Below are 115,343 nucleotides of genomic sequence, written 5' to 3'. Positions count from 1 at the left end.
TTTAATTTCAATTATCATTGGGATTGTAATTCGTTTCGTTTTTTTTAAAGCACTTTTCATTTTGAATAAAAAGGATGATAGGAAGTTTGTAAAGCTATTGGAGAGGCGGTTTACAGGCAGTATCTTTTTATTCATTCCTATGCTAATCATGCATAATATGATTCCTGGTTTTGAATTGAATGAAAATCTAACTGAATGGTTGCTGCTGATATCAGAATCTTTAATTATTGCTTCTTTCACTATTGTAGCAGTTCGATTAGTATATTTTTTACAGGATGTACTGAACCAAAAATTTAATACAGATAGAGCTGATAATATAAAGGAAAGACAAGTCATTACTCAAATTATTTTCATTAGGAAGATCGTTATTTTCCTAATAGTTATGATCGGCTTATGCTTATTTTTATTGCAATTTGATGGTGTGCGTAAATATGGTGCGACATTTTTGACATCAGCAGGAGTGGCAGGTATCATTATAGGTCTAGCAGCCCAAAAAACAATTGGGAACCTACTAGCTGGACTTCAAATCGCTTTTACTCAACCAATTAAAATCGGAGATGCTGTTTTAGTGGAAAATGAATGGGGCTGGATAGAAGAAATAAACTTGACTTATGTTGTGGTTAGAATATGGGATCAGAGGAGATTGGTTTTGCCCATTACTTATTTCACAGAGCAAACATTCCAAAACTGGACTCGAAATTCTGCTGATATCATAGGTAGTGTATTTTTATACACTGATTACACTGTACCGATTGAGGAATTAAGAAAAGAATTTGAATCGATCCTGGGATCTACAGACTTGTGGAATAAAAACTCACAGGTATTGCAAATAACAGATTGTACCGAGAAAGCAATGCAAATTAGACTACTAATGTCAGCAAAAGATTCGCCAACTGCTTGGGATTTGCGTTGCTTGGTTAGGGAAAAAATGTTAGTATTCATTCAAGAAAAGTATCCAAATGCTTTACCTAAAACAAGATTAGAAATGAATCAATCATCTGATTCTAATGCTTGATTAAGCCATTTAAGCGTTTTTTGATTTTCTATGCTATGTATAGCATTTTTTATATTTGATTTTTCTCTTCCAGTAAGTCTCCAGTTTAATGATGCTCTTTCTTCAATATGTTTCATATTGTCAAGACTGTCGCCTGAGAAATGAACGCCTGCATCGTAAGTAAGCATTGCGTGAACTAATTGTCCTTGGAACCATTCTGTGGCATATTCTATCAACAAGTCATTTCTGGTATCTTGAACATTCGACCAATTATTATAAATATTGCTTATAGGCGTGGATAGTTTTTCTAAAATGGAAAGATTTTGACTTTTTTCTATTATTGCGGCTTTTTTTGAATCTCGAACTGTCAAAATAATAACCCCTGAAGTATTGTTTGCAATCCAATCCTTAAAATTATACAGAAATAGTACGGCATCACTCACTCCGAAATTATCCGCTAAACCAGCATCCATTATTTCAAGACTAGGTTCGCTCGGAAGATTAACATTTGGAGTAATGTAAGGAAAAGATGCACTCATTCTTAGCGCAGTTAAAAAGCTTAAGTTCTCTGCATTTTGATTTTTGAACATTCTCAAGAAATCTATACTTCTGTTGTCCATCAGTGTGTTCAAAGAATCGTTTGCACTTAATGCACTTGACATGTATGAAGTACTATTTGGAGTGATGTATAGCTTTCTGCCATCGTTGACGCTAGTCGGTGCTAAGAATAGCATCGGTATTTCGGCAGTTAGTTCTGCTTGCTTATAATCAAAGAGCTTTTTATCAAGAACGCCATCCAAGTTTCTATTGAGCTTTTGTTCAAAAGCATATCCTCGATCTTTTGGGTAGCGATACCCACCGTAATCAAAAGATTGATAGCGAAAAAAAATATCATTGGTCAATAAGCTAAATATTATTGGGTTTAATGCTTCTTTACCAATATTAGAAAGATAATCAGAACTATATGGATTGAGATCACTTCCTTTTTTTTGTCTATACTTTAGTTCTCTATAATATGCAGCACCAATTAAACCACCTGAGGCTCCTGAAATGCTTACGGTATGCTTGAATAGGCTACCATTTGTTATGCTATCAGCATTTTGTAATGCATTCATAGTCCAATATGCTGCACGTTGACCACCACCACTTGCAGTGAGCAAAATCATTTTTGGTTTTTCTTTAAATTGCTTCCTCCAATTTTTAAGAATTTTTAAAGTCGTAGCTTTATCTTCATTTAAAGCTCTAGGATCAGTAACTTTATCTATACTATTTTGATCGTAATTGACTGGAGCTATTTCATAATTCAAGCCGTGTGCAAAATGTGTTTTACTTAAAAAATCAAGAGTGGTAAGATAATTTATTAAGAAGAAAATAACAATTGCTCCCGTTATCGCCCAAGAGCGAAACCAGAATGTAATGGCTCCGATGGCCATCAGAATTATACTTAAAAAAAGTATTGCACTTGCAGCAGCTGGGATTTGGAAGTAAGGATAATCTCTGAATGCACCTAAAATCAATATGATTACAAAAATAAAGATTTCAGCAATCACTGTGTTTAGGTGGTTTTGATCAAAAATACTAGTGATCACATTGAACACTTTTTGATTGCTGTTTTGACTGACTTTAATCCATCTAAATTTTAAGTCAAAGTAGCCTATTACGTCTGCCTGTTTTCTTTTTAAATCCTTATGATACTTTAAAGCAGCTATCCTACCAATTTTTAGTTTTTTGATTCGCTGTTCCACTCGCTCGGCCATCACTTCTCTAAAGTCTTTATTTGTAAACCAAAAGTAAAGTTGTAAGATAAATATCGAAATGAAAACACCTGCAGGTAGTGCTGAGGCTAACCATAAAGCGTGACGAAATTCCATAAACTCATAAATCATTTGATAATGAATGATTTGAATGATGTAGTTTATCAAGAAAGCTAATGGGATAACCGAATTATTTAACGAAAATTTAGAAAAAGGCTTTTTGATGGTCCCGATAAAATTAAATTTATAACCATCTAAAATATAAGAGGCAATATTAAAAGCGACAATTAAGCCGCCTAATGTAAGTCCAACAATAAAATAGCTTTGAAAGCTAACCTTATTTAAATATTCTGGAGACAAAAAGAGATAAGGGATGCCTAAACCTCTAGCGAAACCACCATTGATTATAGAAAACAATAATACCCAGCATAAAAGCAATAATTGGTTCTTTTTAAAATGATTAAGAACTAATTGTATTGGAAATGAATAGATAATTGGGCGGATAAATTTCTTCATATAGGCTTCATTTCCATTGTTTCTGTTACCTTATAAATCTTCAAATAAAAAATTATTGATAGCATATTTGACCAATCCAGCCAAAGTTTTAGAGCCTGTTTTTTCCATCAAATTTCTTTTATGTGCTTCTACTGTTCTAATGCTGATGAATAATTTGTCAGCAATTTCTTGATTGCTTAACTCATCAATAATTAATCGTAGGACCTCTTTTTCTCGTTTAGAAATAGCCACCACATCAGAATCTTGCTTTTTCTTACTCATAAAGTCCATAATAGCTTTAGTTGCCTCTTGAGCATAATAAGATTCACCTTTGTAAACCGCTTTGACAGCTTCTACGATTTCTTTTTCTCGTGCATTTTTCAACAAATATCCCGATGCCCCTGCTTGTAACATTTGTTTCACGTATTGACTATCTTTAATCATAGTGAGTGCAATGATTTTAATAGCAGGATATTTCTTATTGACTTCCGTGGCCAATTCGACTCCATTCATTTCGGGCATACTGATATCCGTCAGCATAATATCGACTGCGTCAGGGTTGTTGTCTAAAAAAATTAAGGCTTGTTTTCCGTCACTTGCTTCCCCAGCAATTATGATCTCATGGCCATCTTTTTCTAGATAAAACCTTATACCATCCCTAATTAATCTGTGGTCATCTACTAGCAAAACTTTTATCATTTCGAAATATAATAATAACTTTATAAAACTGTAAAATTTGACCTATGGAAGATAGTGAAAATATAAAGCCTAAGGTATTCTATTTGGACGATGATGAAATTAATCTTGCAATTCTAGAGGCCAATCTGGAAGAATATTATGAAATATTGGGTTTTAATGATCCTAATGAAGCTATCGGCTACCTTAAAAATTATGAAGTCGATGTTATATTAACTGATCAAATCATGCCCGTCATGGACGGTATAGAGTTTTTGCAGGCTATAGAAAATATTCAACCGAAAGTAGCGCGGATTCTATTAACTGGGGTAGTGAACCAAGAAGTCATGCTGCAGGCTATCAATAAAATTAATATTTATCGCTTTCACGAAAAGTCAGATAATTTTGATGGGCTTAAATTTGATATTGATAATGCATATCACATGGTGAAGGCATTAAGGGAGAAAGATTTTTATTTCAAGCAGCTTCAAGAAACGTCAGAAAAGCTAAAAATTATTACTGACAACGTTCCAGCCCAAATTGTTCATACGGATATGGAGGGTATTATTCTGGAGATTAATCAAGATAGTAATGGGTTAACAATGAGGCATATCGGTCAGAGTATTACCAATTTCCTTCCTGAAGACGAGCTGAAGAAGTTTCTGGCCACTATGAGCAAAGTGACCGCTACCAAGAAGAACCATAATGTGATTACACGAGCATTTAATTTTTACGAAAATTTTCAATGGTTTTCAACGGTTATTGGCCCTTTGCATTCTAAAGGAAAGCAAAGCGGGTTTTTAATGGTAAGCCAGGATATCACTGATAGAGTCAACTATGAGGAAAAAATTATGTCAGCTGTAATTGAAGCAGAAGATAGACAGAAAAGTAAGATCGCACGAGATATTCATGATGGCTTGCAGCAGACATTGACTATTGCGCTAATGAATTTTGAATCCTTAGTAAAAGGGTCGATTCAGTCTACAGGTACTGAGTCTATTCAGATTACTGAAAAAGAGCGAGAGAAATTTGGTAAAGGAATTGATTTCCTACGAAAAGGATTACAAGAGACAAGAGGTATAGCCTATGAGCTAATCCCTAAGTCAGTAGAAGACTTTGGGTTTTTAGAAACTATTCAGGATTTGCTGGATGAATTCAATACAACTTTTGAAACTACTGATTTTAATTTTTACACCAATGTAAAACAAAGAATTACGGATCTTAATATTGAATACAATCTATTCAGAATTACTCAAGAAGCGTTAAATAATATCATTAAATATGCTGAAGCTACTGAAGTTTTTGTGCAATTAACATATCATGATAATTTACTGCAGCTCACCATAGAAGACAATGGTAAAGGATTTGATGTGGAGGAAAAATTAAATGCTGATTCAAGTTTTGGATTATTTAACATGAATAAAAGAGCTGAAAGTCTTTCAGGACGAATGACTATTGAATCAAAAGAAGGTACTTTGATTTTTGTTGAGATTCCGCTTAAGAAGATAGTTTCATCTGACAAAACTAAGTCGAAATAATATAGAAATGTAACAATATTTATTCTAAGGGGTTAAATATTATATACTTTTTTAACTAAAACAATTAACTCATTATGGATACTAAAGATGCTTTAAAACAAAAAATTGTTTCGCAGTATGATGAATGGAAAGCGGATTTCGAAAAATTGAAAGCTGAAACGAAAGGCGCTTATGCAGAGGGTCAGTTGGAAGGTAGTCAAGAGGCCCAAGAGCTAGAATCAAAAATGGAGGAGGCTCAAGCCTTTATAAATAGAATTGAAAACGCGAATGAGGAAGATATAGAAGATTTAAAGTCAAAGGCAGAAAATCAACTAGATGGATTGAAAAGTGCGTTTAAAAATCTTAAGAACAAATTCAACTAAGTTGAGCTTTTGATAGAAAATTTCATTCCTTAGTAGGATAAATCAAAAATAGCCGTCAAAATCATTCATTTGACGGCTATTTTTTTGAGAAACCTCTTTTTATTTCACCTCGGTTACTTTCAACATATTAGTTCGGTTTCTGTCCTTTATTGGCATGCTAGCCATTAAAATAATGATATCTCCGCTTTGAACATGGTTATCTTTCTTCAATGTTTTTTCGATATCTTGAAAGGTTTTATCAGTACTTTCGTAGTTTTCATAAATATAACCTCTTACACCCCATACTAAATTGATGGTTTCTAACAAATCATGGTTAGGTGTAAAAATAAATATGCCCGCTTTAGGTCTGTGGCTTGCTAATCGATAGGCGGTGTAACCAGATTTAGTCATGCCTACTATCGCCTTTGCATTTGTTTCTTCAGCTAGTTTACATGCTGTTTGAACCAAATTATCACTATTGAATGTGATTGACTCTCGTGTAACATGACCATATCTGTGATAGATAGAATCGTGCTTTTCAATACTCGCAATGGTATTGGACATACTCATAACAGACTCCACAGGATAATGTCCTGCAGCTGACTCTGCAGACAGCATTACTGCATCACCACCGTCTAAAATGGCATTAGCTACATCATTGGTCTCTGCTCTTGTTGGTCTTGGATTTTCAATCATACTTTCCATCATTTGCGTAGCCACAATGACAGGTTTGCAAGCATCATTACATTTTCTAATGATCATTTTTTGTGCTAATGGAACATCTTCCATTGGAATTTCAACACCTAAATCACCACGAGCAACCATAACTGCATCAGTGGCAGCAATAATATTGTCAATATCTTTTAATGCTTCTGGCTTCTCTATTTTAGCGACAACCTTACATTCTTTCCCATTGTATTTTATTCGATTTTTTAGATCGATCACATCGGCAGCCGAGCGAACGAACGATAAGGCTATCCAATCAACCTCATTTTTTAACCCAAATTTCAAATCCTCTAAATCTTTCTCAGTTAGACTTGGAGCGGAAACATTTGTGTTAGGTAAATTGATTCCTTTTTTAGATTTCAATTCACCGCCATAAATGATTTTGGTTTTAACTTCCGTTTTATCCGAAGATATCACTTCCAATTGAATGTTACCATCATCAATTAAAATAGTATCTCCTTTTTTAACATCTGAAGGTAAGCCTTGGTAGGTGGTAGAAACTTTTTTAGCGTCACCTACCATTTCCTTTGTAGTAATTATGAATTCATCGCCTTCTACGATTTCAACACTTCCATCTTTTATTTCACCACATCTAATTTTGGGACCTTGTAAATCTTGCAGAATACTGATATTAGTTCCCCATTCTTTATTAATTTCCTCTATGTATTGTAGCGTTTGCTGATGAACGTTATGGTCACCATGAGAGAAGTTGAGTCTAAAAACATCTGCACCCGCTTTTACTAATTTTTGCAGCATCTCTTTAGTGTTGGAAGCTGGGCCAACTGTCGCTACAATCTTTGATTTGTTGAATTTGATGTTTTCTCGTTTCATGTGTAATTCTTTTTCTTTTAAATGTCGCAATTAGTCCCGATTTGATTAGGACAACCGAAAAGGAATGCCTCATCGGCATCATCTTCGGTGAAAGTTTCTTTAAGTCATTAAATTCACAACCGATTTTAAGCGGTTAGCATCTAAAACTTGAATCAAAATTACATTTTTTATTTTACTTAGTGTACTTTTTACATTAAGTATTTCTAATTCTTCGGTATCATCCTTAATTAACAGGAAATAGTCGATATTTTTCATTTCAGGAATGAGGAAAGCTTGGGGAGCATCACTTTCATTTAATTTATTTTTTAACAATTTTATTGATATGTTGTCTGTTTGATGTTGAAAGCAAGATGTATTGAGAAAGTGTCCTTTTTTCAATTCAATAAAGTGATCTTTTACTCTTTTCAATGAAAAATTAGAGCGTTCGTTAATATGCCATGCCATTTGATAATCAGTTAATGAGGAGGAGATGGCCAGCAATTGGAAGTCTACACTGAAAGTATCTTGCCACAATTGTTTATTCATAGTATTAAGTTATAAATATTTCAATTTAATCTAAAACTTGATGGGTAAAGTTAGCCCAGAAAGCAAAATACTTGTACGAAAGGAAAAAAATAGTTTGACATTAATGAGGGAAATACATTTCTTTGCGGAGTATTTAAAACTAAAATTCTAAAATAATGTCTGAAATAGCACAGAAAGTAAAGGCAATTATCATTGACAAACTAGGAGTAGAAGAGTCAGAAGTGACTGCAGAAGCAAGTTTCACCAATGATTTAGGAGCAGATTCACTAGACACAGTGGAGTTGATCATGGAGTTTGAAAAGGAATTCAATATTTCTATTCCGGATGATCAAGCCGAAAACATTGGTACTGTTGGACAGGCCATTTCTTACTTAGAAGAAAACGTAAAATAATTTAATAGCTCAAAATTCATTTATGAATTTAAAAAGGGTAGTTGTAACGGGACTGGGTGCTTTGACACCTATTGGAAATTCTGTCGAAGAATATTGGGAGAACTTAGCTTTAGGTACAAGCGGAGCCGGTCCCATTACTAAATTTGACGCGTCCAAATTTAAGACGCAATTCGCTTGCGAAGTTAAAAACTTTCAAGCTGAAGATTACCTCGATCGAAAAGAAGCTAGAAAAATGGATCCTTTCACTCAGTACGGTATGATTACCGCTGAGCAAGCAATTCAAGATTCTAAGCTTGATCTATCTAAAATTAATTTAGATAGAGCTGGGGTGATTTGGGGCTCAGGAATTGGAGGTATAAAAACTTTTCAAGAAGAGGTTGATAATTTCGTTACAAACGATAGAAATCCTCGATTTAATCCATTTTTCATTCCTAAGATGATATCGGACATTTGTGCTGGTTTAATATCCATTAAATACGGATTTAGAGGGCCAAATTTCGTGACGGTATCAGCTTGCGCTTCTGCTACAAATGCTTTGATTGATGCTTACAATTATATTAGATTAGGAAAAGCAGATGTGTTTATTTCTGGTGGTTCTGAGGCATCCGTAACGGAGTCTGGAATAGGAGGATTCAATGCTATGAAAGCACTATCCGAAAGAAATGATGATTACAGTACAGCATCTCGACCATTTGATAAGGAACGAGACGGCTTCGTCTTAGGAGAAGGCAGTGCTGCTTTGATTTTGGAAGAGTATGACCATGCTGTTGCTAGAGGTGCTAAAATTTATGCTGAAGTTATCGGTGGTGGAATGTCAGCCGATGCTCACCATATGACTGCACCGCACCCCGAAGGTCTAGGAGCTACAAATGTAATGAAGTATGCTTTGGAAGACGCTGAAATTGATGCAACTAGTGTTGATTATATCAATGTACATGGTACTTCAACCCCTTTAGGTGATTTAAGTGAATCCAGAGCAATCAAAAAAGTATTTGGCGATCATGCTTACAACCTTAATATTAGCTCTACCAAATCAATGACTGGTCATTTGTTAGGTGCAGCTGGAGCAATTGAGGCCTTGGCATGTATTTTCGCTCTAGAAAAACAAATGGTTCCTCCAACGATTAACCATTTTACTGATGATGAGGAATTCGATCCAAAATTGAATTTCACATTTAATAAAGCACAAGAAAGAGAAGTGAAAACTGTATTGAGTAATACCTTCGGATTTGGAGGGCACAATACTTCTATCATATTAAGAAAGTTAGATTAATTTCCGACTTTGATTAGGCGATTTTTCACTTCCTTCAAAAAATTATCTCAAAAAGACAAAAGGCTTGTAGCTGCAATCAAATCTATTGTAGGTTACAAGCCTTTTCGTTTAGAATTATTCCGTCTGGTTACTCAGCATTCCAGCATAGCCAAAACACTTCCAAATGGTTTTAGGGCATCTAATGAACGACTAGAATATCTAGGAGATGCAATCCTCGGTGCTGTTGTAGCTGATTATCTTTTTAAAAAGTATCCTTTTAAGGACGAGGGCTTCCTTACAGAAATACGTTCTAGAATAGTTAATAGAGAATCTTTAAGCCTATTAGCAAAAAAGATTGGTATTAGCCAAATGTTAGAATCTGATTTTTCTAGAAGTCGCTATCATTTTAAATCCATTTATGGTGATATGATGGAAGCCTTTATCGGTGCGGTCTACATTGATAGAGGGTATACTTATTGCCAGAAATTCATTATTAATAAATTAATTTTACCTCATTATGATTTAGATGAGATAATCGAAAACAATACCAACTATAAAAGTATTTTAATTGAGTGGTCTCAAAAAGAGAATAAATCAATTCGATTTGATATTGAGGATTATAGGCAGGAGGGTACGAAAAAGGAATTTAGAGCTGCTATTATTGTAAATAGTGAAAAAATCTCTAAAGGTGCAGGGCTAAATAAAAAGAAAGCAGAACAGAATGCAGCCTTCAAAGCATGCAAGAAGTTGAATCTTATTTGAACTTGTCAATTTCAGTCAGTGTGAGTCTATTTTTTTGAGAATCGTAGTTAAACAAAATGATAAACTGAAATTATCGAAAGCTATCCACTTTTTGAGAATCTAAAAAGGTGGTTTATTGATTTCGCTAGAAGCTTTAAGATGAAAAATGTGTTTAAAGTGATTTGAATATGAAGAGGCGAATTTTGTGTAGAGATCTACTTGTTATTTATTAAAAATTCAATTCAGCCTAAAGAAATTAAATTATTACTACATGAGAATAGCAGGTGCAACACTTAATCAGGTTCCGTTGGATTGGGAAGGAAATGCTTCTAATATTTTAGAGGCATTGAATAATGCGCAAGATCAAGACGTCAAAATTCTTTGTTTTCCTGAACTAAGTATTTGTGGCTACGGCTGCGAGGATGTTTTTTTAAGTGATTGGATGTGGAGGAAAGCATTAAAAAGTTTAGTGGAGAAGATACTTCCTTTTAGCCCTAATATTGCTTTTACCGCCGGACTACCCATCAAATTTGAAGACAAAATGTATAATTGCATTGCCTTCTGTTCCAATGGAGAGATCAAATATATAATACCTAAACAAAATTTAGCTAGAGATGGAGTGCATTATGAGCCGCGATGGTTTTTGGCGTGGGAGGTTGGCAAAAAATCGAGTATTAGTTTAAATGGTGTTGATATTCCTATTGGGGATTATGTGATCGATTTTGAAGACTATAAAATCGGTTTTGAAATTTGTGAGGACGCTTGGAGGGATGACCGGCCAGCTAATAGATTAGCTAAGAGAGGAGTGAATCTAATTTTAAATCCGTCAGCAAGTCATTTTGCTATTGACAAATCTTTAAGTAGGCAAGATCTGGTAGTGGATAGCTCTCATAAATATAACTGCACTTATATTTATGCTAATTTGCTTGGGAATGAAGCAGGAAGGATGATTTACGATGGCGAAATCATGATAGCTAAAAATGGTCAATTGAAATTCCGAAATGAATTATTATCCTTCAAGAATTATCAATTAGGTATTTGGGATACACAAAATGAACATGCAAAAATTGCTGATAGTTTTGTTTCAAACCCAAACCAAGAGTTTAGGAAGGCTGTTAGTTTAGCTTTGTTTGATTACATGAGGAAAAGTCACAGTAACGGTTTTGTTCTTTCCTTAAGCGGAGGTGCTGATTCCTCTACTTCTGCAGTTTTGGTTGCGGAAATGATACGTTTGGGAATTGAAGAATTGGGCGTAGAAACTTTTCTTAAAAAGATCCATAAACAGTCATGGCTCAAGGATTTGAAAGAAGATAAAGATGTTAAAAAGGAAATAGCACACCGAATTTTTACTACGGCTTATCAGAGTACAGAAAACTCAGGCAGTGCTACTTTTGAATCAGCAGAAAAATTAGCGCAAGAGATTGGAGCAGTATTTTATAATTGGAATATTGATGATGAAGTAAGAGGATACACTCAAAAAATAGCCGATAGTATTGGCCGAGAATTAAATTGGGAGCAAGATGATATTGCTCTTCAAAATATTCAGGCTAGAGCGCGTTCTCCAATCATCTGGATTTTAGCTAATATCAAAAATTCATTACTATTAACTACTTCCAACAGAAGTGAGGGGAGCGTTGGTTATACTACTATGGATGGTGATACTAGTGGGAGTATAGCACCTATTGCAGCGATAGATAAGCCTTTTATTATTCAATGGTTGAAATGGGCAGAGAATAAACTAGGCTATAGTAGTTTGAGCTTCGTGAATAATTTGCAACCAACTGCAGAATTGAGACCAGAGGATCAGTTTCAATCGGATGAAACAGATTTAATGCCTTATCCTCTCTTACAGAGAATAGAAGAATTGGCAATAAAAGAAAGGCTTTCTCCAGTTGAGATTTACGAAGAACTTAAGATTTCATGGAAGGGAAATGGTAAAATTTTAAAACCTTCCATTGGAAAGTTTTTTAGACTTTGGTCACGAAATCAGTGGAAAAGAGAAAGAATTGCCGTTTCCTTTCACTTAGATGACTATAACGTGGATCCCAAAACCTGGTGTAGATTCCCAATATTGTCATCATCATTCAAAGAAGAACTAGAAGAATTGGAAAAATTGGAATAAATCATTGAGATTTCTGTTTTTACCCTAATTTTGTGCTAAACGAAAATTAAATATGCTTAGCTATATAGTGTGGTCACCCAAACCCTACATTGTTGATTTAGGATTTACTGAATTGAGATGGTACGGTTTACTTTTTGCCTTAGGCTTTATCATTTCTCAACAGATTATGTTCTATATCTTCAAAAAAGAAGGTAAAAAGGAAAAGCAAGTTGAAGTATTAACGCTTTATATGGTGCTAGCCACGATTATTGGAGCGCGCTTAGGGCATGTCTTGTTTTATGAGCCTGCTCGTTACTTTAGTAATCCGCTTGATATACTTAAGATTTGGGAAGGTGGTCTGGCTAGTCATGGCGGAGCTGCAGGAATTCTAATAGCACTTTATTTGTTTGCTCGAAAATATAGCGATATAAATTATTTATGGATTTTGGATAGAATCGTTATAGTGGTGGCTATAACGGGTGCTTTGATAAGAACAGGGAATTTCATGAATTCAGAAATTATAGGAGAGCCTACAGATAAAGCTTATGGTGTGGTGTTTGGGCGTGAAGTAGAATTGAGAGTAAATTACTTGGCCTCTGCAATAGAGGATGTAGAAGTGGAGAGAGCTAAATCTTCCAGTTTGATTGATGGTAGTCCGGAGAAGAGCTTTGAATATCCTGTGAAAATGGTGGTAGCCTACAGTAATAAAGTCAAGTTGGAGGACGTAAAGAGATTCACTGAAACGCAATTACTAAATAAGTTACAAGAGTCAAATATCAGTCAGCATGTTGAGTTTTCAAAAGACGCAAAATTTGACTACAATCAGAAGGGCGCGTTTATATATGCAACAACCTATGGAAATGGAGTACCCAGACATGCTGCGCAATTGTACGAGGCAATATCTTGTTTTCTAATTTTCTTGCTTTTATTTTATTTATGGAATAAAAACAGAAGTGGATTGGCAGATGGAAGACTTTTCGGTATCTTCCTGATTGCATGTTTTGGGTTAAGGTTTTTTTATGAATTCATAAAAGAAAACCAAGTAGCTTTTGAAGACGGATTGGCATTAAACATGGGGCAATGGCTCAGTATACCGTTAGTATTAGCTGGAATTTATTTCATTTTTCAATCTTTGAAAGCTGAAAAAAGAATTTAGGGAACAGGGTCATAACCTGAATCACCCCATGGATGGCATTTAGAAATCCGTTTCGCTGATAATTTCGAACCTTTTATCAACCCATGCTTTAAAATCGCCTGTTTTGTATACTCAGAGCAAGTAGGAGTGAAGCGACAGGAAGACGGAAAGAAGGGAGAAATACCATATTGATAGAATAATACCGGAGCAATGGCTATTTTTCGTATGATTTTTGTGATCCTATTTTTTTTAATTTTATCCAATTGCTCTATTTATTAATTTTAAAAGTTGTTAGTAATCAAAAATAGATTTATAAATATTGACTTTCATTATTTCTTAAGCAAGAAGATTGTTTTCAGGCTTAGCTTAATTTCCGTTTTTTCTATTTTAATTCTATTAAATAACGCAAAAAGTCAAGTGTCAGTTGATACAGACTTGGATAAACTTAAGATAATAAATAAGACTAAAGATAGCCTTCAAAATCAAATTCTCTTTCTAGAGAAGATTGAAATTAGGGGTAATAAAAAAACTAAGAGGAAAATCATCACTAGGGAAATAGATATACAACCCAATGTAAGTTATCCTTTTAAAGAGCTCAAAGAGCTGATCAAATTGGATGAGAATAAAATTTTTAATACTGGTTTATTCACTAGTGTTAGAGCCGAACTTGAATTTATTGATGGCAGTGATAATAATATTAAGCTTATTTTCTTTGTAGAAGAACGGTGGTATATCTGGCCCAGTGTCATTTTTAAGTTAGCGGATAGAAATTTTAGTGACTGGCTGTTCAATCAGGGTGCAGCCACAGATCGATTTGAATATGGATTTAAATTTGATCAGTTCAATGTGAGAGGGCTAAATGAGCGATTATCTGCCATGGCGCAATTTGGATTTAAGAGACGGTTTTATTTAGGATATAATATTCCTTACCTCAATAAAAATCAGACCTTTGGTATGGGATTTAACTTCTCATATAGTGAACTTGATCAACTAGATTATACTAATGTAGGAAATAAACGACTTTTCATTGATGCAGACAGTATTTTTGGAGATGATAGCGAGAGGCGGATAATTTCGAATACTCTGACAAGTAATTTATTTTTCACTTATAGAGAGTCTTATTATAATACCCATTCAATTCGGTTGACCTATTCTCGAACTACAATGATAGATGAAATTCTTCAATTTAATTCAAATTACTTGAGTAGAGACGGTGACGTTGAGCAGGATTATTTTGGATTAACCTATATTTTTAGAAGAGATTTCAGAGATAGAAATAATTATCCTTTGAAAGGCTTTCTCATAGATGGCAGGTTATCTAAAATAGGATTGGGTATCTTTAACGATATTAATCTGGGACATGCTCAAGCGCATGTTGCTCATTATAAGCCTTTAAAATATAATTTCAATATTGCTTCATCAGTTACGGGGTATACAAGTTATCCGAGTTTTCAACCCTACAGCAATATGCAAGGGCTTGGTTTTGCTAATAATTTATTGAAAGGCTACGAGCTTTATGTAATTCAAGGACAGCATTACATAATGAATAAAACAGAGTTAAAGAAAAGGTTGTTCTCAATTGAAGCCAATTTAGGAAAGCTTATGCCTTTAAAGCAGTTTAGGAAAGTGCCCATTGCAGCTTATTTTAAGTTGTTTTTCGATCATGGATACGTTCAAAATAATTTGCCAGAAAGTAGTAATACTACCGTTAGTCCATTGCTTTCTAATCGATATATTTACAGTTATGGAGCCGGTGTCGATATTGTTACTTATTATGATGCCGTGCTACGATTGGAATACTCCATAAATGCATTAAATGAAGCAGGTTTTTTTATTAATGTGAAATCTGGGATTTAATCTAGCGTTAATTTATCTATTTTTTTCTTTTTACCGAATCTATTATAGTAGTACCAATCACCTATTTTCAAACCCTCTTTAAAGTGGCCTTCATAAGTCTTTCGCCCCTTATCATCAAAATATAACCACAAGCCATCTTCTTTTCCATTTTTGTAATCACCTGTTTGTACAATTAGTCCCGCCTTATTGAAATACTGCCAAGGGCCATCGGGAACTCCTTTTTCATAATTTCCAATCTGACGTAGCCTACCGTTTTCATAAAAAAAATCCCAAGACCCGTGATAATTACTGCTTAAATATACTCCTTGCTTTTCAATTTGTCCATTTTTGTAGTAATATATGGCCTGCCCTTCCAATTCACCCTCAATCCAGTGTTCTTGAGACGATAGTTGTCCGTTGAGATAGTAGTGGATTACTTTACCATTTAAGTTTCCTCCTTTGAAAATTTCTACAGCATTTGCTTCACCATTTGGATAAATGTATCTCCATTCACCTTCTTTAACACCATTTTTTAGGTGACCAAAGGCTTTCAGTTTGCCAGATTCATAAAAGATGGAATCAGTTTGAGATAAAATATCATGATGAAAGTTGATCAGAATAATTGCGCATAACCAATATTTTTTATAATTTTTCATCTTTAGTTTATTATGGCTCTTAGCTAAATTAATGACTTTGAGCTTATTATTTAGTTTAGTGCATGAAAATATTCAACCTACTCCCCGTTTTATTGCTATTTACACTACATATTCATGCACAGTCAATTTATGCTCCTGTATCAAGTAGAGTAATAGGAATGGGCGATGCTGCTGTTACTATGGGAGGCTACTGGGCTTCTTTTCAGAATACAGCAGGAATTACAACTACAGAAAATTTTGAGGTTGGTGCAACTTATGAAAATCGTTTTGGGTTGACCGGACTGGATTTTATGGGAGTCGGGGTGACCAGTGAAGTGCCATTTGGTTACCTTGCATTAAATGTATTTCGCTTTGGCGATGATATTTATAATGAGCATAAGCTTTCACTAGGGTATGCCACAAAACTAGGTATCGTCCAATTTGGAGGTAGAGTGAATTATCTTCAATATCAAGTGATGGACTTTGGATCCACTGCTACATACTCTGTCGATTTGGGGGGGATAGCTACTATAACCCCTCAGCTAATAGTGGGAGCTCAAGCTTTAAATATTACGCAATCAACTTTGAAATCTGGTGAAGAGCAAGGAGTCCCTACTTTGTTGAAGCTTGGAATTTCATACCGACCAAGGGATTATTTTATGCTTAACGCAGAAATTGAAAAAGACATTTTGAAATCCACTATTTTTAAAGTGGGTGCAGAATATAATTTGCTAGAAAAGTTTTATTTAAGAACAGGAGTCAATAGTGGATCATTTCAATCTTTTTATGGTCTTGGATTCCAATACTTGAGCTTTCACTGGGATTATGCTTTAAGCAATCATGCTGAAATGGGGTTCTCTCATAGTATTTCTATGCATTATAAATTGAGACAGAAATGAGAAGCCGATATTTTATAGGACTCATTTCATTAGTTTTGCTGCCATTCCTAGCAATATGCCAAGATGAGGAATTAGATTTAGAAGATTTTATTGAGCGTAACTTTTCGGTGCAGGATGAGAACACCAATTATGAGGATATTTACGAAGCTTTATTTCAACACTATCAATCTCCAGTAAACTTAAATACTGCCAATAGACAAGATTTACAGTCACTTCTTCTTCTGTCTAATCTCCAAATCAATGAATTTTTGAATCACAGAGCTACAGCGGGCAATCTATTAAGCATACATGAATTACAATCTATACCTGAGTTTGACCTCAAGATAATTTACGAAATATTACCATTTGTGACCGTTCGTGAAACTGGTTTGCAGGCGGACAATCGTCCACTTTTGCAACGGATACTGAATGAGAAAAATAATTACTTGATGGTAAGATCGGATAGGATCTTAGAACAAAAGCAGGGCTATATCGCCAAAAATGAAAGAGAAAGAAAGTATTTGGGAGATCCCTACCGAGTCTATACGCGCTTCAGAGTAAAACATACTGATGATTTTAGTATTGGGTTCACTACGGAAAAAGATGCAGGGGAGCAATTCAATTGGGACCCAGCTCGTGATCAATATGGGATGGATTATTGGTCGTTCCATGCTCAGTTGCAAAATCAAGGAAGGTTAAAAAATATTATTTTGGGTGACTACCAATTGCAATTTGGGCAGTCCTTATTATTTGGAGCTGGTTTTGCATTAGGAAAAGGAAGTCAAACTGTAGCTACTGCCAGAAGAAGTAATTTAGGAATTTTACCCTATACATCTGTTTTAGAAACAAACTTTTTCAGAGGAGTAGCAACTACATTCGAATTGAATGATAATTTGGACTTGACGACTTTCTATAGCTACAACCCTATCAATGGAAATATAGATTTGGATTCAGCAAGAAGTGCCGAAGAGTTCTTTACATCAATCAGATTAAGTGGTTTCCACAGGACGGAATCTGAACTTGCTGGAAAGAATGCTATTAAGGCTCAGAATTTTGGAGGTAATTTACTTTTTAATACCAAAAGTGAAAATTTGAATATTGGCTTGAATTATATACAAACGGTTTACGACCGGCCATATTTCCGGCAACCCAACAAGTATAACCAATTTGAGTTTGGAGGAACTCAAAACCAAAACTATGGGTTTTTTACCAATTATTATTGGCGGAATTTTCACTTATTTGGCGAAGGTGCTATAAGTAGTTCTGGTGGAATTGGGGTATTAGGAGGATTTATTGCTTCTGTCATGCCAAGTTTGCAGACCAGCTTTATCATTCGAAAATATGAACGGGATTTTCATACTTTCTACGGCACAGCTTTTGGAGAAGGAACTAGAAATATAAATGAACAAGGAATATATTGGGGATTGAAATTTCAGCCTTCTAAGAAATTGACTATGTCTGGCTATTATGATCGTTTCAGTTTCCCATGGTTGAGATTTAGAGCGGATGGTCCATCAACGGGTAATGAGTTTTTGGGAAGGATTGCCTATAGCTTCAGCAGACAAATAAAACTGTATGCTCAAGCGAGGGTGGAAAACAAAGAACGAAATGTGGAGCTTGAAGGTAATCCAAATCTCTACGGTTTAACTAATGCCGAAAAGCGGAATTACATTATCAATTTAGATGTCCGTCCGAAGGGAATAGTTTCTCTTAAAACGAGAGCTCAATTTAGTGAGTTTTTGCAGCTAGGTAATTATTCGAGCGGTATGGCATTGATACAAGATATAAATTTTGACTTTGGTAGATTTCGTCTGAGTACTCGCTATTCAATATTTGATACTGATGATTTTGAAAATAGGCAATATGTCTATGAAAAGGATGTTTTATATGCTTTCTCAATCCCTGCCTATCAAAATGAGGGAAGTCGTTCTTACGTCCTTTTACAGTATAAATTCTCAAAGAAATTACAGCTTTGGGCACGGTATGCGCAATTTCGATATGTTGATCAGTTTACAATTGGGAGCGGTAATGAAGAAATTGAAGGAAATACAAAATCTGAAGTTAAAGTACAGATGATGTTACGGTTTTAAAATATTTAATATGAATTGAATGGAATCATTTTAATTCATTAATTTGTAATAGTTACTAAAAATGTAAAAATGCGTTCAAGATATCAATTATTGATATTTGTTATTATCAGTGGCTTATCAGCTTGTAAATACACTACCCCTCCAGAAATGTTGACTGGGAAGTGGTATGTCGCCTCCGTGAAAGCAAATGGTCATGAAATGATCAACGAGTATTTGGATAACAATACACGTTATTTAGTTTTCAACGAAGAGGGAACTTATCAAGTCGGCTTGCTAGATTCTGTCAGCGAAAAAGCTTGGATGATAAAGCCTGATAAGAATGAACTGGTTATGATGCAAGGAAGCCCTTTTGATGATATAAAAACCTGGAAAGTTAAAGCGTCAGATGAATTAATCTACTTGACTGATAAAAAGAATCACTTCAATATCACTTTAAATCGGAAGAGAGAATTACCAAAAGTAGAAATTGCAGAGGAAAATGCACTTATTGGAAAGTGGGTAGTTGATAAGATTACAGTAAATGGCTATAACAATACTGATAAATACGCCTTTCCAAAACGCTGGATTGTACTAGCGGAAAATGGTCGGTTTTACAACGGAAGCGAGAAAGGGGATCAAAACGTAGGATTTTGGAGGGCCAATAGTTCTCTTACCAAAGTTAATTTTTATGATAATAAAGATCGTGAAGAGTCCTTTATAACTTTCAATATTGTAAATAATACCATCTGGTATGAAAAACAAAATGATAGTTATGATCAGCCAAAAGTGAGAATATTCTTCAAAAAGTTAGATTGATACTATTGGTTATCCACGATTTTATCCGACTATAACTTTTCAATAAAAAGTATCCTGTAATTATTAGATATTCGTCAAATACAAAATTTGATCATTATGAAAAGAATACTATTCTCACTTTCTGTGTTTTTATATGCACCTTTAGTCCTCTTTAGTCAGGTGAAACCGACTGATGCCGCTTCCATTCTGAAAGGGATTCAAAGTAGGAAAGCGTTAGCTGAATCGTCTGATTTGAAAAACTATCCTGCAAGAAATGTAGGCCCTGTAATACAGGGAGCAAGAATCGTAGACATCGCTGTAAATAAAAACAATTTAAAAGAGTTTTATATTGCATATGCTTCGGGTGGTCTATACCATACCCTTAATAATGGTATAAGCTTCAAACCTATTTTTGATAATGTGGGTGCACTGACTTTAGGAGATATTGCCTTAGCACCTAGTAATGAAAACATTATCTATGTCGGTACAGGAGAGAATAATTCGAGTAGAAGTAGCTATGCTGGTTCCGGAATTTATAAAACAACCGATAAAGGACGAACTTGGGAACACATAGGTTTGCCTGGAAGTCAACATATCGGAAGAATTGTAGTGCATCCTGAAGACCCTAACACAGTTTGGGTTGCTGCTATGGGTGGTTTATATTCTGATAATGAAGAGAGAGGAGTATATAAAACCATAGATGGTGGGAAGAACTGGAAGAAAGTTTTGTATGTGGATGACAAGACGGGAGCTATAGACTTAATCATTCATCCTCAAAAGCCTGATGTTTTATGGGCTAGCATGTGGGAGCGAAAAAGATATGCATGGAACTTTATAGGAAATGGCTCTGGATCAGGAATTTACACGACTGCTGATGGGGGTGAAAATTGGAATCTGTCAATGGAAGGAATGGAAGATGATAAATTTACAGGTAGAATCGGCCTGGATATTTCGCTGTCCAATCCTGATATTTTGTATGCACTGGTCGATTACCAAAAGGAAACTAAAAAGGAAAAAGCAGAAAAAGAAAGCTTATCAGCATCTGATTTCTTAGAAATGTCAGTAAAGGATTTTATTGCATTGAACGATGAAGAGTTAGATACATACCTAAAAGACAATAGTTTCCCTAAAAAGTATAATGCGGTCAATGTAAAGAAAGAAGTTAAAGCTGGAAGTTATAAGCCACAAGCATTGAGCGAATATTTAGGAGATGCCAATCAAGCGTTGTTCGATACCGATGTGAAAGGAGCGGTAGTTTACAAATCAGAAGACCAAGGCAAAACTTGGCAAAAACCGCATGATTATGACTTATCAGGAGTATATTATACTTATGGATACTATTTTGGTGAAGTAAGAATTGCAACGCAAGATCCAGAGACAATTTATGCATTAGGTGTCCCCTTAGTGGTTTCAAGAGATGGTGGAGAAACTTTTGGTCGAACAGATTCCATTGGAGGAGTTCACGCTGACCATCATGCCATGTGGATTAATCCTGAAGATGATGAGCATATTATTTTAGGAAACGATGGAGGTCTTTACATCTCTTATGATGGTGGAGCTACTTGGGATCATAAGAATAGTATGTCTGTAGGACAATTTTATACAGTTAATGTGGATATGGAAGAACCCTACAATATCTACGGTGGCCTACAGGATAACGGTACGATGGTTGGAAGTTCTCGTACAGTTCCTAACGTTAGAGGCAGATGGGAAAGTATTTTCGGCGGAGATGGGATGTTTGTGAATGCCGATCCAAGAAATAATGATGTCGTTTATGTTGGATATCAATTCGGTAATTATTTCCGAATTAATAGAGAGACTAGCGAAAGAATATATATTACTCCCCAGCATAACATAGGGGAAGATAGGCTAAGGTTTAATTGGAGAACTCCAGTAGTGATGAGTCATCATAATCCTGATATTATTTACATAGGTGCACAGAAGGTCTACAGAAGTTTAAATCAAGGCAACACTTGGACTGCGATTACAGGTGATTTAACTGATGGTGGGAAGGAAGGTAATGTTCCTTATGGTACTGTCACTGAGATTGCAGAATCACCACTTAACTTTGGAACAACATATTTTGGAACAGATGATGGGAACGTTTGGTTGCTTAAAGAAGGTCAAACTATTAAAAGTTTAAACAACGGTATTCCTGAAGATTTGTGGGTGAGTAGTATTCACCCTTCAAGTCATGATGAAGCTACCGTTTACCTCTCATTGACCGGTTACAGGCAAGATAATTTTAATAATTATGTTTATAAAAGTACGAATTATGGTCAAAATTGGACGTCTATTAGCGGAGACTTACCGCACGAATCAGTGAATGTCATTTATGAAGATACAGAAGTAGCAGGACTGCTTTATATTGGAACTGATCACGGACTTTATACAAGTTTCAATAATGGAGACAATTGGCAGCATTTGGGAGCTATACCTAACGTAGCTACTTATGATTTGGTAATTCATCCGAGAGACCTTGATTTGATAGTAGGTACGCATGGCAGAAGTATTTATGTAATGGATGTTGAGCCCCTACATAAAATTGTGCGTAATGCAGGAGATCATTTAGTGACTTTCGGCTTAGGCGATATTCGTTTCAGTAAGAACTGGGGCGAGAAGTCGCATCCCTATTCCAAAAAATATGTTCCCAATATGGAAATAGCAGTTTTTCATAATTCCGATAAAAAAGCCAACCTGAAAATTGAAGTATTGAATGAAGAAGGCAAAAGCCTAACTTCATGGGAAGAGGAATTATCTAAAGGCTATCAAAGTTTTCACTGGAATTGTAAAATTGAAGATGATTTCATTGCTAAGGGAAAATATAAATTGAAATTTGTTTTAGACAAAGAAGAGAATATGGAGTCATTTGAGGTGAAGTAATCATAAATTCTTAGGATATTGGAAAAAATGGAGTGACGCTTTCTCAGGAGAAGCTTCATTCCATTTTTTTATATCTAAATTTAAACTTACAATACCTGTTGTAGGAATGTTGTCTGGAAAGCCAGAAAGCAAATAATCAGCTAAATCATTTAAGCCTGGATTATGGCTGACTAAGATAAGACAATTTATAGCATTGTCAGTTTGCTTTATGAATTTCAATAATTTGGAATGACTGGCATGATAGAGATCATCATCAATTCTCAATGGAGTATTCAACACAGCCCGAAAAGCTCTTGCAGTGTTTTTCGCTCTTTCAGCTCCACTACTGATTATCAAATCAGCTTTTTGTGCTTTTGAAGAAAGCCATTGAGCCATTTTTGGAGCATCTCTTTTACCTCTATCGTTTAAAGGGCGGTCGTAATCTTTTAAATGTGGAAAATCCCAGCTTGATTTTGCATGGCGAACTAATAATAATTTTTTCATATAAAATTAATTTCCAACAATAGTAACAGAATTAATCAAAAAACGTATATTGCTTCAAATTTATAATTAATAACAATTTATTTTATGAGTACTGGAACAGTAAAGTTCTTCAATGAAGACAAAGGATTTGGATTTATTGTAGAAGACGAAACAGAGAACGAAATATTCGTTCATGTAAGTGGTTTAGAAGACGATATCGAGAAGAACGATAAAGTAACTTTTGAAACTACAGATGGTAAGAAAGGCTTAAATGCCATTGGTGTCAGAAGAGTATAATTTTAAGTAATTTATAGATTCTGAATGTAAAGCTGATTGGTCGCCAATCGGCTTTTTTTTTGTTCTATTTCCCTTTCCGAAAACAATTTTTTCCCCTTTATATTATTTATAGCTATAGATTTCAATTAATTTTGATTGAGTTAAAATATAGAATATATGGAAAATTTCAATATAGAATTACTTTCAAAAATATGTGAAACACCTGGCGCACCAGGACACGAAAAACGGATTAGAGACTTAGTAATTGAGGAAGTTAAAGCCTTGGTTGATGAAGTAGAGGTAGATAATCTGGGGAATGTTTATGCAATCAAGAAGGCTAAGAGTAATCCTGAGAGTAAAAAAGTAATGGTTGCAGCCCATATGGACGAGATCGGCTTTATGGTAACACACATAGATGAAAATGGCTTCCTCAGATTCACCACTTTGGGAGGATTCGACCCTAAAACCCTGACAGCTCAGCGTGTAATTGTGCACGGTAAAAAAGATGTGATAGGAGTGATGGGTTCTAAACCCATTCATGTGATGTCTACTGAAGAAAGGAATAAGGTATCCAAAACTACAGACTATTTTATTGACTTAGGAATGGGTAAAGAGGAGGTTGAGAAGATAGTTTCTGTTGGAGATGCGGTCACTAGAGAAAGGGGTTTAATTGAAATGGGGGACTGTGTTAATTGCAAATCTATCGACAACAGAGTTTCAGTCTTTGTATTAATTGAGGCTTTAAAAACGATCAAGAACCACCCCTATGATGTCTATGCAGTCTTTACAGTGCAAGAAGAGGTAGGGTTAAGAGGTGCTAATGTGGCTTCTCATAATATTAATCCGGATTTTGGAATAGCTTTGGATACTACGATCGCTTTTGACTTACCTGGTGCTCAAGCGCATGAAAAAGTAACTTCACTAGGAGGAGGAACGGCAATTAAAGTTCTAGATGCTATGACCATTTGCGATTATAGGATGGTAGAATTCATGAAGCAGACTGCCGATCGAAATAGTATTAAATGGCAACCGGAGATTTTAACTGCCGGTGGGACCGATACTGCAGGCTTGCAAAGAATGGGAAAAAATGGTGCGATTGCAGGCGCTATTTCTATCCCGACTAGGAATTTGCATCAAGTTATTGAAATGGCACATAAACAAGATATTCTGGATTCCGTTCAATTGTTAAATGCTTGTTTAGAAACACTTGACAAGTACAATTGGGACCATTAAATCTACAATTCATGAGAAATAATCTTTTTATACTACTACCGATACTTTTTTTTAGCTTTTCAGTTTGTGCTCAAGAAGACGACCCCATCAACATAACGGGTGTAATTTTAGATGCAGAAAATATGGAGCCGGTACCATTTACAACGGTTTTGATTGGTGCGGGTAAAAGCGGTACGGTAGCAGACAACTCGGGTTATTTTTCATTTTTAGCCTATCCTGGTGATACCATAACTTTTAGAAGTGTTGGGTATCAAAACTCAACTTTTATAATCCCCAAATTATTAGAGGGTAAAACATATTCCCTAATTGAATTGATGGTACGTGAAAATGTATTGTTGGAAGAAATTACAGTCTACCCTCTGCCTGATGTTGATTACTTTACTGATACAATTGTAAAGTCTGAGTTAACGGATGTTCAGAAAAGACAGCTAGATCGTTTTAAAAAGGATTTAAATGGTTTATTGCAGACCCAAAATGAGCAAAATGGTCCCTATTATGACCAATGGAGATATGCTAGGTTATATGAAATGACTGGAATAGTGCCACCCAATAATTTTTTAAACCCTATGACTTGGAGTAATTTTATTAGGGACTGGAAAAAGAATAGCGAGAAGTAGAACCTCTCGCTATTAGTGTCTTTGCTAGATACCTATCATCACAAAAGCCCCCCAATAAATAGGGTCTTTGTATTCATTGCGAATTTCTTTTTTGGCATCAATAAAGGCTTGTCTCTTGTCTCCAGTTTCTAACCATTTTTCATAGAAAGAAACCATTAGTTTCTGAGTTGCTTCATCGGAGACTTTAAAAAGGCTCATGACTAGTGTTTTAGCTCCCGCCACAAGGAAAGATCTCTGGAGTCCGAACACTCCTTCACCACCATGTACTTCACCGAGGCCAGTTTCACAGGCAGAAAGGACCACTAAATCAGTCTTATCTAAATTGAGGTTCATTGCTTCATAGGCGGTTAAAATGCCAGGCTCAATATTATAATTGTAGCGGGTTTTAGTAAGCAAATCTCCAGATCCTTTCAGCATTAAGCCCGTATTAAGCAATGGATTTTCGCTCATTTGATTATTCTCGAAACTGTTATCCTGCTTTCTATCCTCCTTTTCAGTAAAGAACCCATGCGTAGCGATGTGAAAAACTTTGGGGCTTTTCATGTCCTTTACTCTTTCTTCTGCTGCTTTTGTATCCAGATAGTTTGATGTGGTCCAACCGTTTTGTTCGAAAAGTTTTGTCAGGGCGTCTATCTCTATCTTAGTTCCAGGTAAATCACTGATTTGAGTGGCTCCAGACCGAAATTCACTTATGTACTCTTGTCTTGAAGCGAGGTAAAACTTGGGGTCTCCAAACAGTAATGCGGTTTTTTCATCCTGTGAAGTTTCGCTTGCATTCTTTTTCAGATACAAATCTTTCGTATTACTGACTAGCACTATGTTTGTTTTGTCTAATAAGTATTGCTGATTGCCAATTGGGATTGCTTCCAAGTTGATCTGGTTGTAAACCCCGTCAGGTGACAAATAGATTGTTTTATTGAGACCGACAGCCTTCTCAATTGGCTCCCAAAAGTTTTTATATGAAAAATTATCTTGCACTCGGAATTTGATGGCATTTCTATAGTTATTGAAAAACTTAGATTCCATATCGTTACCAGATTCCATCACTACGAATTCTGGTTTACTTTTTTCTTCACTTTTGAGGATTAGCATTAGATAAACTACTGAATCTGTTATATAATGATCGAAATGCCTGAATCTGACCATCTCAATGGCCACCTCGTTGGGCTGCAGGGTTTCTCGTATCTGCTCCCAGTTATAGTCTTGCTGTACAATTCCCTCACTGAAAAGTTCTGATTGCTGACTTAGTGATTTTTCGATTAATTCTACCTCTCTGGCCAATTGTGAAAGATTTATACCTTCACTTTCAAGTTGCTCCTTGCTCATTGAAATAGCGTTAGAAAGCAGCTCTTTTTTATCTAGCCAGTCGAAATACTGCGTCTTTAAGATGGAATCATTACTATTTAAAATACGTTCTCGCATTTTGATAGAACTGCTCAATAATAGTCCTTTTGTTTTTAGTGTATTGTTAAAGACCGTTTGTATCATCTCCGGATATCGGTCATGCATAGTCAAGGCCATAGTATTGAAATAGTCGTAATCATCTCTGATCGTATTCCAATATTTGGTTTTCTCTCTTTCACTTAAAGCTGGGAAATATTCTTTTATAAAGACGTTGTAATTTTTCATTACCTCTTCAATATACGTTTTAGCTTTTCTTTGATTCCCATCCATATAATAGACCTTGCTCATACGGGAGGTCGCTTTCACATATTCAGGATGTTGATCATTGAAGAATTTTTCATTCAGCTTTTGACTTTCTTTATATTCGCTCTCTGCAGCATTCCACTTTCTTTGCTTATAAAAGATGTCACCTCGTAAAATATGGATATCAGCAGCTTTGATATTATTTCTCCTTCCAGCTTTATCTTTCCATATGTCTTCCGATTGTTCTAAAAAGCTTAAAGCGTCTTCTAATTTATCTTCTGAAATGAAAAATCTTGCCATATCCTTTAGTAAATCAGCATACAAAGGACTTTTGGGAGAGAACCTTTTTCCAACAATAGTTTTAGCTTCAAACAGCAAATCTTCAATTTTTTGAGCATTTTCGTCTCCTTCGTAGAACAAAACAATAGCAAGCTTTGAAATGGATGTGGCAACATCTACATGATCTCTTCCAAATTGATTCTCTAAAACTGATATTGCACGGCTATAGAACTCTTCAGATTTATCATAGTCTCCTAAAGTTTCGTACAATTCTCCTAATAGGAGAATTGCAGGAGCATTTTTAGTAGAATTCTTGCCAAAAGTATTTTCTGATATTTCTAAGGCTCTTCTTCCTAATTCTTCAGTTTTAGTATAATCTCCCTTTATCAATTGCAACCTTCCAAAATCAACCATGGGTAAGATTAATTTTCTACTATCCTCTCCATATAGTTCTGTATTTCTTTCTAGAGCTTTAAGTAGAATTTTTTCTGTTTCTCCATATTTCCCTACTTTCAGATAAACGGAAGCTAGTTCTTGAGAAGCGAGTAGTGGATTATATTCAGGACTTGGAATTGTTCTGGAGTAGAGTTTTTGCGATAATTCTAATGCATCTTCAGCTTCATCGAAAAATCCTTTGATAGATAGTAGTTTCGCTTGCGTCTCTAGCGCCATGATATAATATACAATACTGAATTCGGTATCAAAATTCTGCAGAATACTAATGGACTCTGCAATATTAACTTCAGCTTTCTCGTATTCTCCGATTTTTATTTGCAAATCAGCTATTAGATTTAATTCTTTTCCGAAATCGATATCTTGGTTATCATATTTTGTTCTAGTGGCTAGAAGCGCTTCATCTAGCAAATCTGAAGCTTTCTCATAATCATCATCAATCTGATAGGTAGTGGCTAGGTGATTTAAGAGATTAACATATTTGTAGTGCTTGGTGGTGATTTGCTTTTCAATTTTTCCGTAGAATTCTTGATTGTAGATTTTTACAGCATCTTCGAATTTATCAGTGTGGTCGACCCAGTGGTGAGCAAGATCTAATTTGCTATAGGAAGTACTCACACTGGTATCACCATAAAGCATTGATTTAATGTCAATAATCTGATTAAGATAGCCTTCGGCATTTTGATAATTGTTTTTAGCTGAAGCTACTTTAACCAAGGTATTCAATAGTTCTATCCTAATGGGGTGATCTGCAGGTAATAGATTTTTATCGTCTGATAACTTAGCTGCAGCTTGCTCTAATTTTTTTATATCTCCTTTTCGAAGATCTGATTCAAATGATATTGTAGCTAACTTAACAAAGTGAGAGCTATTCTTATCAAAATTCGTTTTGAGAATTTTTTCTAAATCTTTGTAGAAAGCCAAAGCTTTTGAGATATTATTTTCTTTAATAGTATTGAGAACTAACTTTTCAAGATATTTAAGTGTGGATGGATGATTAGCACCATTGGCAGAGATGGAATAAATATAAGCATCACTGTAATAGCTAAACGGTAGCTCTCTAGTCCCATTCTCCTCTAGAAATTCTGCGAAGTAGTAGAGGTGGTCAGCAAAATATTTATTTCTTTTATTGAGCTTATCTTTTATCCAACTTTCCCCAGTTGAAAATGCAGAGTCAGCACGTCTGATTTCTCCTTTATGTCTCAATGCATTGCTTTTGAGCGTAATCATTCTTGCTGCATCTTCAAATCTTTTTTCAAGCTGCTTATTTTTTAAATTATTATCTTTATCAAGCGTTCTTTGTAAGTAAAATGCTTCTTCTTGGTTAATTAGTTTCAATGCTTTGTTATAGTCCCCAATTGCGATGAGTATTTCAGCTTTTTTGAGCTTTAGCTCGCTCAAATACAAGTCGTCAGCCGCATCGGAGTTTTGAAATAAGTCAATAGCTTGCTCCAAATAATCATAGGCTTTCACGTAGTTGCCATAATTAACCATATTTTGGGCAGCATCAATTAAATTGATTCCATGACTTATGGAGTTTTCGCCATTAGTTTTTTGGCTGATGGCTAATGCATCAGAATTGATTTTGTAGTAATCGTCAAACTGCCCTAATGCCCAATTGTACTTGGCCTGCTTGAGTTTTGCGACAGCTAAAAATTGATTTTCAGCACCAAATTTCTGGGTGCTTTTGCTTTCTAGTTTATCAACAAATTTTAAAGCTTTCTCAAATTTGCCCTGGTCAAACTTTTTTTCAGCTTTTTCTATATATTTATTGTACTTCTTTACGCTCTGCGCATTAGCTTGGTAGTGCGCAAATGCGAAAAAAGTTAATCCTAAAAACACTAGATTAAAAAGTCTTTTTGTAGTACCCATAACGATTGAATTATTACAATTTATTATAAGATAAAGATAATAAAAATATTTAGATTTTGGGTTGTTTATACCTATCTGTATTTATTAATTTTTTATAATTCTAGTTTTATTTTGACTATTTAAGCTTTTTAAATTTCAGATTACTAAACCTATTGGTGTAAAGAAGGATATCTTGGAAGTAGTGAGCTTTTACAATATGTTTGATTTTACTCGAATATTCTAATCCATTTTGATGACCGTTTACTTCCATAATATTACTAGTTTTGCATTGTGAATCGGAAAGAATGAAAGCCCAAGATTTTAAGGAGCATTTTAAACGTAATTATTTACTCGCATATCCAGTTGTATTAAGCCAGCTAGGGCATGTGCTGGTGGGTACAGCAGATTCAGTCATGGTGGGGAGAGTAGGAACAGAGGAATTAGCAGCCGTTTCCGTTGCTAATGCCGTGTTCAGTGTCACCATGATGTTTGGAATTGGGATTTCCTTTGGTCTTACACCTTTGGTTGCACAATCCGATGGAGAGGGAAATCATCGTTCTGCTATGCGCTTTATGAAGCATAGTTTTGTGATCAATCTTATTTTTGGGTTGCTTCTTTTTGGAATTCTACTTTTTGGGGGTTTTATACTAGATATATTAGATCAACCGAAAGAAGTGGTGGTATTGGCAAAGCCTTATTTGGCAATTATAGGGTTTTCTTTAGTGCCTTTCATGATTTTTCAAACTTACAAGCAATTTGCAGAGGGATTATCCCTTACAAAACAGGCCATGTATATTACAATAAGTGCCAATGTCATTAATATTGTGCTTAATTATATATTAATTTTTGGGAAATTAGGTTTTGAACCGATGGGTTTGGTAGGTGCTGGCTGGGCTACTCTTATTTCTAGAATTTTGATGGCTGTTGCAATGGCACTATTCGTGAGGTATTACAAGAAATTTGCAGTTTACTGGAAATATTTTAAAGTAATTATTTGGAATCCAATTTCTTTTAAGCAGTTACTAAATCTAGGTGTTCCTACTGGCTTTCAGTATATCTTTGAAGTAGGGGCTTTTGCTTCTGCTGCAATTATGATTGGCTGGATGGGTGCTGTTCCGCTTGCTTCTCATCAGGTTGCTATGAATTTAGCCTCTATCAGTTATATGATGGCTACAGGTATATCTGCTGCTGCTACTGTAAGAGTTGGGAATCAATTAGGTCAAAGAGACATACCGACTATGCGTATTGCCGCTTTCACATGTTTTTTGATGGCTGTGATTTTTATGAGTTTTACGGGTTTAGTATTTCTGGGTTTAAATGACTATTTACCCATGTTATATACCTCTGACCAAGAAGTAATTAAGATTGCCTCCTCTTTATTAATCATCGCAGCTCTTTTCCAACTCTCAGATGGAGTGCAAGTAGTAGGTTTGGGTGCTTTGCGCGGAATGGGCGATGTAAAGCTTCCAACTGTTGTTACTTTTATGGCGTATTGGGTGATTGGCTTACCAACTGGCTATTTATTAGCATTTACTTTTGGATTTGAAGAAAAAGGCGTTTGGTATGGATTGCTCACTGGCTTAAGTGTTACAGCTGTAATCCTATTTATTCGATTCAACAATAGGTCTAAAATACTAGCGTCAAAAATGAATCAAAGTATATCAGGATGATAGATCCAGCCTTCTTCTTTTGCTTTTAGCAAGACTTTTTTAGGGATATCGTTTTTAATGGTAGGAATTTCTTGATTCTTCCCACTGAAACCTAGTCCATAAAGAGCACAAATTACAGCATCCGCAATATCGCTTTTTTCTTTAGCGTCTTGAAAATAGTAGTCGAAGCCTTTGATTTGTTTAAAACTGTTCATCTCAAGTATTTTTTGGTAAACAGTAAAGATGGGGTGACTTTTCAGTTTAGTGCTTTTCAATAGTCCAGGATATACCTCTATAGCTCTTATTCTACTTTCTGCATCAAATGGTAATATCGAGAAATCAGCAAATTTCGCTTTCAATTCTCCAAGCACTGTAATAGCTACTGTGGCATTGCTGGTCAGAAAACTAAAAGAAGCACTTAAAGGCGTTTTGCCAAAATTATTTTTGATATATAAATCTGTTATACGCCATGCAATAGGATTTTCTTTCAGCTCACTTTGAACTGAATGGAAGATATTACACGGATTTTGATTAATGATTTCTTTAAATAAAATAGGGAATTGTAATGGAGCATCTATTCCTAAAATTATCTCATGAGAGTTTTGATAGAGATTTAAAATATTTTCAATTTCATTTTTTATTTGGAAAACATTCAATTTTGTTGCCTTTAAAAGTGTAATTTCGCTATTGTCATATTCCAAAACGCAAAGCCCATGATTTTTACCACTCCAACCACCAACATCCCACCCAATGGAAATTTCTTTATTTTTTAATTCTTTTGTCATTTGTTATTTTTAGGCTTTAAAGTATGCGATATTTTTTCAAGCAGATATACACAGTTTGGTGTGCAATTGTTTTTATTGTTTTACTGCTGCTGTTATATCCCTTTTTTCTGATCATTATTGCTAATAAAGCATGGCATAAACACTGTTATTATCTAAATAAGATTTGGGCTAATGTAGCTTTATTTTTAGTAGGCATAAAAACGGAAGTAGAAGGTATTGAGCAAATAAACGCTAAGAACCAATATGTATATTGTTCTAATCATTTCTCACTTTTGGACATAGTAAGCTTTGGATTTGCTCCTCAGTCGGTGGTTTATGTAGGTAAAAGCTCCTTGGCTAAAATACCTTTGTTCGGATATATGTTTAGCCAACTGCATGTTACAGTAAATAGAGCAAGTCCCACTAATGCTTATAAAGCCCTGCATAAAGCTATCGACAAGATGGGAGAAGATAGGTCTTTGGTAATGTTTCCGGAGGGAGGGATACTGTCTAAAAGAATTCCTGAAATGAGTAGGTTTAAGGATGGGGCTTTTAGAGCAGCTATTATGAAACAAATTCCACTTGTGCCTGTGAGTCTTCCAGATAATTGGATAATTTTGCCTGATACCAGAATTCCTTTGATTAGTAGGAAGAAAATGCGGATGATCTATCATAAGCCAATTCCTACAAAAGGACTCAATATGGAAGATATACCGGCGTTAAAAACAAAGGTTTTCGATATCATTTCAAATGAATTAAAAAACCAGCAATAGGATGAGCATTAATAAAAAAACATTGGAGAAGATAGCCCATTTGGCGCGACTTCAGTTTGATGAAAAATCTGAAGAAAGAATGCTGAAAGATTTGAATAATATGCTTTCTTTTGTGGAGAAATTGCAGGAGTTGGAAACAGATCATATAGAGCCTCTGCAATCTATGACATTTGAATCTAACCAATTGAGGGAAGATAAAGTCAAAGGGCAAATCACGCATGAAGATGGTTTGAAAAATGCTCCAAAAAAGGATGATGACTATTTTAGAGTGCCTAAAGTAATTGAATAAGAAGGAAATGAATAAATTGAATTTTTGGAAAGACTGGAGTGGGAAATACAGGAGCATTTATCAGGTGCTCCTTTTTGTTTTCTTTTTATCCCTTGTTTATAGTTTTTATTCTCAATACAATAGTGATGATATTGCTTTTCCAAAGGAAGTGGCTCGAAAAACCCAAAGCATCGAATTGTCACTGCATAATGTGCAAGATTTTGTTTTTGATTTACAGGTGCCAGCACGGACATATATTATATTTCAATCATTTCTTTCGTTAGATGCAGGCTTCCAATTGAGTGGTACCTATCTCTTAATAGCCGTCATTTTTTGTTGTTTTAGTATTATGATGACAGCAGCTACCTACCTAAGCAGATGGTGGTTTATTATTTTTCAGTCTGTCTTTGTCGTCTGGATTATTACGCTCAAGCTTCAGTTCTTGAATATTTTTGGTATCGATAACCAGCTATTTACATTTTTATTTGTAGGCTTATTTCTTGTTACGGGTTACTATTTCCAAGCATTTAAAGAAGATGCCGGCCTATTTCAAAGATGGCTCAGTTTTGCGTTGTTATTAATCGCATTGCTCTCTCTTGTGATCATGGGATCTAGAATTGAAGCGCCAGTTGTTTTTATGGCTCACCACGGAATTATAGTCCCCGTAATCTTATCTATCATTTTTATATTCAATGTTGCATATGACATTATACTACATATTCTCTATTTATTAGCGGCAAAAAAGAATGAGGATGGCAGTTCAAATCTTCTTCATTTTATTGTGATAACCATGCTTTACCTAATCTATGTCGGCCTTACTTTTGCAAAGAATGATAATATGATTGATATAGAGATTGTGTATCTAAATGAATTTGTATTATTTGCTGTGTCCGCTGTTTTAGGTATTTGGGGCTTTAAAAAGAGAAGTGAACTAGTTAAAAAGCAATTGATTTTTAGGCCGTTAGGAGGTTATGTGTATTTAGCTCTGGGAATAATGGCCTTTTCCGTGATGACTTGGATCTTTAGGAATGGAAATGATCCGCTGATGGACACTTTTGAAGATATGATCATCTTCTCGCATCTTGGTTTTGGAGTTTTGTTTTTCTTTTATGTCCTGTATAATTTTGTAGCACTATTAAAGGCAGGACACGGAATCTACCCAGTGGTTTTCAGACCTGTCAATATTCCTTACAATCTTGTGAGAGCAGTAGGTTTTGGAATTGTAGTCGTTTTGATTTTAAGAGTTTCTTATTTGCCATATTATCAAGCTATATCGGGTTATTATATAGGACTCGCTGATTATTACGCTTACATTGGAGAAGAAGAGAAAGCTACGACAACTTTTAAAGTAGCGAGACAGTATGCTAAAACCTCCCACAAGCATAATTTTGAACTCGGTAAAAGAGAATATGATGCTAAAAATTGGGTTAAGGCTTCAACCTATTTTTCGCAAGCTAATTTTAAAAGACCAAGCGTGCAATCCTACTTGAATAAGGTACAAGCACAAATCAATTCAGACCTTATTTTTGAAGCATTATTTTCGTTAGAGGAGGCTCAGAAGGATTTTCCTGACAATTCCTATATTTTAAATATGAAAGGATTGATTTTCGAAAAGTTAAATCAAGCAGATTCATCTTTTATTTATTTTGATGCTGCAGAAAGAGCAGCTAGTCGAGGAGAGACTGCGGAGGTTTCTGCTGTAAATCGTCTAGCACTGTTTGCCAAGAAAGGTATAGATGAGGATTTACCAGAACAATCTGAATTAAATAATAAATCTGTTGCGTATCAAACCAATTATTTGGCTTTAGCCAATAGAAAGAGAGATTTTATTGATAGTATTAATGTAGAAGCTAATAAAATACCTCAAGTGTTAACCTATAATGACTTTTCATTTTTATTTAATCTGACATTAAATAAGTCATTGGGTCATCAAGATTTTGAGTCAGATTCTGTTAGCTGGTTAGGAAATTTACCAGAGAATAAAGAATTTGATAAATCTTTAAAATATGCCACTTCATCAAGATTAAATTATGCAGGTAAGATCAAGGAAGCGTATGGCTTGATATATGAATTGGAGAATGATAATATTTCAGACGCCGGTTTTTATTATCTATTGCATGGCTTGTGGTTGCTGGAACAAAAGGCCTATACCAAAGCAGCCGAGCATTTTGCACAGGCAGCTGACTTGAAAATGAGCAAAGCAAATACTTACCGCACTATTGCTTTAATTTTAGATGAAAGATTGTTTGAAGCTGCTCAAGTTTATGAAAAACAGTTAGATACAGAGTCAATTTCTATCCAAGTCTTAGAAAATGATCCGCTTTATCAATTTTTGAAAGGAAATTCAACACTTTTACCTGCTAGTTTTCAGTATTTATGGTTGAAAACGAATTCTTCATTACAAAAAAAGGAGAAGGATTCAATTAAAACTCAATTGGAAGGTTCCCCTTTCTTGACATTATTGAAGCTAAATGAGGGAGAAGCGCTCATCAATAAAGCTAAATTTGGTCAAGCCAAGCAGCATTTGCAGGCCCTCAAAATTTCTAAGGATGAAGAAGGTTTGCTTATATATCAAAACAATTTATTGGCTTTATTGGCTGCAGTGACTCAGGATGATAAATTAGACGAAGAGGTTGATGAAAACATATTACTAACCTATCCCTATAATTATGAGTTAGTATGGAAAGCATACCAGAAACTTCAGAAAGACCCAAATGCTCAGGCTCATGATATTATGAAGCGGCTAGGGCTGGAAAATCCATTTTTTGAATCAGCAGTGTTGTATAGTGCTCAGTATTTTAATGAAAATAATGAGCCTGAACAAGCCTACGAAATTTTAGTCCAAGCTAGTCGTTTAAATTCGGAAAGTGTAGAACTATTGAAAGCGTATACTTTTCAAGCATTGAAATTAAATTTGACGAATTATGCGGAAGATTCATACAAGGATTTAGCTAAGTTATTAACAATGGAAGAGTGGGAGGAGTTTTCTGATAAATATGAGACTATGAAGGAGCAAATGGAACAAAAGCCCTGGTAGTTTCCGTTTATCACAAATCAATTGTGTAAACCATACTTCTGAATTAAATTTTCATCTTAAACTATCAATGAATAATAAAATTAATGGGACAATCTGTAATCCAAACCAAAGACATTGCTAAGATATATAAAATGGGAACTGAGACAGTGGAAGCACTGAAGTCAGTAACCATTAATATTGACAAAGGAGAATATGTTGCTTTTATGGGACCTTCTGGTTCTGGTAAATCAACCTTAATGAATATTATTGGGTGCTTAGATACACCAACGAGAGGTCAATATCAGTTAGCAGGGCAAGATGTAAGTGAGACCTCAGAAAATGATTTAGCTGAAATCCGAAATAAAGAAATAGGGTTTGTATTTCAGACTTTTAATTTACTACCACGCCAATCTTCTTTAGAAAATGTTGCTCTCCCCTTGGTATATGCTGGTTTTAGTAAGTCCCAAAGGGAAGAAAGAGCGTTAGAAGTTTTAACTAGTGTTGGATTAGGAGATAGAGCCTATCACAAACCGAATGAACTCTCTGGTGGACAGCGTCAGCGGGTAGCCATTGCCAGAGCTTTAGTGAATAATCCTAGTATTATTCTAGCTGATGAACCAACAGGAAACCTCGATACTAAAACATCATACGAAATCATGGAATTATTTCAATATTTGCATGATCAAGGAAATACTATTGTTATGGTAACTCATGAGGACGATATTGCGCAATATGCTCATAGAATAATCAGGATGCGAGATGGTCTAGTGGAAAGTGATAACATCAATGAAAACATCACGAGGGTTGGGGTGGAACCTGCCTAATTAGGCTCCTGAAGATTAGTTGATTTTTCGGATCAAAAGGAGAGGTGGTTAAAATATTTTAGAGGCTTTAATTTATTTTTCTGAAGTCAATATTTCTCACTATTATTCGATCTAATTCTACCTATATTGTTGTAAGTCAAATTGAATAAATTTAGATTTGAGAATGAGCGAAGTATCCTATCCAATAAAATTGTTAATTGCTGATGATCATGAGATTCTAGCAAGTGGAATGTCATCTATACTTTCAAAGCAAGAAGAATTAACTATTCTAGACACTGTATCAAACGGTCAGGAAGTACTAGATTTTTTAGCGGATCATGAAGTAGATGTAGTGATAATGGATTTGAATATGCCTGTTTTAAACGGTATAGAAGCCACTGAAATTATTAAAAAGAAATTTCCTAAAACAAAAATTTTAATACTGTCCATGTTTGATAGAGAAGGCTATATTCAAAATGCATTGGATGTAGGAGTGGATGGATATGTGTTGAAGAATGTTAGCGAAAGCGAGATTCTTTCAGCAGTGAAGAGGATAATGGAAGGAAAAACCTACTTCTCTCAGGATGTAATGGCTAAAATGGCTATGAAAATGCGCGTTTACGGGGAGTCAGAGGGAGGAGTGAAATTAACGGATACAGAACGCAAGATCTTACAGCATTTAAGCGAAGGGGATACATCAGGAGAGATATCTGAGAAACTCGATTTAGCACCAAATACAATTACTTCCTATCGCAAATTACTGTTGCAAAAATTTGAAGCAAAGAATGTTTCTCATATGGTGAAAATGGCTTTTGAAAAAGGCTATTTAGGTTAAGACCACAAGAACTACTCAAGAAATGAAGTATTATATCATTGCCGGTGAACGTTCTGGAGATCTTCATGGCAGTAACCTCATTAAAGCACTAAAGTCAATACAGCCAGATTCAGAAATTCGCTGTTGGGGAGGAGATGCAATGGAGCATGCTGGTGGTGATTTAGTGGTCCATTACAGGGAGATGGCCTATATGGGCTTTTGGGAAGTAATCAAGCACCTTGGAGCTATCCGCAAAAAAATTCAATTTTGTAAAGACGATATTTTAGATTTTAAACCCGATGCCATAATTCTGATCGACTATGCAGGCTTTAATATGAGGATTGCCAAGTTTGCTAAAGCATACCATATTCCAGTTCACTATTATATTTCTCCAAAAGTATGGGCCTGGAATCAGAAAAGAGCTTATAAAATTAAAAAGAATGTAGATTATATGTATGTCATCTTACCATTCGAAAAGGAATTTTATCAAGGTTTTGATTTCAAGGTTGATTACGTGGGAAATCCACTTCTAGATGCCATTCGTGATTTTAAACCAAATCAAAAGTTCGGCTTTAAAGACCAAAATGTAGTAGCTGTATTACCTGGTAGTCGCAAACAGGAAGTGGAACACATGTTGGATAATTTGTATAAAGTGACACAAGCATTTCCTGATGAGCATTTTGTGGTTGCAGGTGTGAAAAATTTGGATAAATCACTGTATTCAAAAGTGAAGAATCAATTAAATGTGAGTTTGATTTTTGATGAAACCTACGATTTATTATCCAATGCCAAAGCCGCTTTAGTAACCTCAGGAACTGCGACTTTAGAGACTGCCTTATTCAATGTACCAGAAGTGGTGGTCTATAAAACCGGTACAATATCTTATGCCATAGCCAAAAAGGTAGTGAAAGTAGAGTTTATATCACTAGTAAATTTAATTCTGCAAAAAGAAGCCGTTAAGGAATTGATACAGGAAAAATTTACTTTAGAAAATTTAGTTGTTGAATTGAAAGAGATACTACCCGGTGGAAATAAAAGGGCTCAGGTCTTAAACGATTATCAGGTTTTAAAAGACATGATGGGAGATGAAAACACCTCCCAAAAAACAGCGGATTTGATTATTCAAAGGAGTTACAATTCATAATTAGAGTTGGTTCCCCCTAAAGAAGTCTGCAACCTCCATTCTTTTTTTACCCTCTGGCTGTATTATTTTTAAAGCCAAAATCCCTGGGTTACATTGAATATGGAGGTGATTTTTATTATCAGTAATCAATTTTCCAATTTCTCCTGTTGAATCTTTATCAATTATAGAGGATTCATGAATTTTATATTTTTTATTGTTAATTATTGCCCACGCAGTAGGGAATGGATTTAGGCCTCTAACATAATTATAGAGCTTTTCTGCGGGTTCTGTCCATTTCAACTCAGTATTCTCTTTAAACAGCTTAGGGGCATGCTTTAACGTTTGGTTTTCATTCTGCTGGTGTAGCTCATAATCCCCAGTTTCAATAGCTTCTACTGTTTTTAATACCAATTCGGCCCCTTTGTCCATGAGCCTGTTATAGACTGTACCTGTTGTATCACTAGGGGAAATAGGCTCTTTTTCCTGCATAATAATACTTCCCGTATCTATTTCATGTTTGAGAAAGAAAGTTGTCAATCCCGTTTCGGTTTCTCCGTTCATTACAGCCCAATGAATAGGGGCCGCACCTCTGTACTGTGGTAGGAGGGAGGCATGTAAATTGAAAGTACCAATTTCCGGCATTGACCAGACGGCTTCGGGCAGCATTCTAAATGCGACTACTATTTGTAAATTGGCCTCAAGACTGGCTAATTCTGCTTGAAATTCAGGATCTTTCAAATTATTGGGTTGCATGATTTTAAGGCCAGCCAACTGTGCATATTCCTTTACAGGCGATTGTGACAGCTTTTGTCCCCGGCCTTTGGGTTTGTCAGGAGCGGTGATGACAGCTGCGATATCATAATGGTTTTCTACTAATATCCTCAAAGAGGGCACCGCAAAATCCGGGGTACCCATATAAACGATGCGTAATTTCTTCATAGACTACAAAGATAAAAATATCGGCTGAATTCTGTCGGAAATCAAGATTCAAACTGCAGAAAGACAATCATGCCATCTTAGATTTTAAAGAATTTTGTTCATCTGATTTCTGTTCTTCGCTATGGTCTTCTTTTACAGGAATAGTCATCACCACATTAATACCTTTGCCCGGTTTTGAATTGAAATAAACGGCACCGCTTATGGTATTTACTCTCGCATATATGCTGCGCATACCCATTCCGGAATCAACCACATTTTGCACATCAAATCCTTTTCCGTCATCTTCGTAAAACACATTAATTTCTTCTTCTGCTTGACTTATTTGTAGCGTGATGCTTTCTGCTTCAGCATGCTTAATGGTATTATTAATTAGCTCCAATGCAATATGATAGATATTACGTTCCACTTCTAGGGGTAGCCTTGCTTGAAGTCCGTAAATTGCGAGCTCTGCTTTTATTTTCTCTGCTTCATTGATAGTTCTGACCATATCTTTAAGCGCTGTTTCAAGGCCAAAGCGTGTTAACATATCAGTGGAAAGATTATGAGAAATTTCTCGCGTTTCTTTAATGGCTTCATTAATATTATCCAATAATTTACCCTTCAGATTGGAGGCAGTTTCATTTTGTTCAGATTGGAATAATAATTTGATGGAAGATAATCTTGCACCTAGTCGATCGTGTAAATCACTGGCAATTCGGTTTCTTTCTTCCTCTTGACCATGCATCATAGCATTAAGTTCCTTCAGCTCTTGCTCAGTCTTCATATTGGAGATTTCCTCATTCTTTAGTTTTTTCAGATAGTCCTGCTTTTGAAGGAAAAACCAAATAGTGGAGATAATTAAGACCACTAGAGCAATGCTTAAGCCTAGGAAAAGATTTTTTTGAAAGTTTTTTTCAGCAATCGCCAACTGTTGTTCCTTTATTTCTGCTTCTTTCTTTTCGGTTTCATATTTGGTTTCCAAATCTTTCACTTCCTGCATTTTTTCGCTGGTTGAAAGAGAATCTCTCAAATGATTATATTCCTGAAACAGTACAGAGGCTTCTTCTACAGCCCCGATTCCCATTTTTGCTTTTACCATATTAGAATAGAGATTCATTTTTCTATATTCATCTCCTAATGTGGTTGCTATTTGAAGACTTTTCTCATACTGTTCAAGACTCTCTTTATATTTTTTCTGTTTAAGCAAAATATTTCCTTTGGCCATGAATGATTTTGCTAATCCTTCTTGATCATCTTTTAACTCTTGACGCAATTCAATTGACCTTTCATAACTGTTCATAGCTGCTTCAAGGTTATCTTTTGATTCGTATAGAAAACCAAGATTATGATACAAGAAAGACATACTAGAAGAGTCATTAATTGCCTTGAATGATTCCAATGAATTCAAATAGTAGTGGATTGCAGAGTCGTAGTTGAAATATTCTCCGTCTTTAGAAGAAAAAATCACACCAATATTCATATTGATAATTGCCGATCTAGTATCTTTTCTTTCTTTGGGGAGCAATTTCTGAGCTTCTTGATAGTAGGAGAGAGCCAATTTTAAATCTTCTTTAATATAGTAATTCGCTAAATTATTGTAATTCCCCACTAACCCATCCTTATTGTTTATGCTTTTATTTATTTTTATCGCTGTATATAAATAATTCAAAGCATTGCTTTTATCATTTTTGCTCAATGAAATTAAGCCTAAATAGTTATTTGTTAGTGCTAACCCGATTGAATCCTGGCTTTTGAGAAATAGATTTTTTGCTTTAACGAAATAATGAAAAGAGGAGTCTAATTGATTTTTATTTCGTAACTCTTTTGCCTGATCAAAATAGGCATTTTCAGTTTCTTGTGAATAGGAAACTCCAGATTGGGAGAAGATTAGCACTAAATGGAATAAAAAAAACCTCATCATCGTATAAATTTACAATAATGAGGCAGGAAATAAAATTTATTTCTATTCTTCAATTTCCTTTACATCAGGCTCAGAGCAACCTGTACAATCTGTTGTATCCATATTAGGCTCTTCAATTAATTCACACGCTGAAAATGTGAAGATTGCTGCGATTACTAATGCGTACTTAATTGTTTTTAAAGCTTTCATATTATTGTTGTTAAGTGTTTTCGTTTTTAAGATAACACAATATTAGGGGTATTTAAATTGCTGAGAAACACCTGTTTAGGGGTTTATTAAATTATTTTGCAGGTATATTTTACTTTTGCATTCAGGATAATGCCAGAAGAAAAGGGGTGTTTTTTTTAAAAAATGGTGGTTTTTACTGCTTGTTGATAAACGTAGTGTAGTAGATGCTAAAAATGGCATTTTCAGTGTAAGGTGCTGATAAAATGTTATTTAATAAGAGTTTAAGGCTATCGTGGCTTGAATAGAAGAAATCCTGCAGTCGGGTCTAGTATATCCAAAATGTAGAATTAGTACCCTAGAAAGGGGGTTTAAAATACCCTATTTATAGTTTAAAATACCCCTTTTATGGTGTTTTTTAAGAAGTTCGCTTATACTACCTTTGAAATGTCGTTAAGGAATAATGCATTGCGCATTCAACCAAGACCTTTTTATATATTTAACGACATCACCCGATAAGACGGGACATTTTAAAGTGATAATTAACTTCTCCCCTATTGTTGTTAAAGATCATTTGTTCCGTCTTTGAGGGTTTTTTTAGTTTAAAAACACTAATAGAATACTTATGTAAATAGGGATTATTTGACTTCTAAACCTTTCGCCTATGAGCTTACCCAAAACCTTTGATAATCCGTACTTTCAGCCTAGGCATCAGATTCTCCATGAAAAAATGAACCCAGTTTTGAAAATGTTATGTGAGCTCTCTCAAGCTTCGCAGTCATTTTTAATATTGTGGGAAGATGATTACCATCAACTTTATGATTTAGAAAAAGAAGCTCATTTTCATTTGAATATTGATCATCAGATTTTTAGCGTTAGATTTTCGAAACTCAATCAGGAGGTAATTTATGTGCCTAATTTGAAATTCCATACGTTATTCCAAAATATATCGTTTTTCAAATCGTATACCGATAATGAGCAATTACTTATTTACCCTATTCTGGACCGTAATAATAAAGTGAAAGGAATAGCTGGAATTGTTTTAACCCAAGTTATTGATAGTGCTTTTGACCAATTGATGAAGCATATGGATTCGATTGGAACATATCTTAATCATTTATATCTTGATTTTTTTGATAGCCAGAGGAGAGAGTTACCGGGCTATCTGAATATGGAAAACTTGCCTACTTCTTTTTTTGAATTTGAAGTAGATGCAGATCAGGAGTTGCACTATAATCATTTTAGCAAAAACTTGATCAGGAAGCATCCCGGCTTCTCAAATGATTGTTCTGCTGAGAAGAGAGTAGCTAATGTTTTAAGTATGCCAATTGCTGATTTTTATTCTTTGATTCAAAAAATACGAGATAATCAGAGCATGGAGTATGTCTATTCTTGTTCAAATAATTTGGGAGAAAAGAAATATTTTATCGTTAGGCTCCATATTTCGCGAGTGCAAGAGGGGAGGTACCGCTGCTTAGGTGTGCTTGAGGATTTTACCATTCAAAAAGCCTATGGTAGTGTGTTAGACCAAATGATTTTTGATATCTCCCATGTGATGCGTAGGCCTGTCGTCACCATGAAAGGATTGACCAATTTGATTGATATAGATAAATTTGAAAAGGATGATTTACGGCATATTGCGGAAAAAATTAAATCCGTTTCAGAGGAAATGGAAGAATATATAAGAGCAATGTTTAAGATATATGAAGCTAAACAGGAAGCCATATATCATTTGTGATTTGTACCAATAGTCCGGAGCAATTATTAACTGCTCCGGACTTTCTTCTAAATGATCTCTAACTCTTTCCCGACTTTCGTAAAAGCTTCAATCGCTTTATCTAAATGTTCTTTGTCATGTCCAGCAGATAATTGTACTCTAATTCTTGCCTGCTCTTTGGGCACGACAGGGAAGAAGAAGCCAATAACATAAATCCCTTCTTCCAGAAGTCTATCGGCAAATTTCTGTGATAAAGCTGCATCATAAACCATAATGGGTACGATTGCAGAATCTCCATCTTTTATATCAAAACCTGCTTTTTTAATATGGTCTTTAAAGTAGTTTATATTGTCTTCGAGTTTATCTCTCAAAGCAGTAGAACCACTCAATAAATCAAAAACTGCTATTGAAGCTCCTACAATTGAAGGAGCTAGTGAGTTAGAGAACAAATAAGGTCTTGATTTTTGTCTTAACATATCAATTATTTCCTTCCTACCAGAAGTAAATCCTCCCATGGCTCCACCTAATGCCTTTCCTAGTGTTCCTGTAATGATATCTACTCTTCCCATTACATTGTTGAGCTCGTGAGTTCCTCTTCCAGTCTTTCCTATAAAACCTGTTGCGTGACAATCATCCACCATCACTAAAGCATCATATTGTTCAGCTAAATCACAAATTTTATCTAATTGCGCTACATAACCGTCCATTGAGAAAACTCCATCTGTTACAATGATCTTACTTTTTGCATCTTTTGCTTTTTTCAACTGTTCTTCCAAATCAGCCATATCATTGTTTTGATAGCGGTATCTTGCAGCTTTACATAGCCTTACCCCATCAATTATAGAAGCATGGTTTAATGAATCTGAGATGATTGCATCTTCTGAACCTAAAATAGGTTCGAATACTCCACCATTTGCATCAAAAGCAGCGGCATAAAGGATTGTGTCTTCCGTCCCTAAAAAATCTGCTATTTTTTGCTCAAGTTCTTTATGAATATCCTGTGTACCACAAATGAATCTCACAGAAGACATCCCAAATCCATGAGTGTCCAAAGTGTTTTTTGCGGCTTCCAGTACTTTTGGATGAGATGAAAGTCCTAAATAGTTATTAGAACAAAAATTTAAAACTTCTTTCCCTGTATCAGTTTTAATTGAAGCACCTTGTGGAGTGGTGATAATTCTTTCTTTCTTATAAAGCCCGTCTTTTTCAAGCTGCTCTAATTCGCCTTGTAGTCTTTTCTGAAGTTCTCCGTACATATTTGCTGAAATTTTTTTCTTTTCACAAAGATAAGGGTCATTAAATCAAACCCCATCAAATCTAGGGAAATTGCTCCCTCTTAATTAAAAATAGCATTCGCGCTATATCGTTGTAGCATTTTTACGGAAAACCAATCAAATAGATGTATGATAGCTCCAGAACTACGTGAGAAATTTGATTTTTCTAAGTAAGATAAACTAAATAACCTTATATAAGGATTTGATCCCCAGCTTTATGGTATTTATAGCTAATTTATACTAAAGTAATGTTTTCCAGTTATGCAATTTTTCTGGGGGTTCAAGAGAAAGTAAATTTGTATCATGTTTCAAGATTTGCATCAAAAGTTGAAGAGAAATCAAAATTACTGTTTACCCGTTGAAAGAGGGATGGAAAGGGATTTTTTAAGCTTTACTGATTTTTTTGAAAGTGGTAAAGATCCAATGTTTATCATAGACCTGAGATCTCATCAATATTTAAATGTAAATCAACAGTTTGTAAACAATCATAACAAATTTGACAGCTTATTGTCAAAATTTGAAGAAGATATCGAAGGTGAAATTGAACTTCGCTCACTGCAATTGAGTCACGGCAATCAAACGTTTTTATTCAACCCTATTTTTCAGACACAAGGAAAAGCACTAGTTCAAGTGTTGGAGTTAAATGAACTAAATAGTGCTGCTCGTGATAGTGGAAAAAAATTAATCGAGCATCCATTCGTAGATATGTCGGTTAATAGGGAATTATTAAATAAATTACCTCTAGGTTTAATACACACTAATCGTCAATTTGAATCTATCTGGATTAATAAAAAGTTTAAAAGTTTGTTTGGACGTGAAATAGAGAAAGACTTCAATTTTATTGATGCTATCTATGTTAAGAGTATCTCTCAATTTTGGGATAAGATTGAAACATTGAATGAGGAAGGAGGGCAGGTAAACTTTTCATTTGTGATCCATAATCTTAAGAAATCAGAGGAGGTTTTTATCAATGCTTCCGCTATTGCAGTAGGGAAGAAGCATCACTTGGAAGAGGGATTTATTTTCATCTTAGAAGATAAGACTGAAAACATGCATTTCTCCGAAGAGATCACAAAACAAAATCTAGCCTTGAATCAAATAAATCATGAATTAGATAAATTTCTCTACAGTGTTTCACATAATATTAGAGGACCTATAGCTTCATTAGAAGGCTTGCTCAAGGTGATTGAAATCTCTGATGTACAAACAGTTAATGAGTTGAAACATCATTTGAGGCTTAATTTAAGATTATTGAATGGCTTTGTTAGTGATATTAGTAATGTAGCTACCAATATTCACACTCATGTTAATTTAGTAGAAGTGAATTTAAGAGATGTATTGGAGCAAATGGTTTTTTTCGTTGATAATATTTACGATGTAAAGCCTAAATTGAATATTGATATTCCTAATAATTATTTCGTAAGGACTGATGCTGACCGATTTGGGATTATTTTAAAAAGTTTGTTGAAAAATAGTTTTCAATATCGCGACACTAGAAAGGATCAATTTGAAATTAGTATCAAAGTAACTCAAAACGAGGATTTCCATTTAATTGAAATTACTGACAACGGAATAGGAATTTCGGAAAAAGTAAAGCCCTATATTTTTGATATGTTTTACCGGGGAACAGAGCTTTCAAATGGAAATGGTATGGGGCTTTATAATAGCAGGGAAATTTTAAAGAAAATCGAAGGTACTATGAATATTGAAAGTAAGGAAAGGGAATGGACGAAAGTTAAAATATACCTACCAACAAAAGTTTAATTATTTCCTACCTCAAAATTTTAAAAGCCTCATTGGGATTTTTAACCAATGAGGCTTTCGTATTTCTTGCTTGGTTAGTTACCTAAAACGTAGTAGATACCGAATGTAGGAGCAAATGTATTAATCCCTAATGTTAAAGAATTAGATACAGTGGTGGTATTACCAATTGCCGGTGTAACAGAGGTTCTCCCGAAAGAAATCATATTTAATTCAAAATTAAAACCAATCTTTGATCCTGGTGTATAAAGAATTCCAGGATTTATTCCTAGGTTAAACACTGACCTGTCGCTCACTTCTGTTTGGTCATTACCATCGATAAATGTTGATCCTCCAAAGCCAAATCCGATTCGTGCAGCACCATACAGATATACATTTTCAGTTAAGTCTACATAATACCTAGCTTCTGGACTAATTGAAAGGGTATTTGTCCTTGTAAAGTCATTCTCGCCTAAATTATTCCTTTGAGTGGTGAATCCGAGAGCACCACCAACTGAAAGGTTTTCACTGATAAAGTATTGTGCATTTGGCGATATAGTAAAAAATTGAAAATCAGCGTTTTCAAAAATTTGAAATTGTGCAGTTCCTCCAACTAGTATATTCCCGCTACCCAGCTGAGAGTAGGCTTGTTGTGAGAAAAATAGAACAAATAAAATTAATAATTTACTCTTCATAATTATATGTCGTTTAGTTGATTTACAATATTAACTGAAAATGATCAAATATATTGTTAAAAGTATTTTTATGCATAAAAAAGCACAAATCAAGTCATTGATTTGTGCCATAAAAATAAAACTCACGGAGTGGATTATCGAATATTTAAACCAAATCCAACAGAAAGTGTATTGTACTTTTGGATAGTGTAATCGATATTTAAAGCTAACACCCAAAGTATTTTTGCTCTTGCACCAATTGTGAATCTGGGGCCACCGCTGCCATCGAATGTTAAATCAATAGGGTCTGTCACAGTATAAGTTTCATTGTCTCCAGAGAACTCATAGTCACCTTTCATTGCAAAATTTGAACGAACAATATTAAATCCTAAGCCAGCGTAGGGTGTGAAAAATAGTAGTTTCTTAGAAATAATAGCTTGAACGGTAGTAGCACTAGCTCCAAATTCGGCAAACTGGCCTGCTTGCTCATCGATTTGATAGTTTGTAGATATTCTATTGAAACCTATTAAACCTGATAGATCAAACGGTAGTAACTTCATACCAGGAATCCATTGCTTGAAATCGTGCTTAACTCCGAAGCCAAAAGACTGAAAGCTAAAATCACCAACATTGATCTGAGGTGTGAATCGAATAATTAAATCGGTACTTTTTACAATCCCAACGCCTAATTGTATGGTTGGCGTAGGGATAGCCAATGGGCCAGGGTAATCCAAGTCGGCCAAAATACCAGAAGGAGCAACAATATTTTGATTGAATTGTCCTTGACCATCTATCCCATCATCATTACTAATCACTAATTGCTGATTCGTCTCCCCTCCCACAAAAGTTGGAAGTGTTGTGTTTGACGGATCCACTAATTCAACGTTTGAGTAGTCACCTGCAACAAATTCAAAGGTCTTTGCAGCATCAGGAATTGTTGCCAAATTTACATTGAATGTTAGATCGAAACCAAGCGTCTTGTGTGGTCTGGCTGTATTATACCATCCATTTGCTAATCCATTACCAATTGAACTAGCAACGGGATCCATGTAGTTTCTCAAATAGGTATTTGCATCCCCAATTCCTGAGTTAATCACTTCTTCAAAGTCCTGTGCTTGAGATTGTTGTACATTTGCCATTAAGGAAATGGCTATTATAGTTCCAGTAAAAATTTTTTTCATATTCGTTTTTTTAAGTGGTATGTGTATATAAAAGTATTGAATTTTAATTGAAAATATAAATTTATGTTTGGACTCACTGAAACAAACCTAAAAATGTTTCTGAATTTGATTGAACCGAATAATAGTCCTGTATGTATTTTCTACCATTATCTCCTAATTCTTGCCTTAAGCTATCATTCGTCAACAGTGTAAGAATTGCCTTGCTCCATTGATCTTCAGATTCTGCAGGAAATCCTGCATCGCTCTCTTTGATTAATTTTTGGTTAACACCAACTGGAGATGCAACAATAGCTTTGTTGATGGCTAAATATTGCAAAAGTTTAAATCCGCATTTTCCTTGACTCCAGATGTCATCTGTTAAAGGCATAATACCTATATCAATTTCATTCAAATCTACAATTTCAGTTGATTTATTCCATTGAATAAACCTCATATACTTGACATCAAAATCAGGAGTTTGGTTGGAAATAACTAGTAATTCAAAATCATTCTTAATATATAGTTTATCTAAAATTGGAATTATTGGTTTTAAATAAGGTAGAGTAGAGTGAGTTCCAGTCCAACCTATTGTTATTGTTTTGGATTCTGATATGCGGTGCTGTTGATGATATTTAGTATCAATTGTAGTTGGGTTTATAACCACGTTTTCACTGTAGCTCTTTGCGAATTGAGCTAAATAATCGTTCCCACAACTCACTTTGAAACTCCATTTACAGATAGTCTTTACTTTTGATTTCCATTTCATTCTTGCTTTTAGACTTCCTTTTTCACTTGGATCCGCTAGCCAAATGGCATCATCAAAGTCATAGATAATTCTTTTTTTCCATATAAATCGAGTAGTCCATTCAAAGAAAGGCGGGCCAAAGGGAGTAGCCTCTCTGTGAATGAAAATATAATCGTATGATCTTAGCTTTAGTAAAAGCAACAGGCGTTCTCCATAGGATCTAGTTAACCAAAAGAGCTTTTGGAGGCCATTTCCAGGTTTATATAAAATTTTCCAGGCTTTTAAATTTAAGAATGGGGCTATATGAAAGTGATAACCATTTTCTTCGAGCAGTGGGAGATATTGCTCAAATCTAAAACGTTGACTAGGAGCTTCATCAAAAGGGTAGGGGCATACAAAAAGTATTTTGTGTTTAGGCATTTATTACGGAATTCTGATTTCGCCCCCACCGATATGAACACAAGAACCACCTACTAAAACTTTCGAAATTTTTCCGTCTTCTTGGATAATTTTCATTTTTACCTGACTAGGTCTGCTGATTTCATATCCTTGCTCTCCAATTGATAGTTCATTCAAATCTGCCATATTATAATTATGTAAATAACATGCAAGCGGACCATGTGCGCTACCTGTGGCAGGATCTTCCGGTACGCCAATATGTGGAGCGAACATTCTGCTGTGGGTTAAATGCTCAGGATTTTCGGTCTCTAAGGTGAAAGCCATTACTCCAGTAATGAAAATTTCATCCAATATTTCACTAAATAGTTCATTATTGAGTTTGAGCTTGTGAACTGCATTTAAATTTTTGATAGGAACAATCAAAAATGGATTGCCACAATTTACTATTCTACAGGGGAAATCTTCTTCAATTTCATCCTCTTCTATCGAAAGCAGGGATGCAACTAGTTTTTTATCTTTAAAGGTTTGCTCAAATTTAGGGAGTGGTTGTTCCATCAGTATTTTAGTAACCTCACCATTTTTCTCTTCAAATTGCACTCTCAAGTTCCCTATGTTCTGTTGTAAAAGTAACTCATTCTCTTTTTTAGGAATAATTCCTTTATGTTTTAACAAGTAGTAGGAAGTTCCGATGGTAGGGTGTCCAGCAGTCGGCAACTCCATGCCTGGAGTGAAAATCCTCATTTTGACATCAGCATCTGAACTAGTTTTACTTAAAAAGACTGATTCCGATAGATTTAATTCTTTTGCAATTTTAAGCATTTGCTCTGCACTTAAACCATCTGCATGGTTGAAAATAGCCAAAGGATTACCACCAAATGGTTCCGATGTAAATACATCTAACAACTGAAATTGAATTGTTTTTGCCATACCCGAAAATAAGAAAAAAGAATGAAGAAATATAAATCAGCCAAATTAGAATTGTGCATAGCTCATAATAAAAATGGCCCCACTTTATTAAAAGCAGAGCCGTTTTTTTATTGAAGCGATTATTATGTTCTATTTATCATCATTTTTCTTTCCGCCACCTGATTTCTTACCTGAACTTGTTCCTTTGTCGCTTCCAGATATTGAATCTCTCATATCAGTGTCGGCTTGAATATTTTGCATTCTATAGTAATCCATGATTCCTAAATTACCACTTCTGAAGGATTCAGCAATTGCTTGCGGTACTTGTGCCTCAGCTTCAATAACCTTTGCTCTTGCTTCTTGAGCTTTCGCTTTCATTTCTTGCTCTTCAGCAACTGCCATAGCTCTTCTTTCTTCTGCTTTCGCTTCTGCAACTTTTAAATCGGCAGATGCTTGATCAGTCTGTAATTTAGCTCCAATATTAGCACCAACATCTACATCTGCAATGTCAATAGATAGTATCTCAAATGCTGTTCCAGCATCTAATCCTCTTTGTAAGACTAATTTTGAAATCTTATCAGGATTTTCTAAAACATTTTTGTGTGAAGCGGCAGATCCTATGGAGGTAACAATACCTTCACCAACTCTGGCTAAAATGGTATCTTCTCCAGCACCACCAACTAATTGTTGGATGTTTGCTCTTACAGTCACCCTGGCAATTGCTATCAGCTGAATTCCATCTGCTGCCACTGCTGCCACTTTAGGGGTAGTAATTACTTTTGGATTAACTGAAATCTGAACAGCTTCAAAAACGTCTCTACCAGCCAAATCAATTGCAGTAGCTTGTTTAAACCCTAATGTTATATTGGCTTTATCTGCAGAGATTAGAGCCTTAATGACGTTAGGGACATTACCTCCCGCCAGATAGTGGGTCTCTAGTTCATTGGTGGTGACTTCCAAACCAGCTTTGGTGGCCGTAATCATAGATTCCACAATAATTCTTGGCGGAACCTTTCTGATTCGCATAAAAACCAATTCGAATAAGCCTACTTTTACTCCCGAGAAAATTGCGGTAATCCACAGGTTGATAGGCACAAAATACAGGAATACGAAAAAAAGTACTATTCCTGCTATTACAATAAAAATTAACGATGTATCCATATTATTTAATTGGTTCTACAAATATTCTTTTTGAATCTATTTTGGTAATTTCAACTTCTTGGCCGGCACCTATCCATTCCCCTTTGCTTCTCACCTCGTAAATTTTGCCAAAAATTTCGGCTTTTCCAATCGGTTTTAAATCAGAAATAGTTTTTCCTTTTTCGCCCACTTGAAAAGTGAAAATATCTTCATCGTTTACTCTGCTTTGAATGCTTGATTTTAGAGAAAACCTATCCCATGAATTCGACTTAAAGCTATAAACAATACCGATAATAGTTACTGCAGCAGTCCCTGCAGTTGTCCAGTAGCCTGCTGTGTTTCCATATTCATCAAACACCAAGAAAATACCAACTATTGTGAGCATTAGACCAATGACACCCACAAAAGTAGTACCTGGGACAAAGATTAATTCTGCGATAATTAGCAGCAAGCCTGCCAGAATAAGAAAAATGATACCTACCATAGATTAAAATTAAGTCTAAAAATAGTTAAAATCAGTAAGCTTTTGCAAAAAGCACTCTTTTATTTGATGGCTTTCCTGAATATATACATTTTCCAGTTTCTTCTGGGGCGTCTAAAGGAATACAACGGATTGTTGCTTTAGTTTCCTCTTTTATTTTTTCTTCAGTTTCAGCCGTTCCATCCCAATGTGCACTTATAAATCCACCGGTTTTATTTAGTTGCTTTTTAAATTCATCATAAGTATCTACTTGGAAAGTATTTTCACTTCTGAAATCTTTGGCTTTTTTGTAGATGTTTTGCTGAATCAGTTCTAAAGTGTCTTCAATTACTGATTCAATTCCGTCAATGTTAACAGTTTGCTTTTCTTTGGTATCCCTTCTTGCTAACTCCACAGTGCCGTTTTCCAAATCTCTAGGTCCTATGGCAATTCTTAACGGAACTCCTTTTAATTCCCATTCAGCAAATTTGAATCCAGGCTTATGTGTGTCCCTATCATCGAATTTAACCGTGATTCTTTTTTTCTTTAATGATTTTTTAAGCTGTTCTGCCACTTCAGCTATTTTATTTTGGTCTTCCTCCGTTTTATAAATAGGTACAATTACAACCTGAATAGGAGCTAAACGAGGAGGCAATACTAGACCTTCATCATCAGAATGTGCCATTACTAAGGCTCCCATTAACCTAGTGCTAACCCCCCAAGAGGTGCCCCAAACGTATTCTTGTTTACCTTCTTTTGTCGCAAACTTCACATCAAAAGCTTTTGCAAAATTTTGACCTAAAAAGTGAGAAGTTCCTGCTTGTAGCGCTTTTCCATCCTGCATTAAACCTTCAATACAATAGGTCTCTAATGCACCTGCAAACCTTTCGCTTTCAGATTTTAAACCTTTAATAACTGGTAAGGCCATAAATTCTTCAGCGAAATCGGCATACACATTGATCATTCTCTCGGTTTCTTCAATAGCTTCTTGTTTGGTTGCATGTGCAGTATGTCCCTCTTGCCATAAAAACTCTGCTGTTCTTAGAAAGAGTCGAGTTCTCATTTCCCATCTGACGACATTCGCCCATTGATTTACCAAAAGAGGGAGATCACGATAAGATTGAACCCAATTACGGTATGTATTCCATATTATTGTTTCAGATGTAGGTCTTACAATCAGTTCTTCTTCTAATTTAGCATCAGGATCTACTACTATACCTTTACCATTTTCATCATTCTTTAAGCGATAGTGAGTTACTACTGCGCACTCTTTTGCAAAACCTTCCACATGGTCAGCCTCTTTACTTAAATAAGATTTAGGAATGAATAAAGGGAAATACGCGTTTTGATGACCTGTTTCCTTAAACATATCATCTAACTCTCGTTGCATTTTTTCCCAAATTGAAAATCCGTAGGGTTTAATGATCATACAGCCTCTAACTGCAGAATTCTCCGCTAAATCCGCTTTTTTTACTAATTCATTGTACCATAGTGAGTAATCTTCACTTCTTTTTGGTAGTACTTTTGCCATTTTATGATTTTTGGTATGAAGTTTGTGTCAATATTATTGATTATTATCTCAACAGATTTTCATATATTGAAATCAATTTACGATAATAATCGTTGTAAAATTAGAAACATTAAATTATGTAGCCATGAAAACCTTAAGCTTTATATTATTTATTAGCATATTTTTTATTCCTAAGGTCGGATTTGGACAATCTGATCTTAAAGTAGAAAATGATGACTTGTACTTTACCTCAAAAGATAGAAAGGTATTGAACGAAAAAATAGCCTTGGAAGAGAAGCGTAAGGCTGAGGAATTGAAAAAATCAGGCTACGCTTATGATCAATTTGAATCAACTGATAATGGTTTTGATGATCTAAAGGATAAAGAAAAGCAACAAAATGCTGAATTGAACCAAGCGCCACCCGCCTTAGAGCAATCTGAGGATCAGGCCTGGTATTATGATGAGAATGCCGCAAGAAGAGGTCAAAACGCTCAAAATGGACAAACCCAGATACATAATTACTATGGTGGAATAAATCCTATGATGTATGGTGGAATTAATCCGATGATGTACGGTTGGAATGATCCATGGATGTATGGAGGAGGATTTTACGATCCTTTTATGTTTCGTCCAGGATTTAACGTAGGATTTGGATTTAATTCTTGGGGAGGTTCATACTGGTCAATGGGATATGGTAGAGGTTTTTACGATCCGTTCTTTGATCCTTTTTGGGGAAGCCCATTTGCCTATAGAAATCCTTGGAGACGTTCCTTCTGGGGTGGTTCTTATGGATGGGGCTTTAATAATGGATATAGAAACGGATTTTATGATGGATATAACTCAGCCCTTTACAATGGACATTTCTTAGCTGATAATAATTTGAATCGAAGAAGTAGAACCTATACAAGTTCGCCTAGGATAAGTCGTTCTGCATCTAGCGCTAGAATAGCTAGCGGTAGAACAAGAAATTCAACTGCTGACTATAATGTGAGTAGAAATGCAGGAACTGATAGAAGTAGAAGTGCTCTACAAGTATCTGATAGATCTGCAAGAACAGCAAGTTTTTCTGATAGAGCTAATAGTAGTAGGACGGCAGGGATCAATAATTCAGATAATTCAATTTATAGTAGATCATCAAGAACTGCTCAGTATGCTCGTTCAACTTCTGATAATAGCGTTAGATCTGCTTCTTATTCTGGAAATAGAGGTAGAACAGTTTCAGGCAACTCTTCTAATTTAAGCAGGACAAATAGTGCTGGGTACAACAATAGTTCTAGATACTATAATAGTTCAAGAACAAACAGATCTTCTTACTCATCAGGTAGAAGTTCTAACAGTAATTCTAGTTCTAGGTATGGAAACAGCTCGAGAAGTAATTCATCCTTCGGAAGATCATCAGGGTCAAGTAGAAGTAATTCTTCTTACGGAAGATCATCAAGCTCTAGTAGAAGTTCATCATCTTTCGGTCGATCTTCCTCTAGTTCAAGGAGTAGCAGTTCTGTAGGTAGATCGTCTTCAGGTAGTAGATCATCTTCAGGAAGTAGATCATCCTCAGGAAGCAGCTCAAGAGGCAGTAGCTCTTCGTCCAGAGGTGGTAGAGGTGGATGATAATATATGAAAGCACCTAAGCCTAGGTGCTTTTTTTACGCTTTATTTTTAATCTTTTTTTAAAGTTTACAGATAATCTCTGTCAAATCTTTAAAGTACTATTAACTTTTAAACCGATGAAAACGCTCAAATATTTCTTTACTATATTTATATGTTCAGTATGCTCATTTAATGCAATGTCTCAAGTACCCCTTTACACTGCTGATGCAGTTCGCTTTAGTCAAACAGATGGCGGAGGTTCAGCGAGATTTGTGGGTTTAGGAGGAGCTAACGTCTCATTAGGTGGTGATATCAGTAGCATTTCCGGAAATCCGGCAGGACTGGGTTTTTATAATCGGTCTCAATGGGCTTTATCTCCGGTGCTAAGAATAGGAGACTATAGCGCAGAGTATGAAGGAGAAAGCACGCAAAATATAGGAGGGAATTTTCAAATTCCAAATATGGGAATGGTTTTTCATAGTAGATTCGAGGAGTATGCAGGCTCGAAATGGATTTCTGGAGCTTTCGGCATAGCTATAAATCAGAAGGAAAGTTTTTATAATAATATTAATTATAGAGGTACAGTTGAGCAGGATCAGAATGGTTTAATCTATGATTTTACAGAAAGTGCTTTATTTCCCTTTTTGACGGATGATGGTTTTAGAGTCTTCAATTTCCAAACTGAGATAAGTGATGTTGCCAATTCAGATACATACACCTATTTGGCTTACCAGACCTATTTATTGCAAACTTTTGCCACTAATGATGATAATTTCATTGTAGACAGATATGATTATGATGGTGCTACAGATGGTTATTTAACTGAATCAGCAGTTCAAACAGAAAATATTGATAGTTACAGCGGATTGACTACACTTGATGTCTCTTATGGTGCTAATTACAATGATGTTCTTTATTTAGGAGCTTCTGCTAATATAAATTTTTTAAATTATAGACAAGTCAGGGATTTTAGAGAGACGCCTTCAAATAACCTGTTGAATTACATGGAGTTAAACGAAGAGACTACGATTTCTGGTACAGGTGCGGCATTTACTGTTGGAGCTATTTATAAGCCATTAAATATACTAAACTTAGGGTTTTCCTATACAACTCCAACTTTTATTTCTTTGACTGAAACGCAAGAGATTTCTATGGAGTCATTTTTTATCTACAATCCGGAAACGGATGAAGAAAACATCAGCTATGAAGAGGAGGTAGTAAATGATGTGCCTGCCTATAGTCTTCGATTACCACAAAAAATATCGGTAGGCGCTACTGCATTTATATCAAAGTATGGTTTTCTTACAGCTGATTTAGAATATGTAGATTATGCTTCAGCACGCTACAGCAGTACCAATGGAGCCTTTGGTGGCGATACTCCTGATGTAGGAAGTGATTTGCAAAGTACATTTAATTTAAAAGTAGGAGCAGAAGCAAGATGGAATATTTTAAGAGGAAGAGTAGGTTTTGCTTATTTTGACAATCCTTACCGTAATTTTGAGCGTAATAGACAATCAATTTCAGCGGGGATAGGTATCATGAGAAAAAACGGCTTCTTTGTTGATGCAACTTATCGACTCAGTAGTTTCAGCAATCCTGAAATTACTGCTTATGCGGGAAGTGATGTCGTAACTTCTGAATCAAGTATATCAAGTGTAAGACTTACTTTGGGAAAGTCATTTTAACAGAGACATTGCAATTGTAAAAGGTTGTTATTGTAGATTATAGCAACCTTTTATTTTAAATCCGACACCGTGTTTTTGTTCCAATCTTTCAATTCTACTGCGGCCTGCTGATAATAAGTAATCCTATTGTTTCTTAATTTGCTGAGGAGTTTCTGAACATCTTCTAAAGAATTACAATCAGAAAACATGGGTCTGCGATTAGTGTTTTCCGGTTTCCATACTCTTTTTGCATTTTCTTCAACTGGCGGGTTCAGAAATATGGTGAGCCCCTGCTTATTCATAAGATCCATATTGCCATTAAAGCAGGGAGTGCCTCCACCAGTCGAAAGAATTAGGGATTTATAATTATTAATTAATTTATTAAGATAGAACGTCTCAAGGTTGCGGAAATATTCTTCTCCTTCAGATTTAAATAGATCTGAAATTGATTCTCCTTCATTGTTTTCTATTACCTCATCTAAATCGAAATAATTACTTTTTAGAGTGCTCGACCAAATGTTGCCCCAATGACTTTTGCCACTGCCCGGCAGGCCTAAAAGGAAATAACGCATTAATCTAATTTTTGGGTGATTTCAAATGGATCAGGCACATCATTGAAATGCCATTTTGCTTTAATTGTCCCATCCTCAACTAAGACTAGCCCGGGATTAGATCGAATAATCGTTTTTAAAACGGTAGCATCTGCATAGTAGAAATCGGTTTTCATACCCCTTTCAGCTCTGATTCTTAAAACGTCTTCAGCAGATGAGGATGTCAAAATAATAGGTTCTATTTCTGGACTTAACCTTGAAAGCAAATCATTAATATCAATTAATCCTTCTGTGTTAGCTTTAGAGATATCATAAGCTACAATCCATAATTTTTGCCCGCTTAATACATTTTCAGTTTTGTCTCCTGATTCATTCCAAGTTGCGAAATCAGTGATTTTTGGAGTTGAAGCTTCCGTGTTGGTGATTTCATGACCTACAAGTGTATAGCCCTCCTCTTCTGATTTGTATTCATAAGATTTAAGTTCTTCTCCATTCTTTTCGAAAGTATATTGAAATTGTGGGTTTTCCTTCGCTTTCATGGCATCAGGAATATTAGTACCGACCTTGTAGGCTCTAAAATCAATAATGGGAAGATGTTTTACAGAATAAATACATAGTAATAAACTGACCACAGTGGTACATATAACAATGATATTTTTTGGACCAAATGTGCTTTCTTTGATGCGTTTAATGTTTAGATAGAGAAATCCAATCAAGATAACTAGGATAATATCTTTTGTAAATGACTGCCATGGTGTTAAAGTAATAGCATCACCAAAGCACCCGCAATCTGTTACTTTATTGAAATAGGCGGTATAGAATGTTAAAAAGGTGAAAAAGATAATCATGATGCTGAGTAGATTCATAGTGTACCTAACTCTCCATCGGATGATTAAAGCAACTCCCAAGGTTACTTCTATTACATTCAATACTATTCCGATTACCAAGGCATAAGGCTCAAAAACAGAGAAAAATGAAGCGATATCTCCCGCAAAAACCGCAAAGTACTCTTCTAATTTAATGGCAGTTCCGACTGGATCCACTACTTTAACTAATCCACTAAAAATGAATAAACCACCTACAATGTATCTTATGATATCGACTAGTACCTTCATATTATTTTTCTTCTTTTTATTGCGTCAAGAATTGCATTTCTAAAAATCTTCTTCATTATATGTAATGATCAAATACTGACAGAGATCAGCTAATGAATCCACTAAGAGACATTACTGAGCTTGATTAAACAAAATACAGCATAATTAATCATATCCTGATAATTGGCTTTTATAGGTTCAGATATGAGTGTTTTACCTTGATTATCTTCTATTTGTTTCACTCTGTATAATTTCATTAAAATTATATCTGTTATAGAACTTATTCTCATATCCCTCCAAGCCTCACCATAATCGTGATTTTTATTCAATAATAATTGTAAAGTTTCGTCAGCCACTTGCTCATATTTCGGCATCAAATCATTTACGGGAATTTCAAGTGGAGCATCCTTTGGCAGTGATTCTTGAATTATGGCTATTATTGAATAATTTATGATGCCAATAAATTCATTTTTTATGTCTTCCTGAATTTTTTGTTCTCCTTTTTCTTGTACAGATCTAATGCGCTGGGCTTTTATAAAGAGCTGATCAGTTATTGAAGGTAATCTCAAGATTCTCCAAGCTGTTCCATAATCTTTTGTTTTCTTTTCGAAAACATCTTTACTCAGCGCAATAACTTGCTTATATTCGCTTTCGGTTTGGGTCATTAACTACCGTTTTTTATATAAATTCTACATTAATAATATTTGGAAGCGAAAGATAAAGCATTTTCTAATAAAAAAACACTTCTCGTTAAAGGGAACTTAATGGATTTGACCTACCCAAAGGTGATGGGTATTATCAATGCAACGCCAGATTCGTTTTACGATGGCGGGAAAAATGTTGATTTAAGTAAAGCAGTAGGATCTGTCGAAAAAATGATGGTGGAGGGTGCAGACATTATTGATATTGGTGGTTATTCAACAAAACCAAATGCAGCCGAAGTGTCTCAACAGGAAGAAATGGACCGGGTATTGCCCTTGATTTCAATCTTAATTGAGAAATTTCCAAGTATTGTGATTTCCATTGATACTTTTCGTTCTGAAGTAGCAAAGCAAGCAGTTATAGCAGGTGCATCTATTGTTAATGATGTGTCTGGTGGAAATTTGGATGAAGGAATGTTTGAAACTGTAAGTCATCTGCAAGTTCCTTATATTCTTATGCATATGCGCGGCACGCCTGCAACTATGCAGAATTTAACGGAGTATGATCATTTGATGAAGGATGTTGTTTACGACTTAAGTGAAAAAATTTTAAAGCTGCGATCTTTGCAAGTAAGTGATATCATTGTGGATCCAGGGTTTGGATTTGCAAAAAGCTTAGATCAGAATTATGAAATGCTTAAGAATTTGTCCTATTTTAAGGAATTGGATTGCCCAGTACTTGTTGGAGTATCAAGAAAGTCTATGATTTATAAATTATTAGGAGGTGAAGCCATGCAAGCTTTAAATGGTACAACGGCATTAAACATGTATTCATTAATAAATGGCGCAAGTATTTTGAGGGTACATGATGTAAAAGAAGCAGCAGAAACTGTAAAATTGTTTAATAAATTGAAGAATTGATAGTTGGATTTAACATAGGGTTTTTAGAAGTAAGTATAGTAGATGTTTTAGATATAGGACTTGTTAGTTTTCTATTATTTCAAGTCTATAGCCTAATGCGCGGCAGTGTTGCGGTCCGTATCTTTGTTGGTTTCTTATCTCTTTATTTAATTTATTTGGTTGTAAGAGCGGCAGAAATGGAATTACTTTCAGCCATCTTGGGCCAATTTATGGGGGTTGGAGTAATTGCTGCTATCATATTGTTTCAGCAAGAAATAAGAAAGTTTTTGTTACTATTAGGAAAAACTACATCTTTTAATTCTGAAAATGGCTTTTTGTCCAACCTTCCCTGGAAAAAAAGAAAGAAAGGGGATGAATTTAATATTACTCCTCTCATTGAGGCTTCCAAATCATTGGGAGGTACTAATACTGGGGCTTTGATAGTCCTTTCCAAAGGTTCTGAACTAAAGTTTTATGCCGAATCTGGCGATTTAATTGATGCTATTGTGTCAAAAAGATTATTGATTTCGATATTCAATAAAACGAGCCCTTTGCATGATGGTGCTGTTATTATTCACAAAGGACGTATATCAGCCGCAAGATGCGTATTGCCTGTAACAGAAAAAGATGTTCCTGCGCAATTTGGGCTACGCCATAAAGCTGCTATTGGAATGTCAGAAGCAACAGATACCGTTATCTTGATAGTTTCTGAGGAAACTGGTCAATTATCAGTTGCTCGAAATGGCACCATCTACCACAACTTATCCAATCAAGAGATTAGGTCTAAAATAAACGATTACTTAGCAGAGGACAATAAGAAAAAGAATAAAGAGAACAGAAAAGAGAGTGCCGAGCAGGAAATAGTCCAATGACTTTCATTCATTCATTTTTATTTTCTAACTTTATTCACACTCAATTCACTGATAATGAGTCAATTATGATTATCCTATTCACATTTATAAAATATTTTATTTTTGGGGGGTTACTTTTTTAGTGGTTGCAGTATATACTATTACAAACACAAATTTTATTCATACACCTGTTTAACACGAAAAGCCTTCTTTGAAAAAAGAAGGTTTTTCTTTTTTATACTCTCCTGCTTTTTCATATTTACGTTATGGAATTCATAAAAGTAAACACTCAATATAAAAAGCATATTGCGCTTGTAAATCTCAACAGGCCTAAGGAATTGAATGCCTTGAATTTACAATTAATGACGGAATTGAAGAATACCTTGCAAGCATTGGATGAAGATGTAGATGTCAGGGTAATCATTTTGACAGGTAACGAAAAAGCTTTTGCAGCCGGAGCAGATATAAAGCAAATGGCTGGCAAAACTGCTATAGACATGTTAAATGTGGATCAATTCAGCACATGGGATCAAATTAAGAAAACGAAAAAGCCTTTGATTGCAGCAGTTTCGGGATTTGCTCTAGGTGGTGGTTGTGAATTAGCCATGACTTGTGATATGATTGTGGCTTCAGAATCAGCAAAATTCGGACAGCCTGAAATTAAGATTGGGGTAATGCCTGGAGCTGGTGGTACTCAAAGATTAACGCGCGCAATAGGAAAAGCCAAAGCAATGGAATTGGTTTTAACTGGGAATTTCTTGAGTGCTGAAGAGGCATTGCATTATGGTTTAGTGAATAATGTTGTGCCCACGGAAATGTATCTGGAAGCAGCAGTTGAATTAGCAGAACAAATTGCGCAAATGTCTCCTGTTGCTGCTAAATTAGCCAAGGAATCTGTCAATAGAGCCTTTGAAACTCATTTGGATGAAGGATTACATTTTGAGCGTAAAAACTTCTATTTAACCTTTGCCTCAGAAGATCAAACTGAAGGAATGAAAGCTTTTGTAGAGAAAAGAAAACCACTGTTTACGGGTAAGTAGTTTCAATGAAGTATAACTTTTATCCTGGGCCCTCGAAGATTTATCCGCAAGTGGCGAGGTATTTTCAAGAAGCTATGGAGTCAGGAATCATGGAAAGAAACCATAGATCAACTGCTTTCCATAATCTATTTTCTGCAACCAAAAGCCTCTTAAAATCAAAGTTGAATGTTCCCCTCGAGTATGAGATTATAGTCGTCTCTTCTGCTACCGAATGTTGGGAAATCATTTCACAGTCCTTTATTCAGGCTAGCTCCTCTCATTTTTTCAATGGGGCATTTGGAAAGAAGTGGTGGAAGTATACTCAAAAAATTCATCACAAATCCAAAGGAAATGAATTTGATGTGCGGGAAAATCCATCCCTGCAGTCTTTTGAAAAAGAGGTAGAGTTATTAGCTTTCACGCATAATGAAACTTCAAATGGAACTGTAATTCCACAATCATTTCAGGAAAAAGTGAGAAATGAATTTCCTGAGAAGTTGATAGCTTATGATGCGACTTCTTCAATGGCTGGCTATGAGTTTGATTGGAATCTTGGTGATATCTGGTATGCTTCAGTCCAAAAATGCTTTGGATTGCCTGCAGGAATGGCTTTGATGGTTGTAAGTCCTAAAGCGATAGATCGGGCGATTGAAATTGGTGAAAATATGCATTACAATTCTTTCAATTTCATAAGGAAGAATGCTCTAAACCACGAAACGCATCACACGCCCAATATTGCTAATATTTTTCTACTAAATCGGCTGCTTCAGAATGTTGAGAACATATCTGCCATTCACCGCAATTTGCAAAAGAGGAAAGTAATGTTTTATGGGGAGCTCAAGAATGCAAAGAAATTAATTCCTTTGGTACATTCAGAGGAGCTTCTTTCCGATACTGTCTTTTGTTTAAAAGGGGAGAAGGAGGTGATAGAGAAATTGAAGCAAATGGCTGAAAAAGAAAGTTTTATACTTGGGAATGGATATGGTGATTTGAAAGATGATACGATCAGAATTGCTAATTTTCCTGCTATTCCAAATCAACACTACATTGATTTAATTAATTTCTTAATTCGTTTTGAGAAAATGAATTGAAAGCTGCTTTTCTTATCGTACTTTTGCGCAAAATTTTACGATATGCTCAATTTTAAAGAAATCATTTCCGTCTCCCTTATTTTATTTTCAGTAATTGATATTTTGGGTTCAGTACCTATTGTCATTGACTTAAGAAAAAAATTAGGTCATGTACAATCAGGTAAAGCTACAATTGTAGCTGGTGTTATTATGATTGCTTTTCTTTTCCTAGGAAAATCAATTCTAAATCTTTTCGGACTAGATGTCGCTTCTTTTGCCATAGCAGGAGCTATTGTGATGTTCTTGATCGGTATGGAAATGGTCTTGGGTATCGTTTTATTCAAACATGAAGATGCATCGGCTGGAAGTGCGTCTATCATGCCTATTGCATTCCCATTAATTGCTGGAGCCGGTACTATGACCACCTTAATTTCATTAAAAGCAGAATATCAGACTGCAAATATAATTGTTGGGATCGTCATTAACCTTATTTTGGTATTCATTGTATTGAAGACTTGCGGTTGGTTAGAAAGGAAAATAGGACAGGCAGGATTTAGTATATTGCGAAAAGTATTTGGTATTATATTGCTAGCAATTTCTATCAAATTATTTAAGAATTTCTTCTAATAGAAGTCTAGTGAGTAAATAGGAAGTGGCCTTTATTAGCTGATTTTGAACCCATTTCAACCTTTTTGGAATCAAACTTGACAATTCATATTATGATAACTATTTATACTGACGGTTCTGCTTTAGGAAATCCTGGCCCTGGTGGTTACGGAATTGTAATGCGCTTTGGAGAAAAAGTAAAAGAAATCTCAGGCGGATACCGAAATACTACAAATAACAGAATGGAGCTACTTGCAATTATAGTGGCTTTGAAGAGTTTGAAAACTAAAAAACATCCTATTCATATTTACAGTGATTCAAAGTATGTAATAGATTCTATCACAAAAGGTTGGTTGGCCGGATGGATAAAAAAAGATTTCAAGGGTAAAAAAAATGTTGACCTCTGGAAGCAATATCTGGATGCTTCGAAAGGTTATGACATAAATTTTCATTGGGTAAAGGGACATGCAGGAAATCCTGACAATGAGCGTTGCGATCGATTAGCTGTAGCCAAGGCAGAAAATGGTCCACATATGATAGATGAAGGTTTTGAAAATAGGTAATCTTATCTAGAATAGATTCGTAAAGAGGGGGAATAAGATAAAATTTATGTTTATGAAAAGATTAAAAGTAGTAGTGGTTATTTTTTTACTTGCTAGTTCAACTGCTGTTTTTGGACAAGATTATAAGACAGCAGTTGGGGTTAGAGGAGGCTATCCAACAGCCATTACTGGTAAACACTTTATCAGTAAAACAGATGCCGTAGAAGGTCTCTTGTCCGGTTATAGGGGTGGTTTCGAAATTACAGGTCTTTACGAAAGACATGCCAATGCATTTGATGTTCCTTATCTGAATTGGTATTATGGCGCAGGTGCTCATATGGGATTGTTTGATGATAACATTGCAAGACCTGGTTACTATTTTGATGGTAGGGGCCGAGGCTTTACAATTGGCTTGGATGGTATTTTAGGATTGGAGTATACATTAACTGACATACCGTTTGTCATAGGAATAGATATGAAACCTACATTCGATTTCGCACCAACTCCAGGGTTATGGTTTGGTGGAGGTATTTCATTTAGATTTTATTTCTAGAATTTGATAAATCTATAATTCATTCAGAAGATTAGTAGCATCTTCATATCGGCTTGCAGAGGGTTTGATTTTCTTCAAATAACTTTTGCAGGCCGGATAATCTTCTTTGTTTAGTTCGTTTAAAGCTGCATACCAGAGTGCTTCTTCACTAAAAGCATTTTTCTGCTGTATAATTTTATCATACAATTTTTTGGCATTTTCTGCTTGCCCAGTTTCCATGTATGCAATTGCTTGGTATAACCTAATAGAATGCATTTGATTGTCTTCTCTAAGGATCTGATCAAATAATTCAATTGCTTGTGCATATTGCCTTTGATTAAATGCTTTTTCGGCTTGTAAATAGACTTCCACATTTGCACCTCTTTCGCTCAGGTGAATAGTAGGGATTTGTGCTACTTCCTGATATTGAGGCTTTGATACTTCACCGAATAGAAAATACAAACCAATAGCTATGATGATAGATGCAGCTATTGTCATTTTCACCCAAGCAAATTTCGGATGCTTTCTCCTTTCAAAATAGTTACTGGAAATGCTGGAAACAGATTTTTCAAACTGCTCTAAGTCTTCTGTATTTTCAAACTCACTCTTAAGATGTTCATTTAAGGTTTTATAAAGTTCGAAAGACTCTCTATAGTCATTATCCTCCTGAAGTTTTTTGTTGTGTTGCTCCATCTCCTCAGATTCCAGATCGCCGGTAATATAAGCTTCAAATATACGGTAGTCTTGGTCTTTCATAGTTAGTCGTTTTTAAGTGAATTGTATTTTGGAGATGACCTAACGAGCTCAGTTAGTTTCCCAACACAAAGTGACTTCTTCTTTCTAGCGTAGGCATAAGATATATCTAATTTTTTAGCTACTTCCTCCATATTATTAATTTTAAAAGAGGTCTTTAGTAAATTTTGACATGCGTCAGAAAGCTGCTGAAACATTTCTTGAAAAAGGGCCTCTTTTGCTGAAAGAAGCAGCGTTTCTTCTACTGCTTCAAAAGTAGTATCGACTATAGATAAATTTTCGCTTCCGCTTGTTACCTGTGTTCTACCATTCTTTTTTAATTCATTTAACCATCTTCTTTTGCATAGAAGAAAAAAATAAGCATCAAATGGACAAGTAAGTGTTAAGTTATTGTTCTTAGCTTGTTTAAATATGATGATCAAAACCTCCTGAATAATATCGGATGCCTGAGATTCATTGCCGTTATTTTTACAAATGAAATGAATTACCTTCTCAGAAAACTGGTCATAGATTTCCCTAATGACCTTGCTTTCATTTTGGTTTATTCCATCAATATAGTATTGATCAGGATGGTTCTCTACTGACATTTTGAGTGAGTTTTATACGAAAGTAAAAAAAATATATGAATTAGGGGTAACAGGAGATCAAGACAGTTGATATAAGGGCGAATCAAATGAAATAAATAATTATGAAAAATTTTAAAAACTTATTCGCAGTCAGCCTTTTGGCAATGGTATTATTTTACGGATGTAATGATGACGATCCTGTTAATGAAGTGGTACCTGAAGAAATGATTGAAACGCCCACATCAGAAGAGTTTCGGCAACTCCAAGCTTCAGTTCTTGATCAGATCAGACAGGAGACGCAGTTTGAAGCAGAGGAAGGAATTGAGTTTGAATCAGAAAAGGGAGTTTTACTTGAAATATATGCAGGCACTTTAAAACTAGATGGCGAAGCTGTTACTGGCCCTGTAGACCTAGAATTTATTGAAATATTTGATGCAAGTCGTATGTTAGCTACGAACAAACCTACTATGGGCATTAGGGAAAATGGTAATAAGGCACTTTTAATTTCTGGTGGTGAGTTCTACGTCAATGTAACACAAAATGGCGAACAGTTAGATATTTCAAATCATATGAAATTAGTAGTTCCAACTGACTTAACAGGTGGTGCAGATCAAGAGATGACCCTTTGGAATGGTCAGACAGATGAAAATGAGAACCTTGCTTGGGAAGAAGATCGATTAGGTCCAGATGGGGCCGGTAATTTGTTTGTAGAAGGGGATCAGTATTATGGTTTTCTTTCTGGATTTGGATGGTCTAATGTAGATCGATTTTATAACGATCCAAGACCCAAAACAACATTGGAAGTGATAGTACCTAATGGTTATCATATCCAGAATTGTTCAGTTTATTTATACTACGATGGAGAGCCTTATGCTTTAGCTCAGCTTGATACTTTCAATGAAACTGCTAACTCCTTTTCAGAACACTATGGTGAAATTCCTATTGGTTTGGAGATGCACGTGATCTTTATCACCGAAGAAGATGGAGAGTGGAAATATTCGATACAGCCTCAAACTGTTGCAGATGGAGATGTTTATACTTTCGAAGAAGATGATTTTATCACAGGGACAGAGAGCGATGTTTACAATGCGATCGAAGCCTTACCTTAATAAATTACTTTTCAATATGGCTCTGCAGATCTCCTGTGGAGCCATTTCACGCTAATTTTATCATTATGTTTTTCAGAAATAAAAGATTTAAATGGGTCTTACTACTGTTGGTAGCAATTAGTTTTTCTTTAGTGTATAGTAGTTCGCTCTTAGTAGACCATAATTCCGATTCTTCAAGCAGTAATAATAGTTACATAAGTATAATTATTCCTTAAAGTATGTTATTTTACCTAATAATTTACTAAGTTCAAAGTTGAATAAAACAATACAATGTCTCATGCATAAATATATTCTTCCTTTATTATTTTTCTCTCAAGTATGCTTTTCTCAAAAGGTTAACTCTGGTGATTCAGTTTTCCGGGAGGCTACGATTAAAACAGTACTTGAGGGAAATGTGGCAAAGTTCGATGTTGACACTCCTCCTCTGATTCAAATTTCTGGAGCACCCAAAGGGTATTATACTTTCTTTTGGGAATTTGGAGATGGTACATTAAGTAAAGAAGAAAATCCTGAACATACGTTTAGAGAGGAAGGAGAATATCAAGTTAAGCTGTGGGTCACCAATAACTATGATGCTGGTAAAACCCCAACTACCAGGCCTAAAAAAGTTAAAGTTGACAAGATTGAGAATCAAAATACTGAATCAGCTGCACTCTTAAATGAAGGCGAATTATTTGACTTCAGTAAAAATCGAGAGCCTATTCCTAATGAAGAATTAGTAGTAGTTCTTACCTACAAAAATCCGCATAATGAACTTACAAATGGACGACTGTACTTCTTTTATAATGAATCGAAGTATAGGTCAGATAATTTTCAGCTAATGGATATCAGACCCTATCATAATGAATACCCTATTCTATCTGATGAACACTTGGCTATAGAGCAAATTAGTCCTTTTCAATCAATGTTGGCATTTAGTAATAGAGAATCTTTCAAAGCTTCCTTGTTTACCCAAGACACTACTGACCAAGCTGAACTTAATGAAACGATTGAGCGCTCAAAGGAAGTTTTTCGCGATATGAAGCAAATTGGCTTTATTGATTTTAAACCAGGGGAAGAAAGAAATATATTTTTTCAATTGCGTACGACACCTGAAATGTTGAAAGATACAAGTGCTATTATTAGCATTAGAGGTATTTATGTCCCAAATACTAAGTCAGCAAACCATAGCGTAAAAGAAATGGAAATGGAAATAGTGACCTCTCATGATCCCAATAAGATGACAACCAATGCCAATTTAATGGATTTTAGAAACCGAAATCAGAAAGAGTTTAAGTATAAAATTCAATTTCAGAATAATGGTGAAGGGCCAGCCAATACCGTTCGTTTAGAAACGGACGTGCCTGAAATATTTGATCAAAAGGAAATTAGACTCTTAGATTTCTATCCTAAATGCGAAATCTGCCCTGAAGAGGATGTTTCGTATAGTTGTCTTGATACGACCTTTTTAGAAAATAAGGTCATATTTACTTTCGAAAATATTTATCTGCCTGGAAGTAATCAGAAAGGTGTGAATTCTTATGATTCTACGAAAGGTTTTGTAAGTTATGAAATCCCTCTGAAGGGAAAAATAAAAAAGCAAAAGACCCAAAGTCAAACGGCCATTTATTTTGATAAAAATGAACCCATTATCACCAATTATGCGACTACTCGCTTTGCGCCAGGACTTTCTGTGGGTGTGAAGGGAGGAGTAATGAGAACAGGAAGTTTGAATAATTATCAAGAATGGTTTTTGGGCGCTACAATTTCTAATTATCAAGCCTTTAGAGGCTATTGGCAGTCAGAAGTAATGATTGGTTCCAATTCTTATTCTAGTAGTAGAGAATATATTGAGCGAATTCCGCGAGATGAGGTGTTTACTGATGTTTATGATTATAATCAACAGTCAGAATTTCAGAATTTAAGTTTCTATTTAGTGCCAACCTCCTACAGATACAATTTAACTGATTTTTTTGCTGTAGCAGGGGGAATTCAATTCAAATGGGATATTCGGTCTACTGAGGAGTTGGAAAGGGTTGGAGAGTATACAGAAATAATAGAAAGTGAAAATTTTGTACGTAGAATTCCTGAGCAGGATACATTTGAACAAGAAACGTTTAGTGATTCTTTTATTAACTTCAATACTGCGGCATTTGTTGATTTTAATCTTGGAAAGGTGAGGATTGGACCAAGTGTTGGTATTCGTTATCATCTCTACCTAAAAGCCCCGACACATCAATGGCAATTTTATGGTAGTTGGAAATTTTAGAGTAGTATGAAATCTGATTTTTTCTACACCGTTCATTTTATCTTTTTAGTTTCGCTTTTTATGATGAGTGTTTTAAGCACTAACACAACTGCTCAAGATTTGAGCGATAGTATTTATCATGATTTGGATGAATTAGTAGATGAATACCCAACTTTAACTTCCCTCAATTTATACCAATTGAAAATTAAGGAGCGTTATTCTAGCTTAAAATCAGATCAAGAGCGATTAGCTCTGGTCATTATGCATTGTAATTTGGGTTTCTGTTTGAAAGAGTATGGGAAGCATTATGATGCGGTTGATCAATACCGGAAAGCCTGGGGTCTTTACAGTAATCATGATCTAACAGATTATGACATCATCGAGTATTGCTTAAAACCACTAGGTAACTTATTGACCATTACTGGGAATTTCTCAGATGCAGAGAACATAATTACGCATTACATGCAGATGGCTCAGTCACAAGGGAATCATATAGCATATACTGCTGGAGTAATTAATTTATCGGTCGTTTATCACAATATTGGAAATTATAGCGCTGCACTGGAGCTATTGGAGAGTCATCTTAGAAAAGTTGATATAAATGGGAATCAAAAAAGCCTGATAGAAAACAATATTACGACCAATTTATTAGCGCTCAAAAAGCATAAAGAAGCTGAAATTAAGATCCAAAATTACGAAGCTAGATCTCTTTCGGGTCTGAAGAATAAGGCTCAAATCTTGATTAAGCGTAAACAGTATAATGCTGCTCGAAAAGCTTTAGTAGAAATCGAACTCCTTCTAGCTGAGAAAAAGAGTCCGCGACAATTAGCGAAATTCTATGTTGAGAAATCGCAGTTTCATTTTCTTATGGAAGAGGAAGATAGTGCAATAGTACACTTAGAACGAGCAAGAAATATCTTATTGCCAACAGTTGGGATGAAAGAAATATTCATGAAAAAATCTCTACTTTATGCGGAAAATACTTTAATTGATATTTTTGATGCTTATGCAGATTATACGGATGATTCGGATTTGAAATTAGACTATTATGAATTAAGCTTTTATGTTGAAAAGCTGATTTTCAAAAATATTAATGACGCTGAATCTAAACTTATTTTTCAGACTTCTAACAGGTCTAGAAGTGAAAAATGCATACAAATCTTATATGAACAGCATCAATATAGTAAAAATGACAGTCTGATATGGAGAGCTTTGCATTATGCCGAAAAAAGTAAAGCTAGAGTTTTAAAGGTATCTGCACATCAAAAATCTTTATTAGAGCAGTATCCAACTGACAGTTTATTACAGCGGCATCAAGATCTTATAGAGGATCAACAATCTTTAGTTGGAAAATTGATTAGAAATCAGCTAGCAGAACCTGATGAAAACAGTAGATCCAGACTTAGCCAGCAGTTTATAGAATTGAGCTCGCAAATTAGTCAAACGCAAAACAGTATTGACAAGAATTATCCTCATAATGCATTGGAAGAGGAAGTGAATTTCAAATTACTCCAAAAACAGTTGAGAACCGAAAGTGCGCAAATACTATACACCTTTTTTGGCGATAAAAATTTGTACTTGTTTTGGATTACGCATGATGAAATAAAATGGCAAAAACACTCCATCAAGAAATCTTTCAAGGAAGAACTTGTCAAGTTTATTTTGTTGTTTGAGTCATCGACATTGATTAATAATGACATTCCGAATTTTGTAAATATTTCATTTAGCTTAAGCAAGCTTTTCGGTAGAGACTTAAAGCAGGAATACAAGAATCTAATAATTATTCCGGACGGCTTGTTAAGTTTCTTACCGTTCGAGTCCTTGATAAAAGAAAAGGTAAACCATAGCAATTACAGTAAAATGCCGTTTTGGCTAACAAAATGGACAATTGCTTACAATACATCTTTAAATTTTTATCAGCTAAATCAAAAAGAGCTAGTATTAAAAACTTTATATGGCGTTTTTCCAATTTACAGCAATTCTAATCGCTTCTTAAAAAGTTCTAAAAGAGAAGCGGAGATGATTAGCGATGTTTTTGAAGGAAAAATTGACCTGAATGAAAAGGCCACCAAGAGCAATTTTTTGAGGAATTCAAAGCAGTTTGATGTGCTTCATTTATCAACACATGCCTCTGGTGGAGATTTTTCAGTACCTGCTTATATTGAGTTTATAGATGATGTTTTACTTTTACCAGAGATTTATGCACAAAATTTTGAGGCTAATTTGGTGGTTTTAAGCGCTTGTGAAACTGGTGTTGGAAAAGTAGTAAAAGGAGCCACTCCAATAAGTTTGGCTAGAGGATTTCAATTTGCAGGGGTGTCAAACATACTTCTTACACAGTGGAAAGTGAATGATAATGCTACCTCCAAGCTAATGACGGACTTCTACCGAGATCTGAAAGAAAGCAAATCGCCAGCTAAATCTATAAAAGAGGCACGGATTTCCTATTTAATGGACAAGTCTATTAGCAATATCGAAAAATCCCCTTATTATTGGGCAGCTTTTAATTATTATGGAAAAGTTGGTGAGAAAGAACCAGTCTTAATCAATAGAAATCATATATTAATAATAGGTATTACTGTTTTTATGATACTGCTGGGTCTTTACAGTTTTAGACATTTTTATAAAAGAAGTTAATGTCAGTTTTTCAGTTTAAAGAATTTTTAGTGGATCAAAAGCAAAGCCCAGCTAAAATCACAACTGATGCTACAGTTTTTGCAGCTTCAATTCAAACTTCATCCAATTTCAAAAGAGCTCTTGAGATCGGGACAGGAACAGGAGTTCTATCTTTAATGCTAGCTCAAAGGTTTCATCAAGCACAAATTGACGCTGTTGAAATCAATCCAGTTGCTTTTGAGGAGTCAAAAAGGAATTTTAAGAACTCAAAATGGGAGTCCAGATTAAAGGTATTATTAGCTGACTTTAAGCAATATAGAACTAATCATAAATATGATTTGATTTTCTCGAACCCACCTTTTTTTCATAATAATTTGCAGTCTCAAACTAATCAGGGGAAGAACACCGCTTACCACACTAATCACCTTTCTTTTAATTCCTTAGCTACGGGGTTGGATCAAAATTTGGCTGAAGCCGGTGAGGTACATATTATGCTACCTTCTTACGAGATGTCATTATTTGAAGAAGAAATGAAGTCACTTGGATTCCAATGCACAAGGAGCACCGCGCTAAGACATCAAGTGGAAAGTAAAATCATAAGGTTCTTTAATGTGTTTGAGAGAGGTAAAACAGAAATAAAGAAAGAAACTGCTGAAATTTACTTGAGGGATGAAAATAATAATTTCCATCCCTCTTATATTAAGCTAATGAAAGATTTTTTAACGATCTTCTAATTATTTATTTCTCTTTCTTTTTCATTAAAGCTGACACCCATTCCTTGTAGTTCCTTTAGGATTGGCTCATATATTTCTTCTTTTATGGGCACTTGAACTCCCCTTAATTTGATATTTCCGTTCAAAACATTCTTAACGGCTATACCTAAAGGCCATCCTACTGTTTTGGACATAGCTGTTTCCCTTTGATCGTCACCAATAGAAACGATAGAAGAATCTAATTGATATTTTTTTCCTTCCATTTCATATTCAAATTGATGTTGCATTACGATCATATCCTTATCATCTGGATCTAAACTCATTTTCTCTTCCATGATGGCTTGCATCACTTGTGCAGGGCTTCCCTCGCTAATAGGTACTTTTTTGTCTTCAAAAATACCCATCCAGTCCAGTCGCTTAAATACCTCCGAATCTTTACTGAAATTTAGACTTTCGCATAACTTATCTTCTACTGAGGTTGATTTATCGTATTTCAAGAAAGCATTGATGAAGTCCCTTTTGGACATTGTTTCTAACCCTTCTATTTTATAGGTGTCATCAGTTACGCCAAGTTGCACAAAAATATTCCATGCATCGCAAAAGCCAGCTTTTCTGAAAGTTCCTCTAATTAAAGTGGGGATATCTTCGATGCCATAAACTTTTCTGTATGCCAAGGAATCTCTGTTAGGATAGCCTTCAAAATCTCCTAAACCTGCTACTTCAATAGTTTCATATCTGCCAAACAGTTTATGGTAAGGAATATATTTATATCTACCATTCCTAATAAAACGCGCGGTCCCTTGTCCAGCTAGAACAACATTTCTAGGGTTCCAAGTAAATTTATAGTGCCACGGGTTGTTGTCACTTTCAGGAGAAACTAAGCCGCCAGTATATGATTTAAAGGATGTTAATTTACCCCCTTTATTTCTGATGTTATTCATTGCTTCCATTGCTGTCATGTGGTCTATACCTGGGTCTAATCCACATTCCATCAAAATTAAGGTGTTTTTACTTTTAGCAATATCCGATAAGTCATCTATTTCGGGACTATTGTAAGAAGCAGTAACCATATGTTTTCCTTGATCAACGCAAGCAGACGCTACTTTTGGATGAAATCGGGCAGGTAACATAGAAATCACTAAATCAGCTTTCGCGATTTCATCTTTCGTTTGTATGTCGTTCAAGATGTCAAATTGTATGAAAGAGGTGTTTGGATGCCCTCCTGCTTTTTCTTCTGCAAGAGTAATGTCGAAATCACCGATTTTAATATGCCAATTCTCTTGTTCAGCATTTTTCTTTAGATAATTGATTAGTGAAGTTGCAGACCTACCTGCTCCCAATAATAAAATGTTTTGCATAGTTCTTTTTCGTTTCCAGACAGGCAAAGTTATCAATATGATTTCGACAAAAAACTGACAGATAAAAAATTTAGTCGAAAATCACGAATTGTCTAACAATTTGTAAGAACAGCTCTTTATTATTGCAGTTATAATTTATTAATCTTAATATTAAAGACATTTAAACAATCCTATATTCTTTTATAGTTGACTGGAGGAATTTGAGAAACTTTGAGATAAAACATACATTAAGAATGTTTTTTCAATGGTTTTCTTTTAATTGAGAGAATATAATGATTTTAAGTAGAACTGATGCACAATCCACATGAATAGACAGGATATAGAAATATCGGATTTGAGGCGCATTACTGAATTGGTAAAGGAGCAATATAAATATGATTTTACCAATTATGCCATGTCCTCCTTTAGAAGAAGGATACTTCGAATAATGGAGCTCTATAAATTTGGGTCTGCTGATTTGCTGATCAAAAGGCTAAAGGATGATAAGTCTTTCTTTGATGAATTTATAGCAGAGATCACTGTGAACGTTACAGAGATGTTTCGCGACCCACCATTTTGGAGAGAGTTAAGAGATAATGTGATCCCTAACATTTTATTAAATCATAACACCATTAGTATTTGGCATGCCGGCTGCTCCTCCGGTGAAGAGGTGTTTTCAATGTCCATTCTTTTAAAAGAAATGGGGATATTAGATAAAGCCAAAATCATTGCAACCGATATTGATAAAGTTATTCTAGAAAAAGCGAAGAAAGGACATTACTCTATGAAAAATATGGAGTTAAATGAAAAGAACTACATCAGATTTGAGGGGAAGAGTAGCTTTAAAGATTATTTTAAAGAAGAGAATGGAAAAGCAGTCATGGACAAGACATTGATCAATAATGTTTCTTTTAGAGAGCATGATTTAGTTCAAGGTGTAGTCTTTAATAAATTCGATTTAATCCTATGTAGAAACGTGATGATTTACTTTAATCAGAACCTGCAAAATGAAGTATTGAAAAAGCATCACGAAAGTTTATTCAAATATGGTTACCTCGTTATAGGATCCAAGGAATCTTTAATATGGTGTGAAATTGCCAATAAATTCATTGTCGTAAACAATGAGGAGAAAATTTATAAAAAAATTAAAGACTGAGGTCTGTACAAAATAGTACTCAATGGCTCGATTTAATCTTGATAATAAATATAAGGCGATAGTAATCGGAGGATCAGCAGGTAGTTTTCAGGGTATAACCCAAATTCTGTCTTCAATTCCAGCCGATTTTAGCCTACCTATTATCCTATGTTTACATAGATTAAAACACGTGCGTAATGGTTTTGTCGAAGCATTATCTATAAAAAGTATTAAGCCAGTGGTCGAGCCCTTTGATAAAGAAAATATCAAAAGAGGTAAGGTTTATTTGGCACCGGCCAATTATCATTTGTCTATAGAACTTGGTAATTCTATTGCCCTTTCTACTGAAGAAATGTTTAATAATTCCAGACCTTCTATCGATATTACATTGGAAACTGCTGCTTATAATTATAGGGATAAATTAATAGGAATTTTATTGTCGGGGGCCAATAAAGATGGTGCTTTAGGAATGAAAAGGATTAAAGACAGAAAGGGCCTTACAATCATTCAAGACCCAGAAGAATGCATGATTGATACAATGCCTAATGCTGCAAAGAAGATAACTGAAATCGATTACACTTTGAAGGTGCAGGAGATTGTCCAATTCTTGAAGGAATTGGACAAATTGTATAAATGATTTTTAAATTATTGCCTGAAAAGCAATACAATTATATATATTTGGTGATGTTTGCATGAAGTATGCAGATGATATTTGTAATATTTAAAGCGACTAAAAACGCAAATGTAAAATGTTGGTAAACTGATTTAGAGAGTTTAAAGGATTGAAATTTGCTGAAGCAAACAGTCCTTGATGAAATAAACTGATTTTTTCTACCAATGAAGTATTCATTTATGAAAGCATTATATAAAAACTTAGCACTTATTACCTCATTGCTTTTTACGTTAAGCATAATAGGTTTAGCGTATTATCTTTTCATTTTTCCAGAAAGGATTGCTAATGAAACACACCTGATAAGTTTGATGGAGATATCGGAATTAAAACCTGTTTTAGATGAACTATATGTATTTACAGGAGTCTCTGTCCTTTTAGGATTTATTGCGATATTACTGCATCTCTTCAATAAGAATAATGATGATGAAAGTAATGTGGTTTACATTGAAAAATTTAAAGAGAAAAAGGATTCTAAAGATACTCAAAGTAACAAAGGTGAAGAAGAGGATGTAGATGAGGAATTGAAGGATATAAATGCTAAAATTAAAAAGGAATCAGATAACAAATCAAAGGCTGAGAAATTATTATCTCATTTAGCTGATCAATTGGAGGCAAGTCAGGGTGCAATATATGTGGCAGGCAAAATAGGAGACAAGAATATAATATCACTTTTTGCAGCTTATGCCTTTGTTTTACCAGAGAGTCAAACAGTTTCTTATGAATTTGGTGAAGGCTTGGCTGGTCAAGTTGCAAAAGAACAAAAGCTTATAAATATATCAGATATACCTAAAGGCTACATTAAGATTTTATCAGGGTTAGGAGAGTCGAATCCTGCACATTTAATATTGTGTCCTATTATTAAAGATAACAAGCTATTAGGAGTTGGGGAAATAGCATCTTTTAAACCTTTTAGTAAATCTCAGGAGGTATTAGTTGAAAAATCATTGGCGCTATTAGCTAACGATTTAGTAAAGGAAGGTCACAAAGAAAAAGAGAAGAAATAATTCATTTTTTAGTATCAAAGAATTCAATATGTTTAAAAACATAAAAATCGGGACTAAAATTACCGCAATTCTACTATTTGTGGTATTAGTAAGTGTTGTAACAGTTAGTTTTATCACCTATAACATGAACCGAGATTCAATTGAAAAATTGAATTTTGATAAGTTGATGTCCCATACATCTCAGAAAGCAGATAAAATCGATGATCTTTTCGAAGGGATTCAAAATAATGCAGATCATATTTCTGGGTTACTTTCAGTGCAGTCTGGTGTTAGGAAATATCAGGAGGAGGATACTACACTAAATGCTGATAGCTTGAAGACAGCGATTTTATATCAAATTGAGTCAGATTTGAGATCTTTTGTGGAAAATTATCCCATACATGCAGTGTTGCTTACTGATTTGAATGGTGAAATCATTTTTAATTCAAATAGTTCAATAGCATCTCTTTCGGTCGGAGCGGATCTTAAAAGTATAGATGAAGATTTTTATGACGCGGCAATAAATACTGCCACATTCAATAATCCTGAGCAATATGGAGAAAATGAACTAGTGTTATACGGAATGCCTTTAATTGATGATTATAATAGCCCGGCAGGATTGTTGGTTTTGGTTAAAAATATGGAGCCGATTCTTGAGATCATTAAAAGTAACTCTACTGAATTTAAAACTTACGAGAGCATCTTAACAGTTCAGAGTGAAAATCAAGCGTTATTTCTTTCCCCATTAAAACAAGTTGTAGATAGTTTGGCCCCTTCCTCAGTTCCCTTGAAGGATAAGGTGTCTGTTGGAGTTCAAAAAGCGGCATTGGGTGAAAAAGGATATGCTAAAGATATTAATTATGTCGGAGAAGAGGTATTGTCTGCTTGGAGCAGTGTTCCCACCGTTGGATGGGGAATTGCCTCTCATGTAAATGAAAGTGAAGTAAAAGAACAATTGGGAGGGCTAATCGAGAAATTTATTTACACAGGGCTTATTATTTTATTTCTTTCTCTGATTATTTCGATCATTTTTTCAAGAGTATTGCTAAACCCTATTTTATCATTAAAGGAAACCTTAAAGTTACTAGGGAAAGGTATTTTGCCAAATAGTGTTCCTAAAAAATCAGATGATGAAATTGGTGAAATGGCCTTGATTTTAGATGGCTATGTTTCTTCCTTAAAAAATACAGCCAATTTTGCTAAGCAGATTGGAGACGGTGATTTCAAGGCTAACTTTAAGCCAATATCTGAAGAAGATACTTTAGGTAATTCCTTGATAAATATGCGGGACTCTATTCAGGCAGCAGAGAAAAGGGATAAGGAAAGAAACTGGATTGTTACGGGTGTTGCCGAAATTGGAGAGATATTAAGGTCAAATGATAATTTAGAGCAGCTAGGGGATGAGATCTTGATGTATGTAACAAAGAAAATAGATGCGATTCAAGGGGCTTTTTATGTGCTGAATGATGATGATAGAGATAGCTTGTTTCTTGAGATGAAGACAAGTTATGCTTACAACAAAAAGAAGTATTTAAAGGCTAAATTTAAATTTGCAGAAGGCCTAGTGGGTCAATCAGCAATAGAACAAGATACATTATTAAGAACGGAAATACCATATGATTATGTGAGTGTTAATTCAGGGCTTTTGGGTGATCAGCGTCCGAGTAGTATTTTAATTGTTCCCTTGATTACAGATGAAAAAGTTTACGGAGTTTTAGAATTTGCAGGATTCCATAAATTTGATTCTAGCCAAGTTAAATTTGTGGAAGAGATCAGTTTAATCATTGCCCGAACTGTATTTAATATTAAAGTAAATGAAAGAACTCGTAAGCTTTTAGCAGAATCGCAAACAATGAGTCAAGAGCTTCAAGAGCAGCAGGAAGTATTAAGACAGAATGCAGAGGAAATGGAAGCTACTCAAGAAGAGTTAAAGCGTACTAACCAGAGACTAGAAGATCAAATCGAGGAAGTAAATCGTACCCAGAAGCGTATGCAATTGTTGCTTGAAAATGCCTCTGAGGTAATTACTATTTATGAGAAGGATGGAATTGTTCGTTACATCTCTCCTTCAGTAGAGAAAATCTTAGGATACAGACAGGAAGATATCATTGATACTACTGAGTTGGATAAAGTGCATCCAGATTCTAGAGATGAAGTTCATCAGCAGTTCTTATACTTAGTAGAGAATCCTGATGAGTCAATCACCATGCAGCATCAATATTTGAATAGCGATGATGAATATGTGTGGGTAGAGGTAACTGGAACTAATCAATTAGAAGATCCTGCAATTCAAGGAATTATATTCAATACAAGGGATATCACTGAACGAAGACGAGCTGAGCAGGAAGAGCGCATGAGAAGTAAAATGCAGGCTCTATCTGAGAACTCCATTGACTTGATTACTCGAATTGACAATGAAGGCAAGTTTTTCTATGTCAATCCAATGATTGAAAGATATACCGGCAAAAGACCAGATGAAGTAATACAAAAAGGCTTACATGAAGCGGATATAGAACCGAAGATTATAGAAGCGTGGGCTCAATTATTAGAGAAAGTAAGAGAGCAAAACGAGAAGGTGACCGAAGAAGTAGATTTTCCATCTGAAATGGGAGATAGAGTGATGCAAGTGAATGCTATTCCTGAATATGATGAAGAAAAGATCCTAGAATCTATATTGGTTGTTTCTCATGATATAACGGATAGAAAATTAATAGAATTAGAAATTGCTAGTAAGAATAAGAAAATTACTGAGTCAATTAATTATGCTAAACGGATCCAAGGTGCAATTCTTCCTAATAACCAAGTAATTAGACAAAAGCTCCCTGATTCATTCATACTATATAAAGCTAAGGATGTGGTTAGTGGTGATTTCCCTTGGTACATTGAAGTGGATGATGTTATTTACATTGCGGCAGTGGATTGTACTGGTCATGGGGTACCAGGAGCCTTGATTTCATTGATTGGTTATTTCCTACTGAATGACATTGTGCGGTCACAAAAAATTAGTGATCCGGGAGTTATTTTAGATAAGTTAGATGCAGGAGTAACTTCAACGCTTAGACAAGATAGAGATGATTCTACGACCAAAGACGGAATGGATATTGCATTCTGTAAGATCGATAAGAAAAACAATCAGATAGAATACTCTGGCGCTCACCGTCCATTATATTATTTGCATGCCAACGGTGAATTGGATGAAATAAAAGGTAACAAATTCCCAATTGGTGGAGGTATTTATAGAAATCAAACCAATTTTGATAATCACAAAATTAAATACAAAACGGGAGATTCTGTCTTCTTTTGTTCAGATGGATTCCCGGATCAATTTGGTGGCCCACAGAATAGAAAATTTGGACCTAAGCGCTTGAGACAGACAATAGTCGACAACCATGGTAAATCTATGGACGAAATGCATTTAATATTTGATGAAGCATGGGAAAACTGGAAGGCAGACTATAAGCAAACAGATGATGTATTGTTAATCGGTATTAGATTTTAACTGGGAAAAGTTTAATTATAAATAAAATTATTTAATTTAAGGCCTGAAATGAATTAGGCTATAATTTAGAAATGGCTTTTTAACCTAAAAACAACATGAAGTATATATACGACCTACATAAAACCATGCTGTCCAAAAACCTTATTTTGGTTTATGAGGGTGAATTTACCCAAGAAATTACCAAATCGGTTTTGGCAATGGCAGAACGCAACATGGATTCTATGGGTGAGGAGTCAAGCATTAAGCGTAAAGTTTTTAATGTAATGGTGGAATGCTTACAAAATATTGTTAAACATTCAGATGATTTTAATCCGTTATCAGCTAAGCGAAATGCAGCAGTTTTTATTATCGGCAAAGAAGATGATCGATATGTGGTAACAAGTGGTAATCCAGTCGACACTGATGCAAAGGAGTCTTTAAAGAAAAGGATAGATGACATCAATGAACTCGATAAAGATGGTTTAAAATCCATGTATAAAGATATCATTAAATCAAATAGCCTTTCGAACAAAGGCGGTGCAGGTTTAGGTTTTGTAGATATGGCGCGGAAATCTGGTCAAAAATTAGAATATGACTTTGAGGATATGGGTGAGGGATTTCATTTCTTTTCTTTAACCACGACAATCTTAAGATTTTAGAATCTAAATTTTAGTTTAACTTTTAAATTTAAAATATAAAATTAAATATGGAAATCATTAACCTTGAAGGAACAGAGGATACCCCAAAAATATTATTAGATAAAGGAAACGGAATTTTCGAAATTTCAGGTCGCTCTTTACCTGAGGATTCTGCAGAATTTTATCAACCTATTTTGGATTGGATTGCGGCTTACGGTGAAGATCCTAATCCAGAGACTTTATTTACATTTAAGTTAGAATACTTCAATACAGCCTCATCTAAACTAATACTTGATGTATTATCTTCTCTAGAAGATATAGACGGAGTAACGATTGATTGGTATTTTCATGAAGATGATGAAGATATGGAAGAAGCTGGAGAAGAATTTTCAGAGTTGGTTGAGATTCCTTTTGAATTTAAAACCTATTAATTATTGCATTGTATTTTGAATTTTAAACGTAGGCCATGAAGAAAAATGGCCTATTATTTTTATCAATAAGCTATAATCGTCTTTCTATATGAGTGAAGAGATACTCAAAGCCTTAACTCAATTATTTGGAATAATTACCAAGCAAGATGGAGGAGCCACAGAAAAGGAAAGAAATTTCGTTATCGGTTTTTTCCAGCAAGAGCTTGACCAAGACTCTATTAAGGAGTATCTGGAGCTTTATGATAAATTAGTAGGCTGGGGAGAGGAGCCTGAAAAGGAAGAAGAGGACGGAAAAGCAAAAAAGAAAAAACTAACCTCTGTTCGGGATTCGGTAAGAACCTTAGCAATTTGTAAGAAAATTAATAAAACCCTTACGCAGAAGCAAAAAGTCGTTGTGCTTATCAAGCTCTTAGAAATGGTTTCTGCTGATAAAAATTTCACTGCGCAGCGAATGGAAATCATTGATACGGTTTCCAATGTCTTCAATATTGTTAAAGATGAATTTAAGCTAATCGAAAGCTTTGTTATTAAAAGCGATACAACAGACTTAGAGCAGTTTGAAGATATCCTTTCAGTGAATAACGAAACGCCTGCTGATGATGCTCTACATGTTCATGCAGATATCGATGGCGAAATACTTTTCTTAAATGTGCGAAGTGTTGATATGTATTTCGTTAAATACACAGGCACTGAGGAAATTAATTTAAACGGTTTTATAATGAAAACAGATTCTGTATATCTGTTTTCACATGGTAGTACCATTAAAACACCAAAAGGTGCTGCTCTTTATTATTCTGAATTGATCAGAAAGTTCTTATCAGATGCGGAGCAAGTAAACTTGTCTTTCAATGCGAAGGATATTGTGCTGCAGTTTCCTAATGGTGAGCTGGGACTACGTAATGTTAATGTTTTTGAAGGCCCTGGTGAACTAGTTGGCATTATGGGGGCTTCTGGAGCTGGTAAAACCACACTGCTAAATGTATTAGCAGGTATTCAGGCGCCCAGTGAAGGTAAAATCCAAATTAATGGACTTGATTTAAATGAAGATCAAGAGCGATTGCAAGGGATAATTGGTTATGTTTCTCAGGATGATTTATTAATTGAGGAATTAACGGTTTATCAAAACTTGTACTATAATGCAAAGCTTTGCTTCGCGAAAATGTCCGAGGAAGAAATCCACGAAAGAGTAATGGATACTTTGGAAAATTTAGGTTTAGAAGCTAGAAAGGATTTACGAGTTGGAGGCGTTTTAGACAAGACCATTTCCGGGGGGCAGAGAAAAAGACTAAATATTGCTCTAGAGCTTATCCGGGAGCCTGCTGTCATGTTTGTAGATGAGCCAACATCAGGACTTTCTTCCCGAGATTCTGAGAATGTAATTGACTTGTTAAAGGAGTTAACCTTAAAAGGTAAATTAATATTTGTAGTAATTCATCAACCATCATCAGACATCTACAAAATGTTTGATAAAATGATTATAATGGATACAGGTGGGTATCAGATATTTTATGGTCATCCGGTCGAGGCTGTTACTTATTTCAAGCAAAAAACGAATCAAGTTGATGCTGATAGAGGGGTTTGTCCTACTTGCGGAAACGTAAATCCGGAACAGATATTCAATATTGTAGAAGCGAAGGTAGTTGATGAATATGGTCAGTTAACAAACAAACGAAAAATTAATCCTAGCCAATGGAGAGACTTTTACCTTGATCATTTTGATCATAAGCCTGTAAAAGAAGAGTCAGAAGCTCCACCCTCAACTTTATCCATTCCTAATAAATTAAAGCAAACGGTAATTTTTACCATTCGTGATACGCTTTCAAAAATAAGTAATAAGCAGTACTTACTTATTAATCTATTGGAAGCACCATTTTTGGCTTTGCTTTTAGCTTTCATAATAAAGTATAGAAGTGCGCCATCTGGTGAAGATTATATCTTTAGGTTTAATGATAATCTTCCTGCCTTCTTACTTATGAGCATAATTGTAGCCTTGTTTATGGGGCTTACGGTAAGTGCTGAAGAAATCATTAGAGATCGTAAGATTTTGAAACGAGAGTCATTTTTGAATTTGAGTTGGAATAGTTATCTGCTCTCTAAAATAACTATTCTATTCGCCCTATCTGCAATTCAAACTTTAACTTATGTGGTGATTGGTGTCCTGGTGTTAGAAATAAAGGATGCTACGTTTAGTATGTGGGCTATTCTATTTACTACCTCTTGTTTTGCAAATGTATTAGGACTCAATGTAAGTGCTGCTTTCAAATCTGCCGTCACAGTTTATATTTTGATACCGCTATTACTCATTCCGCAAATGATTTTAAGTGGACTCTTATTTAGTTTTGATAAGCTAAACGATTTTATTAGTACGAAAGGTAAAGTGCCGGTGGTAGCAGATTTAATGACTTCGCGTTGGGCATATGAGGCTTTAGCTGTTGATATGTTTAAGAATAATAGTTATCAAGAATATTTTTATGAGATTGAATCAGATGAGAAATCAGCTGATTTTAAGTCATCCTTCTTGACAAAGAAAATTAGAGAAAAACTAAGAATTATTGAGAACGATCTCGGAGATGAAGAACAAAAGGCGAAGAAAGAAATTGAAGAGGCTACGACAGTAATTTATAATGCACTTAAGAAAGAGCCTTTCAAAGGAAATTTAGAAGGAGAAGACCTAGATAAACTTTTAGATCCGGAATCTATTAATCAAGATAAGATTGATAAAATTAGCATGTATGTAGATCAGTTAAGAGACCACTACATTAATGAGTTCAATCTAGCAGTGAAGAAGAAAGAAACGCTGCAGTTTCATCTCGAGAATGATTCTTCCTACGATTTTAACTTAAATGATGCTAAAGACGCCTATTACAATGAAAGTCTTGCAGATCTGGTCAGGAACTTAACTGTAGAAGATAGGGTAATTGAATTCAAAGGACAATTAATTCAACAGATAGATCCTGTCTTCAATAGACCTGTTAAACCAAATAACCCATTAAATTACAGGACTCATTTCTTTGCTCCGGAAAAGTATTTTGCAGGAATATATATTGATACATTTTATTTTAATATACTTGTAATATGGTTTATGTCTTTAATTTTATATATCACCTTATATTTTGAACTTTTTGGAAAGGCAATTAAGTTTTTTGGTGATATTCGATTTCGGAAAAAAGAATCATGAAATGAATAGTCTATCACTGCTATTATTAGCAAGAGATTGAGAAAAATAAATATTTAAAAAAGAGAATTTGTATTAACTAAGGGAATTTCTATTTTTGTTATGATAAAAAAAAGTTTTATGAAAAACATACTCTTGGGATTAGGTGTTGCATTTGCATTTCTAGTCTCCTGCGACTCGAAGAAGAAACCTTCGGCAGATGAAATATCAGGTGTACTGGATTCTGTTAAAATAGAGGAACCCTCTATCTCTGAAGATGTCATTTCAGACATCATCCAACAGATACCGTCTCCTCTGGAAATTTCTACATTATTAAAGGAATCGGATACTAAATATGATAAGAGTTATCTAAACGATCCTGAAAAAATATCTGATTATAATAGCAATTATAAAAAGGCATTGGCATTAGGAGTTTATGGAACTGATTTAGGCTACACTAACATCTATGAGCAAAATCAAGATGCCTTATTTTACCTTAATTCCATAAAATCATTGGCCGATGACTTAAGTATTGGTCAGTTTTTTGATATCGGTACCATAAAGAGATTGGCGACCAATAGCAAGAACTTAGATTCCCTACTATTAATAACCACTAAAAATTTCAATAACATTAATAATTATCTTCAAGAACAGAAGCGTTCTAATTTGAGTATTTTGTTATTATCGGGTGGATGGCTTGAAGCACTTTATATCGTAGCAAGAGTTTCGGAAAAAAATCCGGATAGCGAGCAGTTAAAAGAAACTATTGCAGAGCAAAAGATAATTATGGATAATGTGGTTCTATTAATGTCTTTTTATAAAGATAATGATCCTAATATCAGACAGTTATCAAATAAATTTGTAAAGCTGCAGGAGGAATTTAATAAGATAGAGATAAAGACTGTTTATCGTGAGCCAACTTATGAAGTTGTAGATGGCATGCTTGTTGTTCAAGACAATAGTACCAGTGAAATCATTATGAAAGATGAGAACATTGAAGCGATAAGAAAGCAGGTTTACGAAATTAGAGAGAACATTATTAACTAAGAAATTATATGAAAAAGCTAATCTTTGCATTAGGAATTATATTTATATCAGCCTCCGTTCAGCAAACATATGCTCAATGTAATACTGAGAAGCATGTAGAAGCATGTATTCCTAAATTACAATCAGGCTTTACTTTTTTGAAAAGCTATAATATAGACGGACAGGGTGGAGCAAAAGATAAAGTGGAGTATTCTTATGTTTTCACGAAAGGTGCTACTTATCAAATCAGGATTTGTAACGATGGAGAAGCTACAGATGGAATCGTTTTGACATTGTATGATTCAAGCAGAAAAAAAGTGGCTTCCACAAAATATGAAGGATCCACCTTATCTAGTATAGCATTTCCGTGTCAGGTGACAGGTATTTATTACATCACCTTCACATTTGAAGGAAGTTCTAATTACTGTGGTGGAAGCGTTTTAGGATTTAAGCGTTAAAATTAATTTTTATAAGTTATTTAAATAAAGAGCAGGTTTTACCTGCTTTTTTTATTTGCCAATTTTTTAGATCATGTAAATGCGTAAAACAACAGTTTTTCAACACAAAGCAGTGTACTATCAAAGTGGGCCTATTTCATCCGACACAATGGAAATATGGTTTGTTTTACATGGGTATGGTCAACTTCCTGAGTATTTTCTCAGAAAGTTTAAAGCTCTTGAAGGCCGAGATCGTGTAATTGTGGCCCCTGGAGGATTGTCTAGGTTTTATTTAGAAGGTTTTTCAGGCCGTGTTGGCAGCACGTGGATGACTAAAGAAGAGAGACTACTAGATATCAATAATTATATCAGCTATCTTGATTCAGTTGCTGATCAAGTAGTACCATTGTCTTCAAGTGAGATCAGGATTACACTACTAGGGTTTTCCCAAGGTTCCGCTACAATATGCAGGTGGGCTGAGAAACTCTCTTTCCCGTTTGACAGACTCATACTACACTCCGGTGCATTTCCACCTGATATCGATTTTTCAGGTTTGAGCGAGAAATTGCACGCTAAAGAAGTTTATATGCTGCGTGGAACAGATGATGAATTCATTAATGAAGAAAGAAAAAAGGAGCAAAATGAATTAATCAGGAAACTTAATGTGGAAGTAAAGCAGATTGAGTTTCAAGGCAAGCATGATATAGATATTCAATCTCTAAAAGCAATTATTGAATCGGAGCCTTTGTCGAAGAAACGTTAAGATCTGCCTGTCTATAGTTTTTGAACCAACTTTTCACCTTCATTTGGATCACACCGAATATTGCTTCTTTAAAAATCTTTTTCGACATTTTTGAAATACCCTTACTTCGATCAGTAAAAATGATGGGCACCTCTTCAATACCGAATCCATGTTTCCAAGCCTTGAATTTCATTTCAATTTGAAAAGCATATCCAATAAATTTTATTTTATCTAAGTCAATTGTTTCAAGTACGGAGCGGTGATAGCAAATAAACCCTGCGGTAGCATCGTAAACGGGTAAGCCCGTAATAAAACGCACATATTTACTTGCCATATATGACATCAATACTCTAGACATAGGCCAATTCACAACGTTTACACCTGTTTTGTAGCGAGAGCCAATAGTTAATTGAACCTTCTCTTTTTGACAAGCGTTAAGCAGCTCTAATAAATCCAATGGGTTGTGAGAGAAATCAGCATCCATTTCAAAGATGTATTGATACTGATGCTTTAATGCATATCTAAAACCTTCGATATAGGCAGTTCCCAAACCTAGTTTGCCAAGTCTTTCGATTATATGTAAGTGTCCGTCATACTCTTCCTGTAATGTTTTGACTATTTCAGCAGTTCCGTCAGGTGAATTATCATCAATGATCAGAATATCAAATCGTTTTGATAATAAAAAGACAGCGCGAATGATATCTTCTATGTTTTCGCGCTCATTGTAAGTAGGTATGATGACTAAATTATCCTTCATAAATTCAAATCAACTTCAAAACTATAAAATCTTTTCAGATATTGCCGTTCAATTTATAAAAGAATTTGATGAGTTTACATAAATGTATTTTTTTGGACAGGGATGGCGTTTTGAACAAAGAAAGAGGAGAATATACGTTCAAGTTAAATGATTTTTTAGTGTTAGATGGTGTCAAACAAAGCCTGGAAATCTTAAAAAAACATGGATATTTGTTAATTGTCGTTACAAATCAAGCGGGTATTGCAAAAGGGATTTATAGTAAAGAGGATGTACTAAGTTGCCATGCCCTGTTACAGGCCAAGGTAGGCGATCTGATTGATGATATTTATTTCTGTCCTCATCATCCTGTTACTACTGAATCATTGCTGAGAAAGCCTGATAGCTTGATGTTAGAGAAGGCGATTGCGAAATGGAACCTAGATATTTCTGAGTCATTTATGATAGGAGATTCAATACGTGATATTGAAGCAGCTAAAAAGATAGGGGTGAAGGGTATTCTAATTGGAGAAAAAGAAAAAGGGGAGTTAACTGCACCCAGAGCTGATAGCTTACTGGATGCAGTGCACAATTATATTATTACTTAGATCCCTGTATAGTTGAAAGGGGTGATGTCTTTTAATTCATTTTTTATAGCATCTGAAACTTCTAAGCTATCAATAAAGTCTGCTATAGTTATTTGGGTGATTTTTTCATTCTTTCGTGTCAAAGCTTTCAATGCTTCGTACGGTGCAGGATAAGACTCTCGTCTTAACACGGTTTGTATAGCTTCTGCCACTACTGCCCAATTATCTGTCAAATCATGTTCAATTGCTGCTGGGTTTAGCTCCAATTTACCCAAGCCTTTTTTCAGTGATTCAAAAGCAATTAATCCATGTGCTAGTGGTACGCCAATATTTCGTAAAACAGTAGAATCAGTCAAATCCCTTTGTAATCGTGAGATCGGAAGTTTTGCAGATAGATGTTCTAATATTGCATTTGCAATCCCCAAGTTACCTTCTGCATTTTCAAAATCAATTGGATTGACCTTATGTGGCATCGCTGAAGAGCCTACTTCGTCTTTAGCAATCCTTTGCTTAAAGTAGTTCATGCTGATATATTGCCAAATATCTTTGCTTAAGTCTAATAAAATTGTGTTCAATCTTTTGAAAGAATCAAATCGAGCTGCTAAATGATCGTAATGCTCAATTTGAGTGGTAGGTTCTGAACGTTTAAGTCCTAAGTATTTTTTACAAAAAGTATTGCCAAAAGCTCTCCAGTCAATTTCAGGATACGCCACATGGTGGGCGTTGAAATTACCAGTAGCACCTCCAAATTTCGCTGCAAAGGGAATATTCTTTTCTAAAAGAAATTGCTCTTCCAACCTGACTTCAAACACTGCAAATTCTTTACCCAAACGAGTTGGCGATGCAGGTTGGCCATGGGTTTTTGCAAGCATTGGGACGTCTTTCCATTTGGTTGAGTACTTGTTTAGAGTGTCCTTGATTTCTTGTAAAAAGGGAAGGTAAACCTTTTCAGTTGCGTCCTTTAGTAAAAGTGGGGTTGCGGTATTATTAATATCTTGTGAGGTGAGACCGAAATGGATAAACTCTTTTTGAGCACCTATTCCGAATTCTTCAAATTTTTGCTTTAAAAAGTATTCTACAGCTTTTACATCATGATTGGTTGTCTGTTCTATTTTTTTGATTACTAAGGCATCATTTTCACTGAAATCTGATGCTAATGTTCTCATTTTTGGGAACAGGGACTGATCGAAGTCCTTAAGTTGAGGGAGTGGCAATTCACAAAGTGCAATGAAATATTCTACTTCTACATGCACACGATATTTGATTAATGCCCATTCTGAAAAATAGGCCGCAAGTGGTTGAGTTTTGTTTCTGTATCGTCCGTCAATAGGAGCAATTGCACTTAAAGTAGTTAAATCCATGAGCTGTAAAAATTTAAAGGTGCAAAGATAAGGAAATTAAGCTTGTGGAAACATTTAATACGTTAGAGAATTCCATTTTTCAATCGACAAAAAGCTGGACTAATCGTATTGCTTATAAGAAAGCTCATTTATTCGTCTGAATGATCAGACCCTAATCGTTCATCTTTCTGAACCATTTCCACTCAGCATAAAATGTACCAAGGGGAATTAGAGAAGCTGCTAATGATAAAAGAGTAAGCTTCAGAGTCCAATTTTTTTTAAGGGCTACAAAAAGGACTAATGCGCAATAGCCGATAAAGAGAATCCCATGCGCCATTCCTACAAAATAATTAGGCTGAGGCATATTCATCATATATTTCAATGGCATAGTTACACCAAGAAGTAAGTAGGAAATTCCTTCTAAAATAGCTAGTAGTCTTAAGTTTTTGATCATGAATCGATTAATAAATATAGGAATGCAAAGAAAGTAATGCCCGTTATGTAAACCAATACTTTTAGTGTTTAAAATCTAAAATAGATTAGGTGAGGGGAATTTTATTTAACATTTTTGTGCCATAAATAATAAATTTACTTCGATGGAATTAAAAGGAAAAGTGGTAGACATCCTACCTGAAGAAAAAGGCCAAGGTAAAAAGGGTGAATGGAGAAAGCAATCCTATATTTTTGAGACGCAGGAGCAGTATCCTAAAAAGGTTTGTGCTGAAGTATGGGGAGATAAGATTGATGGTTTTAATATAAAACAAGGAGAGGAACTAACTGCGAAGATTAATATTGATAGCAGAGAGTATAATGGCAAATGGTATACTAATGTAAAAATTTGGGCAATAGATAGGGCCTCTGATGGAAATGTGGGCGGAATTCCTAATTCGCAGCAGAATAGTAATCCTACTTCAGAATCAGATGGAATGAGTGGGCCGCAAGAAACACCACCACCAAGCGAAGACGATGAATTGCCATTCTAGTAGTGAATCATAAATGAAAAACCTATCAGGTTTAGTCTTGTTTAGATCATGCAGCTTCGGAGGTAACTTGTAAATGTACTTTCAAAGCAAACCTGATGGGTTTATTAAAGTTTTTTAATATCCTTTTTGAGTATTTACTAGTAATTTATGCTCATCACCAGATTTTACAGCTTCATAAGCAAGCTTAAAACTTTGCTTTACATCTTCCAATAACGTTATTCCTGAAATGTGGGGAGTGACTATACATTTAGGATGTTCCCATAAAGTAGATTCTTTTGGAAGCGGCTCTTGTTTAAAAACATCTAAAACAGCCTGTCTAATGTGCTTCTGATCTAAGGCTTCTAGCAAGTCCGCTTCATCAACAGAATTTCCTCTTCCTATGTTGATAAATAAAATATTTTCAAGCTGTGAGAAAAACTCTTTGTTAAAGAGGTTTTGAGTTTTTTCTGTGGCAGGAAGTGTGTTGATGACGATAGCGTTAGCTTCAAGATTTCCGATATCTAAATTATCGAAAGAGATACACACATCGAAAAACTCTTTATTTTTTCCACTAGTATTAATTCCTACAATGTTCTTAACCATGGGTTGTAGGACTTGCGCAATGTCAGTACTAATATTTCCTGTCCCGAAAAAAATCACACTTTGTTTCGAGAGAGATTTGGGTATTACTTGATCCCAAGTTTTCGAAGCTTGGTTTATCTTGTATAATTCCGTCCTGTTCAAATCTTGCAAGATGTAACTCAAGCAGTATTCAGACATTCTTTGCCCCATCTTCCCTTTTGTTTTGGTCAGGGTACACTTTTCGGGGAGGTTTAATTTAATGAAGCTGTCGACACCTGCGCCAAATGAATGAATCCATTCTATATGATCTATATCCATTTTGGAAAGAAAATTGAAACCAGCTATGTAATGAGCTGTAGGGAGTAATTTTTCTACTTCTTCTTTATCTTTTGCAAGTAAACAATTTAACTCCGGATATTCATGTGCAATAAATGCTTGAAAACCCTCTGCTAAATGTCCGTAAGTAAGAATATTCTTTTTTGACATATTGGTAAATTAACCTTTTGCTACTAGATTTCTAAAGTTAGAAGGAGGAACTAACTCAAACTTCAAATGTTCACCGCTTATTGGATGTTTAAGTTCCATTAAATTGGCATGCAATGCAACTCTTCCAAGAGGATTTTTCTTTGCGGTATATTTTTTATCTCCTGTAACTGGAAATCCAAAATGTGCCATTTGAACTCTGATTTGATTTTTGAAACCCGTTTCAAGTTTGAATTCAAGCATTGAGTAAGCATTACTCTGTTTTAGTAGATTGAAATGGGTTATGGCTTCAGTAGCGTTTTCAGGTGTATTAACGATAAATACTTGATTGTTTTTATTGCTCCGGAGATAGTTTCTTAAAGTATGTGAGGATTCTTTTATTTTACCTTCTACAATCGCAATATATTTTCGGTCAATGACGTAATCTTCCCAGGAATTTTGTAGGAGCTCTTGTATTTTTTGGCTCTTAGCAAATAGAAGAATTCCTGAAGCTTCTCTTTCTAATCGGTGAATTATATAAACTTTGATTCTAGGGTCAATTGCCTCCATATGTTCTTTCAAAATTTGGACGGCATTCTTCTTCTTTTCTTTTAAGGAAGCTACGGAAAGAAGTCCTGCTTCTTTTTCAATAACGATTAAATCCTGATCTTCATAAAGAATATTAAGCTTTTGAAGCTTCACTTTTTTAGAAGGCTTTGCCCAATTAATCTGGATTTCGTCTCCTTTTTTTAAACCATGATTAAATTGTGTTATAACGTCTCCATTTATTCTTATTTGACCGCCACCCATCACTTGTTTCAACAAGGCTTTCTTTTTGTTAGGGTAGTTGGAGATGAGATACTTTAATAATTCAGTATCTTCTTGAACTAAGTAGCTGTTGAGCTCTTGATTAGATGGAGTTGATTTTTTGTTCATGGCGTAAAATTCCGTATAAGAAATGACCTTTACAAGTCTGATAATTGATTATCAACTAAAAACCCTCTCAAATTGGTTTGAGAGGGTTTTAAAGAATAGAAAACTTCTAATGTTTGAAATGACTATTTAATTCCTGTGAATAATCGCTCCCATCTAATTTTATTGAAGAATGATTCATTAGGATCCATGCTCATCCAGATGAACAAAGCTTTACCTACAACATGATCTTTCGGAACAAACCCCCAAAAACGGCTGTCCCATGAATTATGGCGATTATCACCCATCATAAAGAAATAATCTTGGGAAAACGTATATTCTTTAACTTCTTTCCCTTCAATGTAGAGCTTATCATCTTTTATCTGGATGTTTTCTAAATGTTCATAGTAACGAAGTATATCACCATAAAGGAGCAGGTTTTTATGGTTAATTACTATGGTTTGTCCTTCCGTAGGCACCACAATTGGACCGTAAAAATCTTTATTCCAGCTGGTTTCTGGCGTTTTTGGAAAGGTAGCAGGGTCTACATCACTGCTATCAGTGCTTAATATTTGGCCATTTTTGTATGTAGGAGAAAAGATGATTTCATTTATAAAAGGTAATGATCTCATTTTTTCAATATCTCCGGGCTCTGCGTGGACTCTGTAGCCGTATCCAGGCTCATACATTTTATCCCAAATGTTATAATCTTCAAAAACCCTGTCCCGTATAGTTAGATCTGTTTTTATAAAATAGCTGTACTGAACATCTTCCGGAACAAAAGCTTCTTCATCATTAATGAAAAGCGTAGCATTTTTTACTTGAATAGTATCGCCAGGGATTCCCACGCACCTTTTGATATAATATTCTCTTAAATCGAGTGGGTATTGCAATTCTTCTGGGTAATTAAATACCACAGCATCATTTCTTTTTACTTCACTAAATCCAGGTAATCTAAATTGCGGTAATTGAATCCAGTCAAGGTAAGCAGGAACATCTTCTGTCCCATAAAATCTTCTATGCGTTAAGGGTAGTTGTAGGGGTGTTCTAGGTGTTCTTGGACCATAATGTAGTTTACTAACAAATAAGTAATCCCCAACTAATAGAGTGCCTTCCATCGAAGGAGTAGGGATAACAAAGGCCTCTAGAGTTGCCCATCTTATCAATGTGGCAGCTATTACCGCAAATACCAGTGCATCTACCCATTCTCTTACTTTAGATTTAGGTTTTGCTGGTTTCTTTTTTTTATTGAAAAATGGAATCTTCATTTTCTATAGTTTTAAGAAGTCATCAATGTTCACGATTCCTTTTTGAGAAGGAAGCCATTCGGCAACAAAAACAGCACCTTGCACAAACCCGTCTCTACTGTAGGCTTCATGTTCAATACTAATTTGGTCAACTTCTGATTTATAAGTGATTTTATGTGTCCCTGGGATTTCTCCTATTCGTTCTGATGTAATAGGAATTTGTCCTTCATCAGTTTTAGTTTCATTTGTCCATGTGCTGTATTGATCATGCGCACTAATGATCCCTTGTGCTAATGTTATTGCTGTACCACTTGGAGCATCTTTTTTGTGCGTGTGATGTACTTCTATCATGGAAGGTTTATATTGGCTTTGCGGACTAATAAGCTTTGCTAAAAATTTATTCAATTTAAAAAATAAATTTACACCGATCGAAAAATTTGATGCATAGAGAAAGGTTCCACTATTTTTTTTACAAATTTTCTCGATTTCAGGCATTTTATCCAGCCATCCGGTAGTGCCAGATAATACCGGAAGATTATGCTCTAAACAAAACTTAATATTGTCAAAGGCCGCATCAGGGTGGGTGAACTCTATAGCCACATCAGCCTGCTCAGCTAAAGTAGGCATTAATGTGTCGTTCACATCAACTGTTGCAACTAAGCTATGGCCTCTTTGAATTGCAAACTCTTCAATGGCTTGCCCCATTTTCCCATGACCAATTAAAAGTATTTTCATGTGTATCTAATTATAATCGTGTTGTCACATGTAATCTTTAATTAAAATTAATCATCAATATTTTTTATTTGAAGCTTAATTTTAATGTCGATTTCATTATTTTAATCTAAAATTTAATGATAAGCCTGCATGCATATTACTATATGGGCTTCTTTGAATACTGGGCTTTATATTTAAGCTCAAATCTTCATTAATATTGAATTCTCGCAAATGTGCATCTACTGTAGCATCAACAATATTGAGCACATAAAACAGGCCAGCAAGAATAATCCAATAGTCTCGGTCTCTTTCATAACTTTCTAATCTGCGTTCAGCTGCTTCTTCATTAAAAAGTTGTAAATAATCTTCTATTTGTTCATCGTTACCGTTTCTGATATTGAAGTATACATTTCTGAAAAGTACGTAATTTTGATGATTTGATTTGATTTGAGAAGCAGCTAATGCACCTAAGGCATATACAATCGGTATTTTCCAATATTTTTGATTATAAAACTGCCCCATACCAGGCACTATAGCTGAGTAAAGTGCAGCTAACCTGGGGGAATGTGTGCTATCTTTCATTTGGAACGTTTCTATATCCTCGCTTCCATCTCCAAGTTTGAGAAATGTTGAGTCCGTTGGTTGGATTTTTTGACCAATTGCAATGGAAGAAGCTGCAGAAAGTATAAAAATGAGTACTAGAATGCGCATTTTATAATTCGACTGAAAGAATGTCTAAAATTCTGTTTAAATCGTCTTTAGATAAAAATGGAATTTTTATTTCGCCTTTGTTATTTTTGTCAATCTTCATACCAATTTTTGTGCCAAAATGAGAGGATAGCTTGCTTTGCACTTGCTTGGCTTCGTAAGGCATTTCAGCTTTCGCTGGTTTATCCTTCTCACTAGATTCTCCGCTGGTTAGTTCTCGAACTAATGCTTCCACTTTTCGAACCGATAGATCATCTTTTAGCGTTCTATTGAATACATCCAATTGCTTATCAACATCGTCAATATTGATAATGGCACGCGCATGCCCCATGCTGATCCTTTTATCACGTATAGCTAATTGAATATCCGGTGGAAGCTTCAATAGCCTTAAATAATTATTGACGGTGGTCCTGTTCTTGCCAACTCGGTCACCTAATTGCTCTTGCTTTAAATCGCATTCCGTTAGTAGTCTTTGGTAGCTTAAAGCAATTTCAATAGAGTTCAGATTTTCACGTTGAATATTTTCAATCAATGCCATTTCAAGCATTTGCTGATCATCCGCAATTCTAATATAAGCTGGTATAGATTTTAGACCAGCTAATTTTGAGGCTTGAGTCCTTCTTTCTCCCGAAATGAGCTGGTAACTGTCTTTGCTTAGTTTTCGAACAGTAATAGGTTGAATAATACCTTGAACTTTGATTGAATCGGCTAATTCTTCCAAAGCTTGTTTGTCAAAATCCGTACGAGGCTGAAATGGATTGACCTCTATTTGGTCTAATGGAATTTCATTAATAGAAGCCCCACTTGATATATCTGTTATATCCCTTGTTTCTTTATTAGAAGATTTTTGGTCTGTGTTTGAATCTTCTAAAAGAGCGCCTAAGCCTCTTCCTAATGCTTTTCTGGTTTTCTTCGCCATCCGCTATTTTCCTAATCCGTTATTGTTTATTATTTCTTTTGCTAAATTTAAATAGCTAATTGCCCCTTTGCTTTCTGCATCATGAGCAATAGCAGGTAATCCAAAACTTGGGGATTCACTTAATTTAATATTCCTAGGTATCAAAGTTTCAAAAACCATTTTGCTAAAGTGTTGTTTTACCTCATCTACTACTTGATTAGAGAGATTTAAGCGCACATCGTACATGGTTAATAAAATACCTTCAATTTCCAAATCCTTATTCAAACGTGTTTGAATAATCTTAATTGTATTCAATAATTTACCCAAACCTTCAAGTGCAAAATATTCGCATTGCACAGGAATAATCACTGAGTCAGCAGCAGTTAAAGCGTTAATAGTTATTAAACCTAGGGAAGGAGAGCAATCAATGATAATGAAGTCATATTTTTTTCGTACTTTTTTAAGTGCGTCACGCATTCTTTCTTCCCTGTTTTTAATATTCACCATTTCAACTTCGGCTCCAACTAAATTTATATGAGAAGGTAAGATATGCAAGTAATCTAGGTCAGTTTCCACTATGATGTCTTGAGCATCAACCTCATCCACCATACATTCATAAATACTGCTTTCTATTTCTTTAGGGTTGTATCCTATTCCTGAAGTAGAATTTGCCTGAGGGTCAGCATCAACAATAAGCGTTTTATACTCTAAAGCAGCTAAACTTGCTGCAAGATTAATAGCTGATGTGGTTTTACCTACTCCTCCTTTTTGATTAGCAATTGCAATTACTTTACCCATATTTATTTAAGTTTTAGCTTTAAAAAGTTAATCGGCAAACTGACTTAATTCTGATTTGACTTATTCAAAATATTGATGAATCGAGCAAGTATCTATTTCAGTCACCAAATTTTTTAGCGAACCACAAAGATAAAATTTTATATGAGAAATAGAATGGAATTTTAATTTGCTTTAGCAGGAATTAGATAAAATCTACATCTACATTAAGCGGATATTTCATGAGGTATTGAACTGCTTCTTCCATCGTAAGCCCTTCAAACAGAACTCGGTGTAATATTTCGGTAATTGGAGCTCTCACTTTAAAACTCTCGGCAATTTTTTTTGCAATCATAATAGTATTGACTCCTTCTGCCACCTCATGCATATCGGCAAGTATATTATCCAACGTTTCGCCCTCTGCTAATCGCCTTCCAACGGTGAAGTTTCTACTTAAGGTAGAATGGGAGGTAGCCATTAGATCTCCTATACCGGCTAATCCGATGAAAGACCGGACATTGCCGCCTAATGCTTTTCCTAAATAGATCATTTCTACCATCCCTCTGCTGATCAATAATGAACGTGCATTCTCACCCAGACCTAAGCCCGATAATGCTCCTGAAGCTATAGCAATAATGTTTTTTAAGACACCGCAAAGTTCTATCCCGATCAAGTCGGGGTTGCCGTATACTTGAAATCTATCACTTCTTAGTAATTGTTGTCCTATCTGGATTACTTCATTAAAAGGACTGGCTACCACAGTGGCGGCTGGTAGTCCTTGCGAAATTTCCTTTGCAAGATTAGGACCTGCAAGACACCCCACTCTTACTACAACACTCTCTTCCATGATCAGCTCGCTCATGGTTTTGATGTGCTGTCTTTCAAGTACTTGCATATCTGCTAAAGTTTTCCCTTCTGGGAGCGTAAGGTTTAAGCCCTTAGTCCCATGAATCAATATATGATAAGGATGAAGGAAAGGTGAAAGACTTCTCATCATCTCTCGGAAGTTTGCAGAAGGCACAACGGGGAAAATAATGTCGCAAGTATCAGCTAATCGTTGTAGATCGTCAATAGCTGTTACATTTTCATGTAGGGGATAGCTATTCCATTCTCTTTTCTTATTTATGCTTTCTAATGCCTCGGGATTTCTTGCGTACAGCAAAACTTCAGAGTTTTCTGCTAAGAGGTTAGCTACGGAAAGCCCAAAACTACCTGCACCGATAACTCCAATTGGTTTGTCAAATATGTTTTTCGAGCCCATATCCGTCTAGTCTGTTTCTGTAAAAATACAAAAGATTCATATCCATTGTGGTTATATCTCCTTGCTTTGTCTTTATTAAAGGTCTTTTAGAATGATACATTCCTAAATTCAATAAGCCATGTTCAATAATGTTATCGATAGTATCGTCCATATGTTCTGCTTGCGACATCCGACCTTCTTTTATTCTATCTTCAATCTTATTTTTAATTCGCTGACTAGTGATTCTGAATTCATTAAAATCGATCGCAAGGTCTTCTTCTGGCAATCTCAATAAAGAAAATAAGTCCAGTTTTTTATTCCGCTTTCGGATCATCTCAAAGGCAGTAAATGCTATTAAATGACTCGAAAAAACGCGAGCAATTTTGCTATACTGTTCCACAATTTTTTTGGATAACATCCTCGTGTATTCTGCCTCCCTTTGCTTATTTACTGTAATCTTGTCTTGAAAAACAAAGTAATCTTGCGGTTGGATTTCTCTTCCTTTTGAATCAAAGCTTCGCCCTTCCTCGTCAACTTTATTACCTAATATATCCATAGCCTCACCAATGGAAACCGAAATATCAGAGCCTTTAGTAAAAAACTTGAACAAGAATGTTATGATTTTGTAAGAGGAAGAAAATTCATCATTTTCTACATAATAACGTTCCTGACCTTGTTTTTCTAGATATTGCCTAATCAGGCTAGGTGCTTCTAAAACGAAGTGGTAATTTAAACTGACAGGAACAATAAATATTTTTTCTGAATCTTTTCCATGCTCTTGATAATTAGATCTTTGAGCTTCAATGGCAGTACCTAAGAGCCCTAATTTGAGTTCTTTTTCTACCCTTCCGTCCCTCGAACGCGTTCCACCAGGAAAAAACAAGCTTTGACATCCTTTTTTTAAAGCCAGTGCAGAATAAGCTTTAAGGGTTTCGAGGTAGATCATATTTTTTTTACGCCTATCGACCTTATAAGCACCTAGACTATTCATGAAATAGGAAATGACACTAATATTAAATAGGTTTAGCCCTGCTCCATAAATAACTGGTGGGAGACCTAATGTGTAAATAACCCAACCTATCAAAATGGAATCCAAATTACTGGAATGAGTAGGTACAATAACTATTGTTCCTTTTTTGGCTAAGGTTCGCAATTTTTCAACTTCGCCATTGATTTGGATTTTATCATTCATGGTGAGTTCATTGCTCCAAAACCCACCTAATTTTTTGATTCGTGCAGCATTCAATAATCTATTGAAACCGAAAGTAACAAGACCTCTTGCAAACCTGTAGTGGCTTGTATTAAAGTTTCCAGCAATTTCTTCTGCGTAGCGCTCGATGATGTTATGAAGTACCTTATTGGCTTTTTCTTCATCTTTGGTTTTCTGTTGCGAAATTTCCAGAAGCTCATCTTTTACTTTACCCCAGAATTGATGTTCATCATCTGGATCTACCTTCCAAGGAGTTTGCCTAATTCTCGCTTTTTCTTTGTATAAGGTTGTTTCTAGCTCTTCTATTAAAGCTGTTTTATTTCTGGTATTTCCTTTAATTCTCTCATAGGCTTCTTTTACTACTTCTTTAAGGAATTGTTTTTTATTACGACTCAATTGTACCACTGGCCACTCGCGAGGCCCTGGTAATATAGGTTCGTATTTTCTTTTACTTCTATAGCGCTTCAGCTTCATATCATCTTAGGATAATGCCTGCTTTAAATCTTGTATTAAATCCTCGATATCTTCAATCCCGACACTTAGTCGAATTAAAGAATCGGAAAGCCCCACTTTTATTCGCTCTTCTTTAGGAATACTCGCATGCGTCATAGTTGCGGGGTGCCCACTTAATGATTCAACTCCTCCAAGAGACTCGGCCAAAGTGAATAATTCAAATCTCTTTAGAACTGCCGTGGCGGCCTCTTGGGAATTTTCCTTTAAAGAAAAAGATATCATGCCTCCAAAACCATGCATTTGTTTGCTAGCTATGTCATGATTTGGATGTGAAGCAAAGCCGGGCCAGAAAACTTTATCAACTTTTGGATGCGATTTTAAGAAATTCGCTACCCCAGCTCCGTTTTCGCAGTGCCTTTGCATTCTTAAGTGTAGTGTTTTAATTCCTCGTAAGACTAAAAAGCAATCTTGAGGACCTGGTACCGCCCCACTAGCATTTTGAATGAAAGTAATTTTATCAGAAAATGCCTTGTTGCTCGTTGCTAATGCGCCCATAATAACATCTGAATGCCCTGCTATATACTTCGTGAGAGAATGCATGACAAAATCAGCACCTAGATCCAATGGGTTTTGCAAATAAGGTGTTGAGAAAGTATTATCCACTCCCAGTAAAACATAATGCTTTTTTGCAATTTTTGAAACCGCTTCAATATCAATAATATTCATCATTGGGTTAGTAGGGGTTTCTACCCAGATGAGTTTCGTCTTTTCATTGATGTGCTGTTCAATGGCAGGGGCATCCAGCATATCAACGAAATGAAATCGAATGCCGAAATCTTCGAATATTTTAGTAAAGATCCTGTACGATCCTCCGTATAAATCATTGGTACTGATAACTTCGTCTCCTGGTTTTAAGGTTTTGATAATTGCATCAATAGCAGCAAGTCCTGATGCAAAGCAATGTCCATAATCTGCATTTTCTAGAGCAGCAAGACTGTTCTCAAGAGCCTTACGCGTTGGATTATTAGAGCGACTATATTCGTATCCTTTATGCTCTCCTGGAGCGCTTTGGACATATGTTGACGTTTGATAGATAGGAGTCATGATGGCTCCCGTGGCCGGATCAGGTTCAATTCCCGAATGAATTGCCTTTGTCCCAAATCTGTATTTACTAGACTTGCTCATTAGTTCCTATTTTTAAATTTTTCAGTCAAAATTAGCTTTTATTTCGGGTTTGATGAAGATGAGAAGTTTTTTAGCCTTTCCAAAACCTGATCTTTTTCTTGGTATTTTGGAGATAACGATGGCTGCCCAGGGAAGTTTTCCATATGTAGCGTTTGAGTTGGAAAAGCAAAATTGATTCCTAACTGTTTAGCAAGTTTCATTATACTTAATAAGAGTTCTTCTTTGTATTTCAGTTCTTCTCCCCACGTTGGTACGTCTAAAAATACATAGAACATAATGTCAAGTGAGAATGCAGACATATTATTGAAATAGATATTATAGAATTCTTTCCATGTTTTAGGATGCTCTTCTACAATTTTCTTTAACCCTTCAGTAAAAGCTTCTATTAGGTGCGTGGGCGTGTCATAGGTGATGGTAATAGTTGTATAAAATCTCCTGTATTTCCGCAACCCGTGATTATCTACTGGCATATCGGCCAATTTGCCATTCGGTACAGTGATTAACGAATTTCTAAAAGTTCTAACTCTTGTTGAGCGAAAACCTACTTCTTCCACTGTTCCATCGATGTCACCAGCAGTTACCCAATCTCCAATTTGGAATGGTTTGTCAAACAGTATCATTAAAGAGCCGAAGAAGTTTTTGATGGTGTCTTGTGCTGCTAGTGCAAATGCCAAACCCCCAATGGATATTCCAGCAAGCAATGCTGTTATATCAAATCTTAAATTGTTTAGGATATATAAAAATCCGATAATCACAACAAATATTTTTAATACTCTTTTGAGTATTGGGACAATCTGATCGTCCATTGTAGTTTCGGTTTGGGCAGCTTTTTTAAGCATGTATTCTCCCAGTATATCCACAATTTTATAAACCATCATAGTGGCAAAAAGCGGAAGTAATGCTCTAAGGAGTAGAATAAAGTAATGATTAAATGCAATCGGTAATTGCAGAACTGGAATTAGAATAATTAAAATACCGACAATAATTAAAAGGCTAAAGGGTTTTGCTACAGGCATGATGTAATCGTGCGCAATATTTCCGTATCCCTTGTTTCTTAGCAATTGGTAAATTAACCAATCGAAAAACCAACTTAATAATTTATGAATCAGTACACAGATAATAATCAAAATTAATATACTGATATATTGCCAAGTATGTAGGCCTATAATCTTCTGAGTCCCCATTTTGGGTAAAATATTCATTAGTTTATCGGTGCCAAAAGGATAGACTTGTTGGTGTAGTTCTTCAGTTTTTTCGATCGTCTTTTTACTAAAGTACCATTTGTCATTACTTTTTTCTAGGTAAATTTGTGGGAACTCAATTTCGGAAAGATAATATCTTGCTTTGTCAGCTGAGTCTGCATAATTTGGGTTTTCGGGAATCTCATCGATGTCTATCAGCACACCCGCACCATCTAAGACCTGCTTTAACTGAGTTATAATCAATTCTGCATCTTTGCCTTTAGTATATTGAGGGTTAAGTGTCTTTGCGGCTAATTTGGGGTGAAATTCATCTTCCTGCAAATTTTGAAGAAATGTATTAACAGTGGCTTTTGGAGAAGCTAAGCTGTTTGCAGGTAATGCTTTGTTTTCCTCACTTTGACTGAAAATGCTGTGGGATATGAAGATAAAAAGTATTAAAAAATATCTCATTTTTAAATATTAAATTTTAGAATACTGAAGGTGTTTTTATGGCATTTATAGACATGAACAACATTGTCTTTGTTGTAGTAAATCATGGCAATCTCGTCCATGCTCTCTATGGGTTGCTGGTTTATTAATTGTCCATCGGTAGTATAAAGGTAAGTGAAAGCTTGTTTTTTATCGGTTACTGCAATTATTTCTTTATTTGGAGCCAGTTCGTAATACTGGATTTCCATTTCATCCTGATTAATATAATCCTTCTCGAACATCATTTCGCCTGATGGTTTCAATAAACTTACTCTGTTCAAGTCCTGCCTAGCTAAAATGTAACTTCGTTCAGAAGCATTTTTCACTATTTTGAAAATAGTCTCCTTATTCGGCATATACAGTTGTTCTTTTTCTTTTATTTCACCAGTGAAACTAGTTTTTACCAGAGCACCACCATTCGTTATAGTCACTAAATAACTACTCTCGAAATTATTACCAATTTCGAAAAATAAATTATCAGATAGTCTGTCATTTATATTAAGGGGGAAGTTGGGCTTCATTTCACCATTTCTGCTCATGACTTTTACCATTCCATTCTCCTGAAGAACGACCATAAAATCTTTACTTCTTATCCTGATGTGTTCCGGCCTAGCAGCAATTTTCTCATTCATTTTAAGAGGTTTCCAATCTCCTAATTCATCACCATACTTGCTGGTTAAGAAAATATCACCATTTTCTTTTGCTATCAAGAGGCGGTACGTTTTACTCTTATCGTAATCAATCACATTAAAATATTGATTCTCAATATTTTGATCGCCAAATGTTTTCGGGAAATATTCTAGTGCGATCCCATTTCTATCTAATAGGTATACTTTCTCGGTAGTGGCAAAAGCGTATTGTAATTTGTTATTTTGATAGTAATCTATTTGGAATACTTCTCCTATAATTGGAGCATCTAATGGTTCTGTCCAGATGACGTCACCATTGTTAGATATTAAATGAAGGTTGAATGCTGAATCCTGCACTAGTGTTTCAAATAAGCTAGTAGTATGATTTTTAACTACATAAGGTTTGCTAATAATAGGGGCTTCTATTTGGACCTGCATCACTTCATCGAAATATTTCATTTCGTTATTGACTTTATTGTCCAAATGTAAAATTTCTACATTACTATAGTAGCGGTCATTTTCATGACTAAATTGAATCGCAAGCATGTCAAAATTCTTTACTGGAAATTCATTTTGTTTGAAGTTATCAGTCCATTTATCATTCAGGTTACTGAGCAATAATGACCAAGCTTGAGGTAGATTAATAAATACATTCAAGTTGGACTCTTGAAGTGTAGATTCTATAAATTGATTCTCTTTGATTGATTTTCCCCAGGTGTTTTCCGTTTCCATATCCAGAATTAGCTCTTTTAAAGATTGGATATCATTACTGATTATCATTACATCATCAATAGAAGTGAAGAAAGTATGAGTAAAACCTTTAAAATCTTTACCTAGTAAATAATAGGGGAATTCTTCTATAACCAGTTCCCTGATCTCATTATCTGCATAAAATTCGTAATACAAAGTATCCTTAGTAAATAGTGCAGCCTCTTCTGATAATTTATTGAATTTATTTAATCCCTCATTTTTATCATTCATTTTGATGAAAATAAGTTTTTTATTTTCCTCTAAATCTTGGTTGCTATTCAATATTGCTTGAGCATTCTCACCTGACATGAATTGATGAAATTCCCGGAAATCAGTATCATATTGTTCAGCAATCAGATTCCTCTTTTGTCCAAATTCGTTATCAAGTTTATTCCAAAAGTTGAATTTTTTATCTTGAAAGGTTTTAGCGTCATCAAATCGCTCGTGAAGAACAACCGCCGTTTTGGATGGGAAGTAATTCTCTAAAGTAACATCTCCTCCTTTTTGGTTGCTGTAGGTGTTTAAATAACTGATCGAGTCATGAGGAAATGTAAAACCATTTAGATATAAATCATCATCGTCCAGAAAGAGATCAAGAAATGCACCTTCAGAAAATTGAGCAAGTATATTGAAGAGCGTTGATTGATTCGATTTGGTGAAGATTTTTACGATCTTATCCAGTCTATTAAAATTCACATAGAGATTTCCCAAATCATCTTGAAAATTGGCAATTTTAAATACCTCTTCAATACTTTCTTTAAAATTGGTCTCGTCTTTTTCTAAGTTTCTGATGACATCCTCCACTAATACAGGAGAAAAACTCCCTACGAAATTACCTCTTAATAGCACATAGCTAAATGTCTTGCCATTTCTTTTGCTTTTCAGTTCGTAAATCGTATTCTTATTATAAATCCTTTCAGATTTTTCAAATTCGTCAAATTTTGATTCTATCTTTTTAATAATTTCGATTTGTTCAGTGTTTTTTAATGTCTGATAGAATACAAAATCAAAATCATCATTGGCAATCACTGACATTCCAACTAAAAGATGATTATTTCTAAAAACATCATCAAGCATCCCACTACTTCCTGACAAGCTATCTAATGCTTCAAAATTCTCTTTGAGAGAGGCGAAGTAGTCAATATTTTGAAGGTCTTTCCAAATGGAATTGTCTTGAATATTATTCCAAGCACTAACAAGGTTCTTGTTTTCGTAAACTAAGAATGTGTTTTCGGGAACTAAAGACCATGCATCTAAGCTTTTTTGTTTGTCCCAATAGTAATAGATTCCATATCCACTCGCCAAAATTAGAATGAATAGAAATAGTATGATAAAGATTCTTCTCAAAGGTATTTTGAATTTTTACGTTGCTATGCAAATATAGGATTATTAATAACTATGGATGCATATTTACATTAAATATCTTAAGAGTGCTCCCTAGTTGATTTTACACTAGGATCACCTCGATTCCTTTGGCTTCTAAGGTATTTATGAATTGTTTTGAAGCACTTTTGTTGGTGATAATTTGGTCAACATCCTCCAAATCACAAATTTTACCAAAACCTTTTTTTCCGAACTTGCTAGCATCTGCTAAAACAATGGTTTTTTGAACAGATTTAATCATTTTGGCATTCAAATGTGCTTCCATCATATTGGAAGTGGTAAAGCCGTGTTCTATACTTATACCATCCACGCTTAAGTACAATTTACTGCAGGCAAAGCTTTCCATCATTTCTTCAGCATAATGACCAACTACAGAAGAACTTCCCTTTCTTACCACTCCACCAAGCTGCACAATTTCTATATCCTTACAGTCGAGTAAGGCCATAGTGACGTTCATGGCAGAAGTTAAAACAGTGAGATTCGAATTTCTTGGGATTGCTTGGGCAAAAGCCCCGACAGTAGTTCCTGACCCGATTATGATTGCTTCATTCATCCTGAGGGATGCTACTGCAGCTTTAGCTATAGCTTGTTTTTCCTCTACGTTTACTAGTTGTTTTTCATCAACTGGCTTTTCATTTACATAAGGAGAAACCAATGTAGCGCTGCCGTGCGAGCGATAAAGAAGTCCCTTATCTTCAAGAAGTTTTAAATCTTTTCTAATAGTTACTTTAGTGATGTTAAGGGTATTGCTTAGCTCAGTGACGCTAACAAAACCATCTTGCTGAAGCTTGTCTAGAATGAATTTATGTCTTTCTGCAATAGTCATTTATTCAAAAATATAACAAATTGTAATAAAAAGAAACTAATAGCAAGTAAAAAGAAAGCGAAAGTAATAATATTTCTTGTTATTGCTTTTGTAATGTTTCTTTTTGTAGTATATTTGAACAAAGCGAAACAAAATGAATAGAAAAGACAACATAAAGCAAATTGCAAATACTGATAAGATTTGGGATATAGTAGTGATAGGAGGTGGGTCTTCTGGTCTTGGCGTTGCTTTGGATGCTGTTTCGAGGGGTTTGAGTGTTGCCTTATTTGAAAAATCTGACTTCGCTAAAGGTACTAGCAGTAGAAGTACAAAACTAGTACACGGAGGTGTTCGGTATTTGGCCCAAGGTGATATTTTTTTAGTTTTAGAGGCTTTGAAAGAGCGCGGTCGACTGCTTAAGAATGCTCCTCATTTAGCTCATAATCAGTCTTTTATAATCCCAATTTATACGTTATTCGAAAGATTGAAATATACTGTTGGCTTGAAAATGTATGATTGGATGGCTGGTAAATTAAGCTTGGGAAAATCTACTTTCATTTCTAAAGCAAAAACTATTGACCGCTTGCCTACCATTAAACAAGAAGGTTTGAAAGGCGGGGTAATTTATCATGATGGTCAGTTTGATGATGCCCGACTGGCTTTAAACGTGGCGCAGACTTGTGATGAAAAAGGTGCTGCTGTTTTAAATTACTTTAAAGTAAATCAATTGCTCAAAGCAAATGATGGTAAAATCATAGGGCTGTCGGTAAAAGATCAGTTTTCAAAAAACAGCTATGATATAAAAGCAAAAATGGTAGTAAATGCAACCGGAGTTTTTGCAGACAAAATTTTACAATTGGACAATCCTGAAGCCAAGAAAATGATACGACCAAGTCAGGGGATTCATTTGGTTTTGGATCGTTCATTTTTATCTGGCGAAGATGCGCTCATGATACCTGAAACCAGTGATGGGAGAGTTTTGTTTGCCGTGCCTTGGCACGATAAATTGGTAGTAGGAACTACCGATACTATGCGGAAAAAACCAAAGCTAGAGCCAGCTGCTTTACAAAAAGAAATAGACTTTGTATTAAAAACGGCACAAGATTATTTAACAAAGAAGCCTCAGAGAAGTGATATCTTATCTGTTTATGCAGGCTTGAGACCACTAGCTGCCCCTACAGATGATAGTGAAAAAACAAAAGAAATTTCAAGGAGTCATAAGGTAATTATTTCGGATAGTAACCTCGTTACTCTAACCGGAGGTAAATGGACAACTTTTCGTAAAATGGGAGAGGATACTGTAGAGTATTTTACTAAACTGACCGGAGAAAAACTACTTAGAAGTACGTCAGCAGATATAAAGATTCATGCATTTTCTGAAGAGAAATCTACAGATTATTTGGGTGTTTACGGTGCAGATCGTAAATCTATTAAAGCGATTCAGAATGAAAATTCAGATTGGACTGAGCTTTTACATCCAAAATACCCTTTTACTCAAGCAGAAGTGATTTTGGCTTGTAGAAATGAAATGGCGATGAAAGTGGAAGATATTTTAGCAAGAAGAATTAGGGTACTTTTCTTAGATGCTCAGGCAAGTATGGAAATGGCTCCGAAAGTAGCGGAAATTATGGCTAAAGAATTAGGAAAAGATGAGGCTTGGATAGATAAGCAATTGAAAGATTTTAATAAATTGGCAATTCGGTATCTTATTGAATCTTAAAAGGGTTTATTTGACAATTATTAAGAGTATAATTTGAGAAAGCTTACGAAGCTTTTCCTGTCATAGATTGGTGAGCCCTGTGCTTTAGAACTTTATTTGAAAGTAGAAAATAGATGTATCGCTACTCAGTAGCAAAAGAAATAACGCGACCACTTCCGAGGAACTCGGAAAAGCGGGAGGGAGGAAAGTTTAGCGGGCCTGCTTGTGCAGACAAGCCAGCGAGGGCATTGATGCTGGAAGCATTAACTTTCTTGAATTTTTGATTCTTTTTGTTCAAGCAAAAAGAAAGCAAAACTGGATATTCAATGATTTTAAAAAAGGTAAAATATCTACTCAAAGAGAATAACTAAAGATATCTCTATTTGAATTAAGAGTAGAAGTTTCATTTTTATAAACTACAATTAATACTATGGAAAAACCTCAATATATATTGTCCCTAGACCAAGGAACTACCAGTTCACGAGCAATTTTATTCAATGAAAAGGCAGAAATTGTGTCGGTTGCTCAAAAGGAATTCGAGCAGTTTTTTCCGCAGTCAGGCTGGGTGGAGCACGATGCAACTGAAATTTGGACATCCCAAGCATCAGTGGCCACTGAAGCCATCACCAAAGCCAATATTACGCCTAATCAGATTGCAGGAATCGGCATTACTAACCAAAGGGAAACCACCATTGTATGGGATAGGCAGACGGGTAAACCTATTCATAAGGCCATTGTGTGGCAGGACAGAAGGACAGCATCTTATTGCAATGAATTAAAAAAGAGGGGCTTATCTGAGAAAATAAATGATAAGACAGGTTTAATTATAGATGCTTACTTTTCTGCTACTAAAATCAAATGGATTTTGGATAATGTAGAAGGAGCTAGGACTAAAGCTGAAAATGGAGAATTGTGTTTCGGAACAGTGGATAGTTGGTTGGTTTATAAACTGACAAGTGGTAAGCACCATTATACTGATATTACCAATGCAAGCCGTACCATGATTTTTAATATTCATGAGAAGACATGGGATAAAGAATTGTTGGATTTATTTAAAATCCCAAAGTCTATGTTGCCTGAAGTAAAATCAAGCAGTGAGGTTTATTGTACAACTGCAGGTGATTTATTTTCACATAAAATCCCTATAGCGGGCATTGCAGGAGATCAACAAGCAGCATTATTTGGTCAATTATGCTCTGAAAAGGGGATGGCTAAAACTACTTATGGAACGGGCTGTTTTTTGGTAATGAACACTGGAGAAGAGCCTGTAAAATCCAAAAATAAATTATTGACTACCGTAGCCTGGCAAATTGGAGATAAGGTTCAATATGCGTTGGAAGGCAGTGTTTTTATTGGTGGAGCGGCTATTCAGTGGTTACGTGACGGCCTTGAGTTGTTTCGAAAAGCAAGCGAATCAGAAGCCCTAGCTACATCAATAAAGGATAATGAAGGAGTTTATTTTGTACCGGCTTTAACAGGCTTGGGAGCTCCGCACTGGAATCAAGATGCACGAGGTACATTTTTTGGTATCACCCGAGGCACAACAAAAGCACACATGGCTCGTGCAGCTTTGGAAGCCATTGCCTATCAAGTAAATGATGTTTTGGCAGCCATGGAAAAAGATGCAGGGCATAAAACACAGGAAATGCGAGTGGATGGAGGAGCTTCTGAAAATAATTTCTTGATGCAATTTCAATCTGACTTGGTGGATTGCACGATTACACGTCCAAAAATTACGGAAACTACTGCAGTAGGAGCAGCCTTTTTAGCTGGATTGGCGGTTGGTTACTGGAAAGATATGGATGCTTTACAATCACTCTGGGAGGCAGAGCAATCCTATAATCCTGAAATGGATAAAGAAGAAGTTAAAAAATTATTGCATTTTTGGCATAAGGCGGTAGACCGCAGTCAGGATTGGTTAGAATCATAAAAGCAGATGAACTATTTTATAGCAGAATTTTTAGGGACTTTTTTGTTGATATTGATGGGTTCAGGAGTAGTAGCCAATGTGGTTTTACCCAAAACTAAAGGAGCCGGTTCGGGTTGGATGGTGATTACTACAGCTTGGGCATTTGGAGTTTTCATAGGCGTGGTAGTAGCAGGTCCTCATAGTGGAGCTCATATTAATCCAGCAGTTAGCTTGGCCCTAGCAATAACAGGTGATTTCGCTTGGAATCTCTTGTGGATTTATATCCCAGCGCAGATTTTAGGTGCAGCTTTTGGTGCTTTTTGTGCGTGGTTGATTTATCAAAAGCATTTTGAAGCTACAGATGATAAAGGCTTGTTATTTGCGCCTTTTGCAACAGCCCCCGCCATTCGGGATGTGAAAACCAATTTTATTTCTGAGTTTATCGGAACTTTTGTGCTCATCATTGTTATTCTTTTTTCAACTCCACCGCAGTTAATGGATGCAAATGATACTCCAATTGGATTGGGCGATTTGGGTGCTTTACCTGTTGCCATTTTGGTTTGGGTAATAGGATTGGCTCTAGGGGGAACTACAGGTTATGCCATCAACCCAGCTCGAGATCTGGGTCCAAGAATTATGCATCAAATTTTACCCATTATAGGAAAAGGAGGGAGTGATTGGGCCTATAGCTGGATACCAATTATTGGTCCTTTAACTGGTGCTGCCTTCGCAGCATTTATTTACATAGTATTGAATTAATTTATATTCCATAATGGATAAGAAAATCGCACATTTCAAAACTTCCGATAATTTATCATTAGAAGTCCAAAAATACATTCAATCTGAAAATCCTGAAAAGATAATATTGATTGTCCATGGCCTTGGAGAACATGCTGGAAGATTTCAAAAAGTTGCCGAATATTTTAATGAAAATGGAATTTCTGTCATTGCCTTAACTTTAAGAGGTCATGGGAATTCTGAAGGTAAAAAAGGACATGCCCCTAGTATGGAGCAGCTTTTGACCGATATAGAGTATTTCATTCGATATGTAAGGGTTGATTATTTGAATGCAGAATTATATCTCTATGGCCACAGCATGGGAGGAAATATAATCTTGAATTATTTGGCTAAAGATCAATCAAATGAAATCACAGCGGGTATAGCGACTTCCCCTTGGATCAAATTGGCTTTTGAACCACCAAAATGGAAAGTGAATTTAGGGATTTGGGTAGCCGATATTATTCCAAGTTTAATTCAGCCATCAGGACTAAAAACAGAGGATATTTCCAGCATAAAAGAGGAAGTCGAGAAATATGAAAATGATCCCTTAATCCACGATAAAGTTTCAGCTAAATTATTTACCTCCATCACAAAAGGAGGGGAGTATCTGATTCATAATACCCATAAATTCAAGCATACCATCTTCTTAGCGCACGGACAGATGGATAAAGTCATATCTCACGATGCAACAGCAGGTTTTGCAAAGGACAGCAACTTATTTACTTTCAAGAGCTATCCAAAATCAAAACATGAAATCCATAATGATGTGGGTTTTGGAAATCTAATGGAAGATATGCGCAGTTGGATGAACAGTTAACTAAAAACCCTCATAATTCAGTGAACTATGAGGGTTTTTGCTTTTATCTAAGATTAAAATTGTAATCTATTCTTCTGTACCTTCAATGCCGTGAAGTTTTCCTAATTCAATATCGATATGCCATAAGCCCATACCTTCTTCACCAATGATATCGAATATTTCTAAAGCCCTTCTGGAGATGGTTTCTTCCTCTCTTTGTTCGGTTACGAACCACTGTAAGAAGTTGAAAGTGGTAAAATCTTTAGTGCTGAAACAATGATCTACCAATTCATGAATCGATTTCGTTACTTTGATTTCGTGTTCTAAAATTAATTCAAATACTTCTCTCAAACTGTTGAATTCATGTCTAATTTCGCTAATAGCAGGTTGTTTGGCATGTCCTCCAGCTTCATTGATGTAGCTAAATAGTTTCAGCATATGACCTCTTTCTTCATCCGAATGGTCATATAAAAATTTGGCAGAATTTACATAGCCTTTAGTTTCGCACCATGACGCCATACTTAAATAGTAAGCAGATGACTTCCCTTCCATTTCAATCTGTTGATTCAGTTTTTTTTCCGTTTCTACTGCTAACGATCTATTTGGTGTAATTAAATCCTTCATAATAATGTCATTTTTCTATTTTGTGCATTATACATATAAATAGACAATAAAGTTGACTGAAATGTTAATCTGAAATTGGATTTGCTCTAAATATGGATTCAGTATAAATAATGAGGCATAAAAAAGGGCTATTCAATGAATAACCCTTAATATTTTTATTGAAACAATTGACTAAGCTTTTGCAGCTTCCTGTTTAATTTTATTTAATGCAGAACCTGCTTTGAACCATGCAATTTGTGCATCATTGTAAGTGTGATTTGCCTTAATGATATCTTTGCTGCCGTCAGCATGAACCACTTCTATTGTGATAGGCTTCTCCGGAGCAAATTCATTTAAGTCAGTGAAGTTGAAAGTGTCATCTTCTTGAATTTTATCGTAATCAGCTTCATTAGCAAACGTGAGGCCCAACATTCCTTGCTTTTTCAAATTGGTTTCATGAATTCTAGCAAATGATTTTACCAATACAGCTTTAACACCTAAATGTCTTGGCTCCATGGCCGCATGCTCTCTTGAAGAACCTTCACCGTAATTATGATCACCCACTACTATAGTTGGAATTCCTTTTGCTTTATATTCTCTCTGAGTGGCGGGTACTGCACCATATTCTCCAGTGATCTGACTTTTCACTTTATTGGTTTCTTCATTAAATGCATTTACCGCACCAATCAAACAGTTATCTGAAATGTTGTCCAAATGACCTCTAAATCGTAGCCATGGCCCTGCCATAGAGATATGGTCAGTTGTACATTTGCCCAAAGCTTTGATCAATAATTTGGCACCGTTAATATTTTGACCATCCCAAGCATCAAAACCTTCCAATAATTGCAATCTTTTAGAATCAGGAGCAACTTTCACCTCAACGCTTCTACCATCTTCAGCAGGGGCTTGGTACCCATTATCTTCTACTGCGAATCCTTCCTCTGGTAATTCAGCGCCAAATGGAGGGTCTAGTTTGACTTGTTCGCCTTTCTCGTTTGTTAATGTATCAGTTAATGGGTTAAAACCTAAATCTCCACTTATTGCAATTGCTGCCACCATTTCAGGTGACGTTACAAAAGCATGCGTATTTGGGTTTCCATCCGCTCTTTTCGAAAAGTTTCTATTAAAAGAGTGAACAATAGTGTTCTTCTCCCCTTTGTCAGCCCCTGTTCTTGACCATTGACCAATACAAGGTCCACAAGCATTGGTAAAGATAGTAGCATCTAAATCTTCAAATATTTTTAACAAGCCATCTCTGTCAGCTGTAAATCTTACTTGTTCGGAGCCTGGGTTAATACCAAATTCTGATTTCGTTTTCAAGCCCTTGTCAACCGCTTGTTGGGCGATTGAGGATGCTCTTGATAAATCTTCGTATGAAGAGTTGGTACAAGACCCTATAAGTCCCCATTCTACTTTGGTTGGCCATCCATTTTTCTCAGCTTCTGCCTTCAACTGTGAAATTGGAGTAGCTCTGTCTGGAGTGAAAGGGCCATTTACATGTGGTTCCAAAGTGGATAAATCAATCTCAATTACTTGATCGAAATACTGCTCAGGATTAGCATATACTTCATCATCACCAGTTAAATGCGGTCTTACTTCATTAGCTGCATCGGCTACGTCATTTCTATCTGTAGATCTCAAATAACGCTCCATAGCATCATCATATCCAAATGTAGAAGTAGTCGCACCAATTTCAGCACCCATATTACATATAGTCCCTTTACCAGTTGCTGATAGAGATTGTGCACCAGGACCGAAATATTCAACAATAGCGCCAGTTCCACCTTTTACGGTTAAAATACCAGCTACTTTTAGAATAACATCTTTGGCAGAAGTCCAACCGTTCATCTTACCGGTTAATTTTACGCCAATTAATTTTGGGAATTTTAATTCCCAAGGCATTCCTGCCATAACATCTACTGCATCAGCACCACCAACACCTATTGCTACCATTCCTAAACCACCTGCATTTACAGTGTGAGAATCCGTACCAATCATCATTCCGCCTGGGAAAGCATAATTTTCTAAAACCACTTGGTGTATAATACCAGCTCCTGGTTTCCAGAAACCTATACCGTACTTATTTGAAACTGATTCCAAAAAGTTAAATACTTCACCTGATGCCGTTAAAGAACTTCTTAAATCCTCTTTAGCTCCCTCTTTAGCCAAAATAAGGTGATCGCAATGTACGGTGGAAGGAACAGCTGCTTGATCTTTTCCTGCTTGCATAAACTGCAAAAGTGCCATTTGTGCGGTTGCGTCTTGCATAGCAACACGATCTGGAGCAAAATCAACATAAGATTTACCTCTAGTAAAGGCATTTTCTGCCTTACCATCCCATAAATGAGAGTATAGGATTTTTTCAGATAAGGTTAAGGGTTTGTTGACTACCTGTCTTGCTGCAGCGATTTTTTTATCCATTCCAGCGTAAACAGATTTTATCATGTCTATATCAAAGGCCATATTATAAATTTTGATTTAAAATTCTTCTAATTTCTGCAAAGATACAAAATCGATACTTTTATCCTATGTAGAACTGAGGATTATCCGTATTTGTAAAAATTCTAATTATCGATATAAAACATTGATTAGTAGAATTTTAAACTGTAGTACTTAAAGTTTTACTTGTTTTTTATTGTTTAGAATATTGAATCGCTTATATTTGAATTGCTAAAGAATCCATGGGATAAATTTGTTCCGTATGTATGTAAATTCAAGTATTTATGTTTTTCTTTAAGCGAATTTATGTAATATGTACTAAAAGGGATTAGATTTGCGATTTATAAAAAAAGCAATTTTGTATTTTTGATTTTAAATAAGGTGAAAAAGATGAAAGTATATGCAATTGGGTTATTATTCTGTCTTCAGATATTTTTAATCAATTATTCCATTGCTCAGGGTTTAGTGGAGTGTAATGATCAGCTCTCATATGAAATCATTGAGGTAAATGAAGATATTTTTGACATTGAAGTGAGATTAAATTCGGAGTCTAGCATTGACTTTGTACTAAAGTTATATACTGCAAGTGCCGGAGGAGAATTTGTTTCCCAATTAGACATAACTAAATCTAAGGGTACTGCAACATTTGCGGGACTTAGTAAAAATAAGGTGTACCTAATTCAAGCTATAAATAATGAGTGCACTGTCACTTTGGGTGGAATGGAAGGTATCAAAGTTGAAAAAGAATGAGTATGAGAAAATATTTACTATTGATATTTTTAAGTTCCTTTTTGTTTTTGGGGAGCTTTCAATCAAATGCGCAATGCCCAACGATAGGAGCTACAACTGTTAACACCTGTGATTTTGCAAGTGGGGGTGTGATTACCATAACATTCACAGACGGAGGTGCTACTGAACATCAAAACTATATTTTATTTGATGTTAATGGTCCTGTAGCAGTAAGTTCACCCTTCGGATCAGTGACTAAAAGCTACAATCCGGGAACGCAAACATTAACTTATGGAAATATTCCAGATGGGACTTATATAGCAGGTAATTCAGCAGATGGATGTCCAGCTATAGGTGGTGCTGGTATCGTAATTGATCAAACTAATGAATTATCTCTTTTTGTTAATAATGTAATTGACGATTGCGATAATCTTGGTTCAGGTGAAATTGATATCAATACCGTAGGAGGGGATGCACCTTATTCATACTCATGGTCGGGAGCTTTGCCTGATCAAGAGGACCAGACAGGTTTGTCAGCTGGGTCATATGATGTCACTGTAACAGATGCTGATAATTGTACTTTTACTTTAACAGGCATTGTTGTTGAAGAAGGGCCCGATGCCGGAACTCCAGCAAACGCTACGGTTTGTAATACGGTTAACAATTTCGATTTATTTGGTCAGCTAACAGGAGAAGATGGAGGCGGAGTATGGAC

The 115,343-nt window shown here is 35.2% G+C and carries 100 protein-coding genes (1 of these 100 running past the window's edge); 56 read left to right on the top strand and 44 right to left on the bottom strand.

The genetic code is table 11. The annotated features are described in order from the left end of the window. Positions 1 to 1,015, top strand: partial view of a mechanosensitive ion channel family protein gene (locus tag B9Y84_RS10385; RefSeq protein WP_085517035.1) — the 3' portion only. The gene continues 62 nt to the left of window position 1, outside the view; the window shows 1,015 of its 1,077 coding nt (coding positions 63-1,077); its start codon lies beyond the left edge, outside the window; the stop codon is at positions 1,013 to 1,015. Here the strand turns inward: B9Y84_RS10385 and B9Y84_RS10380 are convergent. Both B9Y84_RS10380 and B9Y84_RS10375 read right to left on the bottom strand, forming a co-directional pair. Next, positions 991 to 3,264 carry a patatin-like phospholipase family protein gene (locus tag B9Y84_RS10380; protein ID WP_085517034.1) on the bottom strand — a complete coding sequence of 758 codons (2,274 nt, stop codon included), beginning with the start codon at positions 3,262 to 3,264 and terminating at the stop codon, positions 991 to 993. The two genes, B9Y84_RS10385 and B9Y84_RS10380, sit on opposite strands and share 25 nt — an antisense overlap. Positions 3,265 to 3,294: 30 nt before the next feature. Continuing rightward, the gene (locus tag B9Y84_RS10375; protein ID WP_085517033.1) at positions 3,295 to 3,942 is read right to left on the bottom strand and encodes a response regulator transcription factor; all 648 of its coding nucleotides are present in this window, start codon (positions 3,940 to 3,942) and stop codon (positions 3,295 to 3,297) included. Between the two features lie 44 nt (positions 3,943 to 3,986). Here B9Y84_RS10375 and B9Y84_RS10370 point away from each other — a divergent pair, with 44 nt between their 5' ends. Both B9Y84_RS10370 and B9Y84_RS10365 read left to right on the top strand, forming a co-directional pair. After that, on the top strand, positions 3,987 to 5,456 hold the full coding sequence (locus B9Y84_RS10370; protein ID WP_085517032.1) for a response regulator: 1,470 nt from the start codon (positions 3,987 to 3,989) through the stop codon (positions 5,454 to 5,456). 74 nt (positions 5,457 to 5,530) lie between these two features. Then, on the top strand, positions 5,531 to 5,818 hold the full coding sequence (locus B9Y84_RS10365) for a sll1863 family stress response protein (protein ID WP_085517031.1): 288 nt from the start codon (positions 5,531 to 5,533) through the stop codon (positions 5,816 to 5,818). Positions 5,819 to 5,917: 99 nt separating this feature from the next. Here B9Y84_RS10365 and pyk read toward each other — a convergent pair whose 3' ends face one another. Beyond that, a complete protein-coding gene (gene pyk, locus B9Y84_RS10360; RefSeq protein ID WP_085517030.1) occupies positions 5,918 to 7,354 on the bottom strand; it encodes a pyruvate kinase in 1,437 nt (478 codons plus the stop codon). A 99-nt stretch (positions 7,355 to 7,453) separates the two neighbouring features. Next, a complete protein-coding gene (locus B9Y84_RS10355) occupies positions 7,454 to 7,879 on the bottom strand; it encodes an IPExxxVDY family protein (RefSeq protein ID WP_085517029.1) in 426 nt (141 codons plus the stop codon). A 155-nt stretch (positions 7,880 to 8,034) separates the two neighbouring features. Here B9Y84_RS10355 and B9Y84_RS10350 point away from each other — a divergent pair, with 155 nt between their 5' ends. From B9Y84_RS10350 to lgt, 5 genes are all read left to right on the top strand, one after another. Next, positions 8,035 to 8,271: an acyl carrier protein gene (locus B9Y84_RS10350; RefSeq protein WP_013453317.1), complete on the top strand. Its 237-nt coding sequence runs from the start codon at positions 8,035 to 8,037 to the stop codon at positions 8,269 to 8,271. Between the two features lie 22 nt (positions 8,272 to 8,293). After that, on the top strand, positions 8,294 to 9,544 hold the full coding sequence (gene fabF, locus B9Y84_RS10345; RefSeq protein ID WP_085517028.1) for a beta-ketoacyl-ACP synthase II: 1,251 nt from the start codon (positions 8,294 to 8,296) through the stop codon (positions 9,542 to 9,544). A gap of 9 nt (positions 9,545 to 9,553) precedes the next feature. Then, entirely contained in the window at positions 9,554 to 10,285 is a 732-nt protein-coding gene (rnc, locus tag B9Y84_RS10340) for a ribonuclease III (protein ID WP_085517027.1), read from the top strand. A 250-nt stretch (positions 10,286 to 10,535) separates the two neighbouring features. Continuing rightward, positions 10,536 to 12,386, top strand: a complete 1,851-nt coding sequence (gene nadE / locus B9Y84_RS10335) for an NAD(+) synthase (protein WP_085517026.1) — start codon at positions 10,536 to 10,538, stop codon at positions 12,384 to 12,386. A 52-nt stretch (positions 12,387 to 12,438) separates the two neighbouring features. Beyond that, positions 12,439 to 13,521, top strand: a complete 1,083-nt coding sequence (lgt, locus tag B9Y84_RS10330) for a prolipoprotein diacylglyceryl transferase (protein WP_085517025.1) — start codon at positions 12,439 to 12,441, stop codon at positions 13,519 to 13,521. Here lgt and yidD read toward each other — a convergent pair. Continuing rightward, on the bottom strand, positions 13,518 to 13,739 hold the full coding sequence (gene yidD, locus B9Y84_RS10325) for a membrane protein insertion efficiency factor YidD (RefSeq protein ID WP_176223785.1): 222 nt from the start codon (positions 13,737 to 13,739) through the stop codon (positions 13,518 to 13,520). The genes lgt and yidD overlap by 4 nt on opposite strands. A gap of 178 nt (positions 13,740 to 13,917) precedes the next feature. Here yidD and B9Y84_RS10320 point away from each other — a divergent pair, with 178 nt between their 5' ends. Then, the gene (locus tag B9Y84_RS10320) at positions 13,918 to 15,357 is read left to right on the top strand and encodes a BamA/TamA family outer membrane protein (RefSeq protein ID WP_176223769.1); all 1,440 of its coding nucleotides are present in this window, start codon (positions 13,918 to 13,920) and stop codon (positions 15,355 to 15,357) included. Here the strand turns inward: B9Y84_RS10320 and B9Y84_RS10315 are convergent. Beyond that, positions 15,354 to 15,992: a toxin-antitoxin system YwqK family antitoxin gene (locus B9Y84_RS10315; RefSeq protein WP_085517022.1), complete on the bottom strand. Its 639-nt coding sequence runs from the start codon at positions 15,990 to 15,992 to the stop codon at positions 15,354 to 15,356. The genes B9Y84_RS10320 and B9Y84_RS10315 overlap by 4 nt on opposite strands. Positions 15,993 to 16,054: 62 nt before the next feature. Here B9Y84_RS10315 and B9Y84_RS10310 point away from each other — a divergent pair, with 62 nt between their 5' ends. The 4 genes from B9Y84_RS10310 (at position 16,055) to B9Y84_RS10295 (ending at position 22,596) form a co-directional block, all read left to right on the top strand. Next, positions 16,055 to 16,870 (top strand): PorV/PorQ family protein, encoded by an 816-nt coding sequence (locus B9Y84_RS10310; protein WP_085517021.1) that lies wholly within the window; start codon positions 16,055 to 16,057, stop codon positions 16,868 to 16,870. Then, the gene (locus B9Y84_RS10305; protein WP_085517020.1) at positions 16,867 to 18,939 is read left to right on the top strand and encodes a helix-hairpin-helix domain-containing protein; all 2,073 of its coding nucleotides are present in this window, start codon (positions 16,867 to 16,869) and stop codon (positions 18,937 to 18,939) included. Before B9Y84_RS10310 ends, B9Y84_RS10305 begins: the two co-directional genes overlap by 4 nt. Positions 18,940 to 19,008: 69 nt before the next feature. After that, a complete protein-coding gene (locus tag B9Y84_RS10300; RefSeq protein ID WP_085517019.1) occupies positions 19,009 to 19,734 on the top strand; it encodes a hypothetical protein in 726 nt (241 codons plus the stop codon). 96 nt (positions 19,735 to 19,830) lie between these two features. Beyond that, entirely contained in the window at positions 19,831 to 22,596 is a 2,766-nt protein-coding gene (locus B9Y84_RS10295) for a WD40/YVTN/BNR-like repeat-containing protein (protein ID WP_085517018.1), read from the top strand. Here B9Y84_RS10295 and B9Y84_RS10290 read toward each other — a convergent pair whose 3' ends face one another. Next, entirely contained in the window at positions 22,597 to 23,079 is a 483-nt protein-coding gene (locus tag B9Y84_RS10290; protein ID WP_085517017.1) for a SixA phosphatase family protein, read from the bottom strand. A gap of 84 nt (positions 23,080 to 23,163) precedes the next feature. Between B9Y84_RS10290 and B9Y84_RS10285 the strand changes: the two genes are divergently transcribed. The 3 genes from B9Y84_RS10285 (at position 23,164) to B9Y84_RS10275 (ending at position 25,184) form a co-directional block, all read left to right on the top strand. Further along, entirely contained in the window at positions 23,164 to 23,355 is a 192-nt protein-coding gene (locus B9Y84_RS10285; protein WP_085517016.1) for a cold-shock protein, read from the top strand. Between the two features lie 156 nt (positions 23,356 to 23,511). After that, positions 23,512 to 24,567: a M42 family metallopeptidase gene (locus tag B9Y84_RS10280; RefSeq protein WP_085517015.1), complete on the top strand. Its 1,056-nt coding sequence runs from the start codon at positions 23,512 to 23,514 to the stop codon at positions 24,565 to 24,567. 11 nt (positions 24,568 to 24,578) lie between these two features. Further along, positions 24,579 to 25,184: a carboxypeptidase-like regulatory domain-containing protein gene (locus B9Y84_RS10275; protein WP_085517014.1), complete on the top strand. Its 606-nt coding sequence runs from the start codon at positions 24,579 to 24,581 to the stop codon at positions 25,182 to 25,184. A 24-nt stretch (positions 25,185 to 25,208) separates the two neighbouring features. On the opposite strand, the gene B9Y84_RS10270 is transcribed toward B9Y84_RS10275, so the two are convergent. Then, entirely contained in the window at positions 25,209 to 29,435 is a 4,227-nt protein-coding gene (locus tag B9Y84_RS10270; RefSeq protein WP_085517013.1) for a CHAT domain-containing protein, read from the bottom strand. 284 nt (positions 29,436 to 29,719) lie between these two features. Here B9Y84_RS10270 and B9Y84_RS10265 point away from each other — a divergent pair, with 284 nt between their 5' ends. Continuing rightward, positions 29,720 to 31,084 (top strand): MATE family efflux transporter, encoded by a 1,365-nt coding sequence (locus B9Y84_RS10265; protein WP_085517012.1) that lies wholly within the window; start codon positions 29,720 to 29,722, stop codon positions 31,082 to 31,084. Here B9Y84_RS10265 and B9Y84_RS10260 read toward each other — a convergent pair. Further along, positions 31,066 to 31,848: a DUF429 domain-containing protein gene (locus B9Y84_RS10260; protein WP_085517011.1), complete on the bottom strand. Its 783-nt coding sequence runs from the start codon at positions 31,846 to 31,848 to the stop codon at positions 31,066 to 31,068. The two genes, B9Y84_RS10265 and B9Y84_RS10260, sit on opposite strands and share 19 nt — an antisense overlap. Before the next feature lie 23 nt (positions 31,849 to 31,871). On the opposite strand from B9Y84_RS10260, the gene B9Y84_RS10255 reads away from it, so the two are divergent. From B9Y84_RS10255 to lpxB, 6 genes are all read left to right on the top strand, one after another. Next, on the top strand, positions 31,872 to 32,600 hold the full coding sequence (locus tag B9Y84_RS10255) for a lysophospholipid acyltransferase family protein (protein ID WP_085517010.1): 729 nt from the start codon (positions 31,872 to 31,874) through the stop codon (positions 32,598 to 32,600). 1 nt (position 32,601) lies between these two features. Continuing rightward, the gene (gene gatC / locus B9Y84_RS10250; protein WP_085517009.1) at positions 32,602 to 32,889 is read left to right on the top strand and encodes an Asp-tRNA(Asn)/Glu-tRNA(Gln) amidotransferase subunit GatC; all 288 of its coding nucleotides are present in this window, start codon (positions 32,602 to 32,604) and stop codon (positions 32,887 to 32,889) included. A 7-nt stretch (positions 32,890 to 32,896) separates the two neighbouring features. Beyond that, positions 32,897 to 35,905 (top strand): tetratricopeptide repeat protein, encoded by a 3,009-nt coding sequence (locus tag B9Y84_RS10245; protein WP_139828006.1) that lies wholly within the window; start codon positions 32,897 to 32,899, stop codon positions 35,903 to 35,905. An 83-nt stretch (positions 35,906 to 35,988) separates the two neighbouring features. Continuing rightward, complete coding sequence (locus B9Y84_RS10240; RefSeq protein WP_085517007.1) at positions 35,989 to 36,708, top strand: ABC transporter ATP-binding protein; 720 nt, start codon at positions 35,989 to 35,991, stop codon at positions 36,706 to 36,708. A 163-nt stretch (positions 36,709 to 36,871) separates the two neighbouring features. Then, complete coding sequence (locus B9Y84_RS10235) at positions 36,872 to 37,522, top strand: response regulator transcription factor (RefSeq protein WP_085517006.1); 651 nt, start codon at positions 36,872 to 36,874, stop codon at positions 37,520 to 37,522. A 22-nt stretch (positions 37,523 to 37,544) separates the two neighbouring features. Continuing rightward, the gene (gene lpxB, locus B9Y84_RS10230; RefSeq protein WP_085517005.1) at positions 37,545 to 38,645 is read left to right on the top strand and encodes a lipid-A-disaccharide synthase; all 1,101 of its coding nucleotides are present in this window, start codon (positions 37,545 to 37,547) and stop codon (positions 38,643 to 38,645) included. Here lpxB and fmt read toward each other — a convergent pair whose 3' ends face one another. The 3 genes from fmt to B9Y84_RS20615 all read right to left on the bottom strand — a co-directional run bounded on the left by fmt (position 38,646) and on the right by B9Y84_RS20615 (position 41,652). Further along, a complete protein-coding gene (gene fmt / locus B9Y84_RS10225; protein ID WP_245830849.1) occupies positions 38,646 to 39,563 on the bottom strand; it encodes a methionyl-tRNA formyltransferase in 918 nt (305 codons plus the stop codon). It lies immediately after the preceding gene. Positions 39,564 to 39,630: 67 nt separating this feature from the next. Further along, positions 39,631 to 41,463, bottom strand: coding sequence for a tetratricopeptide repeat-containing sensor histidine kinase (locus B9Y84_RS10220; RefSeq protein ID WP_085517003.1), 1,833 nt, complete (start codon positions 41,461 to 41,463; stop codon positions 39,631 to 39,633). A 42-nt stretch (positions 41,464 to 41,505) separates the two neighbouring features. Beyond that, complete coding sequence (locus B9Y84_RS20615) at positions 41,506 to 41,652, bottom strand: hypothetical protein (protein WP_176223768.1); 147 nt, start codon at positions 41,650 to 41,652, stop codon at positions 41,506 to 41,508. 640 nt (positions 41,653 to 42,292) lie between these two features. On the opposite strand from B9Y84_RS20615, the gene B9Y84_RS10215 reads away from it, so the two are divergent. Then, entirely contained in the window at positions 42,293 to 43,366 is a 1,074-nt protein-coding gene (locus B9Y84_RS10215) for a hypothetical protein (protein ID WP_085517002.1), read from the top strand. Between the two features lie 47 nt (positions 43,367 to 43,413). Here B9Y84_RS10215 and kbl read toward each other — a convergent pair whose 3' ends face one another. Next, positions 43,414 to 44,601 (bottom strand): glycine C-acetyltransferase, encoded by a 1,188-nt coding sequence (gene kbl / locus B9Y84_RS10210; RefSeq protein WP_085517001.1) that lies wholly within the window; start codon positions 44,599 to 44,601, stop codon positions 43,414 to 43,416. A gap of 321 nt (positions 44,602 to 44,922) precedes the next feature. Between kbl and B9Y84_RS10205 the strand changes: the two genes are divergently transcribed. Then, positions 44,923 to 46,383 carry a sensor histidine kinase gene (locus B9Y84_RS10205; protein ID WP_085517000.1) on the top strand — a complete coding sequence of 487 codons (1,461 nt, stop codon included), beginning with the start codon at positions 44,923 to 44,925 and terminating at the stop codon, positions 46,381 to 46,383. Between the two features lie 74 nt (positions 46,384 to 46,457). Here the strand turns inward: B9Y84_RS10205 and B9Y84_RS10200 are convergent, their stop codons facing one another. From B9Y84_RS10200 to proS, 7 genes are all read right to left on the bottom strand, one after another. Further along, a complete protein-coding gene (locus tag B9Y84_RS10200; protein ID WP_085516999.1) occupies positions 46,458 to 47,054 on the bottom strand; it encodes an outer membrane beta-barrel protein in 597 nt (198 codons plus the stop codon). A 134-nt stretch (positions 47,055 to 47,188) separates the two neighbouring features. Further along, a complete protein-coding gene (locus tag B9Y84_RS10195; protein WP_085516998.1) occupies positions 47,189 to 48,214 on the bottom strand; it encodes a DUF6588 family protein in 1,026 nt (341 codons plus the stop codon). Positions 48,215 to 48,287: 73 nt separating this feature from the next. Then, positions 48,288 to 49,358: a glycosyltransferase gene (locus tag B9Y84_RS10190; protein ID WP_085516997.1), complete on the bottom strand. Its 1,071-nt coding sequence runs from the start codon at positions 49,356 to 49,358 to the stop codon at positions 48,288 to 48,290. 3 nt (positions 49,359 to 49,361) lie between these two features. Then, positions 49,362 to 50,264: a PhzF family phenazine biosynthesis protein gene (locus B9Y84_RS10185; RefSeq protein ID WP_085516996.1), complete on the bottom strand. Its 903-nt coding sequence runs from the start codon at positions 50,262 to 50,264 to the stop codon at positions 49,362 to 49,364. Positions 50,265 to 50,393: 129 nt separating this feature from the next. Next, positions 50,394 to 51,404: a flotillin-like protein FloA gene (floA, locus tag B9Y84_RS10180; protein ID WP_085516995.1), complete on the bottom strand. Its 1,011-nt coding sequence runs from the start codon at positions 51,402 to 51,404 to the stop codon at positions 50,394 to 50,396. 1 nt (position 51,405) lies between these two features. Continuing rightward, on the bottom strand, positions 51,406 to 51,867 hold the full coding sequence (locus B9Y84_RS10175) for an NfeD family protein (RefSeq protein ID WP_085516994.1): 462 nt from the start codon (positions 51,865 to 51,867) through the stop codon (positions 51,406 to 51,408). A gap of 31 nt (positions 51,868 to 51,898) precedes the next feature. Then, positions 51,899 to 53,374, bottom strand: a complete 1,476-nt coding sequence (gene proS / locus B9Y84_RS10170) for a proline--tRNA ligase (protein WP_085516993.1) — start codon at positions 53,372 to 53,374, stop codon at positions 51,899 to 51,901. A 124-nt stretch (positions 53,375 to 53,498) separates the two neighbouring features. Here proS and B9Y84_RS10165 point away from each other — a divergent pair, with 124 nt between their 5' ends. Beyond that, a complete protein-coding gene (locus tag B9Y84_RS10165) occupies positions 53,499 to 54,962 on the top strand; it encodes a hypothetical protein (RefSeq protein WP_085516992.1) in 1,464 nt (487 codons plus the stop codon). Positions 54,963 to 55,078: 116 nt separating this feature from the next. Continuing rightward, on the top strand, positions 55,079 to 56,626 hold the full coding sequence (locus B9Y84_RS10160) for an OmpP1/FadL family transporter (RefSeq protein ID WP_139828005.1): 1,548 nt from the start codon (positions 55,079 to 55,081) through the stop codon (positions 56,624 to 56,626). A gap of 50 nt (positions 56,627 to 56,676) precedes the next feature. Here the strand turns inward: B9Y84_RS10160 and B9Y84_RS10155 are convergent, their stop codons facing one another. From B9Y84_RS10155 to B9Y84_RS10145, 3 genes are all read right to left on the bottom strand, one after another. Continuing rightward, a complete protein-coding gene (locus tag B9Y84_RS10155) occupies positions 56,677 to 57,177 on the bottom strand; it encodes a shikimate kinase (RefSeq protein WP_085516990.1) in 501 nt (166 codons plus the stop codon). Beyond that, positions 57,177 to 58,271 carry a BT_3928 family protein gene (locus B9Y84_RS10150; RefSeq protein ID WP_085516989.1) on the bottom strand — a complete coding sequence of 365 codons (1,095 nt, stop codon included), beginning with the start codon at positions 58,269 to 58,271 and terminating at the stop codon, positions 57,177 to 57,179. The genes B9Y84_RS10155 and B9Y84_RS10150 overlap by 1 nt, the downstream gene beginning before the upstream one ends. 101 nt (positions 58,272 to 58,372) lie before the next feature. Next, a complete protein-coding gene (locus B9Y84_RS10145) occupies positions 58,373 to 58,915 on the bottom strand; it encodes a DUF1599 domain-containing protein (protein WP_085516988.1) in 543 nt (180 codons plus the stop codon). Positions 58,916 to 59,014: 99 nt separating this feature from the next. Between B9Y84_RS10145 and folP the strand changes: the two genes are divergently transcribed. The 7 genes from folP to B9Y84_RS10110 all read left to right on the top strand — a co-directional run bounded on the left by folP (position 59,015) and on the right by B9Y84_RS10110 (position 64,432). Beyond that, a complete protein-coding gene (gene folP / locus B9Y84_RS10140) occupies positions 59,015 to 59,812 on the top strand; it encodes a dihydropteroate synthase (protein ID WP_176223767.1) in 798 nt (265 codons plus the stop codon). Next, positions 59,809 to 60,663 (top strand): diadenylate cyclase CdaA, encoded by an 855-nt coding sequence (gene cdaA, locus B9Y84_RS10135; RefSeq protein ID WP_085516986.1) that lies wholly within the window; start codon positions 59,809 to 59,811, stop codon positions 60,661 to 60,663. The genes folP and cdaA overlap by 4 nt, the downstream gene beginning before the upstream one ends. Before the next feature lie 245 nt (positions 60,664 to 60,908). Continuing rightward, positions 60,909 to 61,682 carry an enoyl-CoA hydratase-related protein gene (locus B9Y84_RS10130; RefSeq protein WP_085516985.1) on the top strand — a complete coding sequence of 258 codons (774 nt, stop codon included), beginning with the start codon at positions 60,909 to 60,911 and terminating at the stop codon, positions 61,680 to 61,682. A gap of 5 nt (positions 61,683 to 61,687) precedes the next feature. Next, positions 61,688 to 62,752 (top strand): aminotransferase class V-fold PLP-dependent enzyme, encoded by a 1,065-nt coding sequence (locus B9Y84_RS10125; protein WP_085516984.1) that lies wholly within the window; start codon positions 61,688 to 61,690, stop codon positions 62,750 to 62,752. Positions 62,753 to 62,794: 42 nt separating this feature from the next. Continuing rightward, positions 62,795 to 63,358 carry a MarC family protein gene (locus B9Y84_RS10120; protein WP_085516983.1) on the top strand — a complete coding sequence of 188 codons (564 nt, stop codon included), beginning with the start codon at positions 62,795 to 62,797 and terminating at the stop codon, positions 63,356 to 63,358. Positions 63,359 to 63,450: 92 nt separating this feature from the next. Beyond that, a complete protein-coding gene (gene rnhA / locus B9Y84_RS10115; protein ID WP_085516982.1) occupies positions 63,451 to 63,900 on the top strand; it encodes a ribonuclease HI in 450 nt (149 codons plus the stop codon). 52 nt (positions 63,901 to 63,952) lie between these two features. Beyond that, positions 63,953 to 64,432 (top strand): hypothetical protein, encoded by a 480-nt coding sequence (locus B9Y84_RS10110; RefSeq protein ID WP_085516981.1) that lies wholly within the window; start codon positions 63,953 to 63,955, stop codon positions 64,430 to 64,432. Positions 64,433 to 64,444: 12 nt separating this feature from the next. Here the strand turns inward: B9Y84_RS10110 and B9Y84_RS10105 are convergent, their stop codons facing one another. Then, positions 64,445 to 65,167, bottom strand: coding sequence for a tetratricopeptide repeat protein (locus B9Y84_RS10105; protein WP_085516980.1), 723 nt, complete (start codon positions 65,165 to 65,167; stop codon positions 64,445 to 64,447). 2 nt (positions 65,168 to 65,169) lie between these two features. Next, complete coding sequence (locus tag B9Y84_RS10100; RefSeq protein ID WP_085516979.1) at positions 65,170 to 65,751, bottom strand: RNA polymerase sigma factor; 582 nt, start codon at positions 65,749 to 65,751, stop codon at positions 65,170 to 65,172. Positions 65,752 to 65,852: 101 nt separating this feature from the next. Here B9Y84_RS10100 and B9Y84_RS10095 point away from each other — a divergent pair, with 101 nt between their 5' ends. The 4 genes from B9Y84_RS10095 (at position 65,853) to B9Y84_RS10080 (ending at position 72,416) form a co-directional block, all read left to right on the top strand. Beyond that, positions 65,853 to 66,839, top strand: coding sequence for a hypothetical protein (locus tag B9Y84_RS10095; RefSeq protein WP_085516978.1), 987 nt, complete (start codon positions 65,853 to 65,855; stop codon positions 66,837 to 66,839). Between the two features lie 277 nt (positions 66,840 to 67,116). Beyond that, a complete protein-coding gene (locus B9Y84_RS10090; protein WP_085516977.1) occupies positions 67,117 to 69,087 on the top strand; it encodes a PKD domain-containing protein in 1,971 nt (656 codons plus the stop codon). A 6-nt stretch (positions 69,088 to 69,093) separates the two neighbouring features. Beyond that, positions 69,094 to 71,703, top strand: a complete 2,610-nt coding sequence (locus tag B9Y84_RS10085) for a CHAT domain-containing protein (RefSeq protein ID WP_085516976.1) — start codon at positions 69,094 to 69,096, stop codon at positions 71,701 to 71,703. Beyond that, positions 71,703 to 72,416 (top strand): tRNA1(Val) (adenine(37)-N6)-methyltransferase, encoded by a 714-nt coding sequence (locus B9Y84_RS10080; RefSeq protein WP_085516975.1) that lies wholly within the window; start codon positions 71,703 to 71,705, stop codon positions 72,414 to 72,416. Before B9Y84_RS10085 ends, B9Y84_RS10080 begins: the two co-directional genes overlap by 1 nt. Here B9Y84_RS10080 and B9Y84_RS10075 read toward each other — a convergent pair. Next, on the bottom strand, positions 72,413 to 73,753 hold the full coding sequence (locus tag B9Y84_RS10075) for a saccharopine dehydrogenase family protein (protein ID WP_085516974.1): 1,341 nt from the start codon (positions 73,751 to 73,753) through the stop codon (positions 72,413 to 72,415). The genes B9Y84_RS10080 and B9Y84_RS10075 overlap by 4 nt on opposite strands. Before the next feature lie 304 nt (positions 73,754 to 74,057). Here B9Y84_RS10075 and B9Y84_RS10070 point away from each other — a divergent pair, with 304 nt between their 5' ends. The 10 genes from B9Y84_RS10070 (at position 74,058) to B9Y84_RS10025 (ending at position 86,450) form a co-directional block, all read left to right on the top strand. Further along, complete coding sequence (locus B9Y84_RS10070) at positions 74,058 to 74,888, top strand: CheR family methyltransferase (RefSeq protein WP_085516973.1); 831 nt, start codon at positions 74,058 to 74,060, stop codon at positions 74,886 to 74,888. 22 nt (positions 74,889 to 74,910) lie between these two features. Continuing rightward, positions 74,911 to 75,504, top strand: a complete 594-nt coding sequence (locus B9Y84_RS10065; protein WP_085516972.1) for a chemotaxis protein CheB — start codon at positions 74,911 to 74,913, stop codon at positions 75,502 to 75,504. A 200-nt stretch (positions 75,505 to 75,704) separates the two neighbouring features. Beyond that, a complete protein-coding gene (locus B9Y84_RS10060) occupies positions 75,705 to 76,544 on the top strand; it encodes a GAF domain-containing protein (protein WP_139828004.1) in 840 nt (279 codons plus the stop codon). Between the two features lie 28 nt (positions 76,545 to 76,572). After that, entirely contained in the window at positions 76,573 to 80,022 is a 3,450-nt protein-coding gene (locus tag B9Y84_RS10055) for a PAS domain S-box protein (RefSeq protein ID WP_085516970.1), read from the top strand. 95 nt (positions 80,023 to 80,117) lie between these two features. Continuing rightward, positions 80,118 to 80,660 carry a SiaB family protein kinase gene (locus B9Y84_RS10050; RefSeq protein WP_085516969.1) on the top strand — a complete coding sequence of 181 codons (543 nt, stop codon included), beginning with the start codon at positions 80,118 to 80,120 and terminating at the stop codon, positions 80,658 to 80,660. A gap of 47 nt (positions 80,661 to 80,707) precedes the next feature. Then, positions 80,708 to 81,070, top strand: coding sequence for a DUF1987 domain-containing protein (locus tag B9Y84_RS10045; protein WP_085516968.1), 363 nt, complete (start codon positions 80,708 to 80,710; stop codon positions 81,068 to 81,070). An 88-nt stretch (positions 81,071 to 81,158) separates the two neighbouring features. After that, positions 81,159 to 84,248 (top strand): ATP-binding cassette domain-containing protein, encoded by a 3,090-nt coding sequence (locus B9Y84_RS10040; protein WP_085516967.1) that lies wholly within the window; start codon positions 81,159 to 81,161, stop codon positions 84,246 to 84,248. A gap of 117 nt (positions 84,249 to 84,365) precedes the next feature. Beyond that, positions 84,366 to 85,271, top strand: a complete 906-nt coding sequence (locus tag B9Y84_RS10035) for a hypothetical protein (RefSeq protein WP_085517504.1) — start codon at positions 84,366 to 84,368, stop codon at positions 85,269 to 85,271. An 8-nt stretch (positions 85,272 to 85,279) separates the two neighbouring features. Further along, positions 85,280 to 85,708: a hypothetical protein gene (locus tag B9Y84_RS10030; RefSeq protein WP_085516966.1), complete on the top strand. Its 429-nt coding sequence runs from the start codon at positions 85,280 to 85,282 to the stop codon at positions 85,706 to 85,708. A 79-nt stretch (positions 85,709 to 85,787) separates the two neighbouring features. Beyond that, positions 85,788 to 86,450, top strand: a complete 663-nt coding sequence (locus B9Y84_RS10025; protein ID WP_085516965.1) for an alpha/beta hydrolase — start codon at positions 85,788 to 85,790, stop codon at positions 86,448 to 86,450. Here B9Y84_RS10025 and B9Y84_RS10020 read toward each other — a convergent pair. Beyond that, entirely contained in the window at positions 86,416 to 87,186 is a 771-nt protein-coding gene (locus B9Y84_RS10020; protein ID WP_085516964.1) for a polyprenol monophosphomannose synthase, read from the bottom strand. The two genes, B9Y84_RS10025 and B9Y84_RS10020, sit on opposite strands and share 35 nt — an antisense overlap. Positions 87,187 to 87,254: 68 nt before the next feature. On the opposite strand from B9Y84_RS10020, the gene B9Y84_RS10015 reads away from it, so the two are divergent. After that, positions 87,255 to 87,770, top strand: a complete 516-nt coding sequence (locus tag B9Y84_RS10015; RefSeq protein WP_085516963.1) for a D-glycero-alpha-D-manno-heptose-1,7-bisphosphate 7-phosphatase — start codon at positions 87,255 to 87,257, stop codon at positions 87,768 to 87,770. Here the strand turns inward: B9Y84_RS10015 and purB are convergent. Together purB and B9Y84_RS10005 are read right to left on the bottom strand one after the other, a co-directional pair. Further along, positions 87,767 to 89,110, bottom strand: coding sequence for an adenylosuccinate lyase (gene purB, locus B9Y84_RS10010; protein ID WP_085516962.1), 1,344 nt, complete (start codon positions 89,108 to 89,110; stop codon positions 87,767 to 87,769). The two genes, B9Y84_RS10015 and purB, sit on opposite strands and share 4 nt — an antisense overlap. A 151-nt stretch (positions 89,111 to 89,261) precedes the next feature. Next, on the bottom strand, positions 89,262 to 89,543 hold the full coding sequence (locus B9Y84_RS10005) for a DUF3817 domain-containing protein (protein WP_085516961.1): 282 nt from the start codon (positions 89,541 to 89,543) through the stop codon (positions 89,262 to 89,264). Between the two features lie 142 nt (positions 89,544 to 89,685). Between B9Y84_RS10005 and B9Y84_RS10000 the strand changes: the two genes are divergently transcribed. Beyond that, positions 89,686 to 90,072 carry a DUF3127 domain-containing protein gene (locus B9Y84_RS10000; protein WP_085516960.1) on the top strand — a complete coding sequence of 129 codons (387 nt, stop codon included), beginning with the start codon at positions 89,686 to 89,688 and terminating at the stop codon, positions 90,070 to 90,072. A 114-nt stretch (positions 90,073 to 90,186) separates the two neighbouring features. Here the strand turns inward: B9Y84_RS10000 and B9Y84_RS09995 are convergent, their stop codons facing one another. The 13 genes from B9Y84_RS09995 to B9Y84_RS09935 form a co-directional block, all read right to left on the bottom strand. After that, the gene (locus B9Y84_RS09995; protein ID WP_085516959.1) at positions 90,187 to 91,119 is read right to left on the bottom strand and encodes a D-2-hydroxyacid dehydrogenase; all 933 of its coding nucleotides are present in this window, start codon (positions 91,117 to 91,119) and stop codon (positions 90,187 to 90,189) included. A 9-nt stretch (positions 91,120 to 91,128) separates the two neighbouring features. Further along, positions 91,129 to 92,031, bottom strand: coding sequence for an RluA family pseudouridine synthase (locus tag B9Y84_RS09990; RefSeq protein WP_085516958.1), 903 nt, complete (start codon positions 92,029 to 92,031; stop codon positions 91,129 to 91,131). A gap of 122 nt (positions 92,032 to 92,153) precedes the next feature. Further along, a complete protein-coding gene (gene lepB / locus B9Y84_RS09985) occupies positions 92,154 to 93,275 on the bottom strand; it encodes a signal peptidase I (protein WP_085516957.1) in 1,122 nt (373 codons plus the stop codon). A 3-nt stretch (positions 93,276 to 93,278) separates the two neighbouring features. Next, on the bottom strand, positions 93,279 to 93,989 hold the full coding sequence (gene dapB / locus B9Y84_RS09980) for a 4-hydroxy-tetrahydrodipicolinate reductase (RefSeq protein ID WP_085516956.1): 711 nt from the start codon (positions 93,987 to 93,989) through the stop codon (positions 93,279 to 93,281). A gap of 96 nt (positions 93,990 to 94,085) precedes the next feature. Further along, on the bottom strand, positions 94,086 to 94,679 hold the full coding sequence (locus B9Y84_RS09975) for a DUF5683 domain-containing protein (RefSeq protein ID WP_085516955.1): 594 nt from the start codon (positions 94,677 to 94,679) through the stop codon (positions 94,086 to 94,088). A gap of 1 nt (position 94,680) precedes the next feature. Continuing rightward, complete coding sequence (locus tag B9Y84_RS09970) at positions 94,681 to 95,595, bottom strand: ParB/RepB/Spo0J family partition protein (RefSeq protein WP_085516954.1); 915 nt, start codon at positions 95,593 to 95,595, stop codon at positions 94,681 to 94,683. Positions 95,596 to 95,598: 3 nt separating this feature from the next. Continuing rightward, complete coding sequence (locus B9Y84_RS09965; protein ID WP_013455864.1) at positions 95,599 to 96,372, bottom strand: ParA family protein; 774 nt, start codon at positions 96,370 to 96,372, stop codon at positions 95,599 to 95,601. Positions 96,373 to 96,553: 181 nt separating this feature from the next. Next, complete coding sequence (locus B9Y84_RS09960) at positions 96,554 to 97,609, bottom strand: NAD(P)H-dependent glycerol-3-phosphate dehydrogenase (protein ID WP_085516953.1); 1,056 nt, start codon at positions 97,607 to 97,609, stop codon at positions 96,554 to 96,556. Further along, entirely contained in the window at positions 97,587 to 99,272 is a 1,686-nt protein-coding gene (locus tag B9Y84_RS09955) for a 1-acyl-sn-glycerol-3-phosphate acyltransferase (protein ID WP_085516952.1), read from the bottom strand. Before B9Y84_RS09955 ends, B9Y84_RS09960 begins: the two co-directional genes overlap by 23 nt. 6 nt (positions 99,273 to 99,278) lie before the next feature. Next, positions 99,279 to 100,436, bottom strand: a complete 1,158-nt coding sequence (locus B9Y84_RS09950) for a cystathionine gamma-synthase (RefSeq protein ID WP_085516951.1) — start codon at positions 100,434 to 100,436, stop codon at positions 99,279 to 99,281. A 38-nt stretch (positions 100,437 to 100,474) separates the two neighbouring features. Then, positions 100,475 to 102,088, bottom strand: coding sequence for a mechanosensitive ion channel family protein (locus B9Y84_RS09945; protein WP_085516950.1), 1,614 nt, complete (start codon positions 102,086 to 102,088; stop codon positions 100,475 to 100,477). A 2-nt stretch (positions 102,089 to 102,090) separates the two neighbouring features. After that, positions 102,091 to 104,832: a hypothetical protein gene (locus B9Y84_RS09940; RefSeq protein ID WP_085516949.1), complete on the bottom strand. Its 2,742-nt coding sequence runs from the start codon at positions 104,830 to 104,832 to the stop codon at positions 102,091 to 102,093. Positions 104,833 to 104,932: 100 nt separating this feature from the next. Continuing rightward, on the bottom strand, positions 104,933 to 105,694 hold the full coding sequence (locus tag B9Y84_RS09935) for a DeoR/GlpR family DNA-binding transcription regulator (RefSeq protein ID WP_085516948.1): 762 nt from the start codon (positions 105,692 to 105,694) through the stop codon (positions 104,933 to 104,935). A 133-nt stretch (positions 105,695 to 105,827) separates the two neighbouring features. Here B9Y84_RS09935 and B9Y84_RS09930 point away from each other — a divergent pair, with 133 nt between their 5' ends. The 4 genes from B9Y84_RS09930 (at position 105,828) to B9Y84_RS09910 (ending at position 110,878) form a co-directional block, all read left to right on the top strand. Continuing rightward, a complete protein-coding gene (locus B9Y84_RS09930) occupies positions 105,828 to 107,393 on the top strand; it encodes a glycerol-3-phosphate dehydrogenase/oxidase (RefSeq protein WP_085516947.1) in 1,566 nt (521 codons plus the stop codon). 409 nt (positions 107,394 to 107,802) lie between these two features. After that, positions 107,803 to 109,302 carry a glycerol kinase GlpK gene (gene glpK, locus B9Y84_RS09920; RefSeq protein ID WP_085516945.1) on the top strand — a complete coding sequence of 500 codons (1,500 nt, stop codon included), beginning with the start codon at positions 107,803 to 107,805 and terminating at the stop codon, positions 109,300 to 109,302. Positions 109,303 to 109,308: 6 nt separating this feature from the next. After that, complete coding sequence (locus B9Y84_RS09915) at positions 109,309 to 110,040, top strand: MIP/aquaporin family protein (RefSeq protein WP_085516944.1); 732 nt, start codon at positions 109,309 to 109,311, stop codon at positions 110,038 to 110,040. A gap of 13 nt (positions 110,041 to 110,053) precedes the next feature. Continuing rightward, positions 110,054 to 110,878, top strand: coding sequence for an alpha/beta hydrolase (locus B9Y84_RS09910; RefSeq protein WP_085516943.1), 825 nt, complete (start codon positions 110,054 to 110,056; stop codon positions 110,876 to 110,878). Between the two features lie 66 nt (positions 110,879 to 110,944). Here the strand turns inward: B9Y84_RS09910 and B9Y84_RS09905 are convergent, their stop codons facing one another. Continuing rightward, a complete protein-coding gene (locus B9Y84_RS09905) occupies positions 110,945 to 111,481 on the bottom strand; it encodes a ferritin (RefSeq protein ID WP_085516942.1) in 537 nt (178 codons plus the stop codon). A 171-nt stretch (positions 111,482 to 111,652) separates the two neighbouring features. After that, a complete protein-coding gene (locus tag B9Y84_RS09900; RefSeq protein WP_085516941.1) occupies positions 111,653 to 113,923 on the bottom strand; it encodes an aconitate hydratase in 2,271 nt (756 codons plus the stop codon). A gap of 366 nt (positions 113,924 to 114,289) precedes the next feature. On the opposite strand from B9Y84_RS09900, the gene B9Y84_RS09895 reads away from it, so the two are divergent. Then, positions 114,290 to 114,649 carry a hypothetical protein gene (locus B9Y84_RS09895; protein WP_085516940.1) on the top strand — a complete coding sequence of 120 codons (360 nt, stop codon included), beginning with the start codon at positions 114,290 to 114,292 and terminating at the stop codon, positions 114,647 to 114,649. A gap of 2 nt (positions 114,650 to 114,651) precedes the next feature. Continuing rightward, a partial coding sequence (locus B9Y84_RS09890; protein ID WP_139828003.1) for a hypothetical protein occupies positions 114,652 to 115,343 on the top strand: 692 nt, incomplete at its 3' end.

The organism is Marivirga sericea (assembly GCF_900177665.1).
GTDB lineage: Bacteria > Bacteroidota > Bacteroidia > Cytophagales > Cyclobacteriaceae > Marivirga > Marivirga sericea.
This window is presented reverse-complemented; position numbering and strand designations above follow the sequence as displayed.

Bases quoted from the DNA above. Each gene is read 5' to 3' on its own strand.
- rnhA (WP_085516982.1), top strand. From the start codon at position 63,451: ATGATAACTATTTATACTGACGGTTCTGCTTTAGGAAATCCTGGCCCT.
- B9Y84_RS10095 (WP_085516978.1), top strand. From the start codon at position 65,853: ATGAAAAATTTTAAAAACTTATTCGCAGTCAGCCTTTTGGCAATGGTA.
- B9Y84_RS09950 (WP_085516951.1), bottom strand. From the start codon at position 100,436: ATGAGCAAGTCTAGTAAATACAGATTTGGGACAAAGGCAATTCATTCG.
- B9Y84_RS10185 (WP_085516996.1), bottom strand. From the start codon at position 50,264: ATGGCAAAAACAATTCAATTTCAGTTGTTAGATGTATTTACATCGGAA.
- B9Y84_RS10120 (WP_085516983.1), top strand. From the start codon at position 62,795: ATGCTCAATTTTAAAGAAATCATTTCCGTCTCCCTTATTTTATTTTCA.
- B9Y84_RS10215 (WP_085517002.1), top strand. From the start codon at position 42,293: ATGAGCTTACCCAAAACCTTTGATAATCCGTACTTTCAGCCTAGGCAT.
- B9Y84_RS10270 (WP_085517013.1), bottom strand. From the start codon at position 29,435: ATGGGTACTACAAAAAGACTTTTTAATCTAGTGTTTTTAGGATTAACT.
- B9Y84_RS10310 (WP_085517021.1), top strand. From the start codon at position 16,055: ATGAAAATATTCAACCTACTCCCCGTTTTATTGCTATTTACACTACAT.
- B9Y84_RS10245 (WP_139828006.1), top strand. From the start codon at position 32,897: ATGAATAAATTGAATTTTTGGAAAGACTGGAGTGGGAAATACAGGAGC.
- pyk (WP_085517030.1), bottom strand. From the start codon at position 7,354: ATGAAACGAGAAAACATCAAATTCAACAAATCAAAGATTGTAGCGACA.
- B9Y84_RS10280 (WP_085517015.1), top strand. From the start codon at position 23,512: ATGGAAAATTTCAATATAGAATTACTTTCAAAAATATGTGAAACACCT.
- B9Y84_RS10020 (WP_085516964.1), bottom strand. From the start codon at position 87,186: ATGAAGGATAATTTAGTCATCATACCTACTTACAATGAGCGCGAAAAC.
- B9Y84_RS10080 (WP_085516975.1), top strand. From the start codon at position 71,703: ATGTCAGTTTTTCAGTTTAAAGAATTTTTAGTGGATCAAAAGCAAAGC.
- B9Y84_RS10055 (WP_085516970.1), top strand. From the start codon at position 76,573: ATGTTTAAAAACATAAAAATCGGGACTAAAATTACCGCAATTCTACTA.
- B9Y84_RS10300 (WP_085517019.1), top strand. From the start codon at position 19,009: ATGCGTTCAAGATATCAATTATTGATATTTGTTATTATCAGTGGCTTA.
- B9Y84_RS09955 (WP_085516952.1), bottom strand. From the start codon at position 99,272: ATGAAGCTGAAGCGCTATAGAAGTAAAAGAAAATACGAACCTATATTA.
- B9Y84_RS10050 (WP_085516969.1), top strand. From the start codon at position 80,118: ATGAAGTATATATACGACCTACATAAAACCATGCTGTCCAAAAACCTT.
- B9Y84_RS10365 (WP_085517031.1), top strand. From the start codon at position 5,531: ATGGATACTAAAGATGCTTTAAAACAAAAAATTGTTTCGCAGTATGAT.
- B9Y84_RS10130 (WP_085516985.1), top strand. From the start codon at position 60,909: ATGGAATTCATAAAAGTAAACACTCAATATAAAAAGCATATTGCGCTT.
- B9Y84_RS10240 (WP_085517007.1), top strand. From the start codon at position 35,989: ATGGGACAATCTGTAATCCAAACCAAAGACATTGCTAAGATATATAAA.
- B9Y84_RS09910 (WP_085516943.1), top strand. From the start codon at position 110,054: ATGGATAAGAAAATCGCACATTTCAAAACTTCCGATAATTTATCATTA.
- B9Y84_RS10005 (WP_085516961.1), bottom strand. From the start codon at position 89,543: ATGATCAAAAACTTAAGACTACTAGCTATTTTAGAAGGAATTTCCTAC.
- proS (WP_085516993.1), bottom strand. From the start codon at position 53,374: ATGGCAAAAGTACTACCAAAAAGAAGTGAAGATTACTCACTATGGTAC.
- B9Y84_RS09990 (WP_085516958.1), bottom strand. From the start codon at position 92,031: ATGAACAAAAAATCAACTCCATCTAATCAAGAGCTCAACAGCTACTTA.
- lpxB (WP_085517005.1), top strand. From the start codon at position 37,545: ATGAAGTATTATATCATTGCCGGTGAACGTTCTGGAGATCTTCATGGC.
- B9Y84_RS10150 (WP_085516989.1), bottom strand. From the start codon at position 58,271: ATGAAGGTACTAGTCGATATCATAAGATACATTGTAGGTGGTTTATTC.
- B9Y84_RS10380 (WP_085517034.1), bottom strand. From the start codon at position 3,264: ATGAAGAAATTTATCCGCCCAATTATCTATTCATTTCCAATACAATTA.
- B9Y84_RS10295 (WP_085517018.1), top strand. From the start codon at position 19,831: ATGAAAAGAATACTATTCTCACTTTCTGTGTTTTTATATGCACCTTTA.
- B9Y84_RS10160 (WP_139828005.1), top strand. From the start codon at position 55,079: ATGAAAACGCTCAAATATTTCTTTACTATATTTATATGTTCAGTATGC.
- B9Y84_RS10265 (WP_085517012.1), top strand. From the start codon at position 29,720: ATGAAAGCCCAAGATTTTAAGGAGCATTTTAAACGTAATTATTTACTC.
- B9Y84_RS09970 (WP_085516954.1), bottom strand. From the start codon at position 95,595: ATGGCGAAGAAAACCAGAAAAGCATTAGGAAGAGGCTTAGGCGCTCTT.
- B9Y84_RS10030 (WP_085516966.1), top strand. From the start codon at position 85,280: ATGAAAAAGCTAATCTTTGCATTAGGAATTATATTTATATCAGCCTCC.
- lgt (WP_085517025.1), top strand. From the start codon at position 12,439: ATGCTTAGCTATATAGTGTGGTCACCCAAACCCTACATTGTTGATTTA.
- B9Y84_RS09965 (WP_013455864.1), bottom strand. From the start codon at position 96,372: ATGGGTAAAGTAATTGCAATTGCTAATCAAAAAGGAGGAGTAGGTAAA.
- B9Y84_RS10155 (WP_085516990.1), bottom strand. From the start codon at position 57,177: ATGCGTTATTTCCTTTTAGGCCTGCCGGGCAGTGGCAAAAGTCATTGG.
- B9Y84_RS09975 (WP_085516955.1), bottom strand. From the start codon at position 94,679: ATGCGCATTCTAGTACTCATTTTTATACTTTCTGCAGCTTCTTCCATT.
- B9Y84_RS10075 (WP_085516974.1), bottom strand. From the start codon at position 73,753: ATGCAAAACATTTTATTATTGGGAGCAGGTAGGTCTGCAACTTCACTA.
- B9Y84_RS10285 (WP_085517016.1), top strand. From the start codon at position 23,164: ATGAGTACTGGAACAGTAAAGTTCTTCAATGAAGACAAAGGATTTGGA.
- nadE (WP_085517026.1), top strand. From the start codon at position 10,536: ATGAGAATAGCAGGTGCAACACTTAATCAGGTTCCGTTGGATTGGGAA.
- B9Y84_RS10035 (WP_085517504.1), top strand. From the start codon at position 84,366: ATGAAAAACATACTCTTGGGATTAGGTGTTGCATTTGCATTTCTAGTC.
- dapB (WP_085516956.1), bottom strand. From the start codon at position 93,989: ATGAAAATACTTTTAATTGGTCATGGGAAAATGGGGCAAGCCATTGAA.
- B9Y84_RS10275 (WP_085517014.1), top strand. From the start codon at position 24,579: ATGAGAAATAATCTTTTTATACTACTACCGATACTTTTTTTTAGCTTT.
- B9Y84_RS09900 (WP_085516941.1), bottom strand. From the start codon at position 113,923: ATGGCCTTTGATATAGACATGATAAAATCTGTTTACGCTGGAATGGAT.
- B9Y84_RS09935 (WP_085516948.1), bottom strand. From the start codon at position 105,694: ATGACTATTGCAGAAAGACATAAATTCATTCTAGACAAGCTTCAGCAA.
- B9Y84_RS10045 (WP_085516968.1), top strand. From the start codon at position 80,708: ATGGAAATCATTAACCTTGAAGGAACAGAGGATACCCCAAAAATATTA.
- B9Y84_RS09945 (WP_085516950.1), bottom strand. From the start codon at position 102,088: ATGAGATATTTTTTAATACTTTTTATCTTCATATCCCACAGCATTTTC.
- B9Y84_RS10110 (WP_085516981.1), top strand. From the start codon at position 63,953: ATGAAAAGATTAAAAGTAGTAGTGGTTATTTTTTTACTTGCTAGTTCA.
- B9Y84_RS10350 (WP_013453317.1), top strand. From the start codon at position 8,035: ATGTCTGAAATAGCACAGAAAGTAAAGGCAATTATCATTGACAAACTA.
- B9Y84_RS10025 (WP_085516965.1), top strand. From the start codon at position 85,788: ATGCGTAAAACAACAGTTTTTCAACACAAAGCAGTGTACTATCAAAGT.
- B9Y84_RS10200 (WP_085516999.1), bottom strand. From the start codon at position 47,054: ATGAAGAGTAAATTATTAATTTTATTTGTTCTATTTTTCTCACAACAA.
- B9Y84_RS09960 (WP_085516953.1), bottom strand. From the start codon at position 97,609: ATGGGCTCGAAAAACATATTTGACAAACCAATTGGAGTTATCGGTGCA.
- B9Y84_RS10000 (WP_085516960.1), top strand. From the start codon at position 89,686: ATGGAATTAAAAGGAAAAGTGGTAGACATCCTACCTGAAGAAAAAGGC.
- B9Y84_RS10145 (WP_085516988.1), bottom strand. From the start codon at position 58,915: ATGACCCAAACCGAAAGCGAATATAAGCAAGTTATTGCGCTGAGTAAA.
- B9Y84_RS10125 (WP_085516984.1), top strand. From the start codon at position 61,688: ATGAAGTATAACTTTTATCCTGGGCCCTCGAAGATTTATCCGCAAGTG.
- B9Y84_RS09915 (WP_085516944.1), top strand. From the start codon at position 109,309: ATGAACTATTTTATAGCAGAATTTTTAGGGACTTTTTTGTTGATATTG.
- B9Y84_RS10105 (WP_085516980.1), bottom strand. From the start codon at position 65,167: ATGAAAGACCAAGACTACCGTATATTTGAAGCTTATATTACCGGCGAT.
- B9Y84_RS10235 (WP_085517006.1), top strand. From the start codon at position 36,872: ATGAGCGAAGTATCCTATCCAATAAAATTGTTAATTGCTGATGATCAT.
- B9Y84_RS10060 (WP_139828004.1), top strand. From the start codon at position 75,705: ATGAAGTATTCATTTATGAAAGCATTATATAAAAACTTAGCACTTATT.
- fmt (WP_245830849.1), bottom strand. From the start codon at position 39,563: ATGAAGAAATTACGCATCGTTTATATGGGTACCCCGGATTTTGCGGTG.
- gatC (WP_085517009.1), top strand. From the start codon at position 32,602: ATGAGCATTAATAAAAAAACATTGGAGAAGATAGCCCATTTGGCGCGA.
- B9Y84_RS10370 (WP_085517032.1), top strand. From the start codon at position 3,987: ATGGAAGATAGTGAAAATATAAAGCCTAAGGTATTCTATTTGGACGAT.
- kbl (WP_085517001.1), bottom strand. From the start codon at position 44,601: ATGTACGGAGAACTTCAGAAAAGACTACAAGGCGAATTAGAGCAGCTT.
- B9Y84_RS10175 (WP_085516994.1), bottom strand. From the start codon at position 51,867: ATGGTAGGTATCATTTTTCTTATTCTGGCAGGCTTGCTGCTAATTATC.
- B9Y84_RS10305 (WP_085517020.1), top strand. From the start codon at position 16,867: ATGAGAAGCCGATATTTTATAGGACTCATTTCATTAGTTTTGCTGCCA.
- B9Y84_RS20615 (WP_176223768.1), bottom strand. From the start codon at position 41,652: ATGAAAGCTTTAAAAACAATTAAGTACGCATTAGTAATCGCAGCAATC.
- folP (WP_176223767.1), top strand. From the start codon at position 59,015: ATGGATTTGACCTACCCAAAGGTGATGGGTATTATCAATGCAACGCCA.
- B9Y84_RS10255 (WP_085517010.1), top strand. From the start codon at position 31,872: ATGCGATATTTTTTCAAGCAGATATACACAGTTTGGTGTGCAATTGTT.
- fabF (WP_085517028.1), top strand. From the start codon at position 8,294: ATGAATTTAAAAAGGGTAGTTGTAACGGGACTGGGTGCTTTGACACCT.
- B9Y84_RS10260 (WP_085517011.1), bottom strand. From the start codon at position 31,848: ATGACAAAAGAATTAAAAAATAAAGAAATTTCCATTGGGTGGGATGTT.
- B9Y84_RS10040 (WP_085516967.1), top strand. From the start codon at position 81,159: ATGAGTGAAGAGATACTCAAAGCCTTAACTCAATTATTTGGAATAATT.
- B9Y84_RS10090 (WP_085516977.1), top strand. From the start codon at position 67,117: ATGCATAAATATATTCTTCCTTTATTATTTTTCTCTCAAGTATGCTTT.
- B9Y84_RS10315 (WP_085517022.1), bottom strand. From the start codon at position 15,992: ATGAAAAATTATAAAAAATATTGGTTATGCGCAATTATTCTGATCAAC.
- B9Y84_RS10165 (WP_085516992.1), top strand. From the start codon at position 53,499: ATGAAAACCTTAAGCTTTATATTATTTATTAGCATATTTTTTATTCCT.
- glpK (WP_085516945.1), top strand. From the start codon at position 107,803: ATGGAAAAACCTCAATATATATTGTCCCTAGACCAAGGAACTACCAGT.
- B9Y84_RS10220 (WP_085517003.1), bottom strand. From the start codon at position 41,463: ATGATGAGGTTTTTTTTATTCCATTTAGTGCTAATCTTCTCCCAATCT.
- B9Y84_RS10070 (WP_085516973.1), top strand. From the start codon at position 74,058: ATGAATAGACAGGATATAGAAATATCGGATTTGAGGCGCATTACTGAA.
- floA (WP_085516995.1), bottom strand. From the start codon at position 51,404: ATGGATACATCGTTAATTTTTATTGTAATAGCAGGAATAGTACTTTTT.
- B9Y84_RS09905 (WP_085516942.1), bottom strand. From the start codon at position 111,481: ATGAAGGATTTAATTACACCAAATAGATCGTTAGCAGTAGAAACGGAA.
- B9Y84_RS10375 (WP_085517033.1), bottom strand. From the start codon at position 3,942: ATGATAAAAGTTTTGCTAGTAGATGACCACAGATTAATTAGGGATGGT.
- lepB (WP_085516957.1), bottom strand. From the start codon at position 93,275: ATGAAGATTCCATTTTTCAATAAAAAAAAGAAACCAGCAAAACCTAAA.
- B9Y84_RS10085 (WP_085516976.1), top strand. From the start codon at position 69,094: ATGAAATCTGATTTTTTCTACACCGTTCATTTTATCTTTTTAGTTTCG.
- B9Y84_RS10195 (WP_085516998.1), bottom strand. From the start codon at position 48,214: ATGAAAAAAATTTTTACTGGAACTATAATAGCCATTTCCTTAATGGCA.
- B9Y84_RS09895 (WP_085516940.1), top strand. From the start codon at position 114,290: ATGAAAGTATATGCAATTGGGTTATTATTCTGTCTTCAGATATTTTTA.
- B9Y84_RS10100 (WP_085516979.1), bottom strand. From the start codon at position 65,751: ATGTCAGTAGAGAACCATCCTGATCAATACTATATTGATGGAATAAAC.
- B9Y84_RS10065 (WP_085516972.1), top strand. From the start codon at position 74,911: ATGGCTCGATTTAATCTTGATAATAAATATAAGGCGATAGTAATCGGA.
- purB (WP_085516962.1), bottom strand. From the start codon at position 89,110: ATGGATTTAACTACTTTAAGTGCAATTGCTCCTATTGACGGACGATAC.
- B9Y84_RS10015 (WP_085516963.1), top strand. From the start codon at position 87,255: ATGAGTTTACATAAATGTATTTTTTTGGACAGGGATGGCGTTTTGAAC.
- B9Y84_RS10205 (WP_085517000.1), top strand. From the start codon at position 44,923: ATGTTTCAAGATTTGCATCAAAAGTTGAAGAGAAATCAAAATTACTGT.
- B9Y84_RS09930 (WP_085516947.1), top strand. From the start codon at position 105,828: ATGAATAGAAAAGACAACATAAAGCAAATTGCAAATACTGATAAGATT.
- B9Y84_RS10190 (WP_085516997.1), bottom strand. From the start codon at position 49,358: ATGCCTAAACACAAAATACTTTTTGTATGCCCCTACCCTTTTGATGAA.
- B9Y84_RS10290 (WP_085517017.1), bottom strand. From the start codon at position 23,079: ATGAAAAAATTATTATTAGTTCGCCATGCAAAATCAAGCTGGGATTTT.
- B9Y84_RS10355 (WP_085517029.1), bottom strand. From the start codon at position 7,879: ATGAATAAACAATTGTGGCAAGATACTTTCAGTGTAGACTTCCAATTG.
- B9Y84_RS09995 (WP_085516959.1), bottom strand. From the start codon at position 91,119: ATGTCAAAAAAGAATATTCTTACTTACGGACATTTAGCAGAGGGTTTT.